At 38.6% G+C, this 115,343-nt stretch carries 118 protein-coding genes and 1 other annotated feature (1 of these 119 running past the window's edge); of the genes, 90 read left to right on the forward strand and 28 right to left on the reverse strand.

The window, feature by feature from the left end:
• A partial coding sequence (locus tag ABS917_RS00005; RefSeq protein ID WP_350477459.1) for an NRDE family protein occupies positions 1-132 on the reverse strand: 132 nt, incomplete at its 3' end.
• Between the two features lie 217 nt (positions 133-349).
• On the opposite strand from ABS917_RS00005, the gene ABS917_RS00010 reads away from it, so the two are divergent.
• The 4 genes from ABS917_RS00010 to ABS917_RS00025 all read left to right on the forward strand — a co-directional run bounded on the left by ABS917_RS00010 (position 350) and on the right by ABS917_RS00025 (position 6,858).
• Positions 350-3,397 (forward strand): efflux RND transporter permease subunit, encoded by a 3,048-nt coding sequence (locus ABS917_RS00010; RefSeq protein ID WP_350477110.1) that lies wholly within the window; start codon positions 350-352, stop codon positions 3,395-3,397.
• A gap of 390 nt (positions 3,398-3,787) precedes the next feature.
• Positions 3,788-4,552, forward strand: a complete 765-nt coding sequence (locus tag ABS917_RS00015; protein ID WP_350477111.1) for a TerC family protein — start codon at positions 3,788-3,790, stop codon at positions 4,550-4,552.
• Between the two features lie 104 nt (positions 4,553-4,656).
• Positions 4,657-6,006, forward strand: a complete 1,350-nt coding sequence (locus tag ABS917_RS00020) for a TrkH family potassium uptake protein (protein ID WP_350477112.1) — start codon at positions 4,657-4,659, stop codon at positions 6,004-6,006.
• Between the two features lie 678 nt (positions 6,007-6,684).
• Positions 6,685-6,858, forward strand: a complete 174-nt coding sequence (locus tag ABS917_RS00025; protein WP_350477113.1) for a hypothetical protein — start codon at positions 6,685-6,687, stop codon at positions 6,856-6,858.
• 436 nt (positions 6,859-7,294) lie between these two features.
• On the opposite strand, the gene ABS917_RS00030 is transcribed toward ABS917_RS00025, so the two are convergent.
• Together ABS917_RS00030 and ABS917_RS00035 are read right to left on the reverse strand one after the other, a co-directional pair.
• On the reverse strand, positions 7,295-7,558 hold the full coding sequence (locus ABS917_RS00030) for a translation initiation factor 2 (protein WP_350477114.1): 264 nt from the start codon (positions 7,556-7,558) through the stop codon (positions 7,295-7,297).
• A 248-nt stretch (positions 7,559-7,806) separates the two neighbouring features.
• A complete protein-coding gene (locus ABS917_RS00035; RefSeq protein ID WP_350477115.1) occupies positions 7,807-8,094 on the reverse strand; it encodes a transposase in 288 nt (95 codons plus the stop codon).
• 142 nt (positions 8,095-8,236) lie between these two features.
• On the opposite strand from ABS917_RS00035, the gene ABS917_RS00040 reads away from it, so the two are divergent.
• Positions 8,237-8,401: a hypothetical protein gene (locus ABS917_RS00040; protein ID WP_350477116.1), complete on the forward strand. Its 165-nt coding sequence runs from the start codon at positions 8,237-8,239 to the stop codon at positions 8,399-8,401.
• 59 nt (positions 8,402-8,460) lie between these two features.
• Here the strand turns inward: ABS917_RS00040 and ABS917_RS00045 are convergent, their stop codons facing one another.
• On the reverse strand, positions 8,461-10,194 hold the full coding sequence (locus ABS917_RS00045) for a B12-binding domain-containing radical SAM protein (RefSeq protein WP_350477117.1): 1,734 nt from the start codon (positions 10,192-10,194) through the stop codon (positions 8,461-8,463).
• Between the two features lie 164 nt (positions 10,195-10,358).
• Here ABS917_RS00045 and ABS917_RS00050 point away from each other — a divergent pair, with 164 nt between their 5' ends.
• A complete protein-coding gene (locus ABS917_RS00050; protein WP_350477118.1) occupies positions 10,359-11,819 on the forward strand; it encodes an ATP-binding protein in 1,461 nt (486 codons plus the stop codon).
• Between the two features lie 298 nt (positions 11,820-12,117).
• Positions 12,118-12,564 carry a MarR family winged helix-turn-helix transcriptional regulator gene (locus ABS917_RS00055; RefSeq protein WP_350477119.1) on the forward strand — a complete coding sequence of 149 codons (447 nt, stop codon included), beginning with the start codon at positions 12,118-12,120 and terminating at the stop codon, positions 12,562-12,564.
• Between the two features lie 45 nt (positions 12,565-12,609).
• On the opposite strand, the gene ABS917_RS00060 is transcribed toward ABS917_RS00055, so the two are convergent.
• From ABS917_RS00060 to ABS917_RS00070, 3 genes are all read right to left on the reverse strand, one after another.
• The gene (locus tag ABS917_RS00060) at positions 12,610-13,341 is read right to left on the reverse strand and encodes a chemotaxis protein (protein WP_350477120.1); all 732 of its coding nucleotides are present in this window, start codon (positions 13,339-13,341) and stop codon (positions 12,610-12,612) included.
• Positions 13,342-13,403: 62 nt separating this feature from the next.
• Positions 13,404-14,015, reverse strand: coding sequence for a CPBP family intramembrane glutamic endopeptidase (locus tag ABS917_RS00065; RefSeq protein WP_350477121.1), 612 nt, complete (start codon positions 14,013-14,015; stop codon positions 13,404-13,406).
• Between the two features lie 85 nt (positions 14,016-14,100).
• Positions 14,101-14,286, reverse strand: a complete 186-nt coding sequence (locus tag ABS917_RS00070) for a YkvS family protein (protein ID WP_008403508.1) — start codon at positions 14,284-14,286, stop codon at positions 14,101-14,103.
• Positions 14,287-14,460: 174 nt separating this feature from the next.
• Here ABS917_RS00070 and ABS917_RS00075 point away from each other — a divergent pair, with 174 nt between their 5' ends.
• The 11 genes from ABS917_RS00075 to ABS917_RS00125 all read left to right on the forward strand — a co-directional run bounded on the left by ABS917_RS00075 (position 14,461) and on the right by ABS917_RS00125 (position 26,083).
• On the forward strand, positions 14,461-14,649 hold the full coding sequence (locus ABS917_RS00075; protein WP_350477122.1) for a hypothetical protein: 189 nt from the start codon (positions 14,461-14,463) through the stop codon (positions 14,647-14,649).
• A 91-nt stretch (positions 14,650-14,740) separates the two neighbouring features.
• Positions 14,741-14,926 (forward strand): aspartyl-phosphate phosphatase Spo0E family protein, encoded by a 186-nt coding sequence (locus ABS917_RS00080; RefSeq protein WP_079524861.1) that lies wholly within the window; start codon positions 14,741-14,743, stop codon positions 14,924-14,926.
• Positions 14,927-15,255: 329 nt separating this feature from the next.
• The gene (locus tag ABS917_RS00085) at positions 15,256-16,122 is read left to right on the forward strand and encodes an NAD(P)-dependent oxidoreductase (RefSeq protein WP_350477123.1); all 867 of its coding nucleotides are present in this window, start codon (positions 15,256-15,258) and stop codon (positions 16,120-16,122) included.
• A 93-nt stretch (positions 16,123-16,215) separates the two neighbouring features.
• Positions 16,216-17,121 carry a chemotaxis protein gene (locus tag ABS917_RS00090; RefSeq protein ID WP_350477124.1) on the forward strand — a complete coding sequence of 302 codons (906 nt, stop codon included), beginning with the start codon at positions 16,216-16,218 and terminating at the stop codon, positions 17,119-17,121.
• A 194-nt stretch (positions 17,122-17,315) separates the two neighbouring features.
• The gene (locus tag ABS917_RS00095; RefSeq protein WP_350477125.1) at positions 17,316-18,857 is read left to right on the forward strand and encodes a Ppx/GppA phosphatase family protein; all 1,542 of its coding nucleotides are present in this window, start codon (positions 17,316-17,318) and stop codon (positions 18,855-18,857) included.
• Between the two features lies 1 nt (position 18,858).
• Positions 18,859-21,033 carry an RNA degradosome polyphosphate kinase gene (locus tag ABS917_RS00100; protein WP_350477126.1) on the forward strand — a complete coding sequence of 725 codons (2,175 nt, stop codon included), beginning with the start codon at positions 18,859-18,861 and terminating at the stop codon, positions 21,031-21,033.
• A 405-nt stretch (positions 21,034-21,438) separates the two neighbouring features.
• Positions 21,439-22,206 carry a 2,4-dienoyl-CoA reductase gene (fadH, locus tag ABS917_RS00105; protein WP_350477127.1) on the forward strand — a complete coding sequence of 256 codons (768 nt, stop codon included), beginning with the start codon at positions 21,439-21,441 and terminating at the stop codon, positions 22,204-22,206.
• Positions 22,207-22,739: 533 nt separating this feature from the next.
• A complete protein-coding gene (cbpB, locus tag ABS917_RS00110; protein ID WP_079524871.1) occupies positions 22,740-23,183 on the forward strand; it encodes a cyclic-di-AMP-binding protein CbpB in 444 nt (147 codons plus the stop codon).
• 73 nt (positions 23,184-23,256) lie between these two features.
• Positions 23,257-24,156: a transcriptional regulator CcpC gene (locus ABS917_RS00115; protein WP_350477128.1), complete on the forward strand. Its 900-nt coding sequence runs from the start codon at positions 23,257-23,259 to the stop codon at positions 24,154-24,156.
• Positions 24,157-24,232: 76 nt separating this feature from the next.
• Positions 24,233-24,946 (forward strand): 2,3,4,5-tetrahydropyridine-2,6-dicarboxylate N-acetyltransferase, encoded by a 714-nt coding sequence (gene dapD, locus ABS917_RS00120; protein ID WP_350477129.1) that lies wholly within the window; start codon positions 24,233-24,235, stop codon positions 24,944-24,946.
• A gap of 15 nt (positions 24,947-24,961) precedes the next feature.
• Positions 24,962-26,083 (forward strand): N-acetyldiaminopimelate deacetylase, encoded by a 1,122-nt coding sequence (locus ABS917_RS00125; RefSeq protein WP_350477130.1) that lies wholly within the window; start codon positions 24,962-24,964, stop codon positions 26,081-26,083.
• Positions 26,084-26,131: 48 nt separating this feature from the next.
• Here ABS917_RS00125 and ABS917_RS00130 read toward each other — a convergent pair whose 3' ends face one another.
• Together ABS917_RS00130 and ABS917_RS00135 are read right to left on the reverse strand one after the other, a co-directional pair.
• The gene (locus tag ABS917_RS00130) at positions 26,132-27,319 is read right to left on the reverse strand and encodes an MFS transporter (protein WP_350477131.1); all 1,188 of its coding nucleotides are present in this window, start codon (positions 27,317-27,319) and stop codon (positions 26,132-26,134) included.
• Between the two features lie 240 nt (positions 27,320-27,559).
• Positions 27,560-28,483 carry a DsbA family protein gene (locus ABS917_RS00135; protein WP_350477132.1) on the reverse strand — a complete coding sequence of 308 codons (924 nt, stop codon included), beginning with the start codon at positions 28,481-28,483 and terminating at the stop codon, positions 27,560-27,562.
• Positions 28,484-28,625: 142 nt separating this feature from the next.
• Here ABS917_RS00135 and ABS917_RS00140 point away from each other — a divergent pair, with 142 nt between their 5' ends.
• Both ABS917_RS00140 and ABS917_RS00145 read left to right on the forward strand, forming a co-directional pair.
• Positions 28,626-29,186 carry a TetR/AcrR family transcriptional regulator gene (locus tag ABS917_RS00140; RefSeq protein WP_350477133.1) on the forward strand — a complete coding sequence of 187 codons (561 nt, stop codon included), beginning with the start codon at positions 28,626-28,628 and terminating at the stop codon, positions 29,184-29,186.
• 14 nt (positions 29,187-29,200) lie between these two features.
• A complete protein-coding gene (locus ABS917_RS00145; protein WP_350477134.1) occupies positions 29,201-29,662 on the forward strand; it encodes an 8-oxo-dGTP diphosphatase in 462 nt (153 codons plus the stop codon).
• Between the two features lie 48 nt (positions 29,663-29,710).
• Here the strand turns inward: ABS917_RS00145 and ABS917_RS00150 are convergent, their stop codons facing one another.
• From ABS917_RS00150 to ABS917_RS00170, 5 genes are read right to left on the reverse strand one after another with little or no spacing between them, the layout of a single operon-like run.
• Entirely contained in the window at positions 29,711-30,787 is a 1,077-nt protein-coding gene (locus ABS917_RS00150) for an ABC transporter substrate-binding protein (RefSeq protein WP_350477135.1), read from the reverse strand.
• Positions 30,784-31,584, reverse strand: coding sequence for an ABC transporter permease (locus ABS917_RS00155; protein ID WP_339197949.1), 801 nt, complete (start codon positions 31,582-31,584; stop codon positions 30,784-30,786). The genes ABS917_RS00150 and ABS917_RS00155 overlap by 4 nt, the downstream gene beginning before the upstream one ends.
• A complete protein-coding gene (locus ABS917_RS00160; protein WP_350477136.1) occupies positions 31,584-32,387 on the reverse strand; it encodes an ABC transporter permease in 804 nt (267 codons plus the stop codon). The genes ABS917_RS00155 and ABS917_RS00160 overlap by 1 nt, the downstream gene beginning before the upstream one ends.
• Positions 32,380-33,480, reverse strand: coding sequence for an ABC transporter ATP-binding protein (locus tag ABS917_RS00165; RefSeq protein ID WP_350477137.1), 1,101 nt, complete (start codon positions 33,478-33,480; stop codon positions 32,380-32,382). The genes ABS917_RS00160 and ABS917_RS00165 overlap by 8 nt, the downstream gene beginning before the upstream one ends.
• A gap of 16 nt (positions 33,481-33,496) precedes the next feature.
• Positions 33,497-34,039: a helix-turn-helix domain-containing protein gene (locus ABS917_RS00170; protein WP_350477138.1), complete on the reverse strand. Its 543-nt coding sequence runs from the start codon at positions 34,037-34,039 to the stop codon at positions 33,497-33,499.
• A 226-nt stretch (positions 34,040-34,265) separates the two neighbouring features.
• Here ABS917_RS00170 and ABS917_RS00175 point away from each other — a divergent pair, with 226 nt between their 5' ends.
• Positions 34,266-34,694, forward strand: a complete 429-nt coding sequence (locus tag ABS917_RS00175; protein WP_350477139.1) for a redoxin domain-containing protein — start codon at positions 34,266-34,268, stop codon at positions 34,692-34,694.
• A 60-nt stretch (positions 34,695-34,754) separates the two neighbouring features.
• A complete protein-coding gene (locus ABS917_RS00180; protein WP_350477140.1) occupies positions 34,755-35,417 on the forward strand; it encodes a potassium channel family protein in 663 nt (220 codons plus the stop codon).
• Between the two features lie 97 nt (positions 35,418-35,514).
• Here ABS917_RS00180 and rnjA read toward each other — a convergent pair whose 3' ends face one another.
• On the reverse strand, positions 35,515-37,182 hold the full coding sequence (gene rnjA, locus ABS917_RS00185; protein ID WP_350477141.1) for a ribonuclease J1: 1,668 nt from the start codon (positions 37,180-37,182) through the stop codon (positions 35,515-35,517).
• 5 nt (positions 37,183-37,187) lie between these two features.
• Positions 37,188-37,397, reverse strand: coding sequence for a DNA-dependent RNA polymerase subunit epsilon (locus ABS917_RS00190; protein WP_350477142.1), 210 nt, complete (start codon positions 37,395-37,397; stop codon positions 37,188-37,190).
• A gap of 521 nt (positions 37,398-37,918) precedes the next feature.
• On the opposite strand from ABS917_RS00190, the gene ABS917_RS00195 reads away from it, so the two are divergent.
• Positions 37,919-38,689, forward strand: a complete 771-nt coding sequence (locus tag ABS917_RS00195; RefSeq protein WP_350477143.1) for a Cof-type HAD-IIB family hydrolase — start codon at positions 37,919-37,921, stop codon at positions 38,687-38,689.
• A 331-nt stretch (positions 38,690-39,020) separates the two neighbouring features.
• On the opposite strand, the gene def is transcribed toward ABS917_RS00195, so the two are convergent.
• Entirely contained in the window at positions 39,021-39,578 is a 558-nt protein-coding gene (gene def / locus ABS917_RS00200) for a peptide deformylase (protein ID WP_350477144.1), read from the reverse strand.
• 383 nt (positions 39,579-39,961) lie between these two features.
• Between def and pdhA the strand changes: the two genes are divergently transcribed.
• The 6 genes from pdhA to ABS917_RS00230 all read left to right on the forward strand — a co-directional run bounded on the left by pdhA (position 39,962) and on the right by ABS917_RS00230 (position 46,580).
• Positions 39,962-41,077 (forward strand): pyruvate dehydrogenase (acetyl-transferring) E1 component subunit alpha, encoded by a 1,116-nt coding sequence (gene pdhA, locus ABS917_RS00205; protein WP_079524913.1) that lies wholly within the window; start codon positions 39,962-39,964, stop codon positions 41,075-41,077.
• Between the two features lie 3 nt (positions 41,078-41,080).
• Entirely contained in the window at positions 41,081-42,058 is a 978-nt protein-coding gene (locus tag ABS917_RS00210) for an alpha-ketoacid dehydrogenase subunit beta (RefSeq protein ID WP_251689586.1), read from the forward strand.
• A gap of 18 nt (positions 42,059-42,076) precedes the next feature.
• Positions 42,077-43,465, forward strand: a complete 1,389-nt coding sequence (locus tag ABS917_RS00215; protein WP_350477145.1) for a dihydrolipoamide acetyltransferase family protein — start codon at positions 42,077-42,079, stop codon at positions 43,463-43,465.
• Positions 43,466-43,469: 4 nt separating this feature from the next.
• Entirely contained in the window at positions 43,470-44,882 is a 1,413-nt protein-coding gene (lpdA, locus tag ABS917_RS00220) for a dihydrolipoyl dehydrogenase (RefSeq protein WP_350477146.1), read from the forward strand.
• Positions 44,883-45,514: 632 nt separating this feature from the next.
• The gene (locus ABS917_RS00225; protein ID WP_350477147.1) at positions 45,515-45,928 is read left to right on the forward strand and encodes a CidA/LrgA family protein; all 414 of its coding nucleotides are present in this window, start codon (positions 45,515-45,517) and stop codon (positions 45,926-45,928) included.
• Entirely contained in the window at positions 45,891-46,580 is a 690-nt protein-coding gene (locus ABS917_RS00230) for an LrgB family protein (protein WP_350477148.1), read from the forward strand. The genes ABS917_RS00225 and ABS917_RS00230 overlap by 38 nt, the downstream gene beginning before the upstream one ends.
• A 36-nt stretch (positions 46,581-46,616) precedes the next feature.
• On the opposite strand, the gene ABS917_RS00235 is transcribed toward ABS917_RS00230, so the two are convergent.
• Positions 46,617-48,086 (reverse strand): aminotransferase class I/II-fold pyridoxal phosphate-dependent enzyme, encoded by a 1,470-nt coding sequence (locus ABS917_RS00235; RefSeq protein WP_350477149.1) that lies wholly within the window; start codon positions 48,084-48,086, stop codon positions 46,617-46,619.
• Between the two features lie 126 nt (positions 48,087-48,212).
• On the opposite strand from ABS917_RS00235, the gene ABS917_RS00240 reads away from it, so the two are divergent.
• Together ABS917_RS00240 and ABS917_RS00245 are read left to right on the forward strand one after the other, a co-directional pair.
• Positions 48,213-49,172, forward strand: a complete 960-nt coding sequence (locus tag ABS917_RS00240) for an NAD(P)H-dependent flavin oxidoreductase (RefSeq protein WP_350477150.1) — start codon at positions 48,213-48,215, stop codon at positions 49,170-49,172.
• A 22-nt stretch (positions 49,173-49,194) separates the two neighbouring features.
• Positions 49,195-49,464: a UPF0223 family protein gene (locus ABS917_RS00245; RefSeq protein WP_350477151.1), complete on the forward strand. Its 270-nt coding sequence runs from the start codon at positions 49,195-49,197 to the stop codon at positions 49,462-49,464.
• A gap of 205 nt (positions 49,465-49,669) precedes the next feature.
• Here ABS917_RS00245 and ABS917_RS00250 read toward each other — a convergent pair whose 3' ends face one another.
• On the reverse strand, positions 49,670-50,293 hold the full coding sequence (locus ABS917_RS00250) for a YktB family protein (protein WP_350477152.1): 624 nt from the start codon (positions 50,291-50,293) through the stop codon (positions 49,670-49,672).
• A gap of 175 nt (positions 50,294-50,468) precedes the next feature.
• On the opposite strand from ABS917_RS00250, the gene ABS917_RS00255 reads away from it, so the two are divergent.
• Positions 50,469-50,666: a hypothetical protein gene (locus ABS917_RS00255; protein WP_008403454.1), complete on the forward strand. Its 198-nt coding sequence runs from the start codon at positions 50,469-50,471 to the stop codon at positions 50,664-50,666.
• Positions 50,667-50,806: 140 nt separating this feature from the next.
• A complete protein-coding gene (locus ABS917_RS00260; protein WP_350477153.1) occupies positions 50,807-51,601 on the forward strand; it encodes an inositol monophosphatase family protein in 795 nt (264 codons plus the stop codon).
• Positions 51,602-51,638: 37 nt separating this feature from the next.
• Here the strand turns inward: ABS917_RS00260 and ABS917_RS00265 are convergent, their stop codons facing one another.
• The gene (locus ABS917_RS00265; RefSeq protein WP_087615506.1) at positions 51,639-51,854 is read right to left on the reverse strand and encodes a DUF5325 family protein; all 216 of its coding nucleotides are present in this window, start codon (positions 51,852-51,854) and stop codon (positions 51,639-51,641) included.
• Between the two features lie 128 nt (positions 51,855-51,982).
• Between ABS917_RS00265 and typA the strand changes: the two genes are divergently transcribed.
• From typA to ABS917_RS00280, 3 genes are all read left to right on the forward strand, one after another.
• Positions 51,983-53,833 (forward strand): translational GTPase TypA, encoded by a 1,851-nt coding sequence (typA, locus tag ABS917_RS00270; RefSeq protein ID WP_350477154.1) that lies wholly within the window; start codon positions 51,983-51,985, stop codon positions 53,831-53,833.
• 24 nt (positions 53,834-53,857) lie between these two features.
• The gene (locus tag ABS917_RS00275; protein ID WP_350477155.1) at positions 53,858-54,256 is read left to right on the forward strand and encodes a YlaH-like family protein; all 399 of its coding nucleotides are present in this window, start codon (positions 53,858-53,860) and stop codon (positions 54,254-54,256) included.
• 126 nt (positions 54,257-54,382) lie between these two features.
• Positions 54,383-55,021 carry a fucose permease gene (locus tag ABS917_RS00280; protein WP_350477156.1) on the forward strand — a complete coding sequence of 213 codons (639 nt, stop codon included), beginning with the start codon at positions 54,383-54,385 and terminating at the stop codon, positions 55,019-55,021.
• Between the two features lie 78 nt (positions 55,022-55,099).
• On the opposite strand, the gene ABS917_RS00285 is transcribed toward ABS917_RS00280, so the two are convergent.
• Positions 55,100-55,303, reverse strand: coding sequence for a YlaI family protein (locus ABS917_RS00285; RefSeq protein ID WP_350477157.1), 204 nt, complete (start codon positions 55,301-55,303; stop codon positions 55,100-55,102).
• Between the two features lie 12 nt (positions 55,304-55,315).
• Entirely contained in the window at positions 55,316-55,816 is a 501-nt protein-coding gene (locus ABS917_RS00290; protein ID WP_350477158.1) for a peptidyl-prolyl cis-trans isomerase, read from the reverse strand.
• A 170-nt stretch (positions 55,817-55,986) separates the two neighbouring features.
• Between ABS917_RS00290 and ABS917_RS00295 the strand changes: the two genes are divergently transcribed.
• From ABS917_RS00295 to pyc, 3 genes are read left to right on the forward strand one after another with little or no spacing between them, the layout of a single operon-like run.
• Complete coding sequence (locus tag ABS917_RS00295) at positions 55,987-56,268, forward strand: Fpa/YlaN family protein (RefSeq protein WP_350477159.1); 282 nt, start codon at positions 55,987-55,989, stop codon at positions 56,266-56,268.
• A gap of 60 nt (positions 56,269-56,328) precedes the next feature.
• Positions 56,329-57,501, forward strand: a complete 1,173-nt coding sequence (locus ABS917_RS00300; protein WP_350477160.1) for an FtsW/RodA/SpoVE family cell cycle protein — start codon at positions 56,329-56,331, stop codon at positions 57,499-57,501.
• A 17-nt stretch (positions 57,502-57,518) separates the two neighbouring features.
• Positions 57,519-60,953 carry a pyruvate carboxylase gene (gene pyc, locus ABS917_RS00305; protein WP_350477161.1) on the forward strand — a complete coding sequence of 1,145 codons (3,435 nt, stop codon included), beginning with the start codon at positions 57,519-57,521 and terminating at the stop codon, positions 60,951-60,953.
• 180 nt (positions 60,954-61,133) lie between these two features.
• On the opposite strand, the gene ABS917_RS00310 is transcribed toward pyc, so the two are convergent.
• Positions 61,134-62,045, reverse strand: coding sequence for a COX15/CtaA family protein (locus ABS917_RS00310; RefSeq protein ID WP_350477162.1), 912 nt, complete (start codon positions 62,043-62,045; stop codon positions 61,134-61,136).
• Positions 62,046-62,940: 895 nt separating this feature from the next.
• On the opposite strand from ABS917_RS00310, the gene coxB reads away from it, so the two are divergent.
• From coxB to ABS917_RS00340, 6 genes are all read left to right on the forward strand, one after another.
• Entirely contained in the window at positions 62,941-64,011 is a 1,071-nt protein-coding gene (gene coxB / locus ABS917_RS00315) for a cytochrome c oxidase subunit II (protein ID WP_350477163.1), read from the forward strand.
• A gap of 39 nt (positions 64,012-64,050) precedes the next feature.
• On the forward strand, positions 64,051-65,991 hold the full coding sequence (locus tag ABS917_RS00320; RefSeq protein WP_350477164.1) for a cytochrome c oxidase subunit I: 1,941 nt from the start codon (positions 64,051-64,053) through the stop codon (positions 65,989-65,991).
• Positions 65,991-66,617 (forward strand): cytochrome (ubi)quinol oxidase subunit III, encoded by a 627-nt coding sequence (locus tag ABS917_RS00325; protein ID WP_350477165.1) that lies wholly within the window; start codon positions 65,991-65,993, stop codon positions 66,615-66,617. Before ABS917_RS00320 ends, ABS917_RS00325 begins: the two co-directional genes overlap by 1 nt.
• Position 66,618: 1 nt before the next feature.
• Positions 66,619-66,966 carry a cytochrome C oxidase subunit IV family protein gene (locus ABS917_RS00330; protein WP_251689544.1) on the forward strand — a complete coding sequence of 116 codons (348 nt, stop codon included), beginning with the start codon at positions 66,619-66,621 and terminating at the stop codon, positions 66,964-66,966.
• Positions 66,967-67,525: 559 nt separating this feature from the next.
• Positions 67,526-68,437 (forward strand): cytochrome c oxidase assembly factor CtaG, encoded by a 912-nt coding sequence (ctaG, locus tag ABS917_RS00335; protein WP_350477166.1) that lies wholly within the window; start codon positions 67,526-67,528, stop codon positions 68,435-68,437.
• 86 nt (positions 68,438-68,523) lie between these two features.
• Positions 68,524-68,985 carry a DUF420 domain-containing protein gene (locus ABS917_RS00340; protein ID WP_350477167.1) on the forward strand — a complete coding sequence of 154 codons (462 nt, stop codon included), beginning with the start codon at positions 68,524-68,526 and terminating at the stop codon, positions 68,983-68,985.
• Between the two features lie 84 nt (positions 68,986-69,069).
• Here the strand turns inward: ABS917_RS00340 and ABS917_RS00345 are convergent, their stop codons facing one another.
• Positions 69,070-69,426, reverse strand: coding sequence for a YugN family protein (locus ABS917_RS00345; protein WP_008403436.1), 357 nt, complete (start codon positions 69,424-69,426; stop codon positions 69,070-69,072).
• Positions 69,427-69,574: 148 nt separating this feature from the next.
• Here ABS917_RS00345 and ABS917_RS00350 point away from each other — a divergent pair, with 148 nt between their 5' ends.
• The 3 genes from ABS917_RS00350 to ABS917_RS00360 are packed head-to-tail and all read left to right on the forward strand — an operon-like array spanning position 69,575 to position 72,673.
• Positions 69,575-70,621, forward strand: coding sequence for a CAP domain-containing protein (locus ABS917_RS00350; RefSeq protein ID WP_350477168.1), 1,047 nt, complete (start codon positions 69,575-69,577; stop codon positions 70,619-70,621).
• A gap of 57 nt (positions 70,622-70,678) precedes the next feature.
• The gene (locus ABS917_RS00355) at positions 70,679-72,178 is read left to right on the forward strand and encodes a UDP-N-acetylmuramoyl-L-alanyl-D-glutamate--2,6-diaminopimelate ligase (RefSeq protein ID WP_350477169.1); all 1,500 of its coding nucleotides are present in this window, start codon (positions 70,679-70,681) and stop codon (positions 72,176-72,178) included.
• Between the two features lie 48 nt (positions 72,179-72,226).
• A complete protein-coding gene (locus ABS917_RS00360) occupies positions 72,227-72,673 on the forward strand; it encodes a YlbF/YmcA family competence regulator (protein WP_008403432.1) in 447 nt (148 codons plus the stop codon).
• Between the two features lie 42 nt (positions 72,674-72,715).
• Here the strand turns inward: ABS917_RS00360 and ABS917_RS00365 are convergent, their stop codons facing one another.
• A complete protein-coding gene (locus ABS917_RS00365) occupies positions 72,716-73,624 on the reverse strand; it encodes a glycerophosphodiester phosphodiesterase family protein (protein WP_350477170.1) in 909 nt (302 codons plus the stop codon).
• Between the two features lie 276 nt (positions 73,625-73,900).
• On the opposite strand from ABS917_RS00365, the gene ABS917_RS00370 reads away from it, so the two are divergent.
• Positions 73,901-74,173, forward strand: coding sequence for a YlbG family protein (locus tag ABS917_RS00370; RefSeq protein WP_008403430.1), 273 nt, complete (start codon positions 73,901-73,903; stop codon positions 74,171-74,173).
• Positions 74,174-74,180: 7 nt separating this feature from the next.
• On the opposite strand, the gene ABS917_RS00375 is transcribed toward ABS917_RS00370, so the two are convergent.
• Positions 74,181-74,570, reverse strand: coding sequence for a DUF7147 family protein (locus ABS917_RS00375; protein ID WP_350477171.1), 390 nt, complete (start codon positions 74,568-74,570; stop codon positions 74,181-74,183).
• Positions 74,571-74,623: 53 nt separating this feature from the next.
• Here ABS917_RS00375 and ABS917_RS00380 point away from each other — a divergent pair, with 53 nt between their 5' ends.
• The 3 genes from ABS917_RS00380 to coaD are packed head-to-tail and all read left to right on the forward strand — an operon-like array spanning position 74,624 to position 77,130.
• Positions 74,624-76,033, forward strand: a complete 1,410-nt coding sequence (locus ABS917_RS00380) for an RNA polymerase II (RefSeq protein WP_350477172.1) — start codon at positions 74,624-74,626, stop codon at positions 76,031-76,033.
• A 42-nt stretch (positions 76,034-76,075) separates the two neighbouring features.
• Positions 76,076-76,648 carry a 16S rRNA (guanine(966)-N(2))-methyltransferase RsmD gene (rsmD, locus tag ABS917_RS00385; protein ID WP_350477460.1) on the forward strand — a complete coding sequence of 191 codons (573 nt, stop codon included), beginning with the start codon at positions 76,076-76,078 and terminating at the stop codon, positions 76,646-76,648.
• On the forward strand, positions 76,645-77,130 hold the full coding sequence (gene coaD, locus ABS917_RS00390; RefSeq protein ID WP_350477173.1) for a pantetheine-phosphate adenylyltransferase: 486 nt from the start codon (positions 76,645-76,647) through the stop codon (positions 77,128-77,130). The genes rsmD and coaD overlap by 4 nt, the downstream gene beginning before the upstream one ends.
• Positions 77,131-77,252: 122 nt before the next feature.
• On the opposite strand, the gene ABS917_RS00395 is transcribed toward coaD, so the two are convergent.
• A complete protein-coding gene (locus ABS917_RS00395; RefSeq protein WP_350477174.1) occupies positions 77,253-78,131 on the reverse strand; it encodes a hypothetical protein in 879 nt (292 codons plus the stop codon).
• Between the two features lie 212 nt (positions 78,132-78,343).
• On the opposite strand from ABS917_RS00395, the gene ABS917_RS00400 reads away from it, so the two are divergent.
• The gene (locus tag ABS917_RS00400; protein ID WP_350477175.1) at positions 78,344-79,393 is read left to right on the forward strand and encodes a SepM family pheromone-processing serine protease; all 1,050 of its coding nucleotides are present in this window, start codon (positions 78,344-78,346) and stop codon (positions 79,391-79,393) included.
• Here ABS917_RS00400 and ABS917_RS00405 read toward each other — a convergent pair.
• The gene (locus tag ABS917_RS00405; protein ID WP_350477176.1) at positions 79,390-80,598 is read right to left on the reverse strand and encodes a nucleotidyltransferase; all 1,209 of its coding nucleotides are present in this window, start codon (positions 80,596-80,598) and stop codon (positions 79,390-79,392) included. The two genes, ABS917_RS00400 and ABS917_RS00405, sit on opposite strands and share 4 nt — an antisense overlap.
• Before the next feature lie 184 nt (positions 80,599-80,782).
• Here ABS917_RS00405 and ABS917_RS00410 point away from each other — a divergent pair, with 184 nt between their 5' ends.
• The 37 genes from ABS917_RS00410 to ABS917_RS00590 all read left to right on the forward strand — a co-directional run.
• Entirely contained in the window at positions 80,783-81,316 is a 534-nt protein-coding gene (locus tag ABS917_RS00410) for a YceD family protein (RefSeq protein WP_350477177.1), read from the forward strand.
• Between the two features lie 23 nt (positions 81,317-81,339).
• Positions 81,340-81,513: a 50S ribosomal protein L32 gene (gene rpmF, locus ABS917_RS00415; RefSeq protein ID WP_008403415.1), complete on the forward strand. Its 174-nt coding sequence runs from the start codon at positions 81,340-81,342 to the stop codon at positions 81,511-81,513.
• Between the two features lie 155 nt (positions 81,514-81,668).
• Positions 81,669-82,433 (forward strand): enoyl-CoA hydratase/isomerase family protein, encoded by a 765-nt coding sequence (locus ABS917_RS00420; RefSeq protein WP_350477178.1) that lies wholly within the window; start codon positions 81,669-81,671, stop codon positions 82,431-82,433.
• Between the two features lie 256 nt (positions 82,434-82,689).
• Positions 82,690-83,076 (forward strand): transcriptional regulator, encoded by a 387-nt coding sequence (locus ABS917_RS00425; RefSeq protein ID WP_350477179.1) that lies wholly within the window; start codon positions 82,690-82,692, stop codon positions 83,074-83,076.
• A gap of 134 nt (positions 83,077-83,210) precedes the next feature.
• Complete coding sequence (locus ABS917_RS00430) at positions 83,211-83,423, forward strand: acetyl-CoA carboxylase biotin carboxyl carrier protein subunit (protein ID WP_079524997.1); 213 nt, start codon at positions 83,211-83,213, stop codon at positions 83,421-83,423.
• A gap of 17 nt (positions 83,424-83,440) precedes the next feature.
• Entirely contained in the window at positions 83,441-84,979 is a 1,539-nt protein-coding gene (locus ABS917_RS00435; RefSeq protein WP_350477180.1) for an acyl-CoA carboxylase subunit beta, read from the forward strand.
• A gap of 69 nt (positions 84,980-85,048) precedes the next feature.
• Positions 85,049-85,942 (forward strand): ketopantoate reductase family protein, encoded by an 894-nt coding sequence (locus ABS917_RS00440; RefSeq protein WP_350477181.1) that lies wholly within the window; start codon positions 85,049-85,051, stop codon positions 85,940-85,942.
• The gene (locus tag ABS917_RS00445; RefSeq protein ID WP_350477182.1) at positions 85,939-86,334 is read left to right on the forward strand and encodes a DUF3397 domain-containing protein; all 396 of its coding nucleotides are present in this window, start codon (positions 85,939-85,941) and stop codon (positions 86,332-86,334) included. The genes ABS917_RS00440 and ABS917_RS00445 overlap by 4 nt, the downstream gene beginning before the upstream one ends.
• Positions 86,335-86,441: 107 nt before the next feature.
• Positions 86,442-88,058 carry a bacillithiol biosynthesis cysteine-adding enzyme BshC gene (bshC, locus tag ABS917_RS00450; RefSeq protein ID WP_350477183.1) on the forward strand — a complete coding sequence of 539 codons (1,617 nt, stop codon included), beginning with the start codon at positions 86,442-86,444 and terminating at the stop codon, positions 88,056-88,058.
• A 175-nt stretch (positions 88,059-88,233) separates the two neighbouring features.
• A complete protein-coding gene (gene mraZ / locus ABS917_RS00455; protein ID WP_014824545.1) occupies positions 88,234-88,665 on the forward strand; it encodes a division/cell wall cluster transcriptional repressor MraZ in 432 nt (143 codons plus the stop codon).
• 125 nt (positions 88,666-88,790) lie between these two features.
• On the forward strand, positions 88,791-89,741 hold the full coding sequence (gene rsmH, locus ABS917_RS00460) for a 16S rRNA (cytosine(1402)-N(4))-methyltransferase RsmH (RefSeq protein ID WP_350477184.1): 951 nt from the start codon (positions 88,791-88,793) through the stop codon (positions 89,739-89,741).
• Between the two features lie 3 nt (positions 89,742-89,744).
• On the forward strand, positions 89,745-90,125 hold the full coding sequence (ftsL, locus tag ABS917_RS00465) for a cell division protein FtsL (protein ID WP_350477185.1): 381 nt from the start codon (positions 89,745-89,747) through the stop codon (positions 90,123-90,125).
• Positions 90,126-90,163: 38 nt separating this feature from the next.
• Entirely contained in the window at positions 90,164-92,353 is a 2,190-nt protein-coding gene (locus tag ABS917_RS00470) for a penicillin-binding protein (protein ID WP_350477186.1), read from the forward strand.
• A gap of 59 nt (positions 92,354-92,412) precedes the next feature.
• Positions 92,413-94,329 carry a penicillin-binding transpeptidase domain-containing protein gene (locus ABS917_RS00475; RefSeq protein WP_350477187.1) on the forward strand — a complete coding sequence of 639 codons (1,917 nt, stop codon included), beginning with the start codon at positions 92,413-92,415 and terminating at the stop codon, positions 94,327-94,329.
• A 140-nt stretch (positions 94,330-94,469) separates the two neighbouring features.
• Positions 94,470-95,444 (forward strand): phospho-N-acetylmuramoyl-pentapeptide-transferase, encoded by a 975-nt coding sequence (mraY, locus tag ABS917_RS00480; protein WP_339175453.1) that lies wholly within the window; start codon positions 94,470-94,472, stop codon positions 95,442-95,444.
• The gene (murD, locus tag ABS917_RS00485) at positions 95,441-96,793 is read left to right on the forward strand and encodes a UDP-N-acetylmuramoyl-L-alanine--D-glutamate ligase (protein WP_350477188.1); all 1,353 of its coding nucleotides are present in this window, start codon (positions 95,441-95,443) and stop codon (positions 96,791-96,793) included. Before mraY ends, murD begins: the two co-directional genes overlap by 4 nt.
• A gap of 42 nt (positions 96,794-96,835) precedes the next feature.
• Complete coding sequence (locus ABS917_RS00490) at positions 96,836-97,894, forward strand: FtsW/RodA/SpoVE family cell cycle protein (protein ID WP_350477189.1); 1,059 nt, start codon at positions 96,836-96,838, stop codon at positions 97,892-97,894.
• 5 nt (positions 97,895-97,899) lie between these two features.
• Positions 97,900-98,766, forward strand: coding sequence for a cell division protein FtsQ/DivIB (locus tag ABS917_RS00495; RefSeq protein ID WP_350477190.1), 867 nt, complete (start codon positions 97,900-97,902; stop codon positions 98,764-98,766).
• A complete protein-coding gene (locus tag ABS917_RS00500; RefSeq protein WP_350477191.1) occupies positions 98,747-99,487 on the forward strand; it encodes a DUF881 domain-containing protein in 741 nt (246 codons plus the stop codon). The genes ABS917_RS00495 and ABS917_RS00500 overlap by 20 nt, the downstream gene beginning before the upstream one ends.
• Positions 99,488-99,510: 23 nt before the next feature.
• Positions 99,511-100,218: a DUF881 domain-containing protein gene (locus tag ABS917_RS00505; RefSeq protein ID WP_350477192.1), complete on the forward strand. Its 708-nt coding sequence runs from the start codon at positions 99,511-99,513 to the stop codon at positions 100,216-100,218.
• A 14-nt stretch (positions 100,219-100,232) separates the two neighbouring features.
• Entirely contained in the window at positions 100,233-100,598 is a 366-nt protein-coding gene (locus ABS917_RS00510) for a small basic family protein (RefSeq protein WP_008403393.1), read from the forward strand.
• Positions 100,599-100,700: 102 nt separating this feature from the next.
• On the forward strand, positions 100,701-101,996 hold the full coding sequence (gene ftsA / locus ABS917_RS00515; protein WP_251689489.1) for a cell division protein FtsA: 1,296 nt from the start codon (positions 100,701-100,703) through the stop codon (positions 101,994-101,996).
• A 40-nt stretch (positions 101,997-102,036) separates the two neighbouring features.
• Positions 102,037-103,200 carry a cell division protein FtsZ gene (gene ftsZ / locus ABS917_RS00520; RefSeq protein WP_350477193.1) on the forward strand — a complete coding sequence of 388 codons (1,164 nt, stop codon included), beginning with the start codon at positions 102,037-102,039 and terminating at the stop codon, positions 103,198-103,200.
• Positions 103,201-103,514: 314 nt separating this feature from the next.
• Positions 103,515-104,336: a sigma-E processing peptidase SpoIIGA gene (locus tag ABS917_RS00525; RefSeq protein WP_079525034.1), complete on the forward strand. Its 822-nt coding sequence runs from the start codon at positions 103,515-103,517 to the stop codon at positions 104,334-104,336.
• Between the two features lie 13 nt (positions 104,337-104,349).
• Positions 104,350-105,060, forward strand: coding sequence for an RNA polymerase sporulation sigma factor SigE (gene sigE / locus ABS917_RS00530; protein WP_079525036.1), 711 nt, complete (start codon positions 104,350-104,352; stop codon positions 105,058-105,060).
• Between the two features lie 90 nt (positions 105,061-105,150).
• Positions 105,151-105,921 (forward strand): RNA polymerase sporulation sigma factor SigG, encoded by a 771-nt coding sequence (gene sigG / locus ABS917_RS00535; RefSeq protein WP_350477194.1) that lies wholly within the window; start codon positions 105,151-105,153, stop codon positions 105,919-105,921.
• 120 nt (positions 105,922-106,041) lie between these two features.
• Positions 106,042-106,281 carry a PRC-barrel domain-containing protein gene (locus ABS917_RS00540; protein WP_079525038.1) on the forward strand — a complete coding sequence of 80 codons (240 nt, stop codon included), beginning with the start codon at positions 106,042-106,044 and terminating at the stop codon, positions 106,279-106,281.
• Positions 106,282-106,356: 75 nt separating this feature from the next.
• Complete coding sequence (locus tag ABS917_RS00545; protein ID WP_350477195.1) at positions 106,357-107,025, forward strand: YggS family pyridoxal phosphate-dependent enzyme; 669 nt, start codon at positions 106,357-106,359, stop codon at positions 107,023-107,025.
• An 11-nt stretch (positions 107,026-107,036) separates the two neighbouring features.
• A complete protein-coding gene (locus ABS917_RS00550) occupies positions 107,037-107,573 on the forward strand; it encodes a cell division protein SepF (protein ID WP_350477196.1) in 537 nt (178 codons plus the stop codon).
• A gap of 22 nt (positions 107,574-107,595) precedes the next feature.
• Positions 107,596-107,856 (forward strand): YggT family protein, encoded by a 261-nt coding sequence (locus ABS917_RS00555; RefSeq protein WP_339175467.1) that lies wholly within the window; start codon positions 107,596-107,598, stop codon positions 107,854-107,856.
• Positions 107,857-108,049: 193 nt separating this feature from the next.
• Positions 108,050-108,838, forward strand: a complete 789-nt coding sequence (locus ABS917_RS00560; RefSeq protein ID WP_350477197.1) for a YlmH family RNA-binding protein — start codon at positions 108,050-108,052, stop codon at positions 108,836-108,838.
• A gap of 95 nt (positions 108,839-108,933) precedes the next feature.
• Positions 108,934-109,479 (forward strand): DivIVA domain-containing protein, encoded by a 546-nt coding sequence (locus ABS917_RS00565; RefSeq protein ID WP_350477198.1) that lies wholly within the window; start codon positions 108,934-108,936, stop codon positions 109,477-109,479.
• Positions 109,480-109,544: 65 nt separating this feature from the next.
• Positions 109,545-109,767: a binding site (T-box leader), on the forward strand.
• A gap of 244 nt (positions 109,768-110,011) precedes the next feature.
• A complete protein-coding gene (gene ileS / locus ABS917_RS00570; protein ID WP_350477199.1) occupies positions 110,012-112,777 on the forward strand; it encodes an isoleucine--tRNA ligase in 2,766 nt (921 codons plus the stop codon).
• Positions 112,778-112,910: 133 nt separating this feature from the next.
• Entirely contained in the window at positions 112,911-113,585 is a 675-nt protein-coding gene (locus tag ABS917_RS00575) for an AzlC family ABC transporter permease (protein WP_350477461.1), read from the forward strand.
• Positions 113,582-113,908, forward strand: a complete 327-nt coding sequence (locus tag ABS917_RS00580; RefSeq protein ID WP_350477200.1) for an AzlD domain-containing protein — start codon at positions 113,582-113,584, stop codon at positions 113,906-113,908. Before ABS917_RS00575 ends, ABS917_RS00580 begins: the two co-directional genes overlap by 4 nt.
• A gap of 180 nt (positions 113,909-114,088) precedes the next feature.
• Positions 114,089-114,565: a signal peptidase II gene (lspA, locus tag ABS917_RS00585; protein ID WP_350477201.1), complete on the forward strand. Its 477-nt coding sequence runs from the start codon at positions 114,089-114,091 to the stop codon at positions 114,563-114,565.
• Positions 114,565-115,343 carry the 5' portion of an RluA family pseudouridine synthase gene (locus tag ABS917_RS00590; protein ID WP_350477202.1) on the forward strand. The gene runs 124 nt beyond the window's last position, so only the first 779 of its 903 coding nucleotides appear in the window; its start codon is at positions 114,565-114,567; the stop codon falls past the right edge of the window. Before lspA ends, ABS917_RS00590 begins: the two co-directional genes overlap by 1 nt.

Consider the following 115,343-nt stretch of genomic DNA (forward strand, 5'->3'; position numbering starts at 1 on the left):
AGCTAATATATCAGGTTCATCTTCCCAAAAATGGGCGGCCGCTGTCGGACGGTCATAAAATTCGTCACGATTTGCAACGATGATGAGTGGATATGATGGATTGACTTTAAAGGAAAATGCAATTAAACACATAAATGGACCCCCGTAGCTTAAGTAGTAGGCAAGGCTATCCAGCCAAAAAAATCACTGGATCTTACGATATAAACCGCTAAAATCGTGCCTGCCTTGTATGATTTTTTGTAACATTTTGCTGTAATAACGTAAGTTTTTGTCAAATGATAAAAGGGAAAAAGATAGCTCTACACGAATTTTAATTAATATAAACACAAATTGAAAGGACTTTCCACCGATGAATATAAGCAAGTTTTCAATAAAACGCCCGGTTTTTACAATTGTTTCAATGATTTTCGTGCTAATACTCGGCGCAGTTTCATTATTTAAAATACCAGTTACGTTAATACCCGATTTAAATCCGCCGATTGGAGTTGTTGTGACAAGCTATCCGGGTGCAAGTCCTATAGAAGTAAACGAAAAAGTGACAAAACCGCTTGAAGCCTCCCTGGCGACATTGCCGGGGATTAAAAGGGTGCAGTCGACATCGCTGGAAAGTTCAAATTTGATTATATTGGAATTTGATTGGTCTACGAATATGGATGATGTTCAAACGGACATCTTACAGCGTATTGATCTTGTCCCTCTTCCTGAAGATGCGGGCAGGCCGAGCTTTTTGAAGTTTGATCCTTCGCAATTTCCGATTATTCAATTGGCACTGTCGGCAGAAAGTGAAGAAGTCGATATCCGACAAATCGCCGAATCACTTGAACAGGAATTGCAGCGGACTGAAGGGGTAGCCAGTGTAACCGTCTCCGGCGAAATAGTAGAAGAAATACAGATTGAGCTTGATGCGCAGAAGCTTGAACAAAATAACTTAACGCAAAATGATGTTATGCAAATTATCCAGTCGAGTAATATTTCAATGCCGGGTGCAGAGCTAAGTACAAAAGAGAATCAGTTGTTAACAACTCGAGTAGTCAGCTTGTTTACAAGTCCTGAAGAAATAGCGAATGTTGTGCTTTCGGTCAATCCGTTAACAGGTAAAGCAATAAAAGTTCAGGATATAGCAAACGTAGAGCGTAAAGAGCAGGAAACGAACACAATTACAAGGGCCAATGACCAGCAGGCTGTACTAATATCGGTCTTGCAGGAGTCCGGAGCAAATACCGCAAATGTTTCCGAAACTTTTCAGAAGGAGCTCGGACAATTATTAGATGAGCCCCAATATGATGGAATCGAAGCGACCATTTTATTTGACCAGGGGGACTATGTACGATTGGCGATCGGCAATATTAGCTCCTCGCTTATTTTTGGCGGCCTGTTTGCAATGCTTGTGCTTTTCGTCTTTTTATCCGGAATAAAAAGTCCGCTTATTATTGGTATCGCGATTCCTTATTCAGTTATCGTAACGTTTGTGCTTATGTTTTTTGCGGATTTTTCCCTAAACATTATGACATTGGGAGCCCTTGCACTTGGAATCGGGATGCTTGTGGATAATGCGATTGTCGTAATAGAAAATATTGAGCGCCATTTGGAGCTCGGGGAGAATCCGAAAGAAGCAGCAGTTAATGGAACAAAGGAAGTTGCTTTAGCAATTACCGCTTCTACTGTCACGACGATTGCGGTCTTTGTACCGGTCATTTTTATAAGCGGGTTAATCGGACAAATATTTGTAGAGTTCGCATTGACGATTTCATTTAGTTTGATTGCTTCTCTTTTTGTGGCATTAACAGTTGTTCCGATGCTGGCCAGCCGTTTCTTACGTACAAAACCTTCGACCGTAGTGAAGAAGCGTCAGGAATCTTGGCTGTATCGAAATTATTCGAAAGCACTAAAATGGGGTTTAAAGAGACGGGCCCTTATTTTAACAATCACAATCGTCTTGGTAGGTATATCCGGATATACATTATATAAAACAGGTACTGAGTTTTTGCCGCCGACAGATGAAGGGTTTGTTTCCTTGTCCGTCGAGCTTCCAAACAGTGCGACAGTTGAGAAAACAGAACAAATTGTTTCGGAAATCGAGGAGATGGCGAAGGATTATGAAGAAGTTGATGTAGTGGTCAGTTTAATTGGAGGAAATCAGCAATCTTTATCGCGAGGTACTAGTGAACAAAATGAAGGAGAGATTTCAGTTAAGCTCGTTGAATTAGCTGAACGAGACCGCTCCATTTTTGAGTTTGTTGAGAAGTTTGAAAAACAAGTACAGCAGGAGATCGGAGAGCGTGCAGAAGTGAATTTTTCACTGTCATCTTCTTCCGGATCAACACCGAACTCCTTAACATTCCGTGTGACAGACAGCAATGAGCCTCAGCTGAAAAAAACGGTCGCTTCCATCCAGCAACGTGTTGCAAAGATTGATTCTGTTATTGAGGTAACGACTGACTTGGATGAAGTGAAAGAGGAAATTCAAATTGAAGTAAATCGTGATGATGCACTTCAATATGGGTTAATGCCCGCACAAATCGCACAAACCATCAATATGATGACACGAGGCGCATTTACAACGCAGATTATAGCCGAAGATGGTGAAGTACTTGGAGTATATACAGGTTTCGGAAAAGCGTACCGCGAAGATGTAGAAGCACTTAAAACGATGAAGCTTCGAACAAATGCCGGTGTGTTTGTCGAACTGCAGCAGCTGGCAACGATTGAAATAAAAGAAACCCTAACGGCTATTCGGAGATCGGATCAAGCATCGGCCGTTGCAGTATTTGTAAAATACAATACGTCCGAATCCCTTAGCGGCATTTCCCAAAAAGTGGATGAGGCGATTGAAGAAGGCGGTATTCCCGCAACATCGAAAATTGTTTTTGGCGGTGACCGTGAACTATTCGACAGTGCAAAACAAGATATGATTTTGGCCATTCTGCTGGCAGTCATTCTTATTTATCTAGTAATGGGTGCTCAATTCGAATCATTCAAACTGCCGTTTGTTATGATGTTCAGTGTTCCGCTCATGATAATCGGTGTTGCTGTTTCATTATTTGTAACAAATACATTGCTCGGCGTCACAGCCATTATCGGAATCCTTATACTAGTAGGGATTGTCGTGAATAACGGCATTGTGCTAATTGATTATATTAATCAAAAACGACAGCTCGGATTAAATATACACGATGCTATTATTACTGGCGCGCAAGATCGTATGAGACCGATTTTAATGACGGCTCTGACGACTATTTTAGGATTGTTACCATTAGCGTTGGGAATTGGCGAAGGGACAGAAATGAATCAGCCAATGGCGGTTGTCGTTATTGGAGGGCTGATCAGTTCAACAATTCTAACGTTATTTATCGTACCGATCATTTACAGCTTGATTGAAAAGGAAGCAAAACAATAGATCAGTAAGAAGTATCTATAGATCGTTATGTAAAATTTTGATGAATTCTAAAAGAATGGTTTGATTTTTCGTGATGTTATCGGTAAAATAGCAATATAATATTGAATTGAATATCCAATTGACATTTGTCAAAGGGGAGTAGCTATAAGAGATTTAAGTAGCAGCCTGTCGTTTTAGATAAGCGCTATATTTAAATGTACTTACTTCACATTCGTCATTACATGGTTAGGAGCCATCGGGTGTGATAGCATTATGTGCTTAGCAAGACCTTTGCCTATATTACATAGGCAGAGGTCTTTTCTTTTTTGGCTAAAAAGGGTATTTGTTCAAATTTACATTATTAACGCCTAATTTATTGGGTACAAGTAAATAATAAGGAGGAGAAATTTCATGGAAGCAATTTTATTAGAATACGCATGGGTCTTACTTGTATTAGTATTCCTTGAAGGGCTGTTAGCTGCAGATAATGCAGTTGTAATGGCAGTAATGGTTAAACATTTACCGAAAGAACAACAGAAAAAGGCATTATTTTACGGATTATTCGGTGCGTTCGTATTCCGTTTCATCGCACTGTTCCTTATTACGTTCTTAGCGAAATACTGGGAAATTCAAGCGCTTGGTGCGGCTTACCTATTATTCATATCCATAAAACATCTATATGATAATCACTTTAAAAAGCAGGATGAAGATTCGGAAATTAAAGAAGGTAAAGGTTCCGGTTTCTGGATGACAGTGTTAAAAGTAGAGCTGGCGGATATTGCGTTTGCGATCGACTCAATGCTTGCAGCAGTAGCTATTGCCATGACATTACCGCATATTAGTGATTACCATGTTGGCGGAATTAATGCCGGTCCATTTGCTGTTATGTTCCTTGGTGGCTTTATTGGGCTAGTCATTATGCGATTCGCGGCACAAATGTTTGTTAAACTGTTAAACGACTATCCGACATTGGAAACTGCGGCCTTTCTAATTGTAGGTTGGGTAGGTGTCAAATTGGCTGTATTGGCGTTAGGACATGAGAACTTAGCCATTATCGACCCGCATTTCCCTCATTCTACAACATGGAAAACCATTTTCTGGGTCGTGCTCCTTGGACTTGCAGTGGGCGGCTATTTAGTAAGTGTGTACAAAAACAAAAAAGCAAAAGCAGAATAATAAATGATTTAGGAGATACTTCAACTATTAGAAGTATCTTCTTTTCATTTTTCGTGTTATTCATTATACTAGAAAAAATGTAATCAATTATCGGAGGCCAATATATGCCTTTTAAAAAGTTCGAAAAGCGGAAAATCACGCCTTTCCAAATTTTAATCACTTATTATTCTGTAGCCATTCTAATTTCTTTTTTATTGCTGCGTCTTCCTGGGGTACATTTGGAAGGCGTACACGTATCGTTTTTAGATAGTCTGTTTACCGCAGTTAGTGCGGTTAGTGTAACTGGCTTAACGACTGTTACTGTTGCAGAAACCTACAGTAGCTTTGGGCTTGCCATGATTTTGCTGATCCTGCAATTTGGTGCGATCGGGATTATGTCCATCGGTACTTTTTTATGGCTGTTGTTTGGAAAGAAAATCGGTATGCGTGAACGTCAGCTCATCATGATTGACCATAACCAGTATAATTTATCGGGTGTTGTTGCATTAATTCGTCAAATTGCCAAGCTGCTGTTTATGATTGAATTTACAGGTGCCTTTATATTAACGGTTCATTTTAAGCGTTATTTTGCGACATGGGAAGAAGCGGCGATCAATGGAGTGTTTGCGTCAATTTCTGCAACAACCAATGGAGGTTTTGATATTACGGGAATGAGTTTGCTGCCGTTTCACCACGACTATTTCATCCAATTTGTTTGTATGATCTTAATCTTCCTGGGAGCAATCGGTTTTCCTGTATTAATTGAAGTGAAGGCCTATTTAACAAAAAAGGATCCGGCATTTCGCTTTAGCTTATTTACAAAGGTTACGACATTCACGTATGTTGCCTTATTTGTTTTTGGCTCAGTTGTTATTTTCATTATTGAATCTTTCCAGTCGTTTAAAGGGATGCGATGGCATGAGGCGGCGTTTACAGCCATGTTTCAATCGGTTTCCACTAGATCGGCCGGATTAACGACCTTTGACGTAACATCGTTTAATGAGGCAACACAGCTCTTTATGAGTGCGCTAATGTTTATCGGAGCATCACCAAGTTCTGTTGGAGGCGGAATCCGCACAACAACATTTGCGATTGTCATTTTATTTTTGATCGCATTTTCCCGCGGGCAGTCGGAAATTCAAATTTTTAACCGGGAAATTCATGTAATCGATGTATACCGCTCGTTTGCGGTACTGATTTTCGCGATTATTATGGTGCTCGGCGCTGCAATGGTATTGTTTATTACAGAAACGCAGGCAACGATGATGGAAGTCATATTTGAAATTACTTCAGCGTTCGGAACTTGCGGGATGTCGCTTGGTATAACAGGGGACTTAACAGCATTCGGAAAAATGGTCATTATGGTGCTCATGTTTGTAGGGCGTGTAGGACTCATTTCTTTCCTGTATTCAATCGGCGGATCCGCCCAGAAGAAGAAGTACCATTACCCGAAGGAACGGATCATTATTGGATAGTTTTTAAAAGACAAAGCTTTACAGGGTTTTCGAGGGGTTGAAAAGTTATTTGACCCCTTTTAGACCCCTAAGCTCTATAAAAGTATTTCTCCTTTTCGGAATTCATCGGTACCCCCCTTTAAACAGTTTTTCTTCTAAGAGTACAGCAGCTGCACGTGCAGCAGATTTAGTAGCACAATCGATAGGGCAATTGGTAATGAGCAAATTGTGGAGGAACTGCTTATCCCTTTAATATGTATAAATAAACTGCTATTAGATAAATGAAGATATAGAAGGAGGCGCTAATTCTATATATTGCTGTAGAGAAACCTTTATCATTTCTTAAGAAAAACAATGCTGTAACTGAAAATATTACTATTAGGATATAGTAAGGACTATATGTCAGTTTCGAAAGTAAAGTTGTTAAAGTTTGTTCAGTTATATCAGCCATAATTACCTCCAAATAAGGATAAGAATTATTTAATTCTATCAATAGTGCATTTAGTTGCCAATGGTAAATGTAGGCGTCTTAATAGGGGAATTCCTGTTCAATTCGAACAAACTATTCAGTAAAGAAAGGATGATTTTTGGGTATACTGCCTAAACACCAAGCAGTAGGCGCCTTGAATAATCTATATGTTTTTAATGAATAATTTGAACAGAATAAGTAGAAAACATTTGCATAGAGGGGGAGATCGTGTGAGTGAATTAGAAAAATACGAAAAGTTAAGATTACACATAAAACAACAGGTTACAGATATAGAAAAAAGTCTTGATTCATTAGGAATCGCAGAAAAATTGGCTAAACAAATGGAACTTATCTTTTTAGATCAAATGCTAGATAAAATGAAACAATTAGATGACGAAGAATGAGTAACCTTGAGAATTTCCGGCAGTAAAAAAGATGGGAGACCCCATCCAAAAATACTACTTATTTAGTTTATTATCTATACTTCTAAGAACTCGTAACTTTTCTTTCTGTATTTTAAGAATTCTAAGCAAAAACCAAATTACAAATATGCATGGAGCTATGTAGAAAAATAAACTTAATATCGGTAATAAAGCGATTAACGATTCCATTAATAAGGTCTCCTTCTTTTTTGTGAGTACACATAAAAAAAGACTCAAGCCTAAGCTCAAGTCAGCAAAACTATACAAGCTCATTATAGCACATGGGTTTGTATAGTTCTAAAAAATTACGAAAAACAGTAAAGGATGAGAATAAGATGAAAAACTCAAGAAATGCCATGGCGTGATTCATCTGTTCGGATTTCATGAACCCTTCTGTCACTAAGTTATACCAATTAACTTACTTTATCGATTTTTTTATTTGCTCTAATTCATTAATTAGATAATCTAGCTGTTTTTGCATATCTTTTGAATGGGGTAGCGTTGAACCTGTTTTTTGAGGATCTGGGTTACTTTTTTTTTCTAATGCTTCCAATGCAAGACCGGCAGCAATCGCAGCTATTCCATCACCTAGTGTTGCGATGGATGCACCTATAAAAGCAAGCCTAGCAATTTGGATTTCTTGTGAATCTGGAGATTGTTCCGATTTTTTTTTGGCATTCACTTAAATATCCTCCTGACTAAAAAAGAATGATTCTAACTGCATAATATGTATTTTTTAAATAAGAGTGAGTATAGAAATAACGAAATCGCTCATTGATGTCTAAGAAGAGAATAGACGAAGTTAGAATATAAACAGAAAACACTTAATTCGCGCGTTAATACGGATTATTGGGTAAGTATTTTAAGCAATACGCAAAAACGTCCATTTCCTTTGAGGGAATGGGCGTTCTTTAATTTATTTAAGCACAGCTATTTTTCTTGCAATGTGAGAATCATCAGTCTGTAAATAGTAAAAACTCCTATATATGCACCGGAAATTAAAAAGAGTTCATTTATAAATAGACCATGGATTTTTGTCATAAATACAGCATCGTCAATAATGATCTGATAAATGGAAGTTGACGCAATACTGCCGAAAATAATGACAAAAATAACAGCGAGTATATTGAAAACAAGAGCTGATTTACTGATTTTCTTTCTTAACACAACCATAATAAGCGGAACAACAATGCTTGAAATAACCAATAATATTTTCAAAAATAGCACTCCTTTCATGTTATTTGAATTATGCCCTCTTTTTTGGGGTATAAAACGAGTAGGCTGACTGCAGCTCTGTTTAACCATGTTGGCGGAATATATAATAGCCAAATGGTTAATTTATAGAATGGAGGTGATATATATGGAAAGAAAGAAAGGGAATGACCGACAAAACATGAAAGAAGAGGTTGGACCAGAATTAAACCCTGATGATTTGGATCTTCGTGAAGACAACGATTTAACAGAAGAACAATATAAAAATAGTCCGGAAAAAAAGCTAACGGATTCTAAATCGAAGAACAAATAAGTTTTCAGTTCACAAAAAAACGCTGCTACTCTATTTTAAGAGTTTGCAGCGTTTTTGAATTAATTGAATGTGCTGAAGTAGGGCTGTTGTCCATTGCGGAAGTATGTGAATAAATATCCCGTTTTCTTTTTTGGTGCACCGACTTCGTAATTTTGTAAATCGATGTGGAACGGAATAATTAAAGAATGCTTGAATAATTCGCGTTCAGTAATCTGCATTGCTTCAAATTCCTTGCCTACAAGAGACGGGTTTTCTTTAATACGTGCATAGACATCTTTCATCTCACCTTCAGAAAGACGATCATTCCACCAAAGTTTACGCGGCTGGAACTGCTGATCTTTCAGGAAGTCGTATTTCATTAAGCTTGTAATCATTTTTAAGTCGGCATGCTCGACCGTTTGAAGGAACTCAAGTAAACGGCGGAATAAATCTTCAAGCTGATGCCCGATACGTGACCAGCCTTTTGTTTCCCAGTATGTGCCGAAGCTTTGGAAGAAGTCGAATGGCGTTTCAAATACTTTTGTTACTAAATATTCAATTGTATTATCCATACGATGTGCATTCCAATACTTTTCCAGTACGTCTTCCGCATGTTTGATACGGACAATATCATCAAAAGTTAATACATTATTTGAGAAAATTTCATATGGCGAAATATCAACATATGTGTAGCCGTACTTTTCGGCCTCCAATCGTAAACCTGTCCCGCGCAGCAATTTCAGGAAGCCAAGTTGCAGCTCTTCTGGGCGCATCGCAAACACATCATTAAATGTTTTACGGAATGATGCATAATCCTCTTCTGGCAATCCGGCAATTAAATCCAAATGCTGATCGATTTTGCCGCCTTCTTTTACCATCGTGACAGTACGAGTAAGCTTTTCGAAGTTTTGACGACGTTTTACAAGGTCGTTCGTTAAGTCATTCGTTGACTGGACACCGATTTCAAAACGGAACAGCCCTTTAGGTGCATTGTCATTTAAAAATTGGATGACTTCAGGACGCATAATATCTGCCGTAATTTCGAATTGGAATACGACACCCGGCTGATGTTCATCAATTAAAAACTGGAACATTTCCATCGCGTAGCTGCGACTAATATTAAAAGTACGGTCTACGAATTTAATCGTTTTTGCCCCGTTGTTCATTAAGTAGCGAATATCTTCTTTAATCTTCTCTCGGTTGAAATAACGAACACCTACTTCAATAGAAGATAAGCAGAATTGACAGCTAAACGGACAGCCACGGCTTGTTTCAATATATTGAATCCGTTTACCTAAGTGAGGTAAATCTTCTTCAAACCGGAAAGGGGTAGCAATTTCCCGCAAATCAATTTTAGGTGGCTGTGCATGGATTTTTAATTTGCCTTCTTCTAAATAGCAAATGCCCGGCACTTTTTCGAGAGGAATCTCACCATTGAAGTGGCGAATTATTTCTTTAAATGAAACTTCACCTTCACCCATAATTATGAAGTCAATTTCTTCATGTTTGCGAACCCATTCATGGACATCATAGGAAACTTCCGGACCGCCTAATACAATTTTAACATTGGGCAAAACCGTTTTTAGCATACGAATTACCGCAATCGTCTCATTAATATTCCAAATATAACAGCTGAATCCGACAACATCCGGTTTCTTTTGGAAAATGTCGGATACGATGTTGAAAGCTGGGTCTTTAATTGTATATTCAGCAAGCTCACAGTCGAATTCAGGCAGTGCTGCTGCTTTTAAATAGCGAATCGCTAAATTAGTATGAATATATTTTGCATTGAGTGTACTTAATATAATTTTCATAATTTTATTCTCCTCTTCATAAAGTCTATTGTAGCAGTGTAAACAGCTACAAACAATATGGGAGAATCTACCCATTTTATTCCAAATAGTAATGTGAAATAATATACGGTAAGTATACAATTCTGAAAATTCTATAATATTTGAAATTGGGGGTAATATGTGTAGTGGAAGGCCAATTGAATTATATGTTAGAAGAGCTTTTTCAACAATCCAAGGAACAAATCATTATATTGAACCGCCAAGGTAAAATTGAATTTATGAATAGTAAGGCGGAAGAAATATTGCAATCAGTCCATTTACCAAAGTGCTTTTGGGAAAGTGCGGATAAACTTAGTGGTGAGTGGGAGCGATTTTTAAGTTCTGTAAATGAAAATTCAACATCTACTGCTACTTTTACATTAATAAATAAATACCATCAGAAAATACCGGTTCAAGTTTGGGGTCATTTTCTAGAACATAAACAACTGATCTTTACTCGGATACAAGTAAACCCTTCCAATGTCATTTCATTTGAAGAAAAAAGTAAAACACTTATGTTTCAAAATTTAATAGATGGAATGGCACAAGGTGTAATATTAACGATGTTGAACGGAAAGATTATTTCAGGTAATGCAATGGCATTACATTTACTTGATCGAAAAGCTGCTCAAATAGAAAATCGAAGCTATGATTATCTATTTGAAGATTGCCAGTATGATTCCCAAGTCATCACTCAATATTATAAGAAGATTTCAAACAGGGAAATGGCCAGTATTTTTGTTATGAGAAAAACTGAAGATGGAAATACGGTCTATTTGAATTTTATTAGCAAAGTAGATGAAAATTTAGGCATATTAGTCACAACGATTATTGATCAAACAGAAGAGATGATGCTGCTGAAAAGAATTGAGCATCAGCAATCTTTATCGTTTATTGGTCAAAATATTGCATCGATTGCCCATGAAATACGCAATCCTATGACATCGATCCAAGGTTTTATTCAGATGATTAAAAGCAGTTTAAATGAGCAGGAATATCCTTACTTTAAAATTCTGGAATCCGAATTAAAGCGTATGGATGATTTGCTAGGAGATCTTCTGAATATTTCTAAACCAAAGACACAAGTATTTCAAATGCTTGATATGAAGGAAGTTATAGACCAGTCAATTCAGCGTATGCAGCCTCTAGCAATGAAATCAAATGCTATGATTTTGTTTGAATATGACGAAAAAGTAGAGTACCTGATTAATGGGGACTATAATCGCCTGATGCAGATGATCATTAATCTGCTGAAAAATGCAATCGAAGCTCTAGATACGAATAATTACATTGTCGTACGTTTACTTAACCGAGGCAAAAATACGCTTCATCTTTCAGTAGAGGATAGCGGAAAAGGGATGACTGCGGTCGATATTGAAAACGCATTAAATCCTTTTTATACGACAAAAGAAACTGGATCTGGATTGGGATTAATGCTTGTACAATCTGTCATTAAAGAACATAACGGGACTCTTCAAATTGAAAGTGAGCAAGGTGCAGGATCTAAGTTTTTAATTGATTTTGATTTACGAAATGAAATTGAATATTTAAATTCTTCTCCTTCTTATTCAATGAGAGTGGCTAGAATGGCGGCAATTTCGAAGTGATTTTGACAAAACTTCCAATCCATCGCTATAATATGTACATCTTCAATAAGCAGATTTCGCGAACAATTGCTGAAATCTGAAGAATTCAGTGTAAGAGCACTGCTTCCGACTGAGTACCTATCTCACGTTGGCTAAGCTTCTTGCAGATGTCACAGATTATTTAAAGGGAATTTAAAGAGGAAGTTAGCCTAAAAGTGTTCAGTATGGACAACAGCTGACAGTCCCATCTAGTGGGTCTCCTTAAATCCTTTGCAATTACGCACACGTAATTGATCATTTAAAATAGAGGATGGTTTTTATGGCTTCAGAGGAAGTAAAGCAATCGTTAAAATTATTTATCGTTTTATCAAGAGCGCATAAAGCGATAAATGAAGCTACGAATCAATTTATACAAGCAAATGGTTTGAATCCTACAGAATTCGCGGTTTTAGAACTTTTATATCATAAAGGTCGTCAACCCCTGCAGCAAATCGGGAACAAAATTTTATTAGCGAGCGGATCAATTACTTACGTAGTTGATAAGTTGGAAAAACGGAATTTCTTAACACGTGTTTCATGTCCAACCGATCGTCGCGTCACATACGCGGAAATTACCGATCTTGGTTCCGAGTTTATGGACAAGCTGTTTCCAGAGCATGAACAGAAAATTCATGAACTTTTAGGGGCATTATCGGTTGAAGAAAAACAGACAGCAATTGAGCTATTAAAAAAATTAGGATTATCTATTAAAGATTTATCCTATTAAACAAGAAAAGGACGCCTCCTAATTTACGGGCGTCCTTTTTGGTAATTATTGAATTGTTAAGCCCATTTGTAAAAAGGCGTCAGTTAAGTCCGCTTGGATACTATCGTAAATTGTTAACGTAACAAACAGATTTTCTCGTTCAATTACAACTTTTACAATCTTTTCATCCTCTAATAAAGCCTCATATCCAACAATATTTAAAATTTCCTTACGCTCTGACAAAGTTGAAGATAAATCCAGATCTTTCGTGCTTTCAGGTGCAATGGCAGAAATTGTTTCCTTTGCAGATTCTTTTAGCTGATCAAAAGTTACATCTTCTTTTTTCACTACTTCAATCTGCATTGATGTAGCTTCATCAGCATTATTTAATAAACTGTCGACACCTGGTTCTTCTGATGTAAGTGTATAGTTTTCTAAATGCTGAATCGTGTAATTCATTTCATCACTTGTTGAAGTTACTACTTTTTCTTCAAATGTCTGGCCATTTGAAATGTAAGTCAATGTAGTATTATCAGCTTTATCTTCTTGTTCAGCTTTTGTTTCTTCAGATGGCTCAGTAGCTTCTTCTTCTTTTGGTTCTGATGAAGAGTCATCCGTTTCGTTTGTCTCATTCGTCTCGTTTGTTTCTTGCTGTTCTTCGTTTTGCACTTGTTCTGTTTCGGTAGGTTCTTCTTTTGATGCATTTGTTGTTGTAGGCTCGTCTGTATCAGTATTACAAGCTGCCAAAAATGCAGATAAAATAACTACGGCACCGACTTGATAAATTGTTTTCTTCATATGGATCCCCCTTTTACATGTATAGACGGAATTTAGAAAGATAAGTTTCTGCTTTAATTGTATCAGAATAATGGTAAAACTAAAAATAATAGTAAAACAAAGACAATATGGGTAACGATAATTAACGGTAAACTTTTTTTCCATTCATATAACGCTCCCCAAAGAATACCAGCAACAATAGCTGCGAGAGCACCTGGCAGAAACCCGCTGATAGCGAGAGACAGTGAAAACAGCATTGAAGTAATTACGACAGCCCAGAAAGGCGATGTGAATTGTTTTAATTGCTGCTGAACATAACCTCGCCAGAACATTTCTTCCCCTACGGCTACTATAAAAATGAGCATTAAGTAATGGAAAATATTTTGAGGTCCATATATATCCAAAAACTGCGTTATATCCTTTGCAGCGTTTTTATCGAGATAAGGCATTAACATATAACCGAGTTTTACAATACCATACGTAATTGTCCCGTACCCAATACCGTAAATCAAATATTGCCATGTTGGGATTCGGTCTTCAAATTTACCTGCCACTAAACTGATTGCAATTCCAACTAGTAATGTAAAGGCATATAAATACCAGAAAATCGATTTTTCATAAAATGTAAAAAACATCATGCTGAAAATAAAAACTAATGCCAGAAGGAGTGTAATGATTTGTTTTCTGTTTTTCAATAGCTTCAACCTCCCCTTACGTATCGTAACAAAAATTACCCTTTTTATCATCATATCAATGTTAAAAAGGGTAATTTGCATTAAATTATTCGTTATTAGCTAATATTTTATACCGTTTGTGATTAACAACTGTTTTTTCTTCCATTTCTAAATCATGAAAATTATCCATAATCGTTATATCAACGATGACGGAATTCTCATTCACTTTTTCAACGACTCCTTTTAAGCCGTCTTTAAACTCGATTATATTTCCAACTTCCGCAATTTTCATACACAGTCAGTCCCTTCATCGACTACTAATTAACAGTTTGCTTGAAATTATACTACAAAATTCAATTAGTTTGAATAATTTTATTAATTTGCTAGGTTTTATTTGGAATATATTTTCGATTAAGAGTTTGATATATTGGATTTATACATATAAAAAATGGAAAGAGGGATCCATATGACAGACTATAAAAATATTCTCGATCAGTTGCGTCATGGTGAATTACAATCTGTGATTATAAAAAAAGAGGAATTTCTTCAGTTTCGCGAACACCTTATTAAAGATGAACAATTTAAAAACTTCCGTGGTGAGGCGAAACAAGGCGGGGATGTAATTTATACATTTTCCGAAAATTCAAGATCTTAAATAGTGTCGAATTTTGAATAATGATTATTTTGTAAAAAGATTACAATATGGGTATAATAATGGTAATGGACTAAAAAAAGGAGGTAACAAATTGGGTAGACCTATCTCGAATGAGGCACTACTTTTGGAAATTGAAGAAAAGCGTAAACAAATGATTCAATCGGGTTTAGAGAATGGTTTACGAAGTGACAAAACGCTCCAGCTAAGCGTCCAAGTAGACAATCTAATGAATGCTTTTAATCAATCGAGAAGTGCACATCTGTTTTATAAACATTAAATTAAAAAAATTATAAATTTTATGTTTAAAACAGTGATGAGAAGGGAAGAGTAATTTTGAACACAGCAACATTCTCATTTCCCCCTTTAGAGTAGAAGCGGACCAACGCTACTGCTCTCTTTTTTTATATATGCACGAAATTTAAATTTATTCATTCAACTCCTTTAAATATTCCTAAAAAAATTCTCCAATTGATGAACTTGTCCAAGTATAAAATTATCCTAATTAATGAAGATAAATATATTTAATTTTGAATTGTTGAAATAAACTGACATTGAAGTTCTCTCTGATTTTGTTAAAATAAAAGAAAATACTAAAGGGGCATACATATGGAATCGAAAAAAATAGGGTTTATCGGTACTGGCGTAATGGGGGCTAGCATTGTTATACATTTGCTGAATGCCGGACATGAAGTAACAATTTATACAAGAACGAAAAGCAAAGCTGCGGATCTTATTGCTGCAGGCGCGAATTGGGCGGAAACACCAGCACAAGCAAGTAAAGAGCAGGATATTATCTTTACGATGGTTGGCTATCCAAAAGATGTCGAAGAAGTTTATATTGGTGAGAACGGTATTTTCTCGGTAGCGAAAAAAGGTGCGATTGTCATCGATATGACGACGTCCGAACCGACGCTTGCGAAAAAGCTTTATCACGAAGCAAGTGAGCGTGGATTGCGTAGTCTCGACGCACCTGTATCAGGAGGAGACATCGGAGCGAAAAATGGTACATTATCGCTTATGGTTGGGGGCGACAAAGAGGTATTTGAAAAAATGCAGCCGATTTTCGAACTGTTTGGACAAAATATTGTTTACCAAGGAGTTGCAGGCAGCGGGCAACATACGAAAATGTGTAATCAGATTGCAATTGCATCAGGCATGATTGGTGTTTGCGAGTCGATGGCTTATGGTTTAAAAGCAGGACTAGCGATGGAAGAAGTTCTTCGTTCGATAACAGCAGGGGCAGCAGGGTCATGGTCGCTATCCAATCTTGCTCCGCGTATGCTGAAGGGAAATCTAGAGCCGGGCTTTTACATTAAACATATTATTAAAGATATGAAGATTGCGCTTGATGAAGCGGAGCGCATGAATCTCCAGCTACCAGGCTTAACTTTGGCGAAATCTATGTACGATCAGTTACTTGCAGAAGGCTATGGGGATAATGGGACACAAGCATTAATCAAGTATTATGAATGAGTACAAAGGGTATAATAATAGATAGTAGATAAATAGTTCTTATGATACAATGGGATTATTGTAAGCGTGGCAGTTTGGAAGGAGAGGCATGTAGTGGAAAATCAGAAAGGGATTTTACTAGAAAGTGGAACAAATGAGCTTGAAATTGTTGAATTTGAGGTGGCGAATAATAAGTTCGGTATAAATGTAATTAAAGTAAAAGAGATTATTCAGCCAATACCAGTGACATTTATTCCACATGTACATCCACATGTTGAAGGCATAATTCAATTGCGTGGGGAAGTATTGCCGGTTGTAGATATGTTGAAAGTATTAGGCATACCTACAGAAAACCGAAACCCGCAGCAAAAATATATTGTGGCGGAATTTAATAAGCAACGTGTTGTGTTCCATGTGGATAATGTTACACAAATTCACCGTATTTCCTGGGATCAGATTGAAAAACCTTCAGATATGTATCAGGGTGGATCATCACAGGTGATTGGCGTAATCAAGTCTCAAGATGAAATGATTTTACTACTGGACTTTGAACGAATCATGGTTGACATTAATCCTGAATCTAGTATTAGTGTGGATGCTGTTAAGAAACTTGGCAAGCGTGAACGCACTGAAAAGAAAGTCATTATTGCAGAAGATTCACCGTTATTACGTAAACTGCTGTTCGATACGATGATTGAAGCAGGCTATGTGAATACGGAGTTCTTCGAAAACGGCCGTGATGCATACGAATATTTGGAAGCGCTGGCGAAAGCAGATAAACAAATTGAAAAACATGTACAGCTAGTTATTACAGATATTGAAATGCCACAAATGGACGGACACCATTTAACTAAGAAAATTAAATCACATCCTGATCTGCAAAAGCTTCCGGTCATAATTTTTTCTAGTCTGATTACTGATGATTTACGCCATAAAGGCGAACAGGTAGGAGCGGAAGAGCAAATTTCGAAACCGGAAATTGCAGAGCTGATTTTACGCATGGATAAGTTGATTCTGTAAAAAATTATCTAATAATTGATGCATTGTTTTAAAATGTATAAAATAATGTCAAAGCCGGATACTTGAAAAAGTTATTCCGGCTTTTTTTAAATTAAAAAGGTAATCACTGAAAAAAATGTAGTGCAACTTTTCTTGAAAACGCTAAAAAGAGGGTAAAAGAATACAAAGGTATTCAGAAGGAAGTGAAGCGTATTATGAAAAAAATTAAGACAGCCATTATCGATATTGGTTCTAACACGATTAGACTTGTACTATACTCCTATAATAAAAATGAAGGGCTAAGGGAATTCGGAAATATTAAAACCGTAGCCCGCCTGCGCACATATTTACTGCCTAATGGTGAAATGTCCGAAGAGGGCATTCAGCTATTGGCTGAGACATTAAAATCATTCCGCTTAATATTGGCCGATTATCATGTAACAGACGTAAAAGCGGCTGCTACTGCTGCAGTACGTCAAGCAATCAATAATGATGAGATTATTACCCGTATGAAAGAAGAAACAGGTATTCTTATTGATATTTTAACGGAAGAAGAAGAAGCATATTACGGATTTGTTGCAGTTGCCCATTCAATGGAAACCCCATCTGCAGTGACGATTGATATTGGAGGTGGTTCGACTGAAATTACGTTATTCATCAATAAAAAGCTCCAAAAAACAATCAGCTTTCCATTTGGTACAGTTTCCTTAAAGCAAAAGTTCGTAAGCGGTACGATTATTAATAAAAGTGAGCGTGAGAAGCTGCGTGCGTTTGTAAAGGAACAATTTAGCTCATTGAAATGGATAGTTGATATGGAATTACCGGTTATTGCAATCGGGGGAAGCGCACGTAATATTGCCCAAGTTCATCAGCAAAAAATAGGCTATCCACTGTCTGGTGTACATCAATATGAAATGAAGGTGAATGACTTACAACAACTGTGCGACTATTTGACAGAATTTTCGTACGATAACTTAAGACAGCTAGATGGTCTTTCTTCAGACCGGGCCGATATTATTGTTCCGGCATTGGAAGTTTTTATGGCGCTCCTGTCTACTGTAAATTCAAATTCTTTTCAGGTCAGTAAAAAGGGGTTACGGGAAGGGCTCATTATTAGCCGTGTCTTGCAAGGGAATCCTCAAGCCTATGACAAATACAATGTTTTTGAAGAAAGTGGCCGGCAGCTAGCATTAGCCTATGGACGTACGGAAGAGGAAGTACAAACACTGGAATCATTGACAGAACAATTATACCGGGCCTGTATTAATTTAAAGCTATTTGAATATAGTGAAACAGATTTACAGCTATTAAAGAAAGCCGCAAAAGTTTATGGGATCGGAGAATATATCGAGCTGGATTCGTCCAGCCAGCACACATTTTATTTAGTTTCCAATCAATCAATACCAGGCATGTCCCATATTAATCGGGTTAAACTGGCATTGCTGGCATCATATAAAAACCGTGATTACTTTTTGCGTTTTGCACGGCCGTTTGATTCTTGGATTTCAAAAGAAGAATTTAAAAAGCTGCGCGATTTTGGCGCGATTTTGAAATTTGTTTACGCCTTGAATATGACGAAGCGCAATGTCGTTAAAAATGTTGCGATTGAAAAAGTTAATAACCAATTTCACATAGAAGTACTGACTTCTGAGCGGGCAATAGCTGAAATGGCTCAGGCGGAAAAACAGAAAAAGCATATCGAACGCGTTTTCAAAGGCGATGTAAAACTTGAGTTCAAGGAAGAAAGGCAGGGGTGATATGACAATGAATATGGAAAAGAATTCTTTCATTAATCCGGAGCATGAAGATTTTGACAATAGTCCGGATTTTAGCATCGAGTTGCATGAAGAAATTGCTAAGCCGCAGTATTACAACAACCGCGAACTGAGCTGGCTCGCATTTAATGAACGAGTATTGGAAGAAGCGGAAGATACAAATAACCCGTTGTTGGAACGGATGAAGTTTTTGGCAATATTCAGTTCCAATTTAGATGAATTTTTCATGGTCCGGGTTGCGGGTTTGCAAGATCAAATTCGGGCCGGGTATCATAAGCCTGAAAATAAGTCCGGTCTAACACCAAAAGAGCAGCTTGCTAAAATTGCTGAACGTACTCAAGCATTAGTGAGACGTCAAACGGAAGTGTATCGCCATTTAGTGCATGAGCTTTTACCAAAAGAACATGTGCATATTCTTGATTTAAAAATGCTGAATGAGCAAGAAAAAATTTATATCAATGAATTTTTTGAAGAAACGATATTTCCTGTCCTTACCCCTGTAGCGGTTGACGCCTATCGTCCGTTTCCCACGTTGTTGGGACGTACACTCAACTTGTTTGTCATGCTGGAAAACAGCAGTGAGGATATGGAAAACAATATGGATAAAGTAGCAATTGTCCAAGTGCCGTCCGTATTGAACCGATTTATTAAAATACCGTCAAATGGAAAGAAGACGTTGTTCGTATTATTGGAAGATGTCATTTCAAGTAATATCGACCGTTTATTTTTAGGCTATAAAGTGAAATCGACACAAGCATTCCGGTTAACGCGAAATGCAGATTTGACCATTCATGAGGAAGGCGCACAAGACCTGTTAGTGGAAATCGAAAAGGAACTGAAAAAGCGTAAATGGGGCGTCGGTTCACGTTTGGAAGTACGTGACGGTGAGATGAATGATGATGTGCTGGATTATTTACTGGATGAATTTGAACTGGGAGAGTCCGATGTTTTCAAAATTGATGGCCCGCTCGACTTAACGGCAATGTTCGGTTTTGTAAAAGAGATTTCGGTAGGACGAGAACATCTGGAGTATGAAAGTTTTATTCCGCAGCCTCCCCATGATTTACAGTCAGACGAAAATATTTTTGAAAAAGCGTTAACCCAAGATATATTTTTCCATCATCCATACGAATCATTTGGACCGATTGTCGATTTTATCGCAGAAGCAGCGGAAGATCCGAGCGTTTTGGCAATTAAGCAAACGCTATACAGGGTAAGTGGTAATTCGCCGATTATTCAAGCATTAAAGCAGGCGGCGGAAAACGGTAAACAGGTGACAGTTTTAGTAGAGTTAAAAGCACGTTTTGATGAGGAAAATAATGTACACTGGGCCAAACAGCTTGAACAAGCAGGTTGCCTTGTCATTTATGGAATGAATAATCTGAAAACACATTCAAAAATTACACTTGTCGTCCGTCGATGCAACGGAAAAATTGAACGCTTTGTTCATTTGGGGACGGGCAATTACAATGATGCTACTGCAAAAATCTATACGGATATGGGGATTATTACATCTCATAAGGAATTTGGCATTGATGCGACAAACTTCTTCAATTATTTAAGCGGCTATACGGAAAAACCCGAATTCCACCATATTGTCGTCGCGCCATTTGATATTCGCGATGAATTCCTTGATCTAATCGATAAGGAAATTGCATTACATAAAAAATATGGAAACGGGTTTATCCGGGCAAAAATGAATTCTTTAACCGACAAGGATTTAATGATGAAACTTTATGAGGCTTCGATTGCAGGTGTGAAAATCGAGCTGATTATTCGTGGTATTTGCTGTCTGCGTCCAGGCATCCCGGGAATTTCCGAAAATATAACCGTATTGAGCATCGTTGGCCGTTTCCTTGAGCACTCCCGTATTTTCTGGTTCCATCATAATGGGGAGGATAATCTATATTTATCTTCTGCAGATATGATGACCCGGAATATGATTAAACGTGTGGAAATACTGTTTCCGATCTATTCGCCGGAAATAAAATACCGGATCCAGCGCATTATGCTGCTCCAAATTAAAGATAATCAAAAAGTACGCATCCAGGATTCAAATGGAAAATACCACTATAAAGAAGGCCATCATAGTGATGTCCGAATTAACAGTCAGGAAATCTTTCTAGCCGAATCACTCGGTCCGATTATGGAAGAATAGTAGAAGAAATTAAGCTATGGACAAAATGTTCATAGCTTTTTAAATTTGATGGGGGGGATTTATTAGAACAATTGTGAAGGTTATTAGAATAAAGAACCGTGATATTAGAAACTTTGAAGATGGTATTGGAACAAAGCACATACATTTTAGAACATGTTGAAGATATATTAGAACATCGTAATTTTATTAGAATAAGTAAATTTATATTAGATGATTTGACGATATATTAGAAAATCATAATTCATTGCTCACTCCATTTCTCTTAAACAAAGAAAACATACTGCATAAACAGTAAAATACTGCATAAAACAGAAAAATTTATATTTTAGTATTTATTTCTTCTCTATTATAGTAAACTCTAATTATGAATGGCTGTTCATTTTATAAGCAAAGGGGATGGATGAAATGTTACAAGGCAAGACGATTATTATTACGGGCGGCTCTAGCGGGATGGGGCTCGGTATGGCAAAGCACTTCGTGAAAGAAGGGGCAAATGTTGTGATCACGGGGCGTGACTTGGAGCGTTTAGCCAATGCAAAGAAGGAAATAGAGGAATTTGGTTCTTCAATCGAAACATTTCAAATGGATGTTCGCGAACCGGAACATGCACAGGCAATGGTTGCGTTTGCAGCTGAAAAATTCAGGCAAGTAGACGGCTTAGTGAACAATGCGGCAGGAAACTTTTTAGTGCATGCAGAAAAATTATCGCCGAACGGATGGAAGGCTGTAATTGATATTGTGTTGAATGGTACATTTTATTGTACTTCCGCAATTGGTCGTTATTGGATTGAGAATGGCATAAAGGGTTCGATTATCAATATGGTGGCTACATATGCTTGGGGTGCAGGAGCTGGTGTCATTCATTCAGCTGCCGCAAAAGCCGGGGTGCTCTCGTTGACACGTTCGCTTGCGGTTGAATGGGGCGGCCAATATGGAATTCGTGTAAATGCCATTGCACCAGGACCAATTGAGCGTACAGGCGGGGCAGATAAACTATGGGAATCGGAAGAACAAGCGAAACGTACATTGGATTCTGTACCATTAAAGCGTCTTGGAACACCTGAGGAAATAGCAGATCTAGCGGTATTTATGCTGTCGGATAAGGCAAGCTATTTAAATGGGGAATGCATTACTTTAGATGGCGGACAATGGCTAAATCAGCACCCATTTTAACTTTTTCAAAGGATATTAAAAAGAATAAATTCCAAATTATTGCTGCATACTATCGCTAACTGTTAAAAGGAGGCGATCACAATCGGAATATGGCTTTATCCAACGATTTTCGTTGTCATCATACTAAGTTTTATAGGCTATTATTTAACGGTACGTGTTGGACATAATATAGAAGGGAGCGGTCAGGAACGTGATTCGGAAGTGCCTGAAGAAATTCAGGAGCATCCTTTCCTGCTCAATCCAATTATTTTATCGTATGCAGTTTTTGGCACATTTACAGGTATCATTATTTTTTATTATTGGGCAAGAGGTTACTGAAATTAATGCATAATGGGACGAATCTTCTCGTCTTATTATGCTTTTTCTTTTCCAATCCTAGGCGCATTCATAGTCATAAAAATGATCCATATGGTATGATAGAGATTAGAGAAACTGTTTTGTCGAAAGACAGGGCAAAGAATAACGGCAGTAATTTTTCAGTTTATTTTAGTATGGTACTGCCCGTTATTAGCGGGATAAAGGAGTAGAATGTCATGATTTCAACGAACAACAGAGCTTTACTAGATATGCCTATAAAAGATTTTATTATTTCATCTGAGAAGGTCGCCCATGTACAAAGTGGCAATAACGCTGAACATGCATTATTAGTTTTAACAAAAACAGGGTATTCTTCTATTCCAGTTCTGGATGTAAAGTATCGTTTAAAAGGTTTATTAAGTACCAAAATGATAACGGAGTCTATTTTAGGCTTAGAGCGAATTGAATATGATAGATTAGCAGACATTCGTGTGGATGAGGTCATGAATCAGGAAGTTGTGTATTTAAAAATTACGGATACATTCCAACGTGCACTCGATCTAGTAATTAACCATGCCTTTTTATGTGTAGTCGATGAAGAAGGCACATTTGTCGGTATTATGACACGAAGAATTATTCTAAAACAATTAAAGAAATATATTTACCAGCAAAACGCTTAAAATAAAAGTCGACAAAGTCCTAAAGGGATTTTGTCGTTTTTTTAACCGTTTGTTCGGAAAGGAAGGGTTGTCAGTGACAGCAACAGAGGCAGAAATTATTAAAGTGTTGGCAGAAGAGAGAAATATGCGAAAAGCGGCAGAGCGCCTTTTTTTAACGCAGCCAGCACTGTCACAGCGACTTCAGTCAATTGAAAAAGAATGGGGCGTTCAAATATTTATCCGTTCCCAAAAAGGATTAACCCCAACGCCTGCAGGTGAACTGGTCATTCAATATTCGAATGATTTGATTGTAAAGCGGGAGGAAATTTTTGAAACGATTCACTCGCTGAATACAAAAGTGCACGGTACATTAAAAATTGCCTGTGCATCGATTGTCGGTCAAAACTGGCTGCCAAAAGTATTGAAAGACTATGTAACGAAATATCCGGATACGAAAATTTCATTAATTACTGGATGGAGCTCTGAAATCATAAAAGCCCTTTATGATGGGGAAGCGCATATTGGTATTGTCCGCGGACAGGCAGAATGGAAAGGTAAAAAAATTCATTTGTTCCGCGATACGATGTATTTAGTGGATAAGGAAATCCAGGATATGGAAGATATATTGACATCAGACCGCCCGTTTATCCAATTTAAAAGCGATTCGAATTATTACCAGGAAATCCAGCAATGGTGGCAACGTCATTTCAACTACAATCCAAAACATCAAATCATTGTAGATCAAATTGAAACTTGTAAGCAAATGGCTGTAAATGGTATCGGCTATGCAATTTTACCTTCAATTACATTGAACGGTGAAGAAAATGTTCATAAAATCCCTTTGGCCAATAATGGAAATGATGACGGTTTAACACGGGATACATGGCTGATCGGATATGAATCAACATTCGAATTACGCCAAGTCGAAGCTTTTGTCGATTTAGTACAAGACCATGCACGCTGTCTGTATGATTATTCAAGTGAAAACAACTAAAAAAATAGTTTTAATATTACTGAAAATTTAGTACAATTATTCATGTTAAAAAATCTAACACGCAGCGAGGTGTCATATGGAAAAATTAAATGCACAACAAATTATTGATTTTATTTCAGAAGCAAAAAAGGTAACACCAGTAAAAGTTTATGTAAAGGGAATTGGTGTTGCGGATTTATCATTTGGTACCGAAAGCAAAGTGTTTGGTGAAGGAAACAATGCGGTAGTGTTTGGCGAATGGTCCGAAATTGTAGCATCATTAGAAAAATATGCAGACCTTATCGAAGACTATGTAGTAGAAAGTGATCGTCGTAATTCAGGCGTACCGCTTTTAGATACGAAAAAAATAAATGCACGTATTGAACCAGGTGCAATTATCCGTGATCAAGTTACAATCGGTGACAATGCAGTAATTATGATGGGTGCCATTATTAATATTGGTGCAGAAATTGGTGCAAAATCAATGATTGATATGGGCGCGGTACTAGGTGGTCGTGCAACAGTAGGAGCAAACTGCCATATCGGTGCAGGAACTGTTCTTGCAGGGGTAGTAGAGCCACCGAGTGCGTTACCGGTTGTTGTAGAAGATGATGTTGTCATCGGTGCAAATGCCGTAGTATTGGAAGGTGTTCGCATCGGTAAAGGTGCAGTAGTAGCAGCCGGAGCAATCGTTATTAAAGACGTTGAACCATATACAGTCGTAGCAGGCGTACCAGCTCGTCAAATTAAAGTATTAGATGAAAAAACAAAGTCGAAAACAGAAATTATCGATTCACTGCGTAACTTATAAAAAGGCGGGAACGACATGAGGCATCTTATTGAAGTAAGACGAGACCTACATAAAATTCCTGAAGTAGGCTTTAATGAATTTAAAACACAAAGCTATTTACTCCAGTTTATTTCAAATCTGGATCAGCAATATTTGAAAACAACGACTTGGAAAACAGGAATTGTTGTATATATACAAGGAACAAACCCGTCAAAGCTGATTGGTTGGCGTACCGATATAGATGCTCTACCTGTACAAGAAGAGACGGGACTCCCATTTGAATCGGAGTATGCCGGATTTATGCATGCTTGCGGACATGATTGTCATATGTCCATTGCGCTTGGACTTGTCGAGCAGTTTTCAAAACAGCCGCCTGTTCAAAATGTCGTTGTTTATTTTCAGCCAGCCGAGGAAGGTCCAGGCGGGGCAGAACCGATGCTGGAATGGCTAAAAGCAGAACAGCCTCATCTTATTGCAGATGAACTCTATGCACTTCATATCGCTCCGGAATATCCGGTAGGTACAATTGCAACGAGACCGGGGCTTCTGTTTGCCAATACTTCCGAGCTGTTTATTGATTTGAAAGGGATTGGCGGTCATGCAGCCTACCCTCATAAAACAAGGGATATGACGATTGCGGCGGCCAATTTAGTGATGCAGCTGCAAACAATTATTAGCCGGAATGTCAATCCAATGGATAGTGCAGTCATTACAATCGGGAAAATGACTTCTGGTACAGTTCAGAATGTCATTGCAGAAAATGGACGTCTTGAAGGAACGATCCGAACGTTGAATGCACAGGCAATGGCAGAAGTAAAACGTCGTATTGAAGCAATATGCAAAGGAATAGAAGCCGCATTTGAATGCTCTATCGCTATTGATTACGGCTCAATGTATTATGAGGTAAATAATGATGCTAATTGTGCCAATGCCTTGCTGGAGTTTGCTGAACAGTTTGAAGGGACAACCGCTTATGAATGTCCTGCTGCAATGACAGGTGAAGACTTCGGTTATTTCATCAAGGATTTGCCAGGTGCGATGTTCTGGACAGGAGCCAATTCAAATTACGGACTCCACCATGCTAAAATGGCACCGGACGAATCACTCATTCCTCTAAATTGCCGCTTCGTCGAACAATTTATCCGCCAGCTGGTCTGATATAAGAAAAAAAAGCTATCCAATAAATTTTGGATAGCTTTTTTTGTTTTATGAAGTGGCTTTCATTAAATGAGGCGCTTTTTTGACTGTCCATAAATAGGCAAGCGTGAAACAGCCGACGAGCACAAAAGTTCCCAGAATATATGGAGAATTCGGGTTCCAATCGAACAGGACACCTGCAAGTGCTGGACCGAACATATTGCCAAGACTCATATAAGCATTGTTCATACCGGCAGCAAAGCCTTGTTCATTACCAGCAAGCTTTGAAATAAGTGTATTTACTGCAGGACGAATAAATGTTGTGGCAATCGAAAACAGAGTTGCGACAATTAAAATGATGAAGAAGCCACTAATGTAAATAACGAGCAGCATCATTGCGGCCGCCAACAGTAAGTTGACTAAAATAACCTTCATTTCCCCGAAACGTTTAAATAGTTTATTCACGACAAACATTTGCAACACTACACCCGCAAACCCGCCGACTGTTAAAATAATGGCGATTTCTGAGGGAGTATAACCAAACTTATGGTCTAAATAAAGTGTTAAAGTTGCTTGGAAATTGGAAATACCAAAACTGAACGTGAAGACGATGATTAAAAAGATGAAATAGGAGGTCTTCACAGATTTGACCATTTGCATTGCCAGTTTTTCACGTGGCGCAATTGTCTCTCGAATATTTTTTATATTAGGTAAATATATAGCAGACATTATTGCAGCCATATATGCTACAGCTCCGGCTAAAAAGAAAGGGAATGTCAAATTTACTTCAGATAAGAAACCGCCTACACCCGGACCGACCATAAAGCCTAAAGACATAGCTGCACCGATCATACCCATCCCTTTGCCGCGCTCTTCATATGTCGTAATATCGGCTACAAATGCCATAATTGGCGCCATAATAAATGCTGCGCCTGTTCCGCTTAAAAAACGTGCTAAAAACAAAACCCATACTTCTGAAGCGAGACCGAATAAAATTTGTGAAGACCCATACACGATCAGTCCGCCAATAATAAACATTTTCCGGCCATGTCGATCCGACAAATCTCCGGCAACCGGAGAGAAAAGAAACTGTGCGAGAGCGAAGCCTGCAATTAAAAAACCGAGCACTTGTCCACCGACACCGAAAACTTGCAAATAGGCAGGCATAACAGGAACAATAATCCCGATACCGCCCATTGTAATGAACATATTAAACATTAATAAATAAAGCGCTAACTTATTGGATTTTTCTGTCATAGAATGCCAGCCTTCCTGTTTAGGTATTTCGATACTAGAAATATATAATTTATATTAAATATCATACTCTATAAATTTCAAAATTGCATTTAATCATGTCGAATCTTAATAAAGAAATTGTTAGTAGGAAGCTTTTATATGAAGCTATAGAAGTCATGAACTATCGGGTATTTATACTAACAAGTATACCCCCTACACATAATGCTTTTGTGTAGGGGGTACGTTAAAAATTAATAAACGTTATTTCGTTGCTATATAAGATTCACCGAGAATTTCATGCAACTTGTATTCGTCTGGTGAGAGTTGCTGATTAATAAAAAATTGAACATCCGATTTTTCCAGATCGTACATTACTTCAATTTCTTTAGAAAAAATCAGCTTTTCCGTTTTTAGAAGTGTAGGTAAGGATGGCTGTTCTGCTGGTTGAAGTTCTTCTGTATCAATAACTTGTTTTAAGCCGTCAATATAGGCCTGTAATGGCTGACCACCAACAATTTTTACACCTTTATTTTCCTTGTTTACAATGATAATCGATGGGAAACCTCTTACTCCAAGAGTTTTCACGAGTTCGAAATCTTCATTTAATAATTGTTGTCCGATAGGTTGCTCTGCTTCACTTACAATGGATTCACCATTAAGTCCAAGCTGATTAACAAGTTCTACTAAAACAGACCGTTCAGAAATATTCTCGTTAAATACAAAAAGGGCTTCTCTTGCACGACGTAAATATTCGGATGCAACCTTCTCACTATAATTTTTTTGGAGTACTTTAAAAACATGAGACGGCGGATAGGACGAGTGAACAGGATTATCCACCATTAGAGAACCATCAATCGGCATTCTTGAATACTGGCCTACTTCTCGCCAATGGCCAGCAACATCAGCTGGCTTATAGATTCCGTTTGCAGGATCAATAGGTCCGTCATGCCATTTTTCCAGTAAGCCTCCCATTACAGTATGGAAGTTGAAATGCTTTCCGTACTGTTTTATAAAACGGCCAATTACAGGTTCGATTGCCCAGCAATGTGAACAAATCGGATCTGTTACATAATAAAGATCCACTGATTTTTTCTGTTTGTTAAAATCAATTAGTTCCAATTCACTTTCCTCAGCCACACCACAAACTCCAGTTACTAAATCACAAACCATATTATTATTTTTCAATGTAAATTCCTCCCTTAAGTGATATCTTTGTTCTATAATTGAATTGTAAAATATGTTAAATACATTGAGTACCGATAGTTCGGGCGATGTGTTGTATATTCAACACATTCGGGAATCTGTATAGAAAGTGGGAGGGATTATAATGAAGGAAGTAAAAGTAGACCCTAGAATACGTCGTACACGTAAACTAATAATGGATGCTTTTATAGAACTTTCAAGTCAGAAGGAATTCAAGGATATAACGGTGAAGGATATTACAGCTGAGGCGATGATTAACCGTGCAACTTTCTATTATCATTTTGAAGATATTTACGATCTTTTGGATAAATCATTATCGGAAGTATTATTAGTTAATTTAAACTGTGAGACGTACAAAAGCAGTGAATTAAATGAAGAAGTGGTAAGCAGCATTTTCAAGGCCATTACAGAATTCCAAATGTCATTATCTACTCGTTGTCATCGAGGCTATGAAGATACGATTGCTCGAATTATCAGGGAACAGCTTGAAATCATTTTTTATCATATGCTCGTTAACCAGCGATCAAATGATGATGTGCAAACATTAAAGCTTACGTCAGTCATGCTGAGCTGGGGGATATATGGAGCTTCTGTAGAGTGGAAAAGAAGCATTGAAAAAGTTGAACCGGAAGCCTATATTAAATCGGTTTTACCATTTATCATGTCTGGAATTGGCGGCATGTGAAAGGGGAAGTATGGATGAATTATAAATTTTGGACTGTTGTCATGATTCAAAAAGAGGATAAAGTATTGTTGCTCAACCGACAGCATGATCAATTCAAAGGATATATTCCACCGGGTGGTAAAGTGGATTTTCCTGAAGGCTTTGCTGAAGGTGCAATCCGTGAAGTAAAAGAAGAGACAGGGTTGGAAGTACAGTCATTAGTGTTTAAAGGAATCTCCCATTACACGAATCCGGAATTGCTCGAGCATTTTATTATTTATAATTACTGGACGGATGATTTTGCGGGGGAAGTTTTAGACTCCTGCACAGAAGGGGAGCTGGAGTGGGTGAAAATAAGCGAGGCCAAATATTACCCGATGCAGGAGGATATTCAAGTACGCTTCGATTTGTTCTTCGAGCCAGGAACATTTGAAATTCATACGATGTGGGATGAACAAAACAATCAAATCGACAGGCGTATCATACATAAGCTATAAAAAAAGCGTGACCAAATTATTGGCCACGCCTTCGTGTTACTTCAAACTTTATTTCAAGCTCATTTTAAATTCAAGGAAGTATTCGTTGTATTTTCCTAGCCATTCAAGGCCAAGGTTTTCATAAACTTCCAATGTTTCACGCTGGTCATGTGACGGGTAGAAACGTTCATCGTTAATAACTTCCTCATCCATCAGTTCCCAAGCGGCTTCATTAGGTGTTGAATAGCCGACATAATCTGCATTTTGTGCAGCATTTTCAGGATCAAGCATGAAGTTGATAAATTTATGGGCACCTTCAATATTTTGTGAAGTTTTTGGAATAACCATATTATCGAACCATAAGTTAGAGCCTTCTTGCGGTACGGCAAACTCCAATTCTTCATTTTCCCACATCATATCTGCCGCCTGACCGGAGAATGTTAACGCTACAGATGCTTCATTATTTATCATAAGCGGTGTAATTTCATCACCGATAATTGCTTTAATGTTTGGTGAAAGCTCAATTAAATGATCTGTCGCTTTACGCAATAAGTCATCATCTTTCACATTAAGTGACTCGCCGATTGAGTTCAGCCCCATTCCGATTACTTCACGGGAGCCATCAACCAGAAATACTTTACGTTTTAATGAAGGATCCCATAAGTCTTCCCAAGTTTCAAAAGTTAAATGGTCATCAATTAAATTCGGATTATAGACAACTCCAACTGTTCCCCAGAAATAAGGGATGGAGTATTCATTCCCTTGATCGAACGGCAAATCCAGAAAGTCTTCATTAATATTTTGCAGATTCGGAACTAAGTTATGATTAATCGGAATAAGCAGGTCATCTTCCTTCATTGATTCAATCGTATATTCTGAAGGGACAGCAATATCATAGGCAGAGCCGCCTTGCTGTACTTTCGTCAACATTGCTTCATTTGAATCAAAGGTTTCATAAGTTACTTTAATTCCGGTTTCTTCTTCAAATTTATCGATTAATTCCGGATCGATATATTCCCCCCAGTTATAAACCGTTAATGTATCTTTACTTCCTGCAGAACCAGCTGATTGCATACGGTCAACTGTAAAAAACAGCAGGGCACATACAATGACAATGGCAGCCGTTGCTTGAACTAATTCTCTCATCGTTGTCCCCCCGTTGCTACTGATTTTGATCGTTTGTTAATAAAGTAGTATCCGATAACGATTAATACCGTTACAGCAAATACTAACCCTGAAATAGCATTGATTGTTAATGAAATGCCGGCACGGGCCATCGAGTAAATTTCTACAGATAATGTACTGAAGCCATTTCCTGTTACGAAAAATGTAACCGCGAAGTCATCTAGGGAATACGTCAATGCCATGAAGAAACCGGCGAAAATTCCTGGAGAAATATACGGTAAAATAACACGTGTCAATACATCGCGTTTCGTTGCACCTAAGTCTCGTGCAGCATCGATCAGGGAAGTATTCATTTCAAGCAATTTCGGTAAAACCATAAGTACAACAATCGGGACACTGAATGCGACATGCGATACAAGTACTGAAGCGAATCCTAGTTTTACACCGATCATTGTAAATAAAATTAAGAAGCTTGCACCGATTACAACATCAGGTGAAACAATCAGAACATTATTTAACGAAAGCAATGTATTGCGCATCTTTTTATCTTTCAATGAAACAATACCGATCGCCCCAAGCGTTCCGATAATCGTTGCGATTAAACCTGATAAAAGGGCAACAAGTACTGTGTTCAGCAAAATAATAATTAATCTTGAATCTTCAAATACAGCCGCATAGTGCTCAAGTGTGAATGACTCGAAATTATTCATGCTGCCGCCACTGTTAAAGGAGTAGAAAATTAAATAAAATATTGGTGCGTAAAGGATCGCAAATACGAAAAGTAAATATACTTTCGACATAGCGGACAACTTTTTCATCAGATACGTCCTCCTTTAGATTTTTGTCTCGTAAACAGCATTGTGAGCACCATGAATAAAATTAAGAACACGGCAATTGTCGAACCCATACCCCAGTTTTGGGAAACAAGGAATTGTTGTTCAATCGCCGTACCTAAAGTAATAACCTGGTTGCCGGCGATTAAACGTGTAATCATGAACAGTGATAATGCTGGAATGAACGTTACTTGAATTCCTGATTTTACGCCATCGATTGTCAGCGGGAAAATGACACGACGGAAAGTTGTCCATGCATTTGCCCCCAAGTCTCGTGATGCGTAAATAAGTGAAGGATTCATTTTATCCAATGAGTTAAAAATCGGAATAATCATAAACGGAATGAAAATGTAAACAGATACAAATACAAAACTAAAATCCGTAAATAAAATTTGTTTTGGATCAAAACCAAATACTTCAATCATTGCATTGATCGGACCGTACAAACCGAAAATGCCGATAAATGCATATGTTTTTAACAGCAGGTTAATCCAAGAAGGAATAATAATCAGCATAAGCCATAGCTGTTTATGCTTCGTCTTAGTCAGTAAGTAAGCAGTTGGATAGGCAAATAATAAGGTAAACAATGTAATTAAAAATGCATACCAGAAACTGCTTAATGTCATTTTCAAATAAACCGGTGTAAAGAATTTCGCATAGTTGGCCAATGTAAAATTCCCGTTTAAATCAAGAACTGAATAATAGACGATTAGCGCAATTGGCGCGATAACGAATAAAATTATCCAAAATACGTAGGGGATTAAAGGTCCTTTAGCTGCTTTATTCATGTTCTTCATCCCCATACGCTTCTAAACGTCTATCGAAATCTTCTTCCGTTTCATTTAAACGCATTACATGAATTGCTTCCGGATCAAAGTCCAACCCGATTTCCGCGCCAACTTCCGCTTTTTTCAATGAATGGACAAGCCATTCATTGCCGTCTTTATCATATGTCGATAATTCGTAGTGCACGCCACGGAACAGTTGTGTATCTACTGTTACGATCAGCTTGCCGTTTTCAGGTGTTGTAATTTCCAAGTCTTCCGGACGAATAACAATATCGATTTTTTCATTCGGTTTCATCCCTCCGTCGACACATTCAAACTCTTTTCCAGCAAATTTTACGCGGTAATCTTCAAGCATGATTCCGTCTACAATATTGGATTCACCGATAAAGTCCGCAACAAAACGGTTGATCGGCTCATCGTAAATATCAACAGGTGTACCGGACTGTTTTATTTCACCTTGGGAAAGGACAAAAATTTCATCACTCATTGCAAGTGCCTCTTCCTGGTCATGTGTAACAAATATAAATGTTTTACCAAGACGCTGCTGCAGTTCGCGTAGTTCGTACTGCATTTCTGTACGTAATTTTAAATCAAGCGCAGATAAAGGCTCATCAAGTAGAATTACGTCCGGATCATTGACGATTGCACGGGCAATTGCAACACGCTGACGCTGACCACCAGACATTTCGGAAATTTCCCGGCTGCCGTAGCCCGCCAAGTTAACGAACTTTAATGCTTCCTGCACCCGTTCTTTCACTTCGGCTTCTTTTACTTTTTTGATTCGTAAGCCAAATGCGACGTTTTCAAAAACATTCAAATGAGGGAAGAGTGCATAATCCTGGAATACTGTATTTACTTGGCGCTCATTTGCAGGAACATCATTGATACGTTTTCCGTTGAAGAAAACATCCCCTGTAGAGGCATCGGTAAACCCGGCAATTATACGTAAAATTGTTGTTTTTCCGCATCCGGATGGTCCGAGTAATGTATAGAATTTACCTCGTTCCAATTCAAAGTTAATATTTTTTAATACTACTGTTCCGTCATCATATGATTTTGTGACATTCTCAAAGCGAATAATCGTGTTATCCATTATGCATCCTCCTAATTTATAAATATGATTGTGTCGCGACAAGGAGCAATTTTGTTATGCCACTGTGCGCATTGAAAATTTGATGGTTGGAAGATGCTTCGTAATATACGGCATCACCTTCACTGGCGATATATTCTTCATTGCCAAGAACGACTCGAATTCGTCCGTTTTGAACATAGATGAACGTTTCTGCCAGAGAGGGCTCAAATGCTTTAAATTCTGCATCTTTTTGCAATGTTATGAAAACAGGCTCCATTTCCTTTTCGTTTGAAGTAGGAATAAGCCATTCAATTTCATATTTTTTATCTTGATCAATGAAGCATGTTTGTTCATCTTTCGCGAAAACAATTTTTTCATTTTTTTGCGTATCATCAAAAAAGTCCCGAGGCGAACACCCGAGAACTTCCAGTAAGTTAAACAATGTTTCAATGGAAGGGGAATTTAAGTCGCGCTCCAATTGGGAAATATAACCTTTCGTTAAATCGGTACGTTCCCCGAGCTCTTCCTGGGTAAGCCCTTTTTTTATACGAAGGGATTTAATTTTTGAACCAATTTGCATATAGTCACACCCCTTATATTTTTCGCTCAATAGTTTACTGTATATAAACCTTGAGTAAGGAAGTTTACTTTTACATTACTTTTAGTTTACGAAAGCAATAATAATTATACATAATAAATATGTATTTTCAAGAGTCTTGTCCAAATATATATTGATATACGTATTGAGGCATTTGAATGGTACCGAAAAAACCGTTATTACATATGTTACAACGAGGTGAATATAAATGAGGATTCGAACAATAATGCCATCATTAAGTGGCGCGACGAAAATATTAAATCGGGAGAATACTTACGAAGAAAATGCTAAAGCAACATTGGTTTATTTCTGGTCAATGAGCTGTTCGGAATGTGCCCATTCCATTAAAAACTTGAAGGAATTGGAACGTATATTTGGGGATCGGTTAACGGTTCATGCGATTCATATGCCAAGAGAAGAATCGGATTATTCGGATGCCCTTGTTAAAGAGAAAATAAAGCAATTGGAAATAATATACCCTGTTTACCTTGATAATGAACTAAAAATAAGCGACAGTTTTGGAAACAAATTCGTACCTGCTTACTATATATTTGATCAACAGCAGCAACTACGCTTTTTTAAGGCGGGCTATTTTGCATCGAAATTACTGCAACAGAAAATAGAACGTATAATTTAATGACAATAGCTGTTTTGATGCGTTAAACTAGTGGCAACTGGATGTTCGGAGGAGAGAAGAATGAAAAAAGAATTCGTAGTAATAGGGTTAGGACGTTTTGGAGGAAGTATCGTACGTGAACTCGTTAAACAGGGGGCCAATGTAATGGCAATCGATACAGATAGTGAACGTGTCGATGAATATGCCCGCATAGCAACACAGGCTGTAGTAGCGGATACGACAGAAGAGGAAACAATCAAATCACTAGGTTTGTGGAATTTCGAACATGTCATTGTAGCGATTGGAGAAGATATCCAATCTAGTATTTTAACTACGCTTATTTTGAAAGAGCTCGGGGTTCCGCAAATTACAGTTAAAGCGCAAAATGACTACCATGAAAAAGTATTGCTGAAAATCGGTGCAGATTTTGTCGTACACCCTGAACGTGATATGGGTATCCGGATCGCCAATAACATGATGTCTAACAGTGTCCTTGATTATTTGGAGATTTCCGGTGAACATTCCATCATGGAAATTAAAGCAAACGAAAGTATTGCCGGCCAGTCGTTAATCGAGCTGGATGTAAGGGCAAAATACGGCTTGAATATTGTCGGCATTACACGCGGTGATGAGATCATGATTTCCCCAAATGCAACAGAACGTATTCAAGTAGGGGATGTCTTACTTATAATCGGCGCGGATGTCGATATTAACCGATTTGTGAAGAAGGTTATTCAGCGGTAGGTTAGAGCTGTTTTGACGGGAATTCGGACATAACTAAAAATCCATCATTTTGCGAAAGCAAAATGATGGATTTTTTATATTGAGGACTAGTCCCGTTTTATACTTCCATAATGATCGGTAAAATCATTGGACGACGTTTTGTTTTTTCATATAAATATGGGCCTAATACATCGGTAATTTCATTTTTCAAATCATTCCATTGTGTATCTTTTTCCTGAATCGTGCTGTTTAAATGATGGTTCAGCATTTTTTGTGCTTCATTGATCATCATGCCTGATTCACGCATATACACAAATCCGCGAGAAATAATATCCGGACCAGAAACAATTTTGTTTTTAGCCATATCGACACTTACGACTACGATGACTAAACCTTCTTCTGAAAGAATTCGGCGGTCACGTAATACAATATTGCCGATATCCCCAATTCCGTTCCCATCGATATACACATCGCCTGAAGGAATTCGTCCTGCAACATGTGCTTCATTTGCACTTAATGCAAGAACATCGCCATTTTCCATAACGAATGAGTTTTCCAATGGAACTTCACAAGCTTCAGCTAATTCAGTATGAATTTTCAACATGCGATATTCACCATGAATCGGCATAAAGAATTTCGGTTTCATTAAACGAAGCATAAGCTTTTGTTCTTGTTGAGAACCGTGACCTGAAGTATGGATATTATTTAATGCGCCATGGATAACTTCTGCACCAGCACGGAATAATAAGTTGATGATTTTGTTTACGCTCATCGTGTTACCAGGAACCGGAGAAGATGAGAATACTACTGTATCACCAGGCTGGATTTGAATTTGACGGTGTGTACCATTAGCAATACGTGATAATGCAGCCATTGGCTCACCTTGTGAACCGGTACATAAAATCATCACTTCATTTGCAGGTAAACGGTTTAAGCTTTGTATATCGACAAATGTTTCTTTAGGTGCTGTAATATAGCCTAATTCACGGCCGATTGTAATCGCATTATCCATTGATCGACCGAACACAGCAATTTTACGACCATATTTCATGGCTGCATCTGTTGCCTGTTGTAAACGGTGGATATTTGAAGCGAATGTTGCAAAAATAATACGTCCGTCAACTTTACGGAAAATTTCGTCAATGCTTTTCCCGACTGTACGCTCAGACATTGTAAAATCAGGCTTTTCGGCGTTTGTACTATCCGATAGTAAACAAAGGACACCATCGCGGCCGATTTCCGCCATTTTCGTCAAGTTAGCAGGCTCGCCTACTGGAGTAAAGTCAAACTTAAAGTCACCAGTATGCACAATATTACCTGGTGGTGTCTTTATGACAATACCATATGCATCTGGGATACTATGTGTTGTACGGAAGAAGCTAACGGCCGTTTTACGGAATTTAATGACATCATTCTCTTTAAATTCAATCAGCTTTGTTGTACGTAATAAGCCATGCTCTTCTAATTTGTTGCGAAGTAGACCTAGTGCAAGTTTCCCGCCGTATACCGGAATATTAACTTGACGTAATAAATAAGGAATACCACCGATATGATCTTCGTGACCATGTGTTATAAATAAGCCTTTGATTTTGTCTACATTTCGAACTAAATACGTATAGTCTGGAATTACATAGTCAATGCCAAGCAAATCGTCTTCAGGGAACTTAATACCTGCATCTATTAGTATGATTTCATCTTGGAATTGTACTGCATATGTGTTTTTGCCGATTTCGCCCAGTCCGCCGAGTGCGAATACAGCCGCTTGATCATTCTTAACGAATTTCATAACAATTAAGCGTTCTCCAGACGGAAATTCGGGCTATTTTGTTCGTATTCTAAATAGTTGCCTTCTAGAAGTTGAACAAGTTCGATATTGTAGTTACGGTCTTTTAGATAGTGACGTACTTCACGTTCAGATGCCGCCTCTAAATAAAGTGTTTTTGTGTTTTCGCGAACTGGAATCTCAGAAATGTTTTCTTGATAATAGACTTTGTAAATCATAGTTACTCTCCTTTAAGTACGAACATTATTACTGCACTTCTAAATTGTAGAAAAATGCATTTCCTTTATATTATCACGGGACTCCTTTAAAATAAAGAAAAGCCCTTCAAATTTCGTGAACATCAAAGTGGCCACGAATGAAAAAAATGGCACGTCCTGTAATTGGGCGTGCCACTCTAAATGAAGTGTTAGGCAATTAATTTTTTTCCGAGGATGCCATTCAATCGTTTTCGCCATTTCTTTTTGAGACGTTTTAACATAGGTCATCACTCCTCACACTCATTATACTAAATATTCAGATTTTTGTAAAGGGCCTATAAAGTGAAACTTCAATCCATGGGGAGTTTTACTCCCATGGATTGTTAGTTGAACCAATCGGGCATTTACGGATAGTTGATCTCATCTCTATCCTTTTAGCCCTGCTGAAGTCTGGAGGCGGGAATCTCGCCTATGCCGATACACTTTCGAGGCATGATATACTACCCGTTGATGCGGGATGATAATTAAAGGAGCGTTATAAATTGAAGAAAATATTATTTTTTGATGTAGACGGTACTCTATACAATTCAGATAAAAAATTACCTGCTTCAGCAAAGGAAGCACTATTCAAGGCACGCGAAAATGGCCACGAAATTGCGATTGCAACAGGACGTGCGCCATTTATGATAAAAGAGATACTGGAAGAGCTTGAAATCGATACATATGTGACATTTAACGGGCAATATGTAGTTTATCAAGGCGAAGTGGTTTATACAGACCAGATCGCCAACGAAACATTAACTGAAATACTCGAATTTGGCGCACAGCGAAATCATCCGTTAGTTTTCCTGAATGAAAAGGAAATGATTGCTACCGAAAGCGACTATGAAAGTGTGGAGAGCAGTTTATCCACACTTCAGTATCCATATCCGCAAATCGATCCGCGATACTACTTGCATACACCGGTTTATCAAACACTTGTATTTATAGAAGAAAAAGATCAGCCGATTTATGAGCAGCAATTCCCGCAAGTACAATTTATCCGTTGGCATCCTTTCTCATGTGACGTCCTGCCAGATGGTGGATCAAAGGCAAATGGCATTCGAAAATTGCTGCAACATATTAATTATCCTGTAGAGGATGTTATTACATTTGGCGATGGATTAAATGACATTGAAATGCTGTCAGAGTTTGGCTATAGTGTAGCGATGGAAAATGGTCATGTACGGGCAAAGGAAGCAGCTTCAATGATTACTGGACATGTGGACAATGACGGCTTGGCTGACGCAATGAAGAAGTTGAAGTTGATTTAGTTAGGGGTAGGAAAAGCGTTGTGAAAAGACTTTTTCACAGCGTTTTTTGTTATCGAATGGGCGTTTATTTTATTAGAACAATGTTAATATTTATTAGAAAAACAGATGTCGATATTAGAAAGAATGGAAAGGATTTTAGAACATCACGCTACCATTTTAGAACAATGGACAGTTATATTGGAAAATCTCTTTTTTATTAGAACAATTAAAAGGATATTAGAACATTTACGGATTTTATTAAAACTTTCAAAAGCTGAAATGACTTTCTTCTATAGTAACTGATCAAAAAAGAACCCATTTTCGCTACTAACGAAAGTGGGTTCAGCTGAAGTTAATCTCTTCCGAATGGAATGCTGTTTTCTAATTGAACAAACGGGTCTTTTTCATCGATGCGATCATAAAACATAACTCCGTTTAAATGATCAAGTTCATGCTGGAACGCGATTGCAGGAAGTCCGGATAAACGCATTTTCTTTTCTTCTCCGTCCACTGTCATAAACTTCACAGTGATACGTGCATAGCGATAAACATAGCCAGGAACTGCACGGTCTACAGATAAGCAGCCTTCACCACTTGTTATATAAGTCTGTTCAACAGAATGGCTAACAATTCTAGGGTTAACAGCGACAAAGCTGATTTGTTCGCCGTTTTCATCTTCCAAATGCAATGCAAACATACGTTTTAAACTGTTTACCTGGTTTGCAGCTAAGCCGATGCCACCGCGTAAATTATATTTTTCAGCAATTTCGGGATTTTGGCTATTAATTAAATATTGAAGCATATCATCTGCAAGTTTTCGATCTTCTGCAGATAACGGAAAAGTAACTTCCTCCGCGCGGGTACGTAAAGTAGGGTGTCCTTCACGGATAATGTGTTCCATTAAAATCATGTGAAACTTCCTTTCAGTTCAAACTTATATGTGTAAGTATACACGACTCATCGAAATCGAAGTAAGAAAAAACCTTTTCCAAAAGAAATTTATCATAAATTCAGATTTAACAATTCATTATAAGGGAATGAATAAATCGAGGGGTGTTATAAATTAAATAATAAAATTTATTGGGTGTTTTTTCTATTATAGTACAGAGGTGATTACAGTATAATACAGGTAATGTAACTGTATCAGTTTAAACAAATGCGAGGAAAAATCTTTAATTAAGATGATAAACAATGATTGACCGATAGAATTTTATTCTTTATACTCGGTGTATAGAAACGTTGTACTAGTAAAAAACGAAAATTTTTTAATACAGTTCAAAGGGGATGTAAACAATGGCAGAAAAAATGAAGAATCAATTGGACCCAGCTGGAACGTTACAGGAAATTGAAAGTAAGTTTGAGATGTTCCAAATTTTAAACGAGCAGGGTGAAATAGTAAATGAAGCGGCAATGCCGGATTTAACGGACGAGCAATTAGTTGAATTGATGGAGCGTATGGTTTACGTACGTATTTTGGATCAGCGTTCGATTTCGTTAAACCGTCAAGGACGTCTTGGTTTCTATGCACCGACTGCGGGTCAGGAAGCTTCACAACTTGCATCGCATTATGCTTTGGAAAAAGAAGACTGGATTTTGCCGGGGTATCGTGATGTACCGCAAATCGTTATGCACGGTTTACCGTTATGGAAGGCATTTCTATTCAGCCGCGGACACTTCATTGGGAACCAAGTACCGGAAGGCGTTAATGTATTGGCACCACAAATTATTATCGGTGCACAATATATCCAAACTGCTGGTGTAGCACTTGGTTTACAAAAACGTGGTTCAAAAACAGTTGCGATCACTTATACAGGTGATGGTGGTTCATCACAAGGTGATTTCTACGAAGGGATTAACTTTGCAGGTGCATTCAAATCACCGGCGATTTTCATCGTACAAAACAACCAATATGCAATTTCGACACCGCGTGAATTACAGACATCTGCTAAAACAATTGCACAAAAAGGTGTAGCGGCAGGTATTCCATGTGTATTAGTAGACGGAATGGACCCATTAGCAGTATATGCAGCGACAAAGGATGCGCGTGACCGAGCTGTTCGTGGTGAAGGACCAACATTAATCGAAACAATGTGTTACCGTTATGGGCCGCATACGATGGCGGGGGATGACCCGACACGTTACCGTACAACGGATATCGACAATGAATGGGCTGCGAAAGATCCATTAGTACGCTTCCGCACATTCCTTGAAGGTAAAGGTTTATGGGATGAGCAAAAAGAAGAAGCAGTAATTGAGCGTGCTAAAGAAGAAATTAAAGATGCTATTAAACAAGCGGACCAAGCACCAAAACAAAAAGTTACGGAATTAATGGAAAATATGTACGCTGGAGAAATGCCGGCGAACCTAAAAGAACAGTATGCGATTTATAAAGAGAAGGAGTCGAAATAAGCCATGGCACAAATGACAATGATTCAAGCAATTACAGATGCATTACGCTGCGAATTAAAAAATGACGAGAACGTTTTAGTATTCGGTGAAGACGTTGGTGTAAACGGCGGGGTATTCCGTGCAACAGAAGGTCTTCAAAAAGAATTTGGCGTTGATCGTGTATTTGATACGCCACTTGCAGAATCAGGAATCGGTGGTTTAGCAATTGGTTTAGCGTTAACTGGATACCGTCCAGTACCTGAAATTCAATTTTTCGGCTTCGTATTCGAAGTAATGGATTCTATCAGCGGGCAATTGGCTCGTATGAGATACCGTTCAGGCGGTACGTATAATGCACCAGTAACAATCCGTTCTCCATTTGGCGGGGGTGTTCATACGCCTGAAATGCACTCGGATTCTTTAGAAGGGCTGATGGCTCAATCACCAGGATTAAAAGTTGTTATTCCATCAACACCATATGATGCAAAAGGTTTAATGATTGCTTCGATTCGTGATGATAATCCGGTTATTTTCTTAGAGCATTTAAAACTATACCGTTCATTCCGTGAAGAAGTTCCGGAAGAGTCATATACAATTGAATTGGGTAAAGCAGATGTGAAACGGGAAGGAAAAGATCTTTCTATCATTGCTTACGGCTTAATGGTTCACGAAAGTCTAAAAGCGGCAGAAGAATTGGAGAAAGAAGGCTACTCGGTAGAAGTAATCGATTTACGTACAATTCAGCCGTTAGATATCGAAACAATTATTGCATCTGTTGAAAAAACAGGTCGTGCAATTGTTGTTCAGGAAGCGCAAAAGCAAGCAGGTATTGCGGCAAATGTAGTCGCAGAAATTACAGAACGTGCGATTCTGTCATTGGAAGCACCAGTATTACGTGTTGCTGCACCAGATACAATCTATTCATTCCCGCAAGCGGAAGGTGTATGGTTACCTACGTATAAAGATGTAATGGAAACTGCAAAGAAAGTCTTAACATTCTAAGAATTGAGGGTGAGATAAATGGCATTTACGTTTCGTTTACCAGATATCGGAGAAGGTATTCATGAAGGTGAAATCGTCAAATGGTTCGTTAAACCTGGCGATCAAGTAAAAGAAGACGATATTTTAGCAGAAGTTCAAAATGATAAAGCAGTCGTTGAAATTCCGTCACCAGTTGATGGTACAGTAGAAGAAATCTATGTAGAAGAAGGAACGGTTGCGATTGTCGGGGATGCCTTAATCCGCTTTGATGCACCAGGCTATGAAGATTTAAAACTAAAAGGTGATGACCACCACGAATCAAATGAATCAAACAAAACAGAAGCACAAGTACAGTCTACTGCTGAGGCTGGCCAAAATGTGAAAAAAGAAGAAACTAAAACGGATAAGAGTGCAGATGCTGCTCAGCCGGAAGCTCCCGCTGAAACAGAAAAAGCTGCACCGCCATCCGAAACAGAAACTTCAGGCAAACGCATTATCGCAATGCCTTCTGTTCGAAAGTATGCTCGTGAAAAAGGTGTCGAGATTCAGCAAGTTTCAGGCACAGGCAAAAACGGCCGTGTGTTAAAGGAAGATATTGAGAGCTTCCTAAACGGAGGTCAACAATCGGCTTCTGAAACAGAAGAAGTAAAAGATACACAACAGCCACAAGCAGAAGAGAAACAAGCAGAAACAAAACAAGCTGCCCCTGTAGCACTTGAAGGCGAGTTCCCTGAAACACGCGAAAAAATGAGCGGTATCCGCAAAGCGATCGCAAAAGCGATGGTACATTCAAAACATACGGCTCCGCACGTAACGTTAATGGATGAAGTGGATGTAACAGAACTTGTTGCACACCGTAAGCAATTCAAGGATATTGCAGCGGAACAAGGTGTTAAATTGACATATTTACCGTACGTTGTGAAAGCTTTAATCTCGACTTTACGTAAATATCCTGATTTCAACCGTTCACTGGATGATGCGACACAAGAAATTATTCAAAAACATTACTATAATATTGGTATTGCGGCTGATACAGAAAAAGGTTTGTTAGTTCCTGTAATTAAGCATGCTGATCGTAAGTCTGTATTTGGCTTATCTCAGGAAATTAACGAATTGGCTGTAAAAGCGCGTGATGGTAAGCTAGCACCGCATGAAATGAAAGGTGCGTCAATGTCGATTACAAATATCGGTTCAGCTGGTGGGCAATGGTTCACACCAGTAATTAACCATCCTGAAGTGGCAATCTTAGGAATTGGTCGTATTTCAGAGAAACCAGTAATAAAAAATGGTGAAATTGTAGCAGCACATGTGTTAGCATTATCATTGAGCTTTGATCATCGAATGATCGATGGAGCGACTGCACAAAACGCTTTAAATCATTTAAAACGTTTATTAAGTGAGCCGCAACTATTATTAATGGAGGCGTAAAAAAATGGTAGTAGGAGATTTTCCAATCGAACTAGATACTCTTGTAGTAGGTTCTGGCCCTGGTGGTTATGTAGCAGCAATTCGTGCAGCACAAACAGGTCAAAAAGTAACAATCGTTGAACGTGGAGCATTAGGCGGGGTATGTCTAAACGTAGGTTGTATCCCTTCAAAAGCTTTAATTTCAGTAGGTCACCGCTTTGAAAATGCCCAGCATTCAGATGATATGGGTGTTACTGCATCTGAAGTGAAATTAGACTGGTCTAAAGCACAAGCATTTAAAGACGGCGTTGTTAAAAAATTAGTAGGCGGCGTTGAAGGCTTATTAAAAGGAAATAAAGTAGATATCGTAAAAGGTGAAGCATACTTCGTGGATGCAAACACTGTACGTGTTATCGACGGCGATAATGCTCAAACTTATACATTTAAAAATGCTATTTTAGCAACAGGATCTCGTCCAATCGAAATCCCAACATTTAAATTTACAAAGCGTGTAGTAAGCTCAACTGGTGCATTATCATTCCCTGAAGTACCAGGTAAATTAGTTGTTATCGGTGGCGGTTACATCGGTACAGAGCTTGGTTCAGCTTATGCTAACTTAGGTTCTCAAGTAACAATTATCGAAGGCGGTAAAGATATTTTAGCTGGTTTCGAAAAACAAATGACGCAAATCGTTAAAAAAGGTCTGAAGAAAAAGGGCGTTGAAGTTGTAGTAAACGCTTCTGCTAAAGGCGTAGAAGAAAACGAGAATGGCGTAGTTGTTACTTATGAAGCAGGTGGCGAAGAAAAAACTGTTGAAGCAGATTACGTATTAGTAACTGTAGGTCGTCGTCCAAATACGGATGAAATGGGCTTAGAAGAAGTAGGTATTAAATTCGCAGAACGCGGATTATTGGAAGTAGACAAACAAGGTCGTACTTCAGTATCGAACATCTATGCAATCGGTGATATCGTTGCAGGTCCACAACTTGCTCATAAAGCTTCTTATGAAGGTAAAGTTGCTGCAGAAGCAATCGCTGGTGAACCATCAGTAGTTGACTACTTAGCAATTCCTGCAGTATGCTTCACAGATCCAGAAATGGCAACTGTAGGCTACTCTGAAGAGCAAGCAAAAGCGGAAGGTTTAGAAGTGAAAGCTGCTAAATTCCCATTCGCTGCAAACGGTCGTGCATTAGCATTAAACGAAACAGAAGGTTTCGTGAAACTAGTAGCACGTAAAGAAGACGGCTTATTAGTTGGTGCTCAAATCGTTGGTGTCGGTGCTTCTGATATGATTGCTGAAATGGCAACTGCTATTGAAGGCGGTATGACTGCAGAAGATATCGCATTGACTATCCACGCTCACCCAACTTTAGGTGAAATTACAATGGAAGCTGCTGAAGTTTTACTAGGCAACCCAATCCATATTGTAACTAAATAATGATATAAAAATTACACTGCCCATTTTAAATGGGCAGTGTTTTTTATGGTTATAAATAACAAGGGGTTGGGTCAACCTAAGGGAAAGGAAAAACGCTTTCTGATAGAAGCAAAAAATTTTTTCTTCCATTATAAAGGGAGTTTTTAAATGTAAAAAATGGTTATTTATAACTGAAAGATTCATGTAAAAAATAATAAAGTAGAGCAACAAAATAAATGTAATTCAGCTAAAATGTGAAATAAGCTCTAATTATAGGAGGAATACTGTTTGAGGATTTCATTGATCAAGGAAGTCGTCACATTTAAACAAGGTGGCTTTTCGCATTACTTTAAATATAAAATCATGACCCAAATTATAGTAGGAAAATAAAATAGACAGAAATTTCTAATAGACGTACAATAAAGTGGAACTTTAATCAGTAAGGGGGAATCTCTACTGATTAAAAGGAACATAAGCTAAAACTGTCATGTCCTGTGACAACGCTTGTGTGACCAGCATCGTGTTAGTCCGAACCAATCGGGCTTTTACGGGTAGTTGATTTCCCGCCTATCCTTTTCGACCTGTTTACGTTTAGAGGCAGGAGAGTCACTACCTGTTAATGCGGGATAAAACTGTGTAAAGGGGGTTAACTGGTGGAGATTATTCGTACTACCACTCAAATTGGTATTATTATTTTGTTTTATCTGACTGGAGAATTTATCGTTTCAGTTACCGGTATTATTATACCTGGAAGTATTATCGGGTTAGTTATATTATGGCTTGCTCTTTACTTTAAAATTTTAAATGTAAAATACATACAAAACGGTGCCAGTTTTATGCTTGCATTTTTAACATTGTTTTTTATTCCTTCAACAGTGGCTGTCATTAATTATCCTGAATTACTCACGATATCAGGAGGGCTTTTTGTTTTAGCTGTTATTATCAGTACAATTTTTGCGCTGGTCATAACCGGAAAAATAGGTAAATTCATAGAAAAAAAGGAATGCAAAATGAAGGAGGAAGAGAATATTGCTGCATCTACTGCTAATTCTATCCATCATAAGTAGCACTGTTCTTCTTTTTATATTACTGAACAGGCTGTACTTGAAGTTTGGCCACCCATTATTATTGCCTATTTTAACGGCTACTTGTATTACAGTCATTATTTTACTAGTTTTTAATATTCCATATGAAACGTACATGGAAGGGGGACAATGGATATCCAAAATGCTCGGTCCTGCAGTCGTAGCATTGGCATTTCCTTTATACAACCAGCGGGAGCTTATATTCAAATACAAATACTCGATTATTACGAGCATCATTGTCGCAATGCTCGCAGGTCTAATTAGCGTAGTAGCATTACTTTTACTTTTCGGATCAAGCAAAGATTTTATCCTTACTTCATTACCAAAATCATTAACAACACCTGTGGCAATGCAAGTAAGCGATATTGTTGGGGGTATACCGCCGCTGACTGCTGTAATGGTAATGGTGGCAGGGTTTACTGGTGCTATTTTAGGTCCGGTTTTATTTAAATTATTTAAAATTGATACGGCGATCAGTCGCGGGGTCGCTATGGGAAGTGCTTCGCATGGTGTCGGATTGACAAAATTAAAGGAGTATAGTGAAGAAGATTTATCGATTGGCTCACTGTCTATGGGGCTTAGTGCGGTTGTTGGGGCCTTCATTATTCCGCTTATTTCGATTTATTTATTTTAAAAAAGACAGACAGCATTTAGCTGTCTGTCAGAAATATTAATAAATCGCTTTCCGCTCTTTAATAACACGAATATTTTGTAATGTACTGTCTTCAGGTCCTTGAACAGGGAGACCTGCTTCAATATTCATCTTGATAAAATCAATATTGCTCTGCGTAATTATTTCCCCGGGAATAAATATTGGAATGCCCGGTGGGTACACCATTATAAATTCTGCGCAAATATACCCTTCTGCCTGTGCAAGAGGAATACTTTCTGTTTGTGCATAAAATGCATCACGCGGTGTCATTGCAAGAGCGGGAATTTCAGGTATTTGAACATTTGTTTCAGTAATCGATGCTTCCGATTCGAAGTTTTTCGACATACGTGTCAAAGCATTAACAAGTAAATTGATTTCTTTTTTCGAATCTCCAATTGTTACTAAGCATAAAATATTGTATAGATCGGACAACTCTACTTCCAAGTTAGCATTCTGACGTAACCATTCTTCTGCAACATGTCCGGTAATGCCTAAATCTTTAACACAAATTAACAGTTTTAATGGATCCATATCGAATGTAGCCGAAGTTCCGAGTTTTTCACGTCCTACACAATGTAGATGCGGAATTGCGTTAATGCGTTTACGGGCATCATTTGCCAAACGGATTGCTTCGTCCAATAAATCATATCCATGGACAGCAAGCTGGCGACGTGCCGTATCTAAAGACGCCAGTAATGGATAGGAAGTCGATGTCGTTGTCAGCATAGAGAATACAGCCTGTACTCTTTTAGCTGTTACAAGGCCTTCTCTGACGTTTAAGACAGAGCTGCCTGTCATGGAGCCGCCAAGCTTATGCGTGCTCGTAGCGGCCATGTCCGCGCCGGCTTGCATTGCAGATAACGGCAACTCATCATGGAATTTAATATGAACGCCATGAGCTTCATCCACAATTACTGGAATATTACGTGCATGTACAATTTCGACAATGCGTTTTAAATCTGCAACAAAACCGAAATATGTCGGGTTGATGACAAGTACGGCTTTCGCATCTGGATATGTCGTCAATGCGCGCTCAACGGACTCTGGCGAAATACCATGAGAAATGCCGAGCTCACTGTCAACTTCCGGATGAATAAAAATAGGAATAGCACCTGCAAAAACAATAGCTGACATAATCGACTTATGTACATTCCGCGGTACTATAATTTTATCGCCTGGGCCAACGACAGTCATAATCATCGTCATAATGGCGCCACTAGTACCTTGCACGGAAAAAAATGTATGGTCAGCACCAAAGGCTTCAGCAGCAAGGTTTTGTGCTTGCATAATCACACCTTTAGGAGCGTGTAAATCATCTAGTGGAGCAATATTAATTAAATCAATTGATAAAACGTTGTCGCCTACAAATTCTCTGTAAGCTGGATCCATTCCTTGCCCTTTCTTATGGCCTGGGATATGGAACTGGATAGGGTGTCTGTTGCGATGCTTAAGTAATGCATCAAACAAAGGAGTCTCTAACTGTGACAACGCAGGTACCACCTCACTATATAGTATTTTTTAAAAACAAATGAATTATAGCACCTATTAAAGTTGCTGACTATATAAATATTTTAATCAACTGAATTGACAGTTATTATTTTAGGAGGAATAACAATGAAATGGCAAACAAAAGTAACCGACTTATTACAAATTCAATACCCGATTATTCAGGGGGGATTAGCGTACCTGGCCTATTCTGAGCTTGCTGCAGCGGTTTCAAATGCAGGAGCCTTAGGACAGATTACCGCCATGAGCTTGCCGTCACCGGAAGCGTTAAAAGAGGAAATAAAAAAAGTGAGAGAAATGACAGATCGGCCGTTTGGTGTAAACTTTGCGATAGGAATGCATGGAAAAGGATACGAAAAGATGATCGAAGTAGCTGGTGAAATGGATGTACCTGTAGTAACTATTACTGGAGGAAACCCGGCACCGATATTCGACATATTAAAAGATGCATCATGTAAAAAACTTGTACTCGTCGCTGCGAAACGACAAGCGCAGAAAGCTGAACAGCTGGGAGCGGATGCCGTAATGGTTGTTGGACAAGAAGGCGGGGGCCATTTAGGGCGAGATGATGTCGGAACAATGGTGCTCGTACCGCAAGTAGTCGATAGTGTATCGATTCCGGTTATTGCGTCAGGGGGAATTGGAGACGGACGAGGATGGATGGCAGCACATGCATTAGGGGCGGAAGGAATTGAAATGGGGACACGCTTTATTGCGACAAAAGAATGTGTTCACGCTTCTCTAGCATATAAACAGGCACTGATTGATAGTGAAGAAACAGATACAACGATTATTAAACGCTCGATTGGTGCGCCTGCCCGAGTAATCCGCAATGCATTTACAGATGAGATTTTAGAAGTTGAGCAAAAAACCCCTACATATGAAGCGCTGAAATCATATATTAGCGGTGAAGCAAACAAAAATTTCATTTACAGTGGAGATGCGACAAAAGGCTTCGGATGGGCGGGTCAAGTAACAGGATTAATTCAAGATGTACCGTCAGCTGAAGAATTAATTCAGCGTATGGTTGTACAAGCGGAAAAAATCCGTTTAAAATGGGGTCAGTAATAATTAAAGGCAGGTAATAACTATGGAATATTCATACCCATTATCGACGGACTGGTCAACAGAAGAAATGGTCGATGTCGTACGCTTTTTTGAAGTGGTGGAAATGGCCTACGAAAAAGGGGCAAAGCGTGAACTAGTCATGGCACGCTACAAACGTTTTAAAGAGATTGTACCTTCCCAGGCGGAAGAAAAAACAATCTGCCGTGAATTCGAACAGGCAAGTTCCTATGTCCCATACCGGGTCGTAAAGCTTGCGAAAGAATTAGCGGACGGGCAAATTGTAAGAATGTAATAAAAAACGAAGCTGTGACAGAAGAACTTCATGGCTAAGGCAAGATATTTATAAAAGAAACGGATTTTCTGTACAGCAAAAAGCAGCATTTTCTCCCAGAGGAAAATGCTGCTTTTAGTCTTAATATCAAGAATTTTTTAAATTATTTTTAAATTGTTGGAATGTTTAGCAGTCTTTTGTACATATTAATAATAAATGGTTGCAATTAACCTTTGATGATTTTATAAACAGGGAGAAGCTCATCAAATGTTTGTTCAGCCAATAGCAAAAACTCTTCTGCAGACATTTTAATTGCCTCATCTGCAGGTATACGACGCCCAACAAGAAATTCTCCTTTTTTTACATCACGCAGGCGTATAAGGAGCTGTTCAAGCTTTTCGGTGCGCGCTTCTTTTAAAGAGATCGTATCTGGTTGCATATGATCCCCGGAAAGTACGTAATCATCGGATAAATCTTTAATCACTTGCATATTTTTCAGTAAGCGCTGTGCCATTTCCTCTTTTTGCGGCGCTTCATAAATCACTGCAACAACGATGAAAAGGTGCGTACCCCATAACCCAATCTGGAAATGCGGCAAAGCTTTATAACCACGCTTATAAGGAGCAAATGCAACCCAGGAATCTTTTGGTGGGTTTACAGTACGGCGGGCATGTTTCGCAACATGACCGAAAAACTCTTCTCCTGTTTGTGCACTGAAATACCCTGTAAACGTTTCTGACAGCTCATTAAACTTCGGGCGGATAATTGTTGTTAAAGCTTCCATACGCTCATCTAGACCGTCAATATCAAATACTTGGAAGTCTTCTTTAGTCCAATTGACAATACTCATTTTTATAATTCCTTTCGTTTTTATGTTTATTTTATTAATTTTTTGGGAAAAAATCTTGTAATAGAAACTTTATACCAATGGAAAATATCAAAGGTGAGGCTATAATCTTAAGAATTTACTTATATTATCCAGTTTGGTTAAAGTCTGAAAAATTATGATAAGGAAGTGATTTATTATGAAACAGATGATTAAGATTATACGCAAAGTTGATATTGAAAAGCAATACGAAGAGATTTTGATGTTGGAAATGGATTATGAATTAGCAACACTCTATGCGGCGATGAATGACAAAAATCAATCTGAAATTGATAAATCTAAAAAACGATTAACAGAAATCCAAGAGGAATTAAAAGGTTTACATGCATATGCGTAACAAAAAAACGTTTCCAAAATAAAAAATCACTTGCCGACGTAAGAAAGCAAGTGATTTTTTGTTATAATAAGGATACTTTAAAAGAGCTCAACATATTTACATATATAAACTAGCGATTGTTGTCGGAAGGTGGATGAACGATGGATATAAAAAAACTGGATGAATTTGCAAAAGAAATAATTTTTGAAGCAGGAAAAAATATTCGAGCAGCATTTTCCTATAATATTGAAATCGAAACAAAGTCAAATCCCAATGATTTAGTAACGAACATAGATCGGGAAACGGAATTATTTTTTATTGAAAAAATAAAGGCATTTAATCCGGAGCATCGTATTTTAGGTGAAGAAGGAATGGGCGAAAAGGTTGAAAATCTGGAAGGTGTTGTGTGGATTATTGATCCTATTGACGGCACGATGAATTTTGTAAAGCAGCACCGGCATTTTATGATTACAATCGGTATTTATGTTGATGGTGTCGGAGTATTAGGTTACATATTTGATGTAATGAGGGAAGATTTATTTAATGCAATTGCAGGAGAAGGGGCATGGTATAACGATTCTCCGCTGCGCAAGCTGCAGCCGGTAAAAATCGAAGAGGCGGTAATCGGTATAAATGCAAACTGGGTTACACCGAATAATCGCATTAACCACGAAAAGATTATCGAACTTGTTCGCACCGTGCGCGGGACACGTTCATACGGCTCAGCAGCAATGGAAATCGCCTTTGTTGTAAGCGGAAAGCTGGATGCCTATATGTCCATGCGCCTTGCGCCTTGGGATATTGGCGGGGGAGTTATTATTGCAAAAGAAGTAGGGGCGATTGCCACAAACTTAAAAGGCGAAGATTTCGATTATTTATCGAAAGACACATTCCTGATCGCCAATCCTTCTATTCATCAATTATTTTTGGAAAATTATATTGAAGTGAAAAAATAAAAAACTTCGGTGCATCGTTGCACCGAAGTTTTTATTTCTATAGTAAACCTTGATCCCTGAATTTGCGTTTTGTCTTAAATGCCATACCGAAAATTCCACACATAACGATAACACCTAAAATAACACCGATCCAGCCGGTTGTTTCATATTTTGGCCCTGTCATGAAAATAAGTGAAAATGCAAATCCAATGCTAATCATTGAAAGAATCGCAGCTAATGCGTAAATAAACATTACAAATTTTGCTTTATTCATCGTTCATACCTCCATATACTTTTTATATGTGACAATAAATGTAATTAATTATTGTGAAAAGACATTTAATCTTTCATGTGCTATAATATCACAGTTAAACAATTGAAAAAAGAATATGGAGTGGAATAATGACAAATTTACGTCAAGATATTCGTAATATCGCAATTATTGCTCACGTTGACCATGGTAAAACAACGTTAGTAGACCAATTATTAAAGCAATCAGGGACTTTCCGTTCAAACGAACGTGTTGAAGAACGTGCAATGGACTCTGGTGATATAGAACGTGAACGTGGAATTACGATTTTAGCTAAAAATACTGCAGTAAATTACAATGGGACTCGTATCAACATCCTTGATACGCCTGGACACGCAGACTTCGGTGGAGAAGTAGAACGTATCTTAAAAATGGTAGATGGCGTTTGTTTAGTTGTCGATGCGTATGAGGGTTGTATGCCGCAAACACGCTTCGTATTAAAGAAGGCGTTAGAGCAACGTTTAACACCAATCGTTGTAGTTAATAAAGTAGATAAAGATTCAGCTCGTCCACTAGAAGTAGTAGATGAAGTATTAGAATTATTAATCGAGCTAGGTGCAGATGAAGATCAGTTAGATTTCCCAGTTGTTTATGCTTCAGGTGTAAACGGAACTGCGTCTTTAGATCCGGATCCAGCAAACCAAGAAGAAGACATGAAATGCTTATTCGAGAAAATTATTGAAGCTATCCCGGCTCCAGTAGATAACTCGGACGAGCCTTTACAATTCCAAGTAGCATTACTTGATTATAATGACTTCGTTGGTCGTATTGGTATCGGTCGCGTATTCCGCGGTAAAATTTCTGTAGGTCAACAAGTTTCTCTTATGAAATTAGATGGCACAGTGAAGAACTTCCGTGTTACAAAAATCTTTGGTTTCTTCGGTTTAAAACGTGAAGAAATTGAAACAGCAGTTGCTGGTGATTTAATCGCAGTATCAGGAATGGAAGATATTAACGTTGGTGAAACTGTTTGTCCAATCGAGCATCAAGAAGCATTAACGCCATTACGCATCGATGAGCCAACTTTGCAAATGACATTCTTAGTAAACAACTCACCATTCGCAGGTCGCGAAGGGAAATGGGTAACTTCTCGTAAAATCGAAGAGCGTTTACGTGCACAATTGCAAACAGACGTATCTCTACGAGTAGAAGATACAGATTCTCCGGACGCTTGGACAGTTTCAGGTCGTGGGGAGCTTCATTTATCGATCTTAATCGAAAATATGCGTCGTGAAGGCTATGAGCTACAAGTTTCTAAACCACAAGTTATCATCCGTGAAATCGATGGCGTGAAATCTGAGCCGATCGAGCGAGTTCAAATCGATGTACCTGAAGATTCAGTAGGATCTATTATTGAATCAATCGGTACTCGTAAAGGTGAAATGCTTGATATGGTAAACAACGGTTCTGGACAAGTACGTTTAATCTTTAACGTACCGGCACGTGGTTTAATCGGTTACACAACTGAATTCATGTCAATCACAAAAGGTTTCGGTATCATTAACCATACATTTGATCACTATGCACCGTTAGTGCCTGGTAAAGTAGGCGGACGTCACCAAGGCGTATTAGTTTCTATGGAAAATGGTAAATCAACAACTTATGGTATGATGGGTATTGAAGACCGTGGTACATTATTTATTGAACCAGGTACAGAAGTATACGAAGGAATGGTTGTTGGTGAAAACAACCGTGATGGCGATATTACTGTAAACATTACAAAACAAAAACAAAAAACAAACATCCGTTCAGCGAATAAAGACCAAACGAATGTTATCAAAAAGCCTCGTATTTTAACGCTTGAAGAAGCATTGGAATATTTAGGTGATGATGAGTACCTGGAAGTAACTCCAGAATCAATCCGTTTACGTAAACAGATCCTTGATAAAGGTGAACGTGAACGTATTGCTAAAAAGAAAAAGAACGCTGAGTTAGAAGCTTAATTGGCGTCATTAAGGAAAGGTTGAATGATGTTGAATATTATGGCTGTGTTTGGTAGCTATTTTAATTTAGTATTACTGGCAACTGTATCTACAAATGAAAGTGATTACGTGTTTAATCGTATGTCTGGAATTACAAGATATTTATACGAAAATTTACCGAGCTTCGAAATAGCTGGCTATGCAACATTCGTTCTTGTATTCCTTATGTCGGCAATTGTATACAAACTTGGCTTTGCAAAAAAACTTTCATTCGGCAGAAATATTATCATCTATACTTTCCTGTTTATAGGGTGTATAGTGTTAACATTTTTAGCTTTGTTTTTACCAATGATTGAAGGTTTGATTGTTGCAGCGTTAATTCTGATCATTTATAAATCACGTTTATGGCGTGAAAAACGAGAAGAAGCGAAACAACTAAGTTAATAGAGAGGGGGATGTGTTAATTTGGACACATTCCCTTCTTTTTTTAAGGCGGTTTAATTGAAAACGCTTTATTCGGAGCGTTATAATTCATAACTGGGGATAATAACTAAAATGGAGTAGAGGAAAATGAATCTTACTAAAAAGCAAGTCTTTATCATTGTTGGTTTAGCGCTAATTATTATATCTTGCGTTATTTTTATACCTGCAGTATTAACTGCGAAAAATGAAGATAATGCAGCAGCGGAACTAAGTGAAATTTATAGCGATCAATTTGTCGTTACAAAATCTACGGCACCTGCAATCGGTGATGATTTTGAAGTGACGGTCCAATCCGAAACAACAAAAACAGTGTATGATTTTGAAGTAAAAGACGGTAAGTATTTTGGCGAATATTATGGTGAAAACGTAAACATGCAAGTAAATGAACTGATTCAGCCAATCGTTGGAGAAGAGATATTAGTTATGTCGAATGTATTCCAGAAAGACTTGGAAGAAGAAACGGCACTTGAAGATGTGAAAGCGGAAAAAGCTACTGTGCACTTATTAGTGGACGAAGAAGTTTCAGAAGCAACAGCACAGCAAATTGCAGAGGCTGTAAAAGCACAATTTGGTGAAATTCCAGTGACTGTTGAAGCGTATGTTGTTGATGAAGAACGTGTTTTTGAAGGGGTAAAAACAGAAGTATTGAATTTCTTCCAGTTAAGCAAAATTGATGGGAAAAGTTTCGTTGACTTTAAATTCCACGAACAGTCTTTTGATTATTAATAATTTCCCTATAAAGAAACAGAAAAAAACCATTTTTCTCAATGAGAAAAATGGTTTTTTGGTTTTCCAAATCCTATTTTAAAACTCTTCATCAAATTTCGAGGATGTTCGGAAAAAGCGGAATTTTCCTGTTGATATTCGTTTATGTGTGTTATCGGAAATACGTTCCGAACATGTTGTGCACATAAACGTATGGATGGGACGATTGCGTAATTTTTTCGCTAAAGGTAAATCGTTTGGTAGTTCATGTAGTGTATCGCATATGACACATTTTACACGCATGACGAAATCCTCCTATTGAATACGAATCGCACGCACATTTTTTATTGGATTTTCAACATTTGAACCATCTGCAAATAACACATGTACTGGTCCATCTTCTAAAAGTGGCTTTCCATCTTGGCTGAATTTGAAAATGAAACTTTCAGCCTGCTCTAATGGAAATACAAATTCCTCGTCTGTTGTACATTCAAAAACAACTTCATTTGCTCCATCAGCAAGTTCGGCATTTTTTAAAAATGGTTTGATTGCCATTCCGAATGTGCCTGTCATCATGCCTTTACGGTCAAATTTACGTTCAGTTTTCAATGTAGGCGGAAATACTGCACCTTCCATAATTTCACGCGACCAGTGTGCACCCATATCACGTAAATATTTTTCGTTATTTTCTTCAACTTTTTCTGAAACAAAATATGTATTCAGATCTAGTTTACGATCATCAAAAATCCATACAGTAGGATCTAATGTTAGTTCAAATTTAACCGCGCCTTTAATTGGAATGATTGTTTCGGTCATTTGTAAGTCCCCCTTCACTAAGTTCCTTCATAATTATAACGCGATTCCTCATAGAAAGAAATATAATTGAATTGAATGCAAAACATACAAAGACACTTGCATTTTTGAATGTAAAAAGATACACTTTACTAAGATAGAATCGAAGAAATATCATAGATGGGGGCGTCCTCATGGATACGAAAGCACAAGCTTCCTTTCAGGAAAAAGCATTAGAGCTGTTAACTGCGGATGCAGATAAAATTGCTCGATTAATTCGCGTACAAATGGATAATCTGACAATGCCATCTTGTCCGTTATATGAAGAAGTTTTAGATACACAAATGTTTGGTTTATCGCGTGAAATTGAATTTGCCGCGAAACTCGGGCTGATCGAACGTGAACAAGGTAAGCGAATTCTCGATTCGTTAGAGAAAGAGCTTTCTTTATTACATGATGCGTATACAGACAAATAAAAGAAAACTCAAACGCTACATTGCGGTTTGAGTTTTTTTTTCAAAGATGAGGTTTATAACATGAAACAGTATTTTAAAAATTATTTCCGCAATTTTGATTATGGGTTATTGTTCGTTTACATTTTGTTGATGTTATTTGGACTAGTCATGATCTACAGTTCAAGTATTTGGGTTTCTATTATTCAATATGATGCAGATCCGAACTTTTATTACAGTCGCCAGCTCGTCAATATAATTTTAGCGTTAATTTTGTTTACAATCGCTGTAATTACACCCTATAAAAGATTATCCAATAAATCAATATTAGGTCTTTTGCTGGCAGTTATGTTTATACTAGAGTTATGGCTTTTAATAGCCGGCAATAGTGTTAATGGTTCAAGGAGTTGGATAAGCCTGTTCGGCCTTATGAATTTCCAGCCGTCTGAATTTGCCAAACTCTTTATTATTATTTTCTTTGCGGGAACTTTTTACCGTAAAAGTGTGAACCGGGGTTCGATGCAGCTGTTAACATTTGATGATGTGTCGTATCCGCTGGGCATGTGGCTATTTATCGTACTTGTTGTCGGTTTTGAAACTGATTTAGGTGCACTTGTTATTATTGTAGCCATAGCACTTGTTGTTGTTATTACGAGCGGACTTAGAGGTAAGACGCTCGGCAGAATTTTTGGACTGCTCTCGGCTCTAGGGGTTGTCGGAATGATCGGTATTTTAATCTTTAAATGGGACACGGTTTTTAACGCAAGCCGAAGAGGCCGTATTACTTCATTTATAGACCCTTTCAGTGATCCGCTTAATTCGGGTTATCATGTAGTCAACGGATATTATGCAATCGGAGCAGGGGGCTTGGAAGGTCGAGGGCTCGGACAGTCGATTCAAAAGCTGGGATATGTACCTGAACCGCAAACCGATTTCATTATGGCGATTATTGCTGAGGAGTTAGGGATTTTTGGTGTATCAATTGTTATTCTTGGTTTAGGCTTTATTGTGATGCGCGGTTATTATATCGCGATGTCAACAAAAGATCCGCTTGCACGAATGTTAGCGGCGGGCATTTCTACATGGATAGGATTACAGACTTTTATTAATTTAGGTGGATTATCGGGACTTATCCCGTTAACCGGAGTAACGTTACCTTTTATAAGCTATGGCGGTACTTCTATATTATTGCTCTCAGTGGCAATGGGGATACTTATTAATGTATCCACACATCACAAATTGGAAAAAAGAAAGTAATTGGGGGTTAAGGAGAAATGAAGTCGATTCAAAAGATTTTAGTCGCAAACCGAGGCGAAATCGCCATCCGTATTTTACGCGCCTGTAATGAGTTACATATTAAAACAGTGGCAATTTATTCTCGTGAAGATAGCGGATCTTATCACCGCTATAAAGCAGACGAGGCATATATCGTTGGCGTAGGCAAAAAACCGATTGATGCTTATTTGGATATTGAAGGCATCATTAAGATTGCAAAAGAGGCCAATGTGGATGCGATTCATCCTGGTTACGGTTTTTTATCTGAAAATGTTGATTTTGCGCGCCGTTGTGAAGAAGAAGGTATTCAATTTATTGGACCGACTTCTAAGCATCTAGATATGTTTGGCGATAAAGTTAAAGCGCGTGAACAGGCAGTTTCTGCGGAAATTCCGGTTATTCCAGGTACAGACGGTCCTGTAGCAAACTTGCAGGAAGTAGAACAGTTCAGTGAAACCTATGGCTTCCCGATCATGATTAAAGCGGCTCTTGGCGGTGGCGGACGTGGAATGCGTTTAGTTAATTCCAAAGAAGAACTGCAATCAGCATATGAGCGTGCAAAATCGGAAGCAAAAGCTGCATTCGGCTCGGACGAAGTATATGTAGAGAAGGCGATTATTAAACCGAAGCATATAGAAGTACAAATTATCGGGGATACACACGGCAATATTGTGCATCTATATGAACGTGACTGTTCAATTCAACGACGTCACCAAAAGGTAGTGGAAATTGCACCGTCAAATTCTATTTCTGAACAGCTCCGCAATGATATTTGTGATGCGGCCGTAAAATTGATGAAAAACGTCGGCTATATTAATGCAGGGACTGTAGAATTTTTAGTTGCAGACAATCAATTTTATTTCATTGAAGTAAATCCGCGTATTCAAGTTGAACACACGATTACTGAAATGATTACCGGACTTGATATTGTGCATGCGCAAATTAAAGTTGCAGAAGGGCTTGATCTTCATTCGAAAGAAGTAGGAATTCCGGCACAGGACAAAATTCCGCTGTTCGGTTACGCGATTCAGTCTCGAGTAACAACGGAAGATCCTGCAAATGACTTTATGCCGGATACAGGGAAACTGATGGTATACCGTTCAAGTGGCGGTTTTGGTGTTCGACTGGACGCAGGAAATGGCTTCCAGGGCGCTGTAGTAACACCATACTATGATTCCTTACTTGTAAAAATTTCGACATGGGGAATGACGTTTGAAGAAGCCGCGGCAAAAATGGACCGTAACTTACGTGAGTTCCGTATTCGAGGTGTGAAAACGAATATTCCGTTTTTAGGAAATGTTGTATTACATGAAAAATTTATAAAAGGTGAATTTGATACGAGCTTTATTGATACGACACCGGAATTGTTTGAATTCCCGGAACGTAAAGACCGTGGTACAAAACTATTAAACTATATCGGAAATGTGACATTAAATGGATTCCCAGGTGTTGAAAAACGTACAAAGCCGATTTTTGTACAACCAGATAAGCCAAAAGTAGATATTCTTATTCCTTCTCCAGAAGGCACTAAGCAAATTCTTGATGCGCGGGGTGCTGACGGACTTGTGAGATGGATTAAAGAACAAGAGGATGTTCTACTGACAGACACGACATTCCGTGATGCCCATCAATCATTGCTTGCAACGCGTGTACGTTCACAGGATATGCTAGAAATTGCAGACGAAACATCTCGTCTAATGCATGACTATTTTTCACTTGAAATGTGGGGTGGGGCAACGTTTGATGTTGCATACCGTTTCTTAAGCGAAAATCCATGGGACCGTTTGGAAAAACTTAGAAAGAAAATTCCGAATGTTCTGTTTCAAATGTTGTTACGCGGTGCGAATGCGGTAGGTTATACGAACTATCCGGATAATCTGATCCGTGAGTTCATTCAGGAATCCGCTTCTTCAGGTGTGGACGTTTTCCGAATTTTCGACTCGCTTAACTGGATTAAAGGAATGGAAGTAGCAATCGATGAAGTACGCAATAGCGGAAAAGTGGCGGAAGCGGCAATCTGTTACACGGGCGATATTTTAGATGACAGCCGAGCGAAATATACGGTTCAATACTACAAAGATATGGCACGTGAACTAGAGGCGACGGGCGCACATATTTTAGCAATCAAAGATATGGCGGGACTACTGAAACCACAAGCTGCATACCGACTTATTTCCGAGCTGAAAGATGCGACTAGTCTGCCAATCCACTTGCATACACATGATACGAGCGGAAACGGAATTTTCTTATATGCGAAAGCAATTGAAGCGGGTGTTGATATTATTGATACAGCACTAGGTTCAATGGCAGGTTTAACATCACAGCCAAGCGCAAACTCATTGTACTATGCAATGAAAGGTTCTGAGCGAAACGTGCGTGCAGATATCGATAGCCTGGAAAAATTGTCATACTACTGGGAAGATGTTCGCAAATATTATGTTGATTTCGAAAGTGGCATGAATGCACCACATTCTGAAATTTATGTACACGAAATGCCTGGCGGTCAATACAGTAACCTGCAGCAGCAAGCAAAAGCAGTCGGTTTAGGCGACCGTTGGGATGAAGTGAAGACAATGTATTCCCGTGTAAATCTAATGTTCGGTGATATTGTAAAAGTAACGCCGTCATCAAAGGTAGTAGGGGATATGGCATTATTCATGGTACAAAATGATCTAACGGAAGACAATATTGTTGAGCGTGGACAAACGATTGATTTCCCTGAATCCGTTATTGAATTTTTCCAAGGTTATTTAGGGCAGCCACATGGCGGATTCCCGGTGGAAATTCAGAAAGTTGTCTTGAAGGATCGTACGCCTATTACGGTTCGTCCAGGAGAATTATTGCCGCCGGTTGATTTTGATCAGCTGACAGTAGAATTGACTGAAAAGTATGGACGAGCACCATCTAAACAAGACGTACTGGCATATGCGCTTTACCCGAAAGTATTTGAGCAATATATTGATGCTGTGAATGCATTCGGCGATGTTTCTGTACTCGATACGCCTACATTCTTCTATGGATTGAAAATTGGCGAAGAAATTGAAGTAGAAATCGAAAAAGGAAAGACACTGATTGTAAAGCTAGTATCAATCGGTGAACCGCAGCATGACGGAACACGTATTATCTATTTTGAACTGAATGGCCAGTCCCGTGAACTGGTAATTCAAGACTTAACGGTTGAAGTAGACGGCAGCATTGCACTGAAAGCCGACCCGTCCAACCCGAACCAGATCGGCGCAACAATGCCGGGTACTGTTCTAAAAGTCGTTGTTAATAAAGGAAGCACAGTAAAACGTGGCGAGCACTTATTAATTACTGAAGCGATGAAAATGGAAACAACAGTCCAAGCGCCAAAAGACGGTATTGTAAAAGAAATCTATGCAAAAGCAGGAGACGCCATTTCAACTGGCGATCTGCTTATTGAATTAGAATAGGACAACTCTATCTGGCTTAAAGTGAAAAGCGCTGCAATTTTGAATTAAAATTTGCGGCGCTTTTTTTTATTTTTCCTTTATCCGCGTGAGCTTTACAGTGGCGCAACATCAATTTGTTATTAACGAAAAAAAAGGAAGAGTGCAAAGTGCAATCTCCCTTTTCTATTTAAAATATTTAACTTATTTCGACCTTGAAACTAGCATGATCAAATAACATAATAAACCAAATAGAAGTGTAATTAATAACGAGTGCATCAATGAAACGAATAAGTGAAGTTTTAACAGGACTACAAGCATGCCGGCAATGACTTGTAAAATTACAAGTGAAATAGCGATTGTCCAGCCCCAGAAAATAATCCGCTGACTCTTGTAGTTTCTGATAACATGGACAGCAATATAGGCAATCCAAATTACGAAGATTAACACTGCAAAACGGTGCCCCATCTGAACCCACTCATACATATTGTACGGCATCGTCATTGGCTGATCATTACGGCAGAACGGCCAGTCCGGACAGACAAGACTAGCATCGGTATGACGTACAAGAGCCCCAGTATAAACAACTATATATGAATATAAAGTAACGCAAATAGTATGTATTTTTAATTTCCTGCTCATGTACAATCGATCGGCATCAAATTTTTTGTCGACTTCAAATACAATCAAGGTAAGCAGCAGTACAGCCGCAAATGAGATTAATGAAATTCCGAAATGTAACGCTAAAATAAAGTCACCTTGTCCCCATAATACTTGGGCAGCTCCAATGAGTGCTTGAAGAGCTAGGAAGAACAGCGCCAAAAATCCTAAAAGCTTAACTTCACGAATATGACCTAGTGCTCGCCAGGTCCAAATAACAAGAATGAGGATAAAAATGGATACTGTCCCGGTTACAAGACGGTGAGAAAATTCAATTAATACTTCTGTTGTAATTTCTTTCGGTATTAATGAACCGTTGCAGTCCGGCCAGTTTCTTCCACAGCCCAAACCGCTATCCGTCTTTGTAACTAGTGCTCCACCTTGAAGGATGAGCAACATGCCGAGGGTAGACAAAACAGCAAACCATTTTAGAAATTTATAATATTTTTGATGCATAAAATGAGCTCACCTACTTTAATTTTCGCTTCGCTACAAAGAGCGTCTCTAATTTTAGATAATAGCGAAAATATCTGAAAAATACAACCATATTCAGGATTCCATTGTAAACGCAACCATTTTTTCACAAATTGTTCATAAATTCGTCTCCTTGCATTCACAAATATTGGCAAAAAATGCATTACTATATAGTTGTTGATAGAGATTTCTGCATGTTTCGTCAAGTTTGACGTGAAGTAGTTTGAAATTTCATGAAACGTCTAGAAATCCTATCCAAATTTAGATATAGTTATGGTAACGGAATATGCTTACAAATTTGAAAGGAGAAGTAAGTTATTGGACCCTTTTACCAAAAACCCGTCGAACTATAGAGATTTTTAGCACAATTATTCTTTAAGTTTTCTTGCACTTATAAAGATAGAAATCGGTACTTCACATTACTGAAGACTTAAAGAAGAATTGAAGTTTTCTAGATTTTTTGCTTATTTTTCTAGCAAAATAGTATAAACTAGAATTTAGCAGTAAAATGGGATGTAAGTAAAAATGTCTCAGTAATTGAAAAATCCAACTTATTGCGTAAGCGGATTTTTGTAACCGATAGCAGTGACTGCTGTCAGCATGTGAGGACTTATAATTTTCTGAGCCATTTTATTTAAGTGAAACTTTACTCAAATATATTAGAATTTTTCCGATCGATCTGTAATTTACTTCACTCGATTAGAAGAACAGGAGACTAATCAATATTTGAACATAAAGGGAAGCAGCAAGTAGTGGGCGGCTAAAAAATCGGGATTCTTTCCAGTACAGTATTGCACTGTACAAGAATTCACATAGACAGAACCGCAGTCATGGTTACACATGAAAATACAACAAAGAAAGAGGGGTTTATTAAGCTATGATGAAAGGGCTTAAAAAATGGCGTTTATTCTCGTTATTAACAGTAATGACAGTATTCCTTTCAGCATGTGGTGAAGAGTATATCTCGACGCTTCGTCCATCTGGTCAAGTCGGTAAAGAGCAATTAAACATCTTATATTTATCCATAGCTATTATGGCGTTAGTCGTTATTGTCGTATCGACAATTTATTTAGTTGCTTTCTTTAAATTCCGCCGTTCAAAAGTTGGCGAAGACCATATGCCGAAGCAAGTGGAAGGCAGCCATACTTTAGAGGTGATTTGGACAGTTATTCCAATTATTTTATTATTAGTCTTAGCTGTTCCAACGCTGCACTATACGTATAAATTTTCGAATGTTGCTGCAATGGACGAAGTAGACGAAAGCGGTAACAATACTGCACTTACAGTAAATGTAACAGCAAAGTTATACTGGTGGGAATTTGAATATCCAAACCAAGGTATCATCACAGCTCAGGAACTGGTAGTTCCAACGGGAGAAAAAGTGTACTTCAACTTAATTGCATCTGATGTAAAGCACTCATTCTGGATTCCCGCTATTGGCGGAAAGATGGATACTAACGTTGATGGTATTAACAAATTCTATTTACAGTTTGATAGAGAATCAGCGGGGTTAAACGATGGTGAAGGCGTGTTCTATGGTAAATGTGCGGAGTTATGTGGTCCTTCACATGCTTTAATGGACTTCAAAGTAAAAGCACTTGAACCGGAAGCGTTCGACGCATGGGTTACAGCAATGCAGGGTACTGAAGGTGCCACAGCGGATAAAGAGTCGTCTGATTTAGGTGAAGCGACATTTGCCAACTCTTGCTTAGGATGTCACGCAGTATCCGGCGTTGCAGGCAATGGATTAGGTCCTAACTTAACAACTTTCGGCGACCGTAACCGTGTTGCTGGTTTCTTGGAACATACAGTTGAAAATACGACTGAATGGATTATCGATCCTGAACCGTATAAACCAGGTAACACAATGACAGGTAAATACAATGTTAGTCGGGAAGAAGCACAGGCAATTGCTGACTATTTAATGACATTATCAGTTGAAAAGTAATTTATACATTAGAGAGAAATATTGAAGGAGGTTAAAGGTGTGAGCTCTGTTACACAGAAAAAGGGCTTTGGAGCACATGTATGGGACTATTTAACAACGGTCGATCACAAAAAGATCGCAATCATGTATTTAGCTGCCGGTACTCTGTTCTTCGCAATTGCGGGATTTGAAGCGTTACTGATGCGTATCCAATTAATGTTCCCTGAAAGTACATTCATTTCTGCAGGCCTATTTAACGAACTATTAACAATGCACGGCACAACGATGCTATTCTTAGCAGCAACACCAATAATATTTGCCTTTATGAATGCGGTCGTACCACTTCAAATTGGTGCGCGTGATGTTGCATTCCCGTTTTTAAACTCATTAGGATTTTGGCTGTTCTTTATTGGTGCAGTATTCCTTCACCTATCATTCTTTTTAGGTGGAGCACCTGATGCAGGTTGGACTTCTTATGCATCATTATCTTTATATTCACCGGGCCATGGTATTGACTTCTATATTCTTGGTCTGCAAATTTCGGGAGCGGGTACGTTAATTTCAGGTATTAACTTCATCGTAACAATTATTACGATGCGTGCACCTGGTATGACGTTCATGCGTATGCCTTTATTCACTTGGACGACTTTAGTGGCAAGTTCACTAATTTTATTCGCATTCCCTCCACTTACTGGTGGATTGTTCTTAATGTTAGTTGACCGTATGTTTGGGGCAAACTTCTTTGATCATACAATGGGTGGTAATACAATTATTTGGGAGCACTTATTCTGGATTTTCGGTCACCCTGAAGTATACATCTTAGTACTGCCGGCATTCGGTTTATTCTCGGAAATTATTCCGGTTTTCGCTCGTAAACGTTTATTCGGTTACTCATCAATGGTATTCGCTACAATTTTAATCGGTTTCTTAGGCTTCATGGTATGGGCCCACCACATGTTCACAGTTGGTTTAGGTGCTACTGCGAACGCAATTTTCGCTGTTGCTACAATGGCGATCGCTGTTCCGACAGGGATGAAAGTATTCAACTGGATTCTTACAATTTGGGGCGGTTCGATTAAAGTTACGGTGCCGATGCTTTATGCACTTGGATTTATCCCTTCATTCGTTGCAGGCGGGGTTACAGGGGTAATGCAGGCAACTGCACCACTTGACTATCAGCTGCATGATTCTTACTTTATCGTTGCTCACTTCCACTACGTAATTGTAGGTGGTATCGTAACAGGATTATTCGGTTCAGCGCATTTCTACTGGCCAATTATGTTTAACCGTGCATTAAATCCTAAACTGGGAATGATTACTTTCTGGATGTTCTTTATCGGATTCCACTTAACGTTCTTCATCCAGCATTTCTTAGGATTAATGGGTATGCCACGTCGTGTATTCACATACATGGAAGGTCAAGGTTGGGATTTATTCAACTTTATCTCGTCAATCGGTGCTATTATGATGGGAATCGGGGTAGTATTATTAGTAATCGATGCAATATTATCGATTAAATCTGAACCGGTTAACCGTCGTGATTACTGGGGCGATGGTCGTTCACTTGAGTGGGCGCTTGAAACACCGCTGCCATTCTATAACTTTAAACAAACACCACTTATTCGTGGTTATGATCCTTATTGGATTGAAAAAGAAGAAGGCAACAAAGAAGGTATGGTCTATGCTGAGCCATTAGGTGAAATTCATATGCCAAACAATTCAATACTGCCGTTCATTATGTCAATCGGAATGATGATTGCTGCATTTGGTGCTCTATACAGCCCTTGGGGAGATCAAGTTCAGGCTGGTACAGCTACAGGTACAACACCTGCCATCTCTTTAGCGCTGATGATTGGTGGTCTTGGGTTGACAATTGCATGTATGATTATTCGATCATTTAAAGACGATTTAGGATTCCATGTAACAGTTCCGGAAATTGAACAAGTGGAAGCGGATCTAGCTCACTACCGTGCAACAGGTAATAAAGGGGGTAACAAGTAATGGATCTTAATCAAAAATTTACTCCACAAACTTGGCCGAAACACCCTGAACAAGCTACTTTAGAAGGGAAAAACAAGTTAGTTGGACTTTGGATTTTCCTGGCATCGGATACAGTATTATTCGCGAGTGTATTTGCTACATATATCGCGCTTAAAGATAGCGGTCCGGCAGGGATGGAATTCTCGGCAAAGGAACTTTATGAATTACCGTTGGCGTTTGTGATGACAATGTTATTATTAACATCTTCATTAACTTCTGTATATGCTATGTACCATATGAGAAACTTTAACTATTCCGGTGTTCGTACTTGGATGGGGATTACAGTTTTATTAGGGTTAGGCTTCCTTGCACTGGAAATCTATGAATTCCAGCACTATATACACATCGGGTTTGGTTATACACAATCGGCATTCTCTTCTGCGTTCTTTACGCTCGTAGGGATGCACGGTTTGCACGTTATTATCGGTTTGGTTTGGATTACCGGATTAATCATCCGCAATAGTGGCCGTGGATTGAACTTATACAATGCACCGAAGTTCTTTGCAGCTTCACTGTACTGGCACTTCATCGACGTTGTATGGGTATTCATTTTCACGGTAGTCTATCTGATGGGAGTGGTTGGATAAAATGGGACACGAAACTCATGTAGAAGTACGTACTCAGGCACAATTCGAATATGACAGAGAACATGCCAAAGCGCATATGCGTAAACAAGTAGTAAACTTTGCGATCATGATTTTCCTGACTTTTATCGCATTTGCCGCTGTACTGGCTGACTTTGCTCCAACATTTATCATTCCGATTATTTTATTATTGGCTGGAGTACAAGTAGTACTGCAACTTTATGCTTTTATGCACTTGGAAGATCGCACAACACATATGGTTGGTGTAATTGAGTTCTTCATCTGGAGTGCAGCCTTCATCGCGTTCACGTTCTTCCTGGCGTTTACAACAATTATTTGGTGGGGTAATTAAGCGCATAACAATTGACGTCCTTAGCAAATGCTGGGGGCGTTTTTTGTTATTAACGAATGTTTGCAGAGTGAGTTATATAGCCACATATTTATCGGAACGACTACCGATGCATTCGGAAAGCGTCCGCCCGCAATGGAAATTAATGGTGTTAATTGGGTGGGAAGGTTGACTTAGCTTCATTTTAAATAATGTACGGTCTAACCTGTATGCAAAATACATGTTTGATTCAAGCAATTGTCATAGTTCTTTCATTGATGTTGGAGAAAATGCCATCTATAATAAAGTGAAAGTACAATTAGTGGGGGGGCTTCATTCCCCAATAAATTAGAAGGAACACAAACTAAGACCGTCACGTCCTGTGACAACGCTTGTGTGACCAACATCATGTTGGCCCGAACCGATCGGGCTTTTACAGGTAGTTGATCTCCTTGCCTCTCCTTTTCGCCCTGCTTAAGTAAAGAGACGGAAGTTTTGCCTCTGTCGCTTCGCTTTCAAGGCAGATAAATTACTACACGTTAATGCGGGATAAAATTAATGATGTTTAAAGGAGCATAATCATATGCCAATAAGTATATTCGGTTTTCAAGCATTATGGAGCCCATATTTATTCGGGTGTTTACTACTTGTAACGGCTTTCTATTTTTTACTGACTGTTACATGGCGAGAAAAGTTTAAATTGAGTGAACCGTTAAAGAAAAGCGAAGCAACTTATTTTGTACTAGGAATCATTTCTTTTTATATAATTAAAGGATCTCCAATTGATTTGCTTGGTCATATTATGTTTACGATGCATATGACGCAAATGGCATTTTTATTATTATTAGTGCCGATATTCTTTATAAAAGGAATTCCCTGGTGGGTTTGGAAAGTGATTGTGGAAGCACCGGTTATGCGAACGATTTTTAAAATCTTCACAAAACCGCTCGTTTCTATTATCGTCTTTATTGGCTTATTTTCGGTCTATCATTTACCATCTGTATTTGACACGATTAAATTAAACGAATTATACCACCTGGCTTATACAGCGATTTTATTTATTTCTGCTATTTTCATGTACTGGCCATTATTGAATAATGTGGATGGGCAGCATGAAATGAAGAATATGACTAAATTGGCGTATATTGCCTCAAATGCGGTGTTGATAACACCAGCCTGTGCGCTTATTATATTTGCTTCGAGCCCGATGTACGGTACATACAGTGATAGTGACATGTGGCTGAAGGCGATGGAATTATGTGTTCCTTCCTCTACATTATCAGGACTTACATTATCTGGTCCGGAATTGTTCTCTAGTATGGATTTATTAAGTGATCAGCAAGTCGGCGGCGTATTGATGAAAATTATTCAGGAAATTATATTTGGCGTTATTTTGTTTAAAATTTTCCGTAAGTGGTGGAATACAGAGCGTTCGAATCAGCAGGAAATTACGGATAATGCTTTGAAAGAGTTTCAAAATAGAACGCAGTACTAATAAAATGATAAACTGTTTACAATTGGAGCAATCAACATACTGGTGTTGTTCATATTGATAGATTAAGTAAGATTGGAGATTTGAAAATGAATTTACCTATATTACCCACAATAAGCACAGCGTTTATTGTAATTAGTGCAGTGCTCGTAGCAATTGGCTGGGTATTGATCGCAAAGAGGAATGTGGAAGCACATAGAAAAGTAATGATGGCAGCGGGTGTATCGGCACTGGCATTCTTTATCATTTATGTATCACGAACAGTGTTTATTGGTAATACGGCCTTCGGTGGACCGGATGAGCTGAAAATATATTATACGATCTTTTTAGTATTCCATATTACATTAGCGACTGTTGGGGCAGTATTTGGACTGACAAGCTTGATTTCAGGCTTTAAATCAAAGCTGAAATTACACCGCCGTATTGGTGCAATTACAAGTATTATCTGGTTCTTCGTAGCAATTACCGGTGTTATTGTATATTCACTGCTTTATGTTATTTATGAAGGCGGCGAAACAACGTCTGTCTTTAAAGCAATTTTAGGATTTTAAATTTTAAGGCTTCCTATATTTTGATATAGGGAGCTTTTTTGGCAAATAAAAAAAGCTGGGTTGGGTTGCCAGCTTTTAAAGGGATTAAATACCGTATGCTGATAGCTCTCTGCGAACATCTGCCAGTACTTTTTCGCATTCTTTTACAAGATGTCCTGGGAATACCTCATCTGTGTATTCAACACCATGTGGATAATAGTATTTTCCAATTGCAGGTTTGTTGATATTTAAAGTTGCATTATGTGCACCTACATCACCTGAGACTGCATTACAAAAAACACGTAAATAAAAACGACCTTCACGTACATCATAGCAGCGGTCAAATGTCATTCGGTCATAGTCCCATGCACCGTGGCACTCTAAACCGAATTTGCCCATTACTGTCGTTAAAACTTCTTGATCAACTTTAACATGTTCGAGTTGTGTGTTTTCAAAATACATTTCTTTATCCTCCCTTTGCCTATCGTACATAAGTTTACGGTCAATTCTAATAATAGAACAAAATGGTAATTGATGCAATGACAACATTGTGTCATAGCGTCCAAAATTGGTATAATTATACTACCTAAAATAACGGTGGAGGATTTTAATGAAAGTTTTATTTCGCATATTAATTATTGCAACTTGTATCGGGATTGTCGTTTATTTTTCAAATGAAGAATCCTCTCAGACAGAATTATTGGAAGGACCGCCTAGCATTTCGAAACCTTTAGTCGAACTGGAACCTTCCATGCCGACTGAACAGTATCTTCCGCGACCAGCTACAGGTATTTCTACATTAATAGGAAAAACATCGAAGGACGTATTGGAAACATACAGTACTCCAAAGCGAATCGATCCATCGGAATATGGGTATGAATGGTGGATTTACGATACAGACAATGGCCTGTTAATGGTCAGTATGAAGGAAGATCGAGTAAATCAGATTTATACAAATAACAGTGAATTTGATATAGCACCGTTTGTAATCGGAGAGCAATTGGACGATATTTATCGTACAACAGTATTAGGGCAGGAAATAACAGTTGAACTTGAGGAGAATATTTATATATTTGCAATGAATGAACAAGATTTACATGATCGTATTCTAGTAAAATATGATAATCTGTATGCGCAATTATACATAGATCACGAAACGAATCAATTATACAGTATCCGTTTTCTGGATGGGGAAACACTCGTATTACATAAGCCGTATGAAATGCAATTTATAGGGGAGCTCTTTGAAACAAGTACTCCTTCCAGCTATATGCAAATTGATATTAATTTGGCGAACCGGAGACAATTGACGGATTTGGCAAATTCCTTGCGTGTACAAAATGGATTGCCTACTTTACTCCCTTCTGATACGCTTGCTTCCTTGGCGGATTATAATAGTGAACATATGTTTTTAGAAATGATGGATTCTCAAGTGACAGATGAATATAAGATTGAAGACCAGTTAAATGAAGTGCAGCAGAGCTATGAGCAGCATGGTGTCAATGTGGCAACAAATTATAAAGATGCCATTGAGGTAATTCATGGCTGGATGAACTCGAAAGAACATCGTACATTACTTACGGATGAGGAATTTACGCATATCGGTTCAGGAGCTTTTATGAATTACTATACACAGTTGTATGTGAAACAGAAATAAAAAAATTAAAAATAAAACGCTGCGATATGTAGCGTTTTTTTTTTGTCTTCATAAAGTATGGTAAGGAGTGAAACCGTGCAAATTGGAGAATTGATTAAAGATTGGCCGTGCACTATGAAGGGCTCCATTAGAGTGGAAATAAAACGAGTGGAAGACGATGCGAATCTTATTTTACCTGGAGATGCTTTTATCGCCAGGAAGGGAAATAAGTCGAGTGGTATTTCGTATATTGATAGCGCTTTGGAGAAAGGCGCAGCAGCAATTGTAGTAGATGATGAAAATTACTTTAATGAAGCCGATTTACCTGTACCGATTATTTGGGTACCGAATTGTTTGAGTTTTATTGCCTATGCAAGTGCAAAAATTTATAATTTCCCCGCAGAAGCATTAACCGTGATTGCGGTAACAGGTACAAACGGCAAAACAACTGTTACGCATTTTATCGGACAAATTCTAAACCAGTTGGATAAGCGTACTATGGTAATCGGTACGAACGGTGTTTTTATAGACCAGGAAAAATGTTATCCGGAAATGGAAGCATTGACAACATTACAGGCGAAAAATATTCAATTTTTGTTTAAAGAAGCAATCCGTCTTGATGTACCTTACGTTGTTCTGGAAGCTTCGTCCATTGGTCTGGAAAAGCACCGTCTGGATCATTGTGATATTGATATCGGTATTTTCTTGAATGTGACAGAAGATCACATTGAAGACCATGGTAGTTTTGAACGCTACAAACTATCCAAACAGATTTTATCGACCTTGGCGAAAAAAAATATTATAAACAGTGATGACAGTGTTTGTCGTTCCATTGGTTTAGCGACAAAAGGCAAGCGTATTTTTTTCGGCAAGGGGAGCCATGTCGACTACTTTTTCCAAACGCTAGTTGACGGACCAGCATCAACAACTTGTTGTATTCAACATAAGAAAGAGAAGCATATAGTGCACATCCCGTTAGTGGGAGACTATCAATGCAGCAACGTACTTGCAGCGATAAGCTGTGTTGCGCAGCTTGATTTTCCGTTAAGTGATGTATGCAATACAATCGGAAATCTAGTTTTGCCTGAAGGTCGGTTTGAGCACGTGAAAAATCAGTTAGGCTTATCGATCGTCGTCGATTATGCCCATACACCGGATGCGATGAAAATGATTTTGCAAACACTAAAAAAACATACAAAGCATCGGTTAATTGTAATGTTTAGTTGCGGTGGTAACCGAGACAAGGCAAAACGGCCAAAAATGGGAATGATCGCATCGATTTATGCGGATTATATTATTTTAACGACAGATAATGCACGAAATGAAAATCCCCAGCAGATCAATAAGCAGATTCGTGAAGGTTTTTCTTCTTCACAGGAGTATATTGAGTGCCTCAACCGAAAAGAAGCGATCGAGCATGCACTTAATTATGCGGAAGAAGGCGATACAATCGTTCTGCTAGGAAAAGGTCATGAGAAAACACAGCAAATTGGAGAAAAGCAAAAATACTTTTCCGATTTAGTATTTGTTCGTGAAATGGTAAGACAATTGGAAAAACGCCGGTTGAACAATCATTGATTTTCCCTTCAATTCTGTTATGATAAAGTGAGATTGGAGGAATAAACAATGCTCATGACTTCTGATTGGGTTTTTATTTTAGATGAGGTCGATGAATTAAATGCGATGATCCTTTCCTCTGAGCAAGCCGAAAACCTTCGACTTGCGAAAAAGGCAGTATACGAGGATGCGGAATTAAGCGCACAAATTATGGCCTTTCAACGATTAAAAGACCAATATGAGGATGTACAACGCTTTGGCAAATATCATCCTGATTACAATATAATTATGAAAAAAATTCGAACAGAAAAGCGTCTGATCGATATGAATGAACAAATTGCGGCACTTAAAGTGGCGGAAAATGATTTTCAGGATTTACTTGATGAAATCAGCCTGCTCATTGGTCATTCCGTTTCGGAAGCTGTAAAAGTTCCGGTAAGCAATCCGTTCTTTGCGAGCAGCTCTTCTTGTGGCAGCGGTTGCGGTACTGGCGGCGGTTGTTCGTGTTCAGCTTAATGTAATAAAAAAGCTCCCGAAAATTTCGGGAGCTTTTATTTGTTATTGCGATACTTTTTGGATGAGTACTTCTGCGATATCCGGGCGGTTTGTCACGATTCCCATTGCCCCTTGCCGGATGACACGGTTCATTGTTACGAGATCATCAATGTCGCTGTAAATCGTCGGTACATTAAGTTCAGATAAAAACTTAACAAATCGCGGTGAATCGTAATTGAAAACACCTTGTTTTAATGGAACGATGAACAAGTCCACTTTTGGGTGATACAAATGACCGAATTGACTTGTAAATGAAGTCATCGCCTTTTTAATGTCGCCTTCACCGGCACCGAGAGCGATGCGGTTTTGCGCATATAAGTTGAAGCGGTCGATCTGTTCGCTATACGGACTTGTAACAATTACTTGGTATTGAATATTTAATTCTTCGATTAAACGCCATAGTTTAGAAGGCATTAAACTACCTTCATATGTGTCTGGGCTATCTTGAATGTTTACGATAAATAGTTTATCCGGATAAGTTTCGATTAATTGGCGTAATGTCACGGCCAGTATATGCTGTTCTCTGTATGGGAAAGCACCTTCTAAATCTTCAAAGTTATAGCCGATATTCAGTTCTTTTAACTGTTCAAATGTAAAGTCTTTAATAAAGCCAGAGCCATTTGTTGTGCGGTCTACCGTTGCATCATGAAAAGCGATAATTTCTTCATCTTTTGAAAGGCGGACACTTACTGTAAAGCCATCCACACCGATTTCCGCTGCTTGTTCAAAAGCAAGTAACGAATGTTCAGGTGCCAGACCCGCGCCTCCATGTTGTGCGATAATAATTGGACGTTCAAATTGTAATGCTTCTTTTGATTCACGTTTTTGCGGCTTTGAAATCGCTTTTGTTCCTGCCCATGCCGCCGCACTAGCCGCCGCGATTGCTAAAGCTACTTTTGTTTTCTTACCCATTAAATTCGTCCTCCTCTAACCGTACATTGTTTCGCTGAAAGCTATGTGCAATAAATGAGTTTAAAAAGCTTAAAATAGTATGAAGTGTATATCTCACTCTACTATTCTCCATTATAACGGAAAAGAAGTGGAACTGTCTAAACTCTGTTGCTAACAATTTGCACATTTGGTATGCTTTTAGTGAAAAAGACGGCTTGAAACTGAGGGAATTTACAGGAATTTGTTGCATGATTTAGCTGAATATAAATTTTTTTATGAAGAAACGGGGAGTTTTCCATGAATGAAAGACAAGGTTTAATTATATACGTTCATCAATTAAAACATGCGAAGTCGTTAAGAAAGTATGGTCACGTAAATTTCATCTCCAGGAGATTAAAATATGTTGTGATTTATTGTAATCGAGACGAAATCGAAACATTAAAAAATAAAATACAACGCCTTCCGTTTGTGAAAGACGTTGTTGAATCATACCGTCCATTTGTTAAAAACGAATTTGAAAATGCAAAGCCGGATAAAGCAAAAGAATATGATTATAAAATAGGTTTATAATTTTTACTTATTGCATCGGTGGTATGTAACGATTTAATCTCAAAATACCAATTAAGTATTGATAATATTGATTTTTTTCCGAAAAGACAGATGAGTGTTTAATTTCAAGAATGTTTTCTTGCTGCTTAACATCTTGAATCGTTTGTTTAAATATCTCAATTCGCTTTGACAGTTTTTCCTCGCTATATGGAATCCCTTCGCGGCAAATATATATTGGCATGAATTTGCTTTCACCTGATGGTTTAAAAGCCACCGCTAGTGAAGCGACTGTATTGCCATCCTGAGTTGCAGTGAAAATAAATGCATTATGGAATCGATGCTCATTTGTTTTGACCAGTTCGCAAAGCTCATATATATCGCCATAGCCTTGACCGAGTTCGATAAATTGTTGAATCATTTTTTAGCACATCCTTTCTTTATAATAGTAACATGATGCAGGAGGTCAGGCACTTGAAAATTGCCGTTAGTATTTTTTCATTTTTAACGATACTAATCGGAACTATACTTTTTATGCAGTTCCAAGTTTATTCGGATAAAGTGGACTCGATTGAAAAAGGCTATCGTTATTCTCAGGAAATTGAAATTGTATATCGTGGCGAAAGCTTGGATGTTCGCCAGCATTTCAAAAATTTGCCGAATGAAGAACTAACGATTGAATGGCCGAAAGCTTCCATTAATCCTGATTGTTTTATAGAAAATGAACATAGCTGTGCACGTTTAAATGAAGACTCCACGAAGTTTAAAGCCGGAGAAACACGGGCACAATCGATTTCCTATGTCATTCCATTAAAGAACGGCTTACAGTCCCGTAAGCTTATGAAAAATGTCTTTGCTACTTTAAAAAACGGTGATGTTCAGTTCTCTACGGTGCATATTTCCACTGAAAAAGAAGTAAAAGGGCAGTGGGTAACAGGTTTGCCGTTAATCGGTAAGCAAAATTTGTCACTCGTCAACTATTCAATGTTTAGTGGGCAAGGTTCAGTGAAAGATCTGTTTTGGCAAGATGGGGACTTTGCGCTGCAAAATGAAGTAGGCGTTGTTTCCATTTATTCAAGAACCCCATTAAAAGCTGCATTTTATGAAAAGCTAGAAAAAGTCAACTTTTTAAGCAATGAACATCTTGCAATCATTAATGGCACAAATATAGATGGGGTTGATGGGTTCCGTATGCTTTTTGTGCCTAATGTAACAGTGGCGAAGGTCCAGCAAAAGGTCCTGATTACTCAACTGGAAGAATCCTATGATTTTGGTGACAGTCCGTATTGGCTGAAAGAATTAATGGCATCATTTTTGACGGATACTGTATTTGGTGGTGAGAAAACAAAAGAAGTCGCTGCTACAATTACTGCCCAATTAACGGATGTGCAACTGACGGATTGGCAAGAACGTTTACAGGAATTAGAAGGCGAAAAGATCAGTGGAGAACTGCTCGACAAGGAGCTGTCTGAAGTATTGGGAGCTTCTACGAAATATATTTCAATGAACGCACAATCTGAAAAATCCTATCCGTTTTTATATAATGACCCGCGGAATTTATACGTCAATTCGGAAAAGCAGCCTGCCGTTCAAGTTGTTTTAAAAGATGGCGAAGTATTGTACGGTGCAGATTTGCTGCTGGAATCAATCGGTTATGATGTAAGTATTGGAAAACATGGGTATTATGTAGTAAGTGAAACGCGTGAATTCAGATTCCCGACTGAACCTGGTTTTTATGTATTTAATCAGCGACGCTATGACACGGTATCTTTACCGGTTAAACAAGTTGCGGGCCAATATTTCATTGAGGAATCGTGGTTACAGCGTTTGTTTATAGTTGAAATTGAAAAGACGGAAGACCGAATTAATATTTCGGCGCCTTAAAAAATTACGGACACGATTTAGTAGGAAAGTTTGGTGAAAATCATGCGCGTTGTTGCAGGAGACAGAAAAGGGATGCCTTTAAAGGCGATTACAGGAAATACAACACGACCGACAACAGATAAAGTAAAGGAATCCATTTTTAATATGATTGGACCATTCTTTAATGGTGGTTTGGCGGTTGATTTATTTGCCGGGAGTGGCGGACTTGGTATCGAAACGCTAAGTCGCGGGGCAGATCATGCACTGTTTATCGAGAAAGATGCCCGTGCTTTCCAAGTGCTCCTGGAAAATATAAAAAAATGCCGTTATGAGGATGTATCTGAGCTATTTCGTACAGATGCGATGCGTGCGGTGAAGGCTTTATTAAAAAGAGATATCGTCATTGATTATCTATTTTTGGATCCGCCATATCACAAAAAAGAATATTATGATTTAGTCGAAACACTTGTTGAAGGCGGGAAGTTGGCGCATGATGCAATTATTATGTGCGAGCATTCAACGGAAGTCACGTTGCCGGAAAACTACGGCCGTTTTAACCTAGTTAGACAAGAAGAATACGGCAGTACGATCATTTCTATTTATCGTCACGAAGAGGAAGAGGGAGAAATCGTTTGACAGAAAAAATCGCAGTAGTACCTGGAAGTTTTGATCCGATTACGAATGGTCATATTGATATCATTCGCCGGGCAGCCGATGTTTTTGACACAGTATATGTCGCAGTATTAAATAACTCAGCTAAAAAGCCATTGTTTACAATTGAAGAGCGCACAGCCTTGATTAAAGAAGTGACAAAAGATTTGCCGAATATTCGAATTGAAACTTCTTCGGGACTGCTGATCGATTATGCCCGTGAAAAAAATGCGAAAGCCATTGTACGTGGTTTACGGGCTGTTTCCGACTTTGAATATGAAATGCAGATTACTTCGATGAACCGAGTGCTTGATGAAAATATTGAAACATTTTTCATCATGTCAAAAAATCAGTATTCATTTTTAAGTTCTAGCATCGTTAAGGAAGTAGCCAAATACGGCGGAAATGTAAGTGAGCTCGTACCAGCTCATGTTGAACAAGCACTAAACGAAAAATTCGCTAAATAAAAAAGAGCTTCTGTGAAGGATAACGTCCATACACAGAAGCTCTTTTTTGTATGCAATGGAGCTGTGCCCGCGGAAAATCTCCCGCCCGCAACTGTAATATACGCATATTATTAAAAAATCTTTTACAAAAACAGCAGGAAAAATAGAAGTGGGATCACAATGCTGTAAACAACACGCGTGAAAATATACGGACGAATCGCAATATTGGCAGATCGGGCAATTACGATTACTTGCAGGTGAATACTTAAACTCTGTGTTGTCAAAAATACGACAGTGAGAAATATAAGCATGTCGCCATAGAGTTGCTGGTGCAGCAAATGTAACCCGTTCGTCACCTCAAGAAAGCTGGCAATTCCAATTTCTAAATAGGTAGGAATTGATTTGAAAACCACTTCGACACTATGTAGAAACACTTGGTAAATCGTCGTAAAAAAAATGATTGTTGTTGCAACAATTAATATTGTAGGCGCACTTTCCTTGATACTTGATGTAAATGGTGTCGGGTCTTTAGGTGCTTTATGCACTTCTTTTGAAAGCGGAGTAGTAAATTTATATACGGCGATTAATAAAATGAATGAAAAGCTATGTAATAAAATTAAATATTGCCAGCTGAATGTTGTAGAATTTAATAAATCGCTTCCGACAAAACCGAATAAAAATAGCGGGCTTGGACAATGGCAAATGCCGAGCAAATAGGCGGCTTGCTGCTTTGTGATCGAATTACGTTTAACGAGTTGCGTAATTGTAGCAGCACCTGTAGGATACCCTCCGATGGCACTAATTCCGTAAGTTTGCAAAAAAACGATAAAGGGCGCATTGTTGTAAGAATGCGTCAATTTTAAAAGCCATGTCGTCAATACTAAATACGGCAATAAATATGGAAACAAAGCTTCCATAAATAGCGATACACCAATGTCTGCGCCTACATGTGTCATTTCCGGGAAAAATAATAATAAACTAATTAATGTAATACATAAAAGGATTGTCCAAATATTTTTCATCCTTTTCAATATTTTGTCATTCACTCGTTCAAATGCTACACTAATTGTATGCAATTGAAGTTTAAATTAGTATTTCAACTAATCGGCATGTAATTTTTAAGGAACGAATTTTGACATCAAACCGTCTTATAATTTGTTGGTACCTGACAAAAATTAGTCCTGCTACAATTATGCCAATGCGAAATCGATCAATTATAGAGGAGTCTAAATAAATGGGGAATAAAGGGAAAATAGCATTTGGCCTGTTTCTAATTATATTAATGGGTTTGTCTTTTTATAGGTTGGATTATTATATTACTAAACCGGGTGGTACATATAATGTAAGCGATTTTTTGGCGATACAAAATGGGGACCAGGACGATGAAGGTTCATTTTATATGACAACCGTTGCAATGGGGCAGGCAACTCCGTTAACTTATGCGATGGCAGCCTTCGCGAATTATTATGATATTGTAAAATTAACAGATGTGCGACAAGAGGAAGAAGATGACGAAGAGTATAATGTTCGTCAATTGAAATATATGACGGACTCCCAGTTTAATGCAACGTATGTAGCGTTCAATCGAGCCGGCCTTGATTATCAAGTGACGTACAAAGGTCTTTATGTATTGAATGTACTTGAAGATGGTGCGGCAGACGGACATTTAAAGCCGGGAGATGAAATTGTGGAAGTGGATAATGAGCGTATTGATAGTTTGGAGACGTTTCTTACTCTCATTACACCGAAAGTAAAGGGAGATAAGATTAATCTAGTTGTAAAACGTGATGGAAAACTTATTGACGAAACGTTGGAGATTAAAGAAATACCAGGTTCTGAAGGGCGTATTGGTATCGGTATTACCTATTCAGAAAGCAAATCAATCAAAACCGATCCGAAAGTGACCGTCAAAACAGAAGATATTGGCGGACCATCAGCCGGATTAATGTTTACACTAGAGCTGTTAAATCAGCTGATCGATGAAGATTTAACAAAAGGCTATGAAATTGCAGGTACCGGTGAAATGCTGGAGGATGGAACGGTAGGTCGAATTGGCGGTATTGAGAAGAAAATTGTTTCTGCGGATAAAGAAGGTGTTGATATTTTCTTTGCACCTGATGATGAAATAACAAAAGAAATGCTTGAGTATAACCCAAGCATTACTTCAAATTATGAGGTGGCAGCTCAAACAGCAAAAGCCATTAATTCCGACATGAAAGTCATTCCTGTTAAAACAATTGATGATGCCCTGAATTATTTAAACCAACTACAACCGAAAAATTAATAGCGAATAGGCGGAGTCTTATAATCTTCGTCTATTTTTTTATTTGAAAATTGCTGTATGCCTAATTGGTACATTTGGGTAGCGTGCAGGTCGATGGCCAATATAGGATCAATGACAGCTGCAACTCGGCTGATGAGCGGCAGCGAAAGGGACTTTTTAATACTTGAAATATATTGCTGTCCAGAAGGTGTCATGCCCAATATTCGAATATATGTAGGGCTTGAATAAGCATGTAACTGCTCTTTCGTGACCCCGGTATAAATATGTGTCAGCATTCGCTGGAGTCTTGTCCATGTATAACGCTTCGATTTTAACGCATTCATGAACTCCTCAAAGTTTGAACTCGTTCTTGCATATTTAATAAGTGAGTTTTCAAGTCCTTCAGATACGTCTGCATACTGTTTTAACTGCTGTGGCGTATGTCTTAAAATGGCATACTGCAAAAGTGGCCAAAAGCTTTCCCAGCTTGCAAAACGCCCATGTTCTGCCTGCCAGTGTCCAAGTTGATCAATACTTGGCCCGGGTAAATATTGTGTAACCTGCTCGAGAGACTTACCGCTGAACAATGCCTGACGAATCCCGGTAGCGCTTGCGATTTCGCTGTCTGTATCGATCGCATCATGATATCCTGCAGCGATTCGCTGAATGGTAGCAGGTCTCATAACTGTCTGTAGCTGCTCAATTGCTTCGACGTAATGGAAGCCTAGTATATTATTTGGTTGCCCTAAATCAATGTATGCATTCGGGGAAAGTTGTTTAAGCTGTTCATATGCCGTAAAAAGAGCTTGCGGGTAGCTTTTGCCTTGCTGAATTGTTTCTTTAATAATGGAGTTATAGAGTGTTCGGTTGCTTTCAATTAAGTGATAAGTGTTGAGAAACGGCGTGATGCTTCCTTGTTCGCTCCCAAATGCTAATGTCGTACATTGCATTGCTTCCAATAGTTGTACAGCACCAGAAGCAAAACCAGTTGCCTGAGCGGTGCTGAAAATATAAGGAAGTTCAATTACGACGTCAACTCCGCTTGCGAGTGCCATCTTCGTCCGGTACCATTTGTCGACGAGTGCGGGCTCTCCTCGCTGTAAAAATTGACCGCTCATAACAGCAACCGCAACATCACTGTTCGTTGTGCGCTTTGCTTCGTTTACGTGATGCAGATGGCCATTGTGAAATGGATTATATTCAACAACTATACCGACGGCTTGCATAAACTTCCCCCTTACGCTAAAATAGTTTTTTGTTCGCATCAATACGTTCGAAATGAATGTATCTTAGCAATATGTTAGAATTAATTTGATTATAAGCACGTTTTGTAATAGTGACAAGAAATTATCTTGACATCTTTTTTTATGGGCTATATAATAAACAGTGTTGTCTCGAGGTGATTAACGAATGAAATGGTCAATTCATCAATTATCAAAGTTTCGAAAAGACGGAATGCCGATTGATACAGTTGTTCAGTTGGATGAAGTAAAAAATCGTAACACCGATATACGTAACGTTTCACCCGTTCATGTAAAAGGGCTTTGTACTTTTGGTGCATCGCAAATGACTTGTCAATTAACGATTAGCACTACATTAACGCTTCCATGTGCACGCACATGGGAAGATGTTGAATATCCTGTGAACATCGAAACAGTAGAAGTTTTCAGCTGGGTCGATGAAGAAAATCGCGGGGATGTTGAGGGCGATATCCATTATGTTGATGGAGACGTTGTTGATATGAAACCAGTCCTGGAGGAATTAATTCTTCTTGAAGTGCCGATGCAAGTATTCAAAGAGGATACCGAAGGACAAGTGCAAGGCGGTAAAGGCTGGAACTATTCAACGGATGAAGATGTAGAAAAAGCTAAGGAAGTTGACGAACCAAAATTGGATCCAAGACTGGCTGCTTTAGCTAAGTATTTTGATCAAACAGATGAATAAATATCTGTAAGGAGGTGCCATCAATGGCTGTACCATTTAGAAGAACTTCTAAAACTGCAAAAAGAAAGCGTCGTACGCATTTCAAACTATCTGTACCTGGTATGGTAGCTTGCCCAAACTGTGGAGAAGCTAAACTATCTCACCGTGTTTGCAAAGCTTGCGGACAATACAAAGGTAAAGAAGTAGTAGCGAAATAATTCAGTATTTACGCTATATAAAGACTAGTTAAGAGACCATGGCTCTTAACTAGTCTTTTTTCTGTTTTTGCATAGAACCATTGTCAAAACATTAGCGCTCAACTATTATTAGAATAGTTTGATATATCGAAATAATTACTAAAGGGGATGGGCAAGTGGATTACTTAATTCAGAATGAAGATGGGATTCTAACATTTACGATTAATCGAGAAGATAAAAGAAATGCTATAAACTACGCGGTGATGGATGGTTTAAAGGAAGTTATTACATACATAAAAGAACATAATGGTGTGCGCTTCTTAGTTATAACAGGTGCCGGGGAAAAGTCATTTTGCTCGGGCGGGGACTTGTCGGAGTTTCATAGCTTGGAAACAGAAGAAGAAGCGTTTGGCATGCTGGGTAAAATGGGGAATATTTTATATGATTTAGCAACATTGCCTGTACCGACAATTGCTTTAATAAACGGAACTGCTGTTGGAGGAGGTTGTGAAATTGCGACAGCTTGCGATTTCCGCCTGATTTCCTCACATGCAAAAGCCGGCTTCATCCAAGGGACGCTTGCGATTACGTCTGGATGGGGTGGAGGAACATATTTGTTTGAGCGTGGACTGCGCCATGACCGTGCATTAAAAATGCTGGTAGACGCAAAACCATATGACGCGCAAACGTTATATGAGATTGGTTGGGCGATGCGTGTGTATATTGAAGGGACGAAAGAGCAGGCTCTTGCAGAATTTATTGAGCATATGGCTAAGATTCGTCCATCTGTCCATCAGGCATATAAAGAAATAGAATTAAGAAAATGGCGTGAGCGCAACATGTACGAGCGAGTGATGGAAGAAATCAGACTATGTGCAAAGCTGTGGGAATCCGAAGCCCACCACAAAGCTGTGCAGAACTTCCTCGAGAAGAAAAAATAATCCGTTAGCAGATTGCTTGAGTAATAATCTATATGAAGAACGTTGATTGGAATTGACGAGAAATGGAACGGGTGCTGAAATCGTCAAGTCCTGTGATAACGCATTCGTGACCAATATTGTGCTGGACTATAATTCGCACTGAAAATCAACTTCCCCTAGTTACGATGAAAACTATTTTTATCGTAACTTTTTTTGTTTTTAAGTCTATTTTGTTCATCATGGCATATAGTAGTAAAAAATATGAGGTGGTGCAACTGTGGAGCAAAAAAGAAGGAAAGATCAATGGACAATTGCAGATGATGAAAAGTTAGCTGAAATTGTGATTCAAACAGTTCAAAACGGACGTACACAATTAGAAGCTTTTGAGCAGGCAGCACAGGAATTAAACCGGACGAAGCAAGCTTGCGGCTTTCGCTGGAATAAAACATTGCGAGCGCAGTATGGACAGGTTTTGAACAGCGTCAGAAAGCGCCCGAAGCAATTAATGCGCAGTCACTTAAAATTGGCGTTATCTAGTTTTGAAGAATTGACAGAAGCGTATAACGATCTAGAAATGAAATATTCGGAATTGCAGTCAGAATACGACAAAATTACGAAGTGGTTACAACAAGGTGTAACTTTAACGAAAGGGAAACCGAGTTAAAGAAAACCCAACTATAAATAGAAATAAAATAATTTTTCGAGAAAATAATTGTAATTAATTTTAAGGCTACTTACAATAGAAGTAGAAACATAGCGCGAGTAGCGCAAATATCTTCTAACAAGGGGGCCTTTTGCATGGCAGAAGTAAAAGCACAGATGGCAGGGACAGTATTCGAGGTAAGTGTTAAAGAAGGAGACAGTGTGACAAAAGGGCAAACACTCATCATTTTGGAATCGATGAAAATGGAAATCCCGCATGAGGCAGAAGCGGATGGAACAGTAGCAAAAATTACTGTTGCTGAAGGAGATTTTGTTGAAGAGAATGATATCTTAGTAGAATTAGCTTAAGTGATGGAGGGAAGATAATGACACAGCCTACTTATAACGAACACTTACAGCATAAAACAGAAAAAATATACGCAGGCGGGCAACCTAAATATCACGAAAAGTTAAAAGAAACGAATAAACTTTTTGTCCGGGATCGCTTGAAGCAATTATTTGATGATGGAATTTATGAGGAAGATGCCCGATTTGCAAATTGTGAGGCCGGAGATTTGCCTGCGGATGGAGTTGTAACAGCTATTGGGCAAATTGATGGGCAAACCGTTTGCGTTATGGCAAATGACTCTACTATCAAAGCTGGGTCATGGGGTTCACGAACAGTTGAAAAAATAATCCGTATTCAAGAAACTGCGGAAAAGATGCAAGTACCAATGCTTTACTTAGTCGATTCTGCAGGGGCCCGTATAACAGATCAGCTTGAAATGTTCCCTGGGCGACGCGGGGCAGGCCGTATTTTCCATAATCAAGTACGTATGAGCGGAATGATTCCTCAAATATGTATTTTATTCGGCCCATCTGCTGCAGGAGGAGCCTATATTCCGGCCTTTTGTGACATCGTTATAATGGTGGACGGAAATGCTTCAATGTACTTAGGATCACCGAGAATGGCTGAAAAAGTAATCGGCGAAAAAGTTTCGCTCGAAGAAATGGGCGGAGCGCGTATGCACTGTACCGTTAGCGGCTGTGGAGATGTGTTGGCTGCGAACGAAGAAGAGGCAATCCGTGAAGCGAGGCGTTATATCAGTTATTTTCCTGCAAACTTTGCAGAATTCCCTCCGATTGATGAAACGAAGGTACCTAAAAGCGGGAGAACACTGGAAGAGATTATTCCTGAAAATCAAAATGCGCCATTTGATATGTATGAATGTATCGAACAGCTGATTGATGAAGACAGCTTCTTTGAAATTAAAAAGCTTTTTGCTTCTGAACTGATAACTGGGCTAGCGCGCATCGATGGGCAAGTTGTAGGGATTATCGCCAATCAGCCGAAGGTAAAAGGCGGCGTATTGTTTATCGATTCTGCCGATAAAGCGGCGAAGTTCATAACGCTTTGTGATGCATTCTCCATTCCGCTGCTATTTTTAGCAGATGTACCGGGCTTTATGATCGGTACAAAAGTAGAAAAGGCGGGAATTATTCGACATGGAGCAAAATTTATATCGGCGATGAGTTCAGCGACAGTACCAAAAATCTCGGTTATCGTTCGTAAAGCGTATGGAGCTGGCCTTTATGCGATGTGCGGACCGGCATTTGAACCGGATGCAGTAATTGCTTTACCAACTGCCCAAATAGCGGTAATGGGTCCTGAAGCGGCTGTAAATGCTGTTTATTCAAATAAAATCGAGGCGATTGAAGATCCGAAAGAGCGAATCCAGTTTGTGAAACAAAAAATTGAAGAATACAAGGAAGAAATCGATTTATACAAATTAGCTTCCGAGATGGTAATTGATGATATTGTCGCACCAAATCAACTGCGACATACATTAATTCAACGCTTTAATTACTATAATTCGAAACAAATTGTTTTACCATATCGAAAACATCCGGTATATCCAGTATAATAAATTTAGCTAAAGGTCTGTCTTGAAGGCAGACCTTTTTAATTCGAAATAAATTTGAGGTATAATATAATGCGAATTGAAATCATTGGTGCAGGTGCAGTTGGTTTATTAGTAGCAAGCTATTTTGCTGAAAAGAATATGGATGTGTACATTGTCGGGAAACCTGCGGAGAGAACTGTATTTAAGGACATCCAGATTGCTAGGACGAACTTGAATCAATCTGTTACGACCGTCAACGTTAAGTATATTTCTGCACTTACCAATAAAGCGAATTTAATCATTGTAGCTGTAAAATATGGACAACTTCATGAAGTGTATGCAAGTATGGAGCATGTAAACGAATCTATTCCATTATTATTTTTGCAGAATGGTTTAGCACATTATGAGGAAGTACTTGCATTAAGTAAAGCCCATATTGCATTTAGCTCGATTCAATTCGGGGCTCTTAAACTGTCACAGTATCATGTCGCCCATAAAGGGGAAGGTGTGATGAAAGTTGCTGTAGCAAAAGGGGATCACAGCAAGTTTGATTTCCTAAACGAACTTTCATCGTCCGGTCTGCCGATTGTATTTGAAGAGGATGCAGAAATGATGCTGATGGAGAAAGCGCTGCTGAATTGTTTTATCAATCCGTTAACCGCGATTTTGCAAGTGAAAAATGGACAGCTAATTACACAGAGCTATACATTGCAATTATTGAATAATTTATATAACGAACTCATAACGGCATTTCCGCAGTTTAAAGAATCGTTTCGGTTTGAACAAGTTATTGCACTTTGTGAAAGAACAGCAGGAAATACATCGTCTATGCTGGCGGATCGTCTCGCAAATCGCAGAACCGAAATTGATACTATAGCGGGAGCGATTTTGAAAAAAGCGGAGCAAAATGAGAAGGAATTACCTGTGTTACAAACACTTTATCATCTAGTGAAAGCATTTGAAGAGAGCGGTGAACAACTGTGATATTATTTTTTCAATATTTGGTGGCAACAATTATTGTATGTCCAATTATTGCTTTTATCACTGTGCTGCTCATATGCCGTAAGCTTCGAATAAAAAAACATAAGGCGATTGGCTTGGCGGCGGATATTACAACATTTCTTTTGTTTTTTTCAATACCAATTGCGTTACAAGGACTATGGAATATTGGTATATTAATGCCGATGCTAATTGTCGTACTCGTAATTGCGATTGTTTTTACATATGTTGATTGGCGAACGAAAAAAGAAATTGAAGTAAAGCCATTACTGAAAAAAGTTTGGCGCTTTTACTTTTTATTGTTCAGCATCACTTATTTTATAATTTGGATCGTTGGAATTACCCATTCAGTTATGATGTTTATGATGGCTGATTAGGTGGCTAGACTTTTCTTTTCTGTAAACTAGTATCCGGAGAAAAATAAAGCAACGCAGTAATAAAGGTAATTTCAAAATTGAGTAAAGAGAAGTAGAGGAGAATTTTCATGGAGCTAGAACAAATAAATTCACCAGTAACGAATAAGCTATTAGCGGACTATTGGTCGGAGAATGGCGATATCCATTCGTTTTTTGAATATAAATATAGTGAGGGAGCTTTTGATCAACGATTCGAGTATTTGAAAAATCGTACATATCGTTCGAAAGAGCTGGCTCAAATTATACGCAGTTATATGGAGCGGTATGGCATCCCGGAAAAAACGGGGCATCATTTAGATGAACTTGAGCAAGGTGCTGTAGTTGTAGTAGGTGGTCAGCAAGCTGGTTTGCTGACAGGTCCTCTCTACTCTGTTCATAAAGCGATTACGGTTATTCTGCTGGCGGAACAACAAAGGAAAGTACTAAATGCACCGGTTGTACCAATGTTTTGGATTGCGGGTGAAGATCACGATATAGAAGAGATCAATCATACGTATACAATGACAAATGGCGAAGTGAAAAAACGTGGTTACAGTGAACGTTCTAAGCTGAAGAAAATGGCTTCGACTACAGAATTGAATAAAGAAGCACTACAACAGTTTATTTTAAACGTATTTAAAGATTATGGGGAAACAGAACATACAGCAGACTTACTGAATAATGTTTTGAATCATGCAGATAATAGTGAAACATTTACTGATTTCTTTACGCTGCTGATGAATGATTTATTTAAAAAGCATGGCTTATTAATGCTGGATGCAACATATCGGCCGTTCAGACAGTATGAAAAAAACTATTTTGTCCAATTGATTGAAAAAAACGAATCGATCGCAACAGGTGTTGTAGCGCAGGAAAGAAAGCTTGCCGAGAAAGGCTATGCAATGCCGATCGAAGCTACGGAGCAAAATGCGAATTTATTTTACATTAAAGAAGGCGAGCGTTTTCTGCTGGAGCGCAGTGGAGGCCATTTTAAAAATGGGTCAGCCCATGCGAATTTTTCGAAAGAGGAATTAGTAGCTATTGCGAATGAGTCTCCTGAATTTTTAAGCAATAATGTTGTTACCCGACCATTGATGCAGGAAATGGCACTCCCGGTACTAGCTTTTGTCGGCGGTCCCGGTGAACTTGCTTATTGGGCAACTTTAAAGCCTGCATTTGATACACTGCAGCTGCAAATGCCGATATTTGCGCCAAGGCTCAGCATTACGCTTGTTACCCGTCAAGTTGATGCATTACTGGAACAAAAAGAGCTGTCTGTAACGGATGTGCTGTCAGGTAAGGTCGATGAACACTTAGCGCAATTTGTGGATAGTGTGAAAGACGAGCAAGTAACGCGCGCGATTGAGCAGATGCAAAAACAGATGGAAGAGCAGTATGAACAACTGACGAGCTATCTGCAGCATGGTAACTATCATGTGGAAGATTTATTGGAGAAGAATAAAAATTACCATGAGCGTCAATTCCAATATTTACGCTCGAAACTGGAACAGCAAAATATAGAAAAGCATGAAGTTGCAATTCGCCAATACAAAACGATCCAGTCGCTATTATATCCGAATGGTAGTTACCAGGAGCGTTTATACAACCCTTATTTGTTTCTAAATACCTATGGGGAAAAGCTGATTGATGATTTATTGGAGTTACCTATGAGTATTTCCGTGAAACACCAACTTATTACCTTATAAATAACAAGAGTTATCTCATATGTAGATAACTCTTTTTTGTGTCTTTTAGCACCGAACGTATGTGTGAGAATATGCTCATTTACGTAATTTCGTTTTATTGTTATGAGAAGCAAGGAATTTGGTGGTAGAAAGTGGGGGGATGTGGTACATTATTTATTAAAGTGGGGTGAGTAGCATGTTCATGGGAGAATATCAACATTCTATCGATGCAAAAGGCCGTATGATTGTCCCTGCAAAGTTTCGAGAATCACTTGGAGAACACTTTGTAATAACTCGCGGGCTAGATCAATGCATTTTTGGATATCCTATGGATGAATGGCGAAAACTCGAAGATAAATTAAAGGATTTACCGATGACCAAAAAAGATGCTCGTGCATTTGCGCGATTTTTCTTTTCTGGGGCAACAGAAGTTGAAGTGGACAAGCAAGGCCGAATTAATATTCCGTCTACACTGATTGGATACGCTAATCTTGAAAAAGAATGCGTGATATTAGGTGTATCGAGTAAAATTGAAATTTGGGCGAAAGAATCTTGGCAGCAATACTTCGAGCAATCGGCGGAATCATTTGATGAAATCGCAGAAAATCTGATTGGCTTTGATTTTTAAATTTTTTAGTAGTAGTTGGAAAAATTTAAAGCAATGGTCACTATTACAGAACCGACATGAACTCTTAATCCGGGTGTAATAGTACCGACACGTAATTGAATTAATATTAAGAGGTGCTTCAAACTATGTTCGATCATACAACCGTATTATTGAGAGAAACTGTTGATGGGTTGAACATCAATCCGGATGGTATTTATGTAGACTGCACATTAGGTGGTGCAGGTCATAGTGAGTACCTTGTACAACAATTATCAGAAAAAGGCCGTTTAATTTGCTTTGACCAGGATACAACGGCTATTGAAAACGCAAAAGTACGATTAGCCGATTATTTAGATCGCGTTATATTCGTACACTCAAATTTCCGCTATTTAAAAGAAGAATTACACAAACTGAACATTCATCAAATAGATGGGATTTTATATGATTTAGGTGTTTCATCACCACAACTAGATACACCAGAACGCGGATTTAGTTACCATCATGATGCACCGCTCGATATGCGAATGGATCAGACTGCAGAACTGAGCGCATATCATGTTGTGAATGAATGGTCATACGAAAATCTTGTTCGTATTTTCTTCCGTTACGGAGAAGAAAAATTTTCTAAACAAGTTGCGCGCAAAATTGAACAAGCCCGTGAAATTGCTCCTGTTGAAACAACGGGTCAATTAGTAGAGCTTATAAAAGATGGTATTCCAGCCCCAGCACGTCGCAAAGGTGGACATCCTGCAAAGCGAATCTTCCAGGCTATTCGAATTGCTGTAAATGATGAATTAGGTGCAGCGGAAGATTCTTTAGTAGATGCAATCGATTTATTGAAAATTGGTGGTCGTATAAGTGTGATTACATTCCATTCATTAGAAGACCGCTTAACAAAAACACTGTTTAAAGAGGCTTCATCATTGCCGGATTTACCTCCCGGATTACCGGTTATTCCAGAGCATATGAAACCAGTACTTAAATTAGTGACAAGAAAACCGATTTTACCATCAGACGAGGAGTTAGCTGCGAATAATCGTTCACGTTCAGCAAAATTGCGCATCGCTGAAAAAATTAACGATAAAGGACGTGGGTAAAAAATGGCAGTAAGAGCAAGGCAAACTTATATACAACAGCAGCCAGAACTACCTCAACATCAGCAGCAGGAACAAAGACTGCCGGTTCAGCAGAAAAAACGCAAACCAAAGTATTTTTCGGCACAGGAAAAGTTTTTGTTCCTAGTATTTGCAATCGTAGTAGCATCTTTCGCTATTTCCATATTACATACTCAAGGAGAAATCCAAACACTCAGTATGGAAATCCAAAAAATCGAACGCGACATAACTGAAGTCAATAACAATAATACAGATTTAAAAGTACAAGTAAGTGAACGCTCCACTCACCAACGTATTTGGGAAAAAGCGAAAGAACTCGGATTAACACTAAATGAGAAAAATGTGAAAGTAGTGCCGGGAGAATGAAAAAGAGAAGATTTCGTTACCAGATAGGAGCCTTTCTAATGTTTATATTCTTTGGAGGGCTCTTTTTACTATTATATTGGCGTTTTGCATCAATCCAGGCGACAGGGATGGTAAAAGGGCATGAATTGGAAGAAGAAGCATTATCAAGGTACGAAACTGGATATGTGTTATCGGCAGACCGTGGGAAGATTCTGGACCGCAATGAAAATGTGATTGCCGAAGATACATTAAGCTACCGTCTTGTAGCGGTAATTAAAGAATCGGCAACAGAAAACAAAAAAAATCCAAGGCATGTCGTCGATAAAGCTGAAACAGCAAAGTTATTGGCGCAATACATTCCGATGGATGAAGAAAAAATTTATGAACGGCTAAACCCATCCAAAGATTTATATCAAGTCGAGTTTGGACTGGCAGGGCGCGGCATCAGTCATGAAGTGAAAAAGAAGATTGAAGAGCTTGATCTGCCTGGCATTCTATTATACAGCGACAAAAAACGCTATTATCCGAACGGTGCCTTTGCCTCTCATCTTATAGGTTTTGCATTGCGTGAAACCGATGATGACGGGAATTCGTCGGTTGTCGGGAAAATGGGGCTTGAATATATTTATGACAAGCAATTAACGGGAACCGATGGTAAGTTAACCTACCAGCGAGATGCTCGTAACTATTTATTGCCAAGCAGTGATAAAGTCGTACAGGAAGCACAAGACGGGAACGATATTTATTTGACAATCGATAAAACGATCCAAAACTTCCTGGAAGAAGCAATGACGCGTGTCAACGATCAATATAAGCCGCAGTCTATGGTTGCTGTCGTAGCGAATCCAAAAACGGGAGAAATCTTGGCGATGTCACAACGACCAACTTTCAATCCTGACACGCGTGAAGGATTAGATGGCAACTGGCTAAATGATGTTGTGGAAAATACAATTGAACCGGGTTCCACATTTAAAACATTTACGGTTGCAGCCGCAATCGATTCAGGGAATTGGCATCCGAATGCAACGTACCAGTCAGGGCAGTATAAAGTTTATAACGATACAATACGGGATCACAATAGATACGGTTGGGGCCCGATTTCCTATTTACAAGGTATTCAACGCTCTTCAAATACGGCGATGACGAACTTGCTTGATATTATGGGCTGGGAAACGTATGAAAGCTATTTAAAGGAGTTTGGTTTCGGTCAAAAAACAGGCATTGATTTACCGAATGAAGCGAGCGGCATTATTAACTCGCGCTATCCTTTGGAAAAGTATACGACGACATTCGGTCAAGGTTCGACTGTTACACCGATTCAGTTAATACAAGGGGTAACGGCCGTTGCGAATGACGGGAAAATGATGCAGCCATATGTAATCGATAAAATTGTTAATCCGAACACTGGTGAGGTTTTAGTAGATTCAGAGCCTACTATGAAAGGTGAACCGATTTCGGCCGAGACAGCGCAGCAAACGCGTGAAGTTCTAGCTTCTACTATATACGGAGAAGTCGGGAATGCGAAACGTTTCCAGATTGACGGCTATAAAGTAGCCGGAAAAACAGGAACTGCCCAAATGCCAAAAGCAAATGGAATTGGTTATGACTGGGGGAAAAATGAATTCCTTTATTCATTTTTAGGAATGGCTCCAGCGGAAGATCCACAGCTGGCTGTATTTATTGCAGTTGCAAAGCCAAAACTAGGTGCAACCGAAATAGGTTCTGACCCAGTTTCACAAGTTTTCAATTCAGTTGTACTGAACAGTTTGAAGTACATGAATATCAATCCGTCGGACGTAGCAGAAGTGGAGACGACAAAGATTGACGATTATGTAGGCAAGCAGACAGATACTGTCATGACTCAACTGGAAGCAGAAGGACTGGTACCAGTAATAATCGGTCAAGACGGAGAAATTACAGAACAGTTCCCTGCAGCAGATGCATCATTAACAAGTGGGAGCATCGTTTTCTTAAAGACAGATGGAGAAATTACATTACCATCGTTTAGTGATTGGTCACTACGTAATTTACTTGTTTATAAGTCACTATCCAAACTGCCGATTGAAATTGTCGGGGAAGGTTATGTTGAAAGCCAAAGTGTTTCTCAAGGGACGCCAATAACAGATGATTCACCGATCGTCGTCAAGCTAAAAACCCCTGAGGAGAAGCATTTGACCCCTCCGGCAGAGGATATGGAGCTGGAAGAAGAGCAAGACGAAGAATTTAGTGAAGAACTTCCACAAGATTAGAGAGATTTGAATACAAACTTCATCTTTAACATACGTTGTTTTAGGTGAGGTGTCATATTATGAAATGGGTAACTACAAAATCTAAAAAACGTTTAACATGGATCGCCATCGCACTTGTATTATACGGCGTGGCGATTTTTGTTAAATTAGTATCCGTTCAAATTATTCAGTATGATGAGCTTTCGACAAAGGCAAAAGAAAACTGGGACAGGGAAATTCCGTTCCATACACAGCGAGGCGAAATTACTGACCGAAACAATGAAGTAATTGTAACGAATAAACTTGCCCCGACTTTGTACTTCATGCCTTCACAAAACGAAGATAAAGAACAAGCAGCAGATGCCATTGCAAATGTGCTCAATAAGGATCGAGCCAAAATATTGAATAGACTGCTGCAAAGAGTATCCCTAGTAAAAATTGCTCCAGAAGCTAAAAACATCACTTATGAGCAAGCGGAAAAAATCCAGCAGCTCCAAATTCCGGGTTTATACAGTGGTGTCGATTATGTAAGGTCTTATCCGCACGGAAATTTGCTTGCACGCTTTTTAGGGTTTACAGGTGCTGATAACCAAGGTTTGGCAGGAATCGAATACGAATATGATGAATTACTAAAAAGTTCGGATGCAGCCATTCGGTTATTTACTGATGCAAAAGGGAATGCATTGGAGCATGTAGATGATGAATGGAAAGACGGAAAAGACGGTGCGACAATTCAGCTGACAATTGATTTAAAACTTCAGAAAATTGTCGAACGAGAATTATCACAGGCAATGCTGGAATATGATGCAGATCAGGCATTGGCCATTGCAATGAATCCAAATAGTGGTGAAATACTGGCGCTTGCATCATTCCCGACATACGATCCAATGAAATTTTCGGAAGTAGAGCCAAGTATATATAATCGTAACCTTCCTGTATTTATGTCTTATGAACCGGGTTCCACATTCAAAATTATTACGCTCAGTGCTGCTATTGAAGAAGGTGTAGTCAACATGGAGGAAGAACATTTTCATGATCAAGGCTATACAATGGTCGAGGGGGCACGATTGCGCTGTTGGAAACGAGAAGGACATAAAGACCAGACTTTTTACGAAGTTGTACAAAATTCCTGTAACCCTGGTTTTGTAGAGCTAGGGCAACGAGTAGGTTCAACTAAGTTGCTTGAGTATATTCACAAATTCGGATTCGGGAAAAAAACGGGCTCTAACATTGCCGGCGAATCATCAGGTATATTATTTTCAAAAGAAGCATTTGGTCCGGTAGAGCATGCTACGACCTCTTTTGGTCAGGGTGTTTCCGTTACGCCGATTCAGCAGATGCAGGCAGTCTCAGCAGCAATTAATGGCGGGACATTATATACGCCATATACGGTTTCGAAAATACTGGACTCCAAAACAAATGAAGTTATTATGGAGCAAGATCCTGAAGCAAAAGCGCAGGTCATCAGTGAAGAGACATCGGAAAAAGTGCGTCATGCATTGGAGCTTGTAGTTGCAAAAGGTTCTGGTCGCCAGGCATTTCGTGACGGTTTACGCATTGGTGGCAAAACAGGGACAGCGCAAAAGGTGGAAAACGGCCGCTATAAGGACGGAGACTATATTGTATCGTTCATCGGTTTTGCGCCGGCCAATGATCCGGAAATTATCGTGTATGTTGCGATTGATAATCCGAAAAGTTCCTTGCAATTCGGAAGTGTTATCGCTGCACCGATTGTAGGTCGCATTATTGAAGATGCAGCACCGCTGTACAATATCGAAAAGCAAAAAGATCAAATAGAACGGGATTACGTTTGGGGCGATGAATTGACTGAGCGTACACCAAACTTTATTGGAATGACAAAAGAAGAAGTAATTCCACATTTATATCCTTATAAGATCGAATGGCACGGAGAAGGCGAAAAAGTAATTCAGCAAGTTCCATCAGCTGATAGTCTTATTATCCAAAGTGGTAGTGTTCATTTATATTTAGGAAATTAAATTGGATTTCCGTCTTTCAAAATGCAACTAAAACAACTATTATAGTGAAGGACGTTTTTTCACAATAATAACTAGAGGTCGTAATCGTTGAAAATCAAACGTTCACCATATTCAGACAGAAGTTTTAAAGGAGATATATTATGACATTATCAACAACATTGACCATACTCTTTTCATCATTTTTAGTAACGGTCATTTTAGCACCAGTAGGAATCCCTCTTTTACGCCGATTAAAATTCGGGCAAAGTATACGTGAAGAAGGCCCTCAATCACATATGAAAAAAGCGGGTACACCTACAATGGGTGGTTTAATTTTCTTGTTAGCCATTATTATTTCGACAATTATAGTCGCAATGATTTTCGACTTGTTTACAACACAAACGATTGTATTATTACTTGTTTTAGTTGGATTTGGCGTAATTGGCTTTTTAGATGATGGGCTAAAAGTTATTTTTAAACGTAATTTAGGACTGACTTCCCTTCAAAAATTAATTGGTCAAATCGCAATTGCGATTGCAGCGTTTTTACTATTACGTTTAGGTTCATTTGATACATCTGTAGGGATTCCATATACAGATTTATCGATAGATTTAGGAATTCTATATGTAGGGTTTTTAATATTCTGGCTAGTAGGTTTTTCAAATGCGGTCAATTTAACAGATGGTTTGGATGGACTCGTATCAGGAACGGCTTCAATTGCATTTGCTGCATTCGGTGTCATTGCATTATTTAACGAGCAAGCCGATATCGCATTATTTGCATTTGCTGTAACTGGTGCATTACTAGGATTTTTGATTTTTAATGCAAATCCGGCGAAAGTGTTTATGGGAGATACAGGTTCCCTTGCGCTTGGCGGTGCATTGGCAATGATTTCGGTACTGGTAAAACAAGAATTGCTGTTACTATTAATCGGTCTCGTATTTGTTATTGAAACATTATCCGTTATTTTACAAGTAGGAAGCTATAAACTGCGTAAAAAACGTATTTTCAAAATGAGTCCGATTCACCACCATTTTGAATTATCTGGCTGGTCAGAATGGAAAGTCGTACTAGTATTTTGGTCAACAGGGTGTATCGTAGCACTTATAGCAGTATTAGCGGAGGCGTTATTATGATGGAATATGAAGGATTACAAGCTAAAAAAGTACTCGTTTTAGGATTGGCGAAAAGTGGTGTTGCGGCTGCTGAACTTTTGCATCGGTTAGGTGCATTTGTAACAGTCAATGATGCAAAGCCATTTGATGCAAATCCTGAAGCGCAGGAGCTTTTATCAAAAGGAATTACCGTAATTTGTGGACGACACCCAGAAGATTTGCTTGATGAAGGTTTTGAGCTTGTCGTAAAAAACCCCGGGATTCCATACACAAATCCGATCGTTGCCGATGCGATAATAAAAGGTCTACCTGTTATTACAGAAATGGAACTTGCCTATTTAGTAAGTGAAGCCCCATTTATCGGTATTACCGGTTCGAATGGTAAAACAACAACAACAACTTTACTATACGAAATGCTAAAAGTAGGCAGTTTAAAACCATTAATCGCCGGGAATATTGGAACCGTTGCTTGTGGTGTTGCAGCAGAAGCAAAAGCAGATGAGGTCATCGTTACTGAGTTATCATCGTTTCAGTTAATGGGGACACGTGAATTCAGACCGCATATTGCAATTTTGACAAATCTGTATGAAGCCCATTTAGATTACCATGGGACATTTGAAGAATATGCTGAAGCTAAATTTGGGGTCACACGCAACCAAACAGCTGAAGATTATTTTATTTATAATGCCGATCAGGAAGTTGTGGCGAAATATGCTCAAAAATCAAATGCCCAACTCATTCCATTTACGACAAAAGGTCATGCAAAACAAGGAATTAGTGCAGATAAAGAAAACATTTATTGGCAAGGCGATGCGATCTTAAAACGTGATAATATTGTATTGCCAGGCGAGCATAATTTAGAAAATATTTTATGTGCTGTAGCAGCAGCCCTACTGCAGCAATGTCCTGTTGAAGCGATTGAAGAAGTTTTATCAACATTTGCAGGGGTACGTCACCGTACGCAGTTTGTCCGTGAATGGCAAGGACGTAAAATTTACAATGATTCAAAAGCAACAAATGTACTGGCAACGAAAAGTGCCTTGGCTGCATTTGAGCAACCGATTGTATTATTGGCCGGCGGATTAGATCGCGGGCATTCATTTGAAGAGCTTCGTAAAGAAATGACACGTGTAAAGGCAGTTGTCGCGTTCGGTGAGACTGCACTTCGCTTTATCGAATTTGCAAAATCATGTGGCATTACGAATATTGTGCGTGCAATTGATGTAGAAGATGCAGTCGGATACGGAGCAAAAATGTCTGAAGAAGGTGACATCATTTTACTGTCACCGGCATGTGCAAGCTGGGATCAACATGCGAGCTTTGAAATTCGGGGCGACTTATTTATTGATCGTGTTATGAAACTTTCATAAGAAAGGATAGTTACACTGTCGCAAAAAAATCAACAGTATTTTATGATCAGTGCGATTGTATTGTCGCTTATTGGCATACTCTTTATTTTTTCAGCAGGTACATATTGGGGGAATGTTCACTATGATGGACAAACCCCGTTTTACCTGAAGCAGTCAATCTATTTCATCGTTGCACTTATCATTTGTGCAGCCATTATGAACTGGGAGTTTTTACAGCAACCGAAAGTGTGGAAGATTTTTTATATCATCTCGCTTGGCTTACTTGTTGCTGTTCTTATCCCGGGTATCGGGATTGTCCGAAATGGTTCGCAAAGTTGGATTGGAATCGGTCCTTTAACGATACAACCGGCTGAAATTGCGAAAGTAACGACAATTATTTATATTAGTGCCTTATTAACACAGCGGAAATCGTATGAGCGCATTGTTCAAGTGAAGCATTTTCTCATATTGATTCTTCCGGCAGCCTTAATTATGCTTCAGCCTGATTTCGGTGCTGTCTTTATATTAGTTGTAGTTGTTTTAATTATATTTTTTATTGCACAATATCCGTTGCGCTTATATGTTGTCCTCATCACTTTAGGTATAGGAGGCCTTGCCGGGTTAATTATCGCGGCTCCATATCGTCTTAAACGGATCGAAGCGTTTATCAACCCTTGGGCAGACCCGTTAGGAAGCGGCTTCCAAGCTGTACAATCTTTATTTGCGATAGGTCCGGCAGGCTTGTTTGGACATGGATTATTAAAAAGTAGACAAAAGTATTTATACTTACCGGAACCGCAGAACGATTTTATTTTTGCGATTATTTTAGAAGAAATCGGACTTGTCGGTGGAATGGGACTGCTGCTTATTTTTGCGTGCTTTTTAATTCTAGGATATCGCTTGGCATTACAATGTAAGCATGTATTTCATTTTTATGCGATATGCGGACTTACAACGATGATTGCTGTACAGGCAGCGCTGAACATAGGGGTAGTTATTAACTTATTGCCTGTAACCGGTGTAACACTGCCATTTATAAGCTATGGCGGAACATCGCTCGTTGTTGTCTGGGTAACCGTAGCGCTTATTTTAAATTTTTCATATGAAAGAAGGAAGGAGTAGGGATAATGGAAAAAGTAATCGATATTACAGAACGAGTACCAGCTATGAAAAAACGCAGAAGACGCCGTACAAATTTTAAATTTTTAGGACTAGTGACGATTTTTCTTTTTATCATTATCATCCTTCTTTATTTTCAATTACCTTATAGTGATATAAAAAAAATTGATATTAAAGGGGCAGCTCTTAAGGAAGATACGTACTATATCGAACAGTCAAATTTAAAAATTGATGATTCGTTATGGGGCTTTAAAATTTCGGAAGTGGAGCAGGCAATTGCTCAGCATGAATGGGTAAAATCCGTAAATGTCGAAAGGAAATTCCTGAATGAAGTTCAAATTACAATTGAGGAATGGCAAAAAGTAGCCTATATCTCACAAGACGGGGAGTTTTACCCTATGCTTGATAATGGCATTGTCTTTGAAGAACCCAATGAAATTGTTCCTATCGATGCACCGATTTTCCGGGATTTCGAAAATGAGGCTCTTCGAAAAAAGCTGTTAAAGGAACTTGCAAATCTAAAACCGGAAGTACTGTCGCTCATTTCACAAATTAATGCAAATCCCACAGAGGCGGACCCGTATTCAATTACGCTTTTCATGAATGATGGCTATGAAGTACGCGCAGATGCGAATACTTTAGCAGAAAAGTTAAATTACTATCCATCGATTATTGCGCAAATTGAAAGCGAGGACGTCTCTGAAAAAGGGATTGTAGATATTGAGGTTGGTTCATATTACCGACCTTTTTCAGGAGAATATTCATTAATAAAAGAAGACACTGAAAAAACTGAAGAAACTACAGATGAAACAGAAAATGCGGAAACGGATGAAGGGGGGCAACTGGAAGAACAAAATGAAGAAGAGCCAGAATGATAACAGCAGGCAGCCGAAGAAAAAATCTGCATTTTTTTCAAAAAAGTATGGCGCTATACTAATTGTATGCGTGATTACAGGATTTATTATCGGTTTTTCCTATAATTTATCGAAGGACAAGCGTACATTAAGTTCTGCCTCTCCCCAGTTTGAGCAGGAAAATCAGTACATGGAAGATTTGATTGAAAAACAGGAAAGAAACAAAGAGCTTGCAGGTGAGTTGGCCCAATTAGAGGAGAAAATTCGAACATATGAAAAGCAGTTTTCTTCGAACGAAACGCAATATGAACAGAATCGGCAGGATGCTGAGCAATTGCGACTGTTATTAGGACTAACAGATGGAATGGGACAAGGGATCAAAATAACACTGCAAGACGGTGATTATAATCCAGATACTACCAACCCCAATGAGTATATTGTGCACGAAAGTCACATATTTAAAGTATTAAATGAATTAAAAATTGCAGGTGCCGAGGCAATTTCGATTAACGGACAACGTTTGAAACCGAATTCTTACATTGCCTGCAATGGTCCAGTCATAACAATTGATGGACAACAGTACCCCGCACCATTTGTAATTGAGGCAGTTGGTAATCAGGATGTACTTATTTCTTCGTTAGAATTGGCAGGGGGAGTATTTGACCAATTATTAAATGAACAAATTGTCGTTACTTTGGAAACAGACGACCTAATAGAAATGCAAACAGTCAGCGATGAATAAGGCATAAAATCGGAGGGAAGATGATGACGAAAAAAATGTACCGTAATATTACAATGATCTCGTTCATCATCGGCTTTATGCTTGCAGTTCAATACAACACTGTTCAAAATCCGACCGAACGAACTACAGTTGATATTTGGGAAATTCGTCAGCAATTATTTGTGGAACAGGAGCGGCATTCCGAACTGCTGACCGCCATAAGCGAACTAACCGAAACAGTAAATAAATATGAGGATGCAGAGTTTGATAATCCGGAAATACTATTGCAGCAAACTGTTGATCAACTCAAAGAACGTGCAGGAATTTTGCCGGTTGAAGGACCGGGGTTAACGTTATCAGTTGGCCCTTCACCTGAATTAATGGACTTAGGCTATGAAATAAAGCCTGTATCGCCTGAACTGTTAATTCGCCTTATAAATGATTTAAATCGCTATAATGCACGGGCAATTGAAGTGGATGGCAAACGTTTAAGCTACAATTCGGCCATTCGCGATATTAATGGGAAAACGACGATCAATAGTGAGCCGATTCAAAATATGGATATTGAAATAAACATCATTACACTTACGTATGAGCAAGCCGAGAAAATGAAAAATCATTTGCTGGCTTCTACGTTTCAGGATGAGTTTTATATTGATAATCTAGTATTGTCGATTCATGATTCAGAGCAGAATATACAAATTGATTCAGTTGCGCCTGTACAAAGAATTAAGTATTTATCAGAAAAGTAGAAGGGGATGCGAATATGTGGTTACCACTTTTAGGTCTTATATTAGGTGTGGTATTAGGGATTTTAACAGATATTCAAATTCCATCTGTTTATGAAAACTATTTATCCATTGCTGTACTGGCGGCTCTCGATACAATGGTCGGCGGTATCCGTGCATTATTGCAGCAAGTTTACGATGACAAAGTATTTATTTCCGGGTTTTTCTTTAATATAATTTTAGCAGCAGGATTGGCTTTTCTCGGTGTTCATATAGGTGTCGATCTTTATTTAGCCGCTATTTTTGCATTCGGAGTTCGACTATTTCAGAATATCGCAGTCATTCGTCGGTTATTATTGACAAAATATGAGAACAGAAGATTGAAAAAGGAGGAAAACTCTTAACAATCACGTTAAAATATCATTACAATTTATCGTTTTACTTAGACAATCAACGAAATTTACAATAGAATGAACTATAGGAGTAATCGAAGGAGGTGCAGAAAGTTGAATCATCAAGAAATTTATGTTTCTCTCGATATTGGATCATCTTCAATAAAGGTCCTAATCGGAGAAATGAACGGTGATCAATTGCACGTAATTGGTGTAGGTCATGTGAAATCAACAGGGATAAGAAAAGGTGCAATAGTTGATATAGATGCAACTGTACAGTCCATTAAAAAAGCTGTAGATCAAGCAGAGCGAATGACTGGTATTAATATAGAAGAAGTGGTGCTTGGAGTTCCTGCAAACCAGACAGTTTTACAGCCTGTTAAAGGGGTTGTAGCGGTAAACGGTGAAGACCGGGAAATCACGGACGATGATTTAGCTAGAGTAATAGACTCTGCACAGGTTATGTCGATTCCACCAGAGCGAGAGTTAGTAAATTTGATTCCGAAACAATTTATCGTAGACAACCTAGATGAGATTAAAGACCCGCGTGGTATGATTGGCATTCGTTTAGAGATGGATGCGACAATGATTACGACATCCAAGACGCTTGTACATAATGTTTTAAGATGTGTAGAACGTGCAGGCTTGCAAATTCGCGAAATTTATCTACAACCATTAGCAGCAGGAAATTTTGCGCTGACGGAAGATGAGAAAAATCAAGGAACTGCTTATATCGACTTAGGCGGCGGATCTACAACTGTTGCGGTATTCCAAGACGGACTGCTGACAAATACAGCTGTTATCGCGGTAGGCGGAGATCATATTACGAAAGATTTATCGATTGTATTAAAAACACCGACAGAACAAGCCGAAAAAATCAAAAAGCAGTATGGACATGCCTTTTACGATGATGCTTCCGATGAACAAACGTTTGATGTTCCTGTTGTTGGTACTGATACAACGGATCAATACAGTCAACGTTTCATCTCAGAAATTATCGGAGTACGTTTAGAAGAGTTATTTGAATTAGTATTGGATGAATTAGCACGTATGGGGGTACAGGATTTACCGGGTGGTGTTGTCATTTCTGGCGGGGTAGCACAGCTTGAAGGAATTGCTCAGCTGGCGAGACAAGTAATGTTAACGCGTGTTCGCATTTATACACCTGATTACATCGGTGTACGTGAACCGGCCTTTACAACGTCAGTAGGTTTAATTCGTTATGCACATGCAGAAGACGAATTTTACGGAAGAAGCGAGCCGGTACCAGCTTCTTCATATGCAGCACCTTATCCTACTCAACCAACTCCTTCTAAAAAACAATCAAATGTGCCGGAGAGAGTAGATAGCGCAAATAAAGTAAGTGTGATTGATCGCGCGAAAAACTTATTAAACAAATTTTTCGATTAATACGAAAATGAATGACGTGAACAATTAGGAGGAGAAGAGTATGTTAGAATTTGAAACGGATGTTGAACAATTAGCCGTTATTAAAGTAATCGGCGTTGGCGGAGGCGGTAACAATGCCGTAAACCGCATGATTGAACATGGTGTACAAGGTGTAGACTTTATCGCTGTAAATACAGATGCGCAAGCTTTAAATCTGTCAAAAGCTGAATATAAACTACAAATTGGCGGTAAATTAACACGTGGACTAGGTGCCGGGGCAAACCCGGAAGTAGGAAAAAAAGCTGCTGAGGAAAGTCGCGAACAATTGGAAGAAGTATTACGTGGTGCCGATATGGTATTCGTAACTGCCGGTATGGGCGGTGGTACTGGTACGGGTGCAGCACCGGTAATCGCATCAATCGCACGTGATTTAGGTGCGTTGACAGTAGGTGTTGTAACACGTCCGTTTACATTTGAAGGCCGTAAACGACAAACACAGGCAATCGGCGGTATTACTTCAATGAAAGAAGCGGTTGATACATTAATCGTAATTCCAAACGATAAGTTACTGCAAATTGTAGATAAATCAACACCGATGCTGGAAGCGTTCCGTGAAGCGGACAATGTATTACGTCAAGGTGTACAAGGTATTTCAGACTTAATCGCAACACCTGGTTTAATTAACCTGGACTTTGCCGATGTAAAAACAATTATGTCCGATAAAGGTTCGGCATTAATGGGTATCGGGATTGCTGCTGGTGAAAACCGTGCAGTAGAAGCTGCTAAAAAAGCAATTTCTTCTCCATTACTTGAAACATCAATCGATGGAGCAAAAGGTGTCATTATGAATATTACAGGCGGAACGAACTTAAGTTTATTTGAAGTTCAGGAAGCTGCCGATATTGTGCAGCTCGCTTCAGATGAAGAAGTAAATATGATCTTCGGTTCTGTAATTAACGATAACCTAAACGATGAAATTATCGTAACGGTAATTGCAACAGGTTTCTCTGATGACTTTATTATCCAAAAGCCGCAGCCTGTGCGTCCGTCAATCGGTGCTCGTCAACAAGCTGCAACAAGCACAACTCAACCGCAACAACAGCAGCCTGTACGCCAGCAAGATCCGGTGCAGCAAGAAGCGCCACGTCATACACAACAAACAAACTATCAGCAGGACGATGCATTGGATATTCCGACATTTTTACGCAATCGTCGCAATCGCTAATAATACAGACTTTCATAATATAAAAAACGATTATTTACATGTTTATGTGAATAATCGTTTTTTTAGTTTAAGAGATGTTATGAAAAGTAGCATCCTTTACATGTATTGGAAAGGAAAAGTAGATTAACACATGCCCTCACCACACTGAAACCTCACCTGTGCCCCTATGATTCTTTAACTTTCCTGCTACCAACTTTTTGTCGATTGGATTTGAATGTCGTAACAATATGTCACACGATTCTTCCAAATTTATGCAACAGTTAGACAAAAAACTCTGGGGGGGTTTGATAATCTTATTTACAGGAGGACAATACATGTATGCAGAGTGGATTCTTTTAATGAATTTTTTAATGAATCTCGTACTACTAAAATTTACCGCAACAATAACATATACCATCATTCCAATTTGGAGATTACTATTAGGGGCCTTTTGTAGTGCGCTGATCGCTGTGTTATTTATGGGAAACATATTCATGTTGCTTGTAAGTTTCATCGTACTATTAGGCATTGCCTTTTCATTTAAATGGAAAATATTTTACGAGCAAGGGAAGTGGATTGTTGTCGCTACTTTGCTCGCAGGTGGATTAATAACAGCATTACAACCATTTTTGCTTGCATCTCCGTTTTTCGTTTATATTTTTTTATGTTTCGGCATAGTATGTATTAGTTTGACAGTGATGAAACAAGGCTGGTTTCAAAAACTGCAGAATGTTGCACAAAGTCGGTATGTAACGACAAGCAAAGTAGAACTGTTCGAACAACAAATGGAGCTCGTAACATATATCGATACCGGGAATGAATGCACTGAACCTTTAAGTCAGGCACCGGTCCATTTTATTTCGTTTAAATCAGTTCAATCGATGTTACCAGATGAATTTAGTGAATGCCTGCTCAAATGGAATGAGCAGGAGCCTTACTCACTGACAATGTTTTCAAAGGAAATACAGAAAAGAATACGTATTGTTCCTATTACAACGGTTCAAAAAGGCACGTTACTCGTACCGGCCTTTCGTGCCACAATTGTCATTCAGAACAAGACGTATCCAAATCACTATGTTGTATTTACGAAAAATGATGCGCGCTTTCCGCAAAATGCACAAATGATTGCACATGTGTTTGTCCTAACGAATTCATAAGGGAGGATCGATATTGCTTAAAAAAATTCAATCGATAATTTTAAACATACTAAGCTACTTTAGAAGAAAAAAAGGGACATACTATATAGGGGGACATGATTCATTGCCTATTCCATTAACTAGAGAAGAAGAAGTTGTCGTAGTCGAAGCATTTATGAATGGTGACTTGCATGCCAGAGATATGTTAATTGAAAGAAATTTACGTTTAGTCGTTTATATTGCAAGACGTTTTGATAATACAAGCACACCGATTGAGGATTTAATCAGCATCGGTTCCATTGGCCTTATTAAAGCGATTGAAACTTTTAATTTGGATAAAAACATTAAATTAGCGACATATGCATCTCGCTGTATCGAAAATGAAATATTGATGCATTTACGAAAGACGAGCCGCATGAAAGGCGAAGTTTCCTTTGATGAACCGTTAAATGCGGATGCAGACGGCAATGAACTATTACTTTCAGACATATTAGGGACAGAAGAACATATTATAACACTTGACGTAGAACGTAAGATTGAGCGTCAGCATATGTTTAATGCCATTAATCAGCTGACACCTCGTGAAAAATATATTATGGAATGTCGTTTTGGCCTAAACGGAAAAGAAGAAATGACACAAAAGGAAGTAGCGGACCATTTAGGTATTTCACAATCTTATATTTCTAGATTGGAGAAAAAAATTATAATGGATTTACGTGAATTCTTGAACGAACCAATTGCATAAGATGGTTAAATTTGGCGTGCATAGCGATGACCATTTCGGACAAAATGATTGCAAAGACAAAAGACAATCAAGTTCGGAAGGTGAAGTTGGATGCGTACAAAAGTGGAATTATGTGGTGTGGATACATCTACATTACCAGTACTGAAGCCAGATGAAATGAAAGATTTATTTATACGATTACAGCAAGGAGAATTGATTGTTCGTGAGCAGCTAGTTTTCTGCAATTTACGCTTAGTGCTCAGTATTGTCGGCCGTTATGCATATCGTGGCGAACAGGCAGATGATCTATTCCAAGTAGGATGTATTGGTTTATTAAAAGCGATTGATAATTTTGATTTAAAGCATAATGTTCGATTTTCGACATATGCTGTACCGATGATTATGGGAGAAATCCGCCGACACCTGCGCGATCATCATGCACTGCGTGTGTCTCGTTCATTGCGCGATATCGCGTATAAAGCGATGAAAGCAAAGGAACAATTTATTGCGGAACATTTAACAGAACCCACAATCGAGCAATTGGCACAGGCAATTGAGATGAAAAAAGAAGATGTATTGTTTGCTCTTGATGCAATTCAAGACCCGATGTCACTGCAGGAACCGATTTATTCTGATGGTGGCGATGCAATTTTTATGATTGACCAAATTAAAGATAAAGTGACAGAAGAGCATTGGGTCGGCTCGATTTCACTTCAGGAAAGTATGAAAAAGCTAAATAGCAGACAAAAAATGATTATAGAAAAGCGCTTTTTCCTAGGAGAAACTCAAACGGAAATCGCACAATCTCTTGGTATTTCACAAGCGCAAATATCAAGATTGGAAAAGAGTGCGGTAGAATTGATGAAGCGGGATTTCCGTTAAATAGATAGAAATTCTGAGGGACTGTCCAAACGTAGGGCTGTCCCTTTCATCATAATTTCACGATGTTTGAATATTTATAATGAGGTAAAATTAATAAAATGATACAGAGAGGATGGAGGAATGCGATTTTCATCCGTTCAGGAAAAGGAAATCATTGAAGCAACAAGCGGAAAATTTATCGGATATATTGTAGATGCGGAAGTGGACGAAAAAGAAGGTGCCATTACTGCGTTTATAATTTCCCCGCCAAAAAAGTTTTACCATTTATTTCAAGGGGAAGAGTTAGTTAAGAAAATTCTCTTTAGTAATATACTCACAGTCGGAAAAGATGTCATCTTAGTGAAATCACCGGATGAATAGTTCACGCTATTCATTGAAAATTAAACTATCACTTGATACAATGAGATAAACTATTGTTGTAAAGTTGGGAAAAAAGTGGCGAAAATCATAGAAAACTTAAAGCAGATTCAACATCAAATAGAAATTGCAAAACAACGTGGCAATGCCGAACAGGCAGTCCAGATTATTGCTGTGACAAAAGAAGTAGATGTCAACCGGACAGAAGAGGCGATTGAAGCGGGTCTTGTCCATTTAGGAGAAAACCGTCCTGAAGGCTTATTAAATAAGCTGGATTCGATTAACACAGCTGCTTCCTGGCATTATATAGGTTCATTACAGACAAGAAAAGTAAAGCAAGTAATTGATCAAATAGACTATTTACATTCTCTTGATCGATTAAGCCTGGCAGAAGAGATTGAAAAAAGAGCAACAAAACGAGTGAAATGTTTCTTGCAAGTAAATGTTTCCGGTGAAGAATCAAAACATGGACTAACGAAAGAACAAGCGCTGGATTTTGTAAAGCAGCTTGAGCAATTTTCAAAAATTGAAGTAGTAGGTTTAATGACAATGGCTCCTTTTACTGAAAATGAAACGATGATTAGACAAGTGTTTAAACAGTTAAAACAATTGCAACAAGAAGTGTCACAATTGAACATTCCAAATGTACCTTGTACTGAATTATCGATGGGCATGTCAAATGACTACGAAATTGCAGTTGAAGAAGGGGCAACATTTGTTAGAATTGGAACAGCTCTTGTTGGTTAAGGAGGATTAATATGAGCATTAAAAATATTTTTGACAAGTTCTTTTATTTAGAAGAAATAGAAGAAGATTATGCTCCTGCCCAAACGCAAACAATGCAAAAACAAGCACCAAAAGCAGTTCAAAATGAACCACAGCAATTTTACCAGGATTATGGACAAAAGCAGCAACCACAACTCATTCAAAACCGAATGAAGAAGGAGCGTAAAATGCAACAGCAACCACCACGCAATGAAGTCGTGATGCAAAATCATAACAATGTTGTGAGCCTTCAAGCTGCGTCTTCATCGAAGAATTCCAAGTTAGTATTATTAGAACCACGCGTGTATGCAGAGGCGCAGGATATTGCAGAACATTTAAAAAATAAACGTGCCACTGTTGTCAATTTACAGCGCATCGACCGTGATCAAGGGAAGCGAATAATCGATTTTCTGAGCGGAACAGTGTATGCTTTAGGTGGAGATATTCAGCGTATTGGAAATGATATTTTCTTATGTACACCAGAAAATGTAGAAGTATCAGGAGAAATTTCTAATTTAACGTTCGAGTAATTAAATTTTGTGAGGTAAAAACATGATTATATTTTCAATTGTATCAACAGCATTTCTTGTTTACCGTTTTATGCTGATTGGATACATATTAATGTCTTGGGTTCCGGCACTGCAAGAATCGGCTGTTGGTCGTTTCCTGGAAACAGTCTGTGAACCGTATTTAGGATTCTTCCGCAAATTTATACCACCAATTGGCATGATTGATATTTCACCAATTGTCGGTTTATTCGCGTTAGTATTTATCGAACGAGGCGTCTATAGCGTCCTAGCATTTTTCTTATAATCTAATTGGAACTCCTGCCATTGTAGGAGTTTTCTTTATTTCCGGTTGGATCGCGGTTCACTGAATGAAGCGGTCAACATGCAATAGGAAAAGGTTTTTAAATTGGCTGAATGTCCTATACATAAAATAAAAGTTTAATTTAATCAGAAAGTGGAGAAATTAGTAACAAGTTTAAAAGAAAGTAGGAATCATGATGGAGCATTTAATCCAACATTTTCGTAAAGATGAACAACCTTTCATTGAGCAAGTTATTGGATGGCAGCGTGAAGTAGAAGATCGCTATGCTCCAAAATTAACCGATTTTTTAGATCCGAGACAGCGTTTTATCGTAGAGTCCATCGTTCATCAATCAGATGATCTACATGTATTCACAGAAGGGATATTTGAGGAAGCGGAGCGTAAACGAATGCTGATTGCCCCTTCGTATTACGAACCTGCAGAAACCGATTTTCAAATTGCTGTGTACTCACTGAATTACCCGACAAAATTTGTCCAGCTGCGCCATCCTGACGTTTTAGGTGCCTTATTATCGATCGGGCTTGATCGCAGCAAGTTTGGGGATATTCGACTTGCCGATAATACAGTCCAATTTGCAATTGCATCGGAAATCGCGGACTATGTGCGGGCGCATTTAACGGGTATCGGCAAAGTGAAAGTAAGTGCTGAGGAAATGGATGAGACTACACCGTTTATCCAAAACATGGAGCAATGGGTCGAAAGCTCGTATACGGTTTCTTCAATGCGTCTGGATGTAGTCCTAGCGACAATCGTTAATATTTCCCGTCAAAAATCACAAAGCTTAATCAATGCCGGAAAAGTAAAAGTTAACTGGACTGTCAGGGAAGCTGTGGCCTTCGAATTGCAGGAAGGCGATATCATTTCGGCAAGAGGATATGGGCGGTTAAAAGTTATCCTGACAGAAGGACGGACAAAAAAAGATAAGATTCGATTACAAGTAGGACGTTTAGAGCAAAAAGTATAATTTTCAACTGTTTTTTAGGAAAACATGATGTTATTCAGAAAAGAAACGTTTATAATACTTGTAAGAATGTACGTAAAAAAGGAGAGTAGAACGATATGCCATTATCACCTCTTGATATACATAATAAGGAGTTTACACGTGGATTCCGTGGATATGCAGAAGACGAAGTAAATGAATTTTTAGATCAGATTATAAAAGATTATGAGATTGTTTTACGCGAGAAAAAAGAGCTCGAAGAAAAGATTAAAATGATGTCGGAACAAATGAATCATTACAATTCATTGGAAGACACATTACAGAAATCAATTGTCGTTGCTCAAGAGGCAGCTGGCGAAGTTCGTCGCAATTCCGAAAAAGAAGCAAAGCTCATCGTTAAAGAAGCTGAAAAAAATGCGGATCGTATTGTAAATGACGCACTGGCAAAAGCGAGAAAAGTGACGATTGAGATTGACGAATTGAAAAAACAGTCGAAAGTATTCCGCAACAGATTTAAAATGTTAGTGGAAGCACAGCTTGATTTACTGAATACAGGTGATTGGGATCAATTACTCGAATATGACGTAGACTTAACGGAAATTCAGGAAAACAATCGTAAAGAGATCAATGAAGAGAGCCAAAATGACGAAAATGCCGTGTATTAGTCTATGGTACTTGACATTTTATACAGCCTTTTCATATACTGAAAAATAATGAATAGGATGCAATGCATCATGCTTTGACGGAGACAGTAAATTTAACATTGTGGTTTAGCGATTCGAGGACGGTGAGAGCTCGAACGAAGCAAGTTAAATCGAAAATCACTCCTGAGCTAAATAACTGAAATTCGAGTAAGTTATTTCGTAGCACACGACGTTACAGTGTCTAATGAGGCTAATTTTAATTAGCGAATTTAGGGTGGTACCACGAGACTAATGCTCCTCGTCCCTTTTTACAGGGATGGAGGGGCTTTTTTGTTGTTTAAAAAGCTTCCTAATCCTTAAGAGCATTAAAAAAACATGGAAATTTAGAACGCTACATTTATTTGCTAAAGCTGTTGATTAGAATTTAGGGGAGGATGGAACGAATGCTAAAATCTTCACGTCCTGTGACAACGCATTCGTGAATCGGTCCCCGATAGGAGAAAATCAACAATCATTATTCAGCAATCGATAAGATCATTAGGAGGAATTTACAATGGTAGAGTATAAAGACACATTATTAATGCCGAAAACCGACTTCCCTATGCGCGGCGGTTTACCAACAAAAGAACCGCAAGTTCAGGCGCAATGGGATGAAATGGATATTAACAAATTAGTACTGGAGCGTACAAAAGATCGTCCTCACTATTTACTGCATGATGGCCCTCCATATGCAAACGGAGATATCCATATCGGTCACGCATTAAATAAAGTCATCAAAGACATGATCAACCGTCAAAAATCAATGTCAGGTTTCCACGTGCCATATATTCCAGGTTGGGATACACATGGTTTACCAATCGAGCAGGCACTAACAAATAAAGGTGTTAAACGTAAAGAAATGTCGGTTGCAGAGTTCCGTGAACTATGCGAGAAATATGCATATGAACAAATCGAAAACCAAAAAAGCCAATTCCGTCGCCTAGGTGTACGTGGTGACTGGGAAAATCCGTATATTACATTAAAACCTGAATTCGAAGCACGCCAAATTGAAGTATTCGGGAAAATGGCGGAGAAGGGCTATATTTATAAAGGCTTAAAACCAGTTTATTGGTCACCATCTTCTGAATCTGCATTGGCAGAAGCAGAAATCGAATATAAAGATGTTGAATCTTATTCAATTTATGTAGCATTCGGCATTAAAGACAGCAAAGGCGTAGTACCGGCTGACGCTAAATTTGTCATCTGGACAACAACGCCATGGACGATTCCGGCAAACTTAGGGATTTCGGTTAACCCTGAATTCACATATGTAGTCGTAGAAACAAACGGCAGCAAATATATTGTTGCAAAAGATTTACTGGAAAAACTATCATCGACATTTGGCTGGGAAAATGTACAAATCGTTCAGGAAGTACAAGGCGAACAGCTTGATATGATCGTTGCAGAACACCCAATTTACAAACGTGATTCATTAGTGATGGTTGGCGACCACGTAACTGCTGATGCAGGTACGGGATGTGTACACACAGCACCAGGTCACGGTGAAGACGACTATCAGATCGGCAAACGCTACGGTCTGGATATTTTATCACCGGTAGATAACGGTGGCTGCTACACAAATGAAGCACCTGGTTTTGAAGGGTTATTCTATGAAAAAGCAAATCCGGTTGTCATTGAAAAATTAAAAGAAGAAAATGTATTATTACATGTTTCTAAATTTACACACTCATACCCGCATGACTGGCGTACGAAAAAACCGGTAATTTACCGTGCAACACCACAATGGTTCGCATCTGTTGAAATGTTCCGCAGTGAATTATTGGATGCAGTAACAGCGACAGAATTTACACCGGCATGGGGGGAAACACGTCTTTACAATATGATTCGCGACCGTGGTGACTGGGTAATTTCCCGTCAGCGTGCATGGGGTGTACCAATTCCGATTTTCTATGCGGAAGATGAAACACCAATCATCACATCAGAAACAATTGCGTATATTTCAAAATTATTCCGTGAACACGGTTCGAATATTTGGTTCCAGCGTGAAGCAAAAGACTTGCTACCTGAAGGCTTTACACATGAAGGCAGCCCGAACGGCAAGTTTACAAAAGAAAACGACATTATGGACGTATGGTTCGACTCAGGATCATCTCACCAGGGTGTATTAGCAGAGCGCGGAATGAAGTATCCTGCTGACCTTTATCTTGAAGGTTCTGACCAGCACCGGGGCTGGTTCAACTCTTCATTAATCACATCAGTTGCGATTAATGGGCATGCACCATATAAAGGTTTATTAACACATGGTTTCGTATTGGACGGCGAAGGACGCAAAATGTCTAAATCGCTTGGTAACACGATTGACCCGATCAAAGTGATGAACCAATACGGTGCCGACATTATTCGTATGTGGGTAGCATCTGTTGACTATACAGGAGATGTTCGTATTTCAATGGATATGTTGAAGCAAGTTTCTGAGACATACCGTAAAGTGCGTAATACATTGCGCTTCCTGCACGGGAATGTGACAGACTTTAACGAAACGACTGACCGTGTACCTTACGAAGAGTTACGTGAAATGGATCAGTATATGTACATGCGATTACAGGATGTTGTAAAAACAATCCGTGAAGCATATGACCGTTATGACTTCTCAACTGTTTACACAACTGTGAATAACTTTGTAGCAATCGAGCTTTCTTCATTCTACTTGGATATCGCAAAAGATGTTGTGTATATCGAAGGAACTGACAACAAAAACCGTCGTGCAATGCAAACTGTTATGTATGATACATTAATGGCATTAGTAAAATTATTAACGCCAATTATTCCACATACGACAGAAGAGTTATGGAGCTACATCGAGTTCGATGGCAAGCCGCAATCTGTACAATTAACAGATTTCCCAGAAGTAGTAGAACAAGCAAACTTTGCAGAATTGCGTACGAAATGGGTAAAAGTAATTGCAGTACGCAATGAAGTGTTAAAAGCATTGGAAGAAGCGCGTAATGCAAAAACAATCGGTAAATCATTGGAAGCGAAAATTTCGGTTTATGCAGACAGTGAAACAGTCGAGCTATTGAATGATGCAAACATCGATTTTGCACAGCTTTCAATTGTATCTCAATTCTTCATCGCAGGCAGTAAGGAAAATGCACCTGCAGAAGCTTTAGTACTTGATAAAACAGCATTAGTTGTTGAAAAAGCAGACGGTGAAAAATGTGAGCGTTGCTGGACAATTTCAGAAACAGTCGGCGCAAGCGAAAACCATCCAACACTATGTAAACGATGTGCGGATGTTGTAGAAAACTATTACGTATAAAAATTCGGAACGCTATTGCCATTTTGGTAATGGCGTTCCTTTATACCTTTTATATTTTTCAGAAAAATAAAACATTTAGGAGTTGTACATTTTGGAACAAATTGAACAAAAGCCATTAACTCCTGATACTTTTATGCAGGGGATAAAAGATTGTGTACCGACATTGCTAGGGTATATTAGCATAGGTCTTGCATTTGGTGTTGTAGGAATTGCATCAGGCATATCGGTATTGGAAGTATTTTTACTATCGGTGCTTGTATATGCGGGTTCCGCCCAGTTTATATTTTGCGGATTGTATTTAGCCGGAGCCCCTGTAACAGCAGTCATAGTCACAATTTTTATCGTCAATTTACGGCACTTGCTGATGTCACTGACAATTGCACCTTACTTCACAAAGTATTCTACGCTGCGTAATATCGGGTTCGGGACATTGCTTACAGATGAAACATTCGGTGTTTCCGTCGTTGCTGCAGGAAAAGAAGGACGTCTTGGCGGAAAATGGATGGATGGTTTAAACATAACGGCCTATACAACTTGGATAGCGGCTTGTACAATAGGTGGCATTATCGGGCAATGGCTGCCGGATCCGGAAAAATGGGGACTGGATTATGCTTTAGTGGCAATGTTTGTCGCACTGCTTGTTCTGACGCTTGCGAGCATTCCAAAAGAAAAATTAATGCATTACATAAAACTGATTTTCATTATGATCATCAGCATGTACGGGATGCTCTACTTTATGCCCGGGCATTTAGCTGTTTTGTTATCAACGATGATTGTTGCAACGATTGGGGTGGTATTGGAAAAATGACAACCTCAGTAGCGATGGTATTATTAATTTTAGGCTGTGCTTTAGTAACTTGGATTCCTAGAATATTGCCGTTTATATTAGTGAAAAATATGAAGATGCCAAAAATCGTCCTGCGATGGCTTGCCTACATACCGGTTTGTATATTGTCCGCCCTCGTAATTGAAGGTTTCTTCGAGAAAGAAGAAGCAATCGTTACGGTTCAATGGCTTAATGTAATGGCATTTATTCCGACATTATTTGTTGCATTACTCACAAAAAGTTTATCCAAAACAGTAATTGCCGGTGTCGTGACAATGGCGGGGCTGCGATTAATTGTCGGCTAAATTAAACAGACAGAAGCTTATTTAGTTATTCAGGACTGGATAAGCTTTTTTTGTAGAACGTTACTATTTATGAAAAGAGTTTTATTTTCCTTTCTTGTCACTTTTCACGCATTAAAAATATCAGATGCTCTGATTTTTATGTTAAAATAGGAAAGATATATCGTAAACGGAGGATTTGCTGTGTATAAATATTACGGAATCGCAATAATTGCAGTCATTTTGGATCAATGGACAAAGTGGCTCATTGTTAAAAATATGGAATTAGGGGAACGCATCAGTGTATGGGATCCTTGGTTTGGCATCTTATCGCATCGAAACCGTGGTGCGGCATGGGGCATGTTAGAAGGACAAATGTGGTTGTTCTCAGTCGTAACAGTAGCTGTCATTATCGCAATTATTTATTTTAATCATACAGAAGCAAAGGGTAAGCCACTATTTCATGTAAGTTTAATGCTGTTATTAGGTGGTGCGGTAGGTAACTTTATTGACCGTTTATTCCGAGGAGAAGTAGTTGATTTTGTCGATGTTTTTATACCGGTAATCAATTATCATTTCCCGATCTTCAATATCGCAGACGCAGCTTTGACAATTGCTGTTGTAATGCTTTTCATTACGATCATACTAGAAGAAAAAAAGGATAAGAAAAAGGTGAAATAATGACAATAGTCACATTAACAATAGAAGAATTTGCAGGGGAACGTATCGATAAGGCACTTTCACAAATGGAAGAATCTTGGTCACGTTCGCAAATTAGTAACTGGCTGGAGGCAGAACGTATTTTAGTGAACGGTGCAGCCGTAAAACCAAAATATAAAGTGAAGCAAGGGGACGTTATTGAAGTAACGGTTCCGGAAGTAGAAGATTTGGAAATCATTCCAGAAGATTTGAATTTGGAAATCGTTTACGAAGATGCAGACGTATTAGTCGTGAATAAACCGCGTGGAATGGTAGTTCACCCGGCACCAGGCCATACTTCTGGCACATTAGTGAATGGTTTAATGCATCATTGCAAAGACTTATCTGGCATTAACGGTGTGGCACGTCCAGGTATCGTACACCGTATTGATAAGGATACGTCCGGTTTATTGATGGTTGCAAAAAATGATGTTGCCCATGAAAGTCTTGTCAATCAGCTTGTTGAGAAGTCTGTAACACGTAAGTATACAGCATTAGTACATGGTCATATTGCGCATGAAAAAGGAACAATTGATGCACCGATCGGCCGTGACCAGAAAGACCGTCAAAAGCAGGCAGTTGTCGATAAAGGCAAGCATGCGGTTACACATTTCCAAGTAATCGAGCGTTTCGGCGAGTTTACTTTAGTAGAGTGCCGTCTTGAAACAGGTCGTACTCACCAAATTCGTGTGCACATGAACTATATCGGTTTCCCATTAGCGGGTGACCCAAAATACGGTCCAAGAAAAACTATCGATTT

Source organism: Solibacillus sp. (genome assembly GCF_040273735.1).
GTDB lineage: Bacteria > Bacillota > Bacilli > Bacillales_A > Planococcaceae > Solibacillus.

What these genes read in the sequence shown, in the direction of transcription:
- ABS917_RS00565 (WP_350477198.1), top strand. Translation starts at nt 108,934, where the DNA reads ATGCCATTATCACCTCTTGATATACATAATAAGGAGTTTACACGTGGA.
- ABS917_RS00505 (WP_350477192.1), top strand. Translation starts at nt 99,511, where the DNA reads ATGACGAAAAAAATGTACCGTAATATTACAATGATCTCGTTCATCATC.
- ABS917_RS00325 (WP_350477165.1), top strand. Translation starts at nt 65,991, where the DNA reads ATGGATCTTAATCAAAAATTTACTCCACAAACTTGGCCGAAACACCCT.
- ABS917_RS00510 (WP_008403393.1), top strand. Translation starts at nt 100,233, where the DNA reads ATGTGGTTACCACTTTTAGGTCTTATATTAGGTGTGGTATTAGGGATT.
- rsmH (WP_350477184.1), top strand. Translation starts at nt 88,791, where the DNA reads ATGTTCGATCATACAACCGTATTATTGAGAGAAACTGTTGATGGGTTG.
- ABS917_RS00560 (WP_350477197.1), top strand. Translation starts at nt 108,050, where the DNA reads ATGGAGCATTTAATCCAACATTTTCGTAAAGATGAACAACCTTTCATT.
- ABS917_RS00430 (WP_079524997.1), top strand. Translation starts at nt 83,211, where the DNA reads ATGGCAGAAGTAAAAGCACAGATGGCAGGGACAGTATTCGAGGTAAGT.
- ABS917_RS00355 (WP_350477169.1), top strand. Translation starts at nt 70,679, where the DNA reads ATGGTAAGGAGTGAAACCGTGCAAATTGGAGAATTGATTAAAGATTGG.
- ABS917_RS00360 (WP_008403432.1), top strand. Translation starts at nt 72,227, where the DNA reads ATGCTCATGACTTCTGATTGGGTTTTTATTTTAGATGAGGTCGATGAA.
- ABS917_RS00020 (WP_350477112.1), top strand. Translation starts at nt 4,657, where the DNA reads ATGCCTTTTAAAAAGTTCGAAAAGCGGAAAATCACGCCTTTCCAAATT.
- ABS917_RS00470 (WP_350477186.1), top strand. Translation starts at nt 90,164, where the DNA reads ATGTTTATATTCTTTGGAGGGCTCTTTTTACTATTATATTGGCGTTTT.
- ABS917_RS00575 (WP_350477461.1), top strand. Translation starts at nt 112,911, where the DNA reads ATGCAGGGGATAAAAGATTGTGTACCGACATTGCTAGGGTATATTAGC.
- ABS917_RS00295 (WP_350477159.1), top strand. Translation starts at nt 55,987, where the DNA reads ATGGATACGAAAGCACAAGCTTCCTTTCAGGAAAAAGCATTAGAGCTG.
- ABS917_RS00070 (WP_008403508.1), bottom strand. Translation starts at nt 14,286, where the DNA reads ATGAAAATTGCGGAAGTTGGAAATATAATCGAGTTTAAAGACGGCTTA.
- ABS917_RS00330 (WP_251689544.1), top strand. Translation starts at nt 66,619, where the DNA reads ATGGGACACGAAACTCATGTAGAAGTACGTACTCAGGCACAATTCGAA.
- ABS917_RS00375 (WP_350477171.1), bottom strand. Translation starts at nt 74,570, where the DNA reads ATGATTCAACAATTTATCGAACTCGGTCAAGGCTATGGCGATATATAT.
- bshC (WP_350477183.1), top strand. Translation starts at nt 86,442, where the DNA reads ATGGAGCTAGAACAAATAAATTCACCAGTAACGAATAAGCTATTAGCG.
- ABS917_RS00130 (WP_350477131.1), bottom strand. Translation starts at nt 27,319, where the DNA reads ATGACAGAAAAATCCAATAAGTTAGCGCTTTATTTATTAATGTTTAAT.
- rpmF (WP_008403415.1), top strand. Translation starts at nt 81,340, where the DNA reads ATGGCTGTACCATTTAGAAGAACTTCTAAAACTGCAAAAAGAAAGCGT.
- pyc (WP_350477161.1), top strand. Translation starts at nt 57,519, where the DNA reads ATGAAGTCGATTCAAAAGATTTTAGTCGCAAACCGAGGCGAAATCGCC.
- rnjA (WP_350477141.1), bottom strand. Translation starts at nt 37,182, where the DNA reads ATGAAATTCGTTAAGAATGATCAAGCGGCTGTATTCGCACTCGGCGGA.
- ABS917_RS00250 (WP_350477152.1), bottom strand. Translation starts at nt 50,293, where the DNA reads ATGAGTATTGTCAATTGGACTAAAGAAGACTTCCAAGTATTTGATATT.
- ABS917_RS00125 (WP_350477130.1), top strand. Translation starts at nt 24,962, where the DNA reads ATGAGGCATCTTATTGAAGTAAGACGAGACCTACATAAAATTCCTGAA.
- ABS917_RS00290 (WP_350477158.1), bottom strand. Translation starts at nt 55,816, where the DNA reads ATGACCGAAACAATCATTCCAATTAAAGGCGCGGTTAAATTTGAACTA.
- pdhA (WP_079524913.1), top strand. Translation starts at nt 39,962, where the DNA reads ATGGCAGAAAAAATGAAGAATCAATTGGACCCAGCTGGAACGTTACAG.
- ABS917_RS00285 (WP_350477157.1), bottom strand. Translation starts at nt 55,303, where the DNA reads ATGCGTGTAAAATGTGTCATATGCGATACACTACATGAACTACCAAAC.
- typA (WP_350477154.1), top strand. Translation starts at nt 51,983, where the DNA reads ATGACAAATTTACGTCAAGATATTCGTAATATCGCAATTATTGCTCAC.
- ABS917_RS00045 (WP_350477117.1), bottom strand. Translation starts at nt 10,194, where the DNA reads ATGAAAATTATATTAAGTACACTCAATGCAAAATATATTCATACTAAT.
- ABS917_RS00240 (WP_350477150.1), top strand. Translation starts at nt 48,213, where the DNA reads ATGAAATGGCAAACAAAAGTAACCGACTTATTACAAATTCAATACCCG.
- ABS917_RS00255 (WP_008403454.1), top strand. Translation starts at nt 50,469, where the DNA reads ATGAAACAGATGATTAAGATTATACGCAAAGTTGATATTGAAAAGCAA.
- ABS917_RS00525 (WP_079525034.1), top strand. Translation starts at nt 103,515, where the DNA reads ATGTATGCAGAGTGGATTCTTTTAATGAATTTTTTAATGAATCTCGTA.
- ABS917_RS00555 (WP_339175467.1), top strand. Translation starts at nt 107,596, where the DNA reads ATGATTATATTTTCAATTGTATCAACAGCATTTCTTGTTTACCGTTTT.
- ABS917_RS00580 (WP_350477200.1), top strand. Translation starts at nt 113,582, where the DNA reads ATGACAACCTCAGTAGCGATGGTATTATTAATTTTAGGCTGTGCTTTA.
- ABS917_RS00405 (WP_350477176.1), bottom strand. Translation starts at nt 80,598, where the DNA reads ATGCAAGCCGTCGGTATAGTTGTTGAATATAATCCATTTCACAATGGC.
- lpdA (WP_350477146.1), top strand. Translation starts at nt 43,470, where the DNA reads ATGGTAGTAGGAGATTTTCCAATCGAACTAGATACTCTTGTAGTAGGT.
- ABS917_RS00040 (WP_350477116.1), top strand. Translation starts at nt 8,237, where the DNA reads ATGGAAAGAAAGAAAGGGAATGACCGACAAAACATGAAAGAAGAGGTT.
- ABS917_RS00395 (WP_350477174.1), bottom strand. Translation starts at nt 78,131, where the DNA reads ATGAAAAATATTTGGACAATCCTTTTATGTATTACATTAATTAGTTTA.
- ABS917_RS00150 (WP_350477135.1), bottom strand. Translation starts at nt 30,787, where the DNA reads ATGAGAGAATTAGTTCAAGCAACGGCTGCCATTGTCATTGTATGTGCC.
- ABS917_RS00155 (WP_339197949.1), bottom strand. Translation starts at nt 31,584, where the DNA reads ATGAAAAAGTTGTCCGCTATGTCGAAAGTATATTTACTTTTCGTATTT.
- ftsL (WP_350477185.1), top strand. Translation starts at nt 89,745, where the DNA reads ATGGCAGTAAGAGCAAGGCAAACTTATATACAACAGCAGCCAGAACTA.
- ABS917_RS00550 (WP_350477196.1), top strand. Translation starts at nt 107,037, where the DNA reads ATGAGCATTAAAAATATTTTTGACAAGTTCTTTTATTTAGAAGAAATA.
- sigG (WP_350477194.1), top strand. Translation starts at nt 105,151, where the DNA reads ATGCGTACAAAAGTGGAATTATGTGGTGTGGATACATCTACATTACCA.
- mraZ (WP_014824545.1), top strand. Translation starts at nt 88,234, where the DNA reads ATGTTCATGGGAGAATATCAACATTCTATCGATGCAAAAGGCCGTATG.
- ABS917_RS00010 (WP_350477110.1), top strand. Translation starts at nt 350, where the DNA reads ATGAATATAAGCAAGTTTTCAATAAAACGCCCGGTTTTTACAATTGTT.
- ABS917_RS00265 (WP_087615506.1), bottom strand. Translation starts at nt 51,854, where the DNA reads ATGAATAAAGCAAAATTTGTAATGTTTATTTACGCATTAGCTGCGATT.
- ABS917_RS00400 (WP_350477175.1), top strand. Translation starts at nt 78,344, where the DNA reads ATGGGGAATAAAGGGAAAATAGCATTTGGCCTGTTTCTAATTATATTA.
- fadH (WP_350477127.1), top strand. Translation starts at nt 21,439, where the DNA reads ATGTTACAAGGCAAGACGATTATTATTACGGGCGGCTCTAGCGGGATG.
- ABS917_RS00500 (WP_350477191.1), top strand. Translation starts at nt 98,747, where the DNA reads ATGAAGAAGAGCCAGAATGATAACAGCAGGCAGCCGAAGAAAAAATCT.
- ileS (WP_350477199.1), top strand. Translation starts at nt 110,012, where the DNA reads ATGGTAGAGTATAAAGACACATTATTAATGCCGAAAACCGACTTCCCT.
- ABS917_RS00180 (WP_350477140.1), top strand. Translation starts at nt 34,755, where the DNA reads ATGAAAAAAGAATTCGTAGTAATAGGGTTAGGACGTTTTGGAGGAAGT.
- ABS917_RS00160 (WP_350477136.1), bottom strand. Translation starts at nt 32,387, where the DNA reads ATGAATAAAGCAGCTAAAGGACCTTTAATCCCCTACGTATTTTGGATA.
- ABS917_RS00365 (WP_350477170.1), bottom strand. Translation starts at nt 73,624, where the DNA reads ATGGGTAAGAAAACAAAAGTAGCTTTAGCAATCGCGGCGGCTAGTGCG.
- ABS917_RS00280 (WP_350477156.1), top strand. Translation starts at nt 54,383, where the DNA reads ATGAATCTTACTAAAAAGCAAGTCTTTATCATTGTTGGTTTAGCGCTA.
- ABS917_RS00310 (WP_350477162.1), bottom strand. Translation starts at nt 62,045, where the DNA reads ATGCATCAAAAATATTATAAATTTCTAAAATGGTTTGCTGTTTTGTCT.
- ABS917_RS00145 (WP_350477134.1), top strand. Translation starts at nt 29,201, where the DNA reads ATGAATTATAAATTTTGGACTGTTGTCATGATTCAAAAAGAGGATAAA.
- ABS917_RS00490 (WP_350477189.1), top strand. Translation starts at nt 96,836, where the DNA reads ATGATCAGTGCGATTGTATTGTCGCTTATTGGCATACTCTTTATTTTT.
- ctaG (WP_350477166.1), top strand. Translation starts at nt 67,526, where the DNA reads ATGCCAATAAGTATATTCGGTTTTCAAGCATTATGGAGCCCATATTTA.
- ABS917_RS00215 (WP_350477145.1), top strand. Translation starts at nt 42,077, where the DNA reads ATGGCATTTACGTTTCGTTTACCAGATATCGGAGAAGGTATTCATGAA.
- mraY (WP_339175453.1), top strand. Translation starts at nt 94,470, where the DNA reads ATGACATTATCAACAACATTGACCATACTCTTTTCATCATTTTTAGTA.
- ABS917_RS00495 (WP_350477190.1), top strand. Translation starts at nt 97,900, where the DNA reads ATGGAAAAAGTAATCGATATTACAGAACGAGTACCAGCTATGAAAAAA.
- coxB (WP_350477163.1), top strand. Translation starts at nt 62,941, where the DNA reads ATGATGAAAGGGCTTAAAAAATGGCGTTTATTCTCGTTATTAACAGTA.
- ABS917_RS00085 (WP_350477123.1), top strand. Translation starts at nt 15,256, where the DNA reads ATGGAATCGAAAAAAATAGGGTTTATCGGTACTGGCGTAATGGGGGCT.
- rsmD (WP_350477460.1), top strand. Translation starts at nt 76,076, where the DNA reads ATGCGCGTTGTTGCAGGAGACAGAAAAGGGATGCCTTTAAAGGCGATT.
- ABS917_RS00100 (WP_350477126.1), top strand. Translation starts at nt 18,859, where the DNA reads ATGACAATGAATATGGAAAAGAATTCTTTCATTAATCCGGAGCATGAA.
- ftsZ (WP_350477193.1), top strand. Translation starts at nt 102,037, where the DNA reads ATGTTAGAATTTGAAACGGATGTTGAACAATTAGCCGTTATTAAAGTA.
- ABS917_RS00540 (WP_079525038.1), top strand. Translation starts at nt 106,042, where the DNA reads ATGCGATTTTCATCCGTTCAGGAAAAGGAAATCATTGAAGCAACAAGC.
- ABS917_RS00140 (WP_350477133.1), top strand. Translation starts at nt 28,626, where the DNA reads ATGAAGGAAGTAAAAGTAGACCCTAGAATACGTCGTACACGTAAACTA.
- murD (WP_350477188.1), top strand. Translation starts at nt 95,441, where the DNA reads ATGATGGAATATGAAGGATTACAAGCTAAAAAAGTACTCGTTTTAGGA.
- ABS917_RS00260 (WP_350477153.1), top strand. Translation starts at nt 50,807, where the DNA reads ATGGATATAAAAAAACTGGATGAATTTGCAAAAGAAATAATTTTTGAA.
- ABS917_RS00410 (WP_350477177.1), top strand. Translation starts at nt 80,783, where the DNA reads ATGAAATGGTCAATTCATCAATTATCAAAGTTTCGAAAAGACGGAATG.
- ABS917_RS00015 (WP_350477111.1), top strand. Translation starts at nt 3,788, where the DNA reads ATGGAAGCAATTTTATTAGAATACGCATGGGTCTTACTTGTATTAGTA.
- ABS917_RS00345 (WP_008403436.1), bottom strand. Translation starts at nt 69,426, where the DNA reads ATGTATTTTGAAAACACACAACTCGAACATGTTAAAGTTGATCAAGAA.
- ABS917_RS00370 (WP_008403430.1), top strand. Translation starts at nt 73,901, where the DNA reads ATGAATGAAAGACAAGGTTTAATTATATACGTTCATCAATTAAAACAT.
- def (WP_350477144.1), bottom strand. Translation starts at nt 39,578, where the DNA reads ATGATTTTAATGGAACACATTATCCGTGAAGGACACCCTACTTTACGT.
- ABS917_RS00210 (WP_251689586.1), top strand. Translation starts at nt 41,081, where the DNA reads ATGGCACAAATGACAATGATTCAAGCAATTACAGATGCATTACGCTGC.
- ABS917_RS00245 (WP_350477151.1), top strand. Translation starts at nt 49,195, where the DNA reads ATGGAATATTCATACCCATTATCGACGGACTGGTCAACAGAAGAAATG.
- ABS917_RS00170 (WP_350477138.1), bottom strand. Translation starts at nt 34,039, where the DNA reads ATGCAAATTGGTTCAAAAATTAAATCCCTTCGTATAAAAAAAGGGCTT.
- ABS917_RS00175 (WP_350477139.1), top strand. Translation starts at nt 34,266, where the DNA reads ATGAGGATTCGAACAATAATGCCATCATTAAGTGGCGCGACGAAAATA.
- ABS917_RS00165 (WP_350477137.1), bottom strand. Translation starts at nt 33,480, where the DNA reads ATGGATAACACGATTATTCGCTTTGAGAATGTCACAAAATCATATGAT.
- dapD (WP_350477129.1), top strand. Translation starts at nt 24,233, where the DNA reads ATGGAAAAATTAAATGCACAACAAATTATTGATTTTATTTCAGAAGCA.
- ABS917_RS00475 (WP_350477187.1), top strand. Translation starts at nt 92,413, where the DNA reads ATGAAATGGGTAACTACAAAATCTAAAAAACGTTTAACATGGATCGCC.
- ABS917_RS00060 (WP_350477120.1), bottom strand. Translation starts at nt 13,341, where the DNA reads ATGAAGAAAACAATTTATCAAGTCGGTGCCGTAGTTATTTTATCTGCA.
- ABS917_RS00440 (WP_350477181.1), top strand. Translation starts at nt 85,049, where the DNA reads ATGCGAATTGAAATCATTGGTGCAGGTGCAGTTGGTTTATTAGTAGCA.
- ABS917_RS00095 (WP_350477125.1), top strand. Translation starts at nt 17,316, where the DNA reads ATGAAAAAAATTAAGACAGCCATTATCGATATTGGTTCTAACACGATT.
- ABS917_RS00275 (WP_350477155.1), top strand. Translation starts at nt 53,858, where the DNA reads ATGATGTTGAATATTATGGCTGTGTTTGGTAGCTATTTTAATTTAGTA.
- ABS917_RS00340 (WP_350477167.1), top strand. Translation starts at nt 68,524, where the DNA reads ATGAATTTACCTATATTACCCACAATAAGCACAGCGTTTATTGTAATT.
- cbpB (WP_079524871.1), top strand. Translation starts at nt 22,740, where the DNA reads ATGATTTCAACGAACAACAGAGCTTTACTAGATATGCCTATAAAAGAT.
- ABS917_RS00350 (WP_350477168.1), top strand. Translation starts at nt 69,575, where the DNA reads ATGAAAGTTTTATTTCGCATATTAATTATTGCAACTTGTATCGGGATT.
- ABS917_RS00435 (WP_350477180.1), top strand. Translation starts at nt 83,441, where the DNA reads ATGACACAGCCTACTTATAACGAACACTTACAGCATAAAACAGAAAAA.
- ABS917_RS00055 (WP_350477119.1), top strand. Translation starts at nt 12,118, where the DNA reads ATGGCTTCAGAGGAAGTAAAGCAATCGTTAAAATTATTTATCGTTTTA.
- ABS917_RS00075 (WP_350477122.1), top strand. Translation starts at nt 14,461, where the DNA reads ATGACAGACTATAAAAATATTCTCGATCAGTTGCGTCATGGTGAATTA.
- ABS917_RS00190 (WP_350477142.1), bottom strand. Translation starts at nt 37,397, where the DNA reads ATGATTTACAAAGTCTATTATCAAGAAAACATTTCTGAGATTCCAGTT.
- ABS917_RS00300 (WP_350477160.1), top strand. Translation starts at nt 56,329, where the DNA reads ATGAAACAGTATTTTAAAAATTATTTCCGCAATTTTGATTATGGGTTA.